We start from the raw sequence: 115,343 nt of genomic DNA, 5'->3' as shown, positions 1-115,343 counted from the left end.
GACGAAGTGGCCGGGCTCGCTGTGGTTGCCTTCGGTGAAACCACGCCCGGTGAATATCGAATGCAGTTCCTCCAGCATGCCGGGGCTTCCGCACAACATGACGCGGTCGGTTTCGAGATCCAGCCCCGAAAGCCCGATCTCGGCAAACAACTGGTTCGATGCGATCAGGTCGGTGATGCGGCCGCGATTGCGGAATGGCTCGCGCGTCACGGTCGGATAATAGATCAGCTTGTCTTCGATCATTGGCCCGAACAGTTCGTCCTGCCGAAGGCTCGCGACGAGGCGTTCGCCATAGGCGAGTTCCGAAACCTGCCGGCAACCATGTGCCAGAATGATGGTTTCGTAATTCTCGTAGACATCCGGGTCCTTGATCAGGCTCGCAAACGGCGCGAGGCCCGTGCCGGTCGAAAGCAAAAGCAGCCGCTTCCCGGGAATGAGGTTTCCGGTGATCAGCGTGCCCGTGGCCTTGCGGCCCACCAGGATGGTGTCGCCTTCACGGATTTTCTGCAGGCGCGAGGTCAGCGGGCCGTCGGCGACCTTGATGCTGAAGAACTCAAGCGCCTCCTCGTGATTGGCGCTGGCCATGCTGTAGGCGCGCACCAGCGGCCGGCCTTCCACCTCGAGCCCGATCATGGCGAATTGGCCATTCTGGAAGCGAAATCCGGGGTCGCGCGTCGCGGTAAAGCTGAACAGGGAATCGGTCCAGTGTTTCACCGACAAAACCGTTTCCTTCTGAAAAGCGCTCATCGTCCGTCTCTCCTTCCGCTCGCTCGATCATAAAAAAGCGCATGGCATGCGCTGTGATCGAACGTTTCGGCGAGAGACAAATTACGCGCAACGTTGAACATCGATTCCCGGTCGATTAGTTTCTAATTTTCGCGAAGTGGCGTTACGGTTCGCGTCCGGCGAAGTGTGAGTTCTAGCAGGATGCGCGATGGGCAAAAGTGGTGCGGCAGACTTTGGAGTGAAACTGCTGCTCGATCGATGCTGATGGCAATTAGTTGCTATCCAACCGACCGGCGACGCCCTAAATATTCTTTGAGAGGAGATACGCCGTGATGATGACCGCGATGGTTGCGCCGACAGTGACCGATTGCGATCTAAGTCCTGATCTGGCGTCGCTCGTGATGACCACATCCGACGAGCGGCGTATCACGCTCACCGCGGAAACGCTTCGCGCCGCCTGCAAGTGCGCGCATTGCACGCGTGCGCGCTTCGACGGCCACTTTGCCCCAGGCTTTCCAGGCATCGCCATCGTGGAGGTGGCCGATCTCGGCTACGGCCTGAACATCTCCTTCTCCGACGGGCACAACCGCGGCATCTATCCCAAAGTCTATCTATTGGGTCTGGCCGACAGTTGATTTTATTGGGCTTTCCGGCACCAAGACGGGATGCCCGGAGGCGGTCCAGGCCCGCGATCTGGCATGAACATTGCTGCTTTTTAGATCAGGTTTAAATGATCCGGAGGCCGGCAATGCTGCAGGTATCTAACGCGCCGCGCGGAGGCGCGCCTTCGACGGCCGGTTCTGCCAAGTCGACCGCAAGCTCGTCGCTGCTTCTCACCGAAAACCAGCAATGGATCGGCGGCCCGCCGCCATTGATGGATAAGCTGACGCCGCGGGAACGGGAAATCGTCCTGAAGCAAGGACGCCGCAAAGTTCTCAACCGTGGCCAGACGCTGTTCAGCCAGGGCGCCAAGCATGACGGCATCTATCTGATCGAGAGCGGCCGAATCCGCGTGTTCTACACTTCGCCGCTCGGGCGCGAGATCACGCTGGCGTATTGGCGCGCCGGCAACTTCGTCGGCGGCCCCGAAGTGTTTGGCGGCGGGATCCATCAATGGTCCGGCGTTGCCTCCAGCAATTGCAGCGTCGTGCAGCTTCCCGGCAAGGAATTGCGGACGCTCGCAACCGAGATCCCAAACCTTGCGATCGGGTTGATCGAGGGGCTTACTTTCAAAGGCAAATGCTACTCCGCTTTGGCGCAAATGCTGGGAACCCGATCGATCACGCAGCGACTGGCGCATCTGCTGCTGCACCTGATGAATCTCTACGGCGTCGAGGACCCCGATGGCGTCGTGATCGCCGCGGCTTTTACCCACGCCGATTTGGCTCACATGGTCGGCGCGACCCGGCAGTGGGTCACCATCAGCCTCAAGCGGATGCAGGAAAAGAAGATCGTGCTGACCAAACGGTCCCAGATCGTGGTCTGCCGGCCGGACGTGCTCGAGGAAATGCGGGGCCAATCCTCTGACTAAACGAAACTAAACGCCCTCGGATTAAAGTCGATGCACACGCAATTGGCTTTGTGCAGCAGAACTGCCCAACGACTATGCAACGGGCTTTTCCCGGCAACTAATCCACCATGACCGCCAGTCCCTGTTTGCCCGAAGCGCCCCGTCAACCAATCATGGCAACCGCAGAACATCCAACCGAATGAGGATGAGAATGGTCCGCCACGTTCCCGCACTCTCGATCGCGATGTCAGTTGCCACTCTGGCCCTGATGCTTGTGCAGCCGGCCAAAGCGGAAACCGTCACCATCGGCATCGGCACACAGGACACCACGACGAACACGGTGACGACAGGCACGGTGATCCGACAATTGCATTTGCTGGAGAAGTACCTGCCGACATCTGGTAAATATGCCAACATCAAGTTCGACCTCGAATGGCAGAATTTCACGTCCGGGCCTCCCGTCACCAATGCGATGATGGCGGACAAGCTGCAGTTCGGCATGATGGGCGATTATCCCCTGATCGTGAACGGCTTTACCTTCGAAAATAATCCCGACAGCAAGAGCCGGCTGATCGCGGTGGCGGCCTACAGCCTGCAGGGCTCGGGCAACGGCATCGTCGTCAACAAGGATTCGCCGTACTACGAACTCTCCGACCTCAAGGGCAAGCTCGTCAGCGTTCCCTTCGGCTCTGCCGCGCATGGCATGGTGCTGAAGGCGATGCAGGATCACGGCTACCCTTCGGACTTCTTCCAGCTGGTCAGCCAGACGCCGGAGGTCGGCTCGACCAATCTGCAGGAAAAGAAGATCGACGCGCATGCCGACTTCGTTCCCTTCGCGGAACTGCTGCCGTTCCGTGGGTTTGCCCGCAAAATCTTCGATGGCGTCGAGACGAACGTGCCGACCTGGCACGGCGTCGTCGTCCGCACGGATTTTGCCGAGAAATATCCCGAAGTGGTGGTCGCCTACATCAAGGCGGTCATCGCCGCCAACCAATGGCTGCGCGCCGACCCGAAGGCTGCGGCCGAGAAGATTCAGGAATGGACCGGGATCAACAAGGAAGTCGTCTACATCTTCCTCGGGCCGAGCGGCAACATGACGCTGGATCCGACCATCAAGCCCCCGCTGATTGATGCTGCGGCGGCCGACGTCAAGGTGCTGCAGAACCTCGGGCGCATGAAGGAATTCGATCCGAAGAAATGGGTCGATGATTCCTACATCCGCAAGGCCTATGCCGAGATGAAGCTCGACTATGACGCCGAGCTTGCCAGCACCAAGAACTACGAAATCTCCGGCGAAGACAAATTCTGCAAGAAGCCGATCTCGGATCCGCGCAAGTCGGGCGAAGTATGGGTCGATGATGAAGGGATCCTGCCCTTCAGCAGCGCGATGTGCGCGCTCGGGGCCTACGCCGATTTCAAGGCCAAGGGCAAGAAGATCGACGTCGCCTACGTCTTCGATACCGCGCGCGGAATCAAGCTGTTCGCCGATCAGGCGTTCTTCGCGGTGGGCGGCGGCGATATCGCACCATTCCTGCTGAAGAAGGATGCCGAAGCCTATGCGGCCAAGAATAACGGCAAGGTCCTCGGATTTGATGATGCCGTCAAAGCGGCCGTGAGCGGAGGCAAGACGTGAGCAGCCCCGCGCTTGTAAGGCATCAAATGGAGCCCGCGGCTGCAATGGTCACGGCGGAACAAACACCTTCCGCAGCCCCATCGCAGCAACCGGTGGCCTTCCGCGCCGTCGCCGCGCGCTGGTTCCGGCTCAACATGGACAAGATGCGCGCGATCTTGATTGGCGCGCTATCTATCGTCGCCTTTCTGATCGCCTGGCATCTGCTGACAAAGCACCGCGTCGTGTTCTTCGTCCGCTTCACCAACGTGCCCTCGCCGCTCGCGGTTTACGACAGTTTTACGCGCGCGATCCACGATCCCAAGTTCCTCATGCATGTCGGATTGAGCTGCCGGAGAATCATCTTCGGTTTCTCGCTGGCGGCAGTGGTCGCCGTCCCGCTCGGGCTGGTGATGGGCCGGTTCAAGCTGATCCACGAGATGATCTTTCCGGTTTCCGAAGTGTTGCGCCCGATTCCCGCGATCGCATGGGTGCCGATGGCGATCATGCTGTGGCCGACCAACGAGCAGAGCATCGTCTTCATCACGTTCCTTGGTTCCTTCTTCCCGATCCTGGTGAACACCCTGCACGGGATGTCGCTGGTCGATCCCGTTCTCGTTCGCGCGGCGCGGTGTCTCGGCGCCCGCGAAGCCTCGATTTTCCGTGAAGTATATTTTCCGGCTTCACTGCCGCATATTTTCACCGGCCTGACCGTCGGCATGGGTGTGGCGTGGGTCTCACTGATCGCGGCCGAGATGATCTCCGGCCAATACGGCATCGGCTATTTCACCTGGGAAGCCTATTCGCTGGTGCAGTACCCAGACATTGCGCTCGGCATGATCGCAATCGGCGTGCTTGGCCTGATGTCGAGCCTTCTGATACGGGCCGTGGGACGGCTCGTGATGCCCTGGGGGCGGACATGAACCCGAGCGAAGCCAAGAGCACAGAGGCGAAGACTTCTCAAACGACGACAGCCAAAGGCCATGTCGAAGTCAGGAATTTTTCGCTGAGCTACGAGACCATCGACGGCGCGGTCGAGGCGGTCACCGACACCCAGATCCACGTGCGCCCCGGTGAATTCGTCTCGATCGTCGGCCCCTCGGGTTGCGGGAAATCCACGCTGTTGAATGCGGTCGCGGGATTCCTCAAGCCCACCACAGGCACCGTCACCGTCGATGGCGAGTTGGTAAAAGGACCGAGCGCGGAACGCGGCATGGTGTTCCAGCAATATTCGCTGTTTCCATGGAAGACCGTGCGGGAGAATGTCGAGTTTGGGCTGAAGATGCGCGGCATGGAGCGCTCGCAGCGCGAGCGTGCGGCGCGCACGTTGCTTGGCCTGGCCGGGCTTGAAGCGTTCGAGAGGCACTATCCCGACCGGCTGTCCGGCGGCATGAAACAGCGTGTCGGCATCGTGCGGGCGCTGGCGACCGGACCGAAAGTGCTGCTGCTCGATGAACCCTTCGGCGCGCTGGATGCGCAGACACGCGTCATCATGCAGCAGATCCTCACCAATATGTGGCAGCGGCTGAAGATCTCGGTGCTGTTCGTGACCCACGATATCGATGAGGCGATTTTCCTGTCCGATCGCGTGTACTGCATGACCGCGCGTCCGGGTTCGATCAAGGCGGAGATTCCGATTCCCTTGGAACGGCCCCGTCAGCAATCCATGATGATGTCATCGGAGTTTTTGGCACTGCGACGCGGGTTGATGTCGTTGATCCGTGAGGAGAGCCTGAAGGCCATGGGCGGCGAAATCAGCGATCTCGGCATGCAGGGGCTGAGCATCGAGCTGCACGGACAGTCTCTGGCCGACGTGCTTTAGGCCTGAAAACCCATACACAGGCCGGATTGCCCAATACCGCGCGCGGGACGCTTCGCGGCAAGCCTTTGGCAGTCCTCTCTTGGCCCATTCGACCGGATGGAAGGTAAAACGGGCGCCGTCCCACCCTTTAAAATCAATCTATATTTTCGATTGAAATGACATATATAATGAATTTGTTCGATTGAACAGATTCGCCGATCATGGGCCATCTCAATTGGAGTTTGGCCGATGACCGCCCTTTCCACCGATATTGGCGCCGATGACGCAAGCGTTACTCCCCCGGCCTCCCCGGCCAACACCCTCGGCGTCTCCAGCGTCTGGCCGGGCCTTGTCTTGACCGCGGCGATCGCAGCAATGGCGTTCGCGTTTCGGCAAATTCCGTATGTCTCGGTGCTCAGCCCGATCATCCTGTCAATTGCGATCGGCATGATCTTTCACAATTTCATCGGCACGCCCGCGCTCGCCAAGCCCGGTGTCACGTTCTCAATGCGGCGCATTCTGCGTTTCGCCATCATCCTGCTCGGCCTGCAACTCACCGCGTCGCAGCTCGTGGAGGTCGGCGCCAGGGGCATTGCCATCATCGCGCTGACGCTGATCGCGACCTTCGTCTTTACCGTGCAGCTCGGGCGGCTGATCGGCGTCGATCGCAAGCTGTCGGAATTGATCGCCGCCGGCACCTCGATCTGCGGCGCGTCGGCCGTGATCGCGACCAACACCGTAACCCAGGCGGCGGACGAAGACGTTGCCTATGCGGTCGCCTGCGTCACCGTGTTCGGTTCGGTCGCGATGTTCGTCTACCCGGTGTTTCCCGGCCTGCTGCACCTTGACCCGCATGCCTTTGGCCTGTGGTCGGGCGCTTCCATCCACGAGATCGCCCAGGTCGTCGCCGCCGCTTTCCAGGACGGCCGCGATGCCGGCGAATTCGGCACCATCGCCAAGCTCGCGCGGGTGACGATGCTCGCACCCGTCGTCATCTCGCTCGGGTTTTTGGCTGCCCGGCAGGCCCGTCGCACCGGTGACGGCCAATCGACGGCACGCGTCCCGCTGCCCTGGTTCGTGCTCGGCTTCATCGCGTTGGTTGGCGTCAACAGCATGGTGTCCATTCCGGCCGAAGCGCGCAGCGTGATCGTGACACTGACCACGTTCCTGCTTTCGATGGCGCTCGCCGCGATGGGGCTCGAGACCGATATTCGCAAGCTTTACGCGAGGGGAATTCGTCCGTTGCTGCTCGGCGCCGGCGCGTTCCTGTTCATCTCAAGCTTCAGCCTTACGCTGATCAAAACCCTGATGTAACGGAGATGGCGTGACGCTCGAACAGCTCCGTATCTTTGTCGCTGTCGCCGAGCTGGAGCACATGACCCGTGCTGCGCAGTCGCTCAACCTCACCCAGTCCGCCACCAGCGCCGCGATCGCGGCGCTCGAGGCGCGCTACGCCACCAAGCTTTTCGACCGCATCGGCCGCCGCATCGAGCTCACCGACGCCGGACGGCTGTTTGTGGTCGAGGCGCGGGCGGTGCTGGCGCGGGCAGCCGCGGCCGAAACCGTGCTTGCAGATCTCGCCGGCCTGTCGCGCGGATCCCTGACCCTCGCGGCAAGTCAAACTGTCGGCAATTACTGGCTCCCGCCCGTGATCCATCGCTATCAATCGCTGCATCCCGGGATCAAATTGAGCTTTCGCATCGGCAACACCGAACAGGTCGCGGCCTGGGTGATCGAAGGCACGGCCGATCTCGGCTTGATCGAGGGCCATATCGATGAGCCGACGCTGGCGATCCAGCCGATCGCCGATGATGAGCTTGTGCTGGTGGTAGGCGCCCAGCATCCGTGGGCGAAACGCCGCTCGGTCGCGCCGCGTGACCTCAAGACGACACGCTGGGTGTTGCGGGAGCGCGGCTCCGGCACCCGCGCGGTGTTCGAAACGGCGCTGGCGAAATTCGGCGTGGCCGCGGCCGATCTCGACGTCGCGCTCGAACTGCCGTCGAACGAAGCGGTTCGCTCGGCGGTCGCGGCCGGCGCCGGAGCCGCGGTGATCTCAAAACTCGTGGTGACCGCGCTGCTCAAGACCGGCGCGCTTGTCGCGCTTAATTTACCGCTGGAGAAGCGTCATTTTTCCATCCTCCGCCACAAGGAGCGTTATGTGACGCAAGCCGAGCGGGAATTTTATCGGCTCGCCGCCAACGGGGCATAAGAGCCGCGCCGTGTATCAATCGCGCGGGCTGGAAATCGCCATCCAGAAGGCGAATTGCGCCAGGGCTCCAGCGATCACCAGCACGACCGCGGAACCCAAGGCGGGCGTCGAGCCCAGACTCGCGGCCGAGGTGCAAATAGCTCCGACCGTCATCTGCGTGAAGCCGTAAACGCCGGACGCGGATCCAATGACTTTTGGATTTACGCTCATGGCTTCCGCAAGCGCCGGCGGACTTGAGACGCCGACGCCGAACATAAACAGGATCATCGAGCCGACAGTTATCGGGATGTTCAACACCCCGAACAGGACCGCGCCCAGGAAAACAAAGGCGCCAGCCACGCTCAGCAGGTTACCGCCGATCATTTGCCGGTTGACTGCGATGCGTCCCGCGATTCGGCTCGCAACGACGCTGCCGACCCATAAAGCACCGACGATGACGGCGAGATAAATGCCGACATCGCGGTTGGGCTGGTGGAGTTGCTCGGTAAAAATAAACGGCGCGGCGCTGACGAATGCGTACATCGACGTCGTCGCGCAACCGCCTCCGATGGCATAGCCGAGAAACGCGCGTGAAGTGACCAGTTGACGGAAATTGACCCAGAGCTCGCCGGTCTTGCGCGCATCACGTTGCGCGCCTCGCCGCGGCCCGGTCTCGGGCAGCAGTTTCCAGGTGATGAAGAAGTTGGCGACGCCCATCGCGGTCAAAGCGAAGAAGATCGAGCGCCATCCGAGGAACGTTCCGAGTTCTGCGCCCACCAGCGGCGCCAGACCTGGACCGACATTGACGATCAGGCTGACGATCGCCAGCCTTCGCGTGGCTTCGTCCACCTCGACGCCGTCGCGAACAATGGCGCGGCCCAGCACCAGCCCGGAACAGCCGCCGATCGCCTGAAACAGCCGGGCGACGATCAAGATTCTGACATCCGGCGCCAAAGCGGCCACCAGCCCCGAGACGCTGTACAGCGCCAGCCCGATCAGCAGCACCGGCCGGCGGCCAAACCGATCCGACAGCGGCCCGTACAGCAATTGTCCGATCGCAAGGCCCAGGATATAAATGCTGATCGTGAGTTGAAGCGCGCCTGAACTTGCCGCCAGGTCCCTCGCCGCCAGCGGCAGCGCCGGCACGAAGATGTGCATGGCCAGCGTGCCGCTGAACGTAACTGACGCAAGAAGCCATAGCGGCGCGCGCGGGTTATGCTGGGTGGCCGTGCTCACCCGAGGTGACCCCGCGGGCTGGATTCGAGCGCCCGCCTCGATGTCGGGGAGAATTTACCCACGAAAAACGAGATCGAATTTGTCTATAGCGACGGTGCCACGAGTCATGGGACTAGGGTTATTGCGTCACTGCCGCCGTGACCATTGCAAAATATGCAGGGTCGGCTCCGCCTGGCTCAACCCACGTTCCCCTGCGGCATCGCCGATGCAGGTCGTATCGTTGTGACGCGCCTTCGCTCCAGGCCGTGATAACCTGTCGATCGAGAACGCCGCTTCCCAAAAGGAAGACGTAGGGAAAACGCATGGCACGTATCTTCATTACCGGCTCCTCGGATGGTCTCGGCAAGATGGCCGCTGGGCTCCTTGTCGAGCAGGGCCATAAGGTTGTGTTGCATGCCCGCAGCGATGCCAGGGCGAAGGAGGCGTCAAAAGCCGTGTCCGGCGCCGAAAGTGTCGTGATCGGGGATCTCAGCAGCATCGCGCAGACCAAAGATGTCGCAAGCCAAGTCAACGCGCTCGGTGACTTCGATGCGATCATCCATAATGCAGGGGTTGGTTATCGCGAGCCCAAGCGCATCACGGATGATGGCCTGCCGCATGTGTTCGCCATCAACACGCTGGCGCCTTTCATCCTGACCGCCATGATCAAGAAACCGAAGCGGCTGGTCTATCTGAGCTCCGGCATGCACCACGGCGCCGGCACCGATCTCAGCGATCTCACTTGGTCCAAGCGAAGCTGGAACGGCTCGGCCGCCTATGCCGAGAGCAAATTCCACGACGTGTTGCTGGCATTTGCTGTCGCGCGGCTGTTTCCGAACATCTATTCGAACGCGCTCGAGCCGGGATGGGTCCCGACAAAGATGGGCGGCGCCGGCGCTCCTGACGATCTCGATCAGGCTCATCGCACCCAGGTTTGGCTGGCAACAAGCACTGATCCCGCAGCTCTCGTCTCGGGAAAATACTTCTTTCACCAAAGACGCCGCGATCCGAATCCGGCAGCGAACGATGTTCGCAAGCAGGCGCAATTGCTGGAAGCCTGCGAAAAGCTCGCGGGCGTCAAGCTCGGGTAGACGGCGCTGCGAGCAGCGCCGCCAGATTTAGTCGCGTTGTCATGACTGCGGCGAGCTTTCGCTCAGCCCTTCTTCACCAGCGGACATAGGCTGTCCCTCAACGGCCGGAACGCCTGGTCGCCGGGAATGACTTCGCGAAGCTTGTAAAAGTCCCAGTCGCCCTTGGATTCGGACGGCGCCTTGACCTCATAGACATACATGTCGTGAACCATGCGCCCGTCTTCGCGAATTCGGCCGTTGGTCGCGAAGAAATCGTTGATCGGGAGTTCGCGCATCTTCGCCATCACGGCCTGCGCCTCGTCGGTCCCGGCGGCCTCGATAGCCTTGAGATAATGCATGGTCGACGAGTAGTCGCCGGCATCGCCCATATGCGGCATCTTCTTCATGCGTTCATAGAAGCGCTTCGACCACGCCCGGGTTTGATCGTCGCGATCCCAATAGAACGCATCGGTGAGAACCAACCCTTGCGCCGTTTCAAGGCCGAGGCTCTTGACGTCGGTGACCCAGACCAGTAGCCCCGCCAGCGTTTGCCCGCCTCTGCGGATGCCGAAATCCTGAGCCGACTTGACAGCGTTGACGAGCACCGTTCCCGATCCCGCCAGCGCGACGACCTGGGCCTTGGAGGCCTGGGCTTGCAGCAGGAAGGAGGATTGATCGAAGGTCTCGATCGGATAGCGCGTCGAACCGACCACTTCGCCGCCAAGCGCCTTGACCACGGCGGAGGTGTCCGCCTCCAGCGCGTGCCCGAACGCATAATCGGCGGTGAGGAAGAACCAGCTTTTCTGGCCGGCCTTCGCAAGCGCCGATCCCGTCCCTCGCGCGAGCGCGTAGCTGTCGTAGGAATAATGCACGCTGTTGGGTGTGCAGGCCTCGTTGGTCAGGCGCGACGAGCCGGCTCCGTTGACGATCGCAATCCGGTTCTTTTCCTTGGCCATCTGCGTAACGCTGAGCGCGATGGAAGAGTTGATCAGGTTCGCAATCATGTCGACGTGCTCGACGTCGTACCATTTCCGTGCAATTCCCGAAGCGATGTCGGGCTTGTTCTGGTGATCGGCAACGACGAGTTCGATCGGCTTGCCGAGAACCTTTCCGCCGAAATCCTCGATCGCCATGCGGACCGCGGTGACCGAGCCCTCGCCAGATTCGTCGGAAAACTGGCCCGACATGTCGGTCAGCACACCGATCTTCACCACGTCATCGGATATAGCGCCGGCCTGCGCGGCCGCGCCGTCAATGCCGGCAATCATCGAAGCTGCAACGAGCAGCGCACTGCAAACAGCAGTCTTCATGGGCATACCCTCCCGAGGCAATCCAGAAATGAACAGGTCCGGTGGCTTAAACGCGCACCTTGTTGTGACATGCATAACTAGACTGAAGTTTTTTTGCCTGTCAATCGGGTTGATGGTGTAGAGACAGTTTTCCGGGTGCGTTTTTAGATCGCACCTCATCTCCCTCCGAGCCACCGCGAAACAGATCTTCCACGATGCCCCGCTCTGCGAACGCCAAAATCCAGCGAGAAAGGCCAGCCGCGCGTCCGGTTCTTTCCAAAGCTCGGGGCGCGGGCAAGGCTGCGCGCACGGAAAGAAATTGCTCCGTCGCGCGAACGCTGGACGTTGTTTCCGATGCCTGGGCGTTCCTGATCATCCGCGAAGCGTTTTTCGGCACCCAGACGTTCGAGGCCTTTCGCGCCGCGCTCGGCATTCCCCGCGCGACGCTCACCGACAGGCTGCGAAAATTGACGCGGCTGTCGATTTTCCGGCAGGTCGCAACGCCGGGTTCGCAACGCCGGGAATACCGGCTGACCAAGATGGGGTTTGATCTTTATCCGAGCTTCATCGCGTTGATGCAGTTCGGCGATCGCTGGCTTACAGCCGGGAAAGCGCCGCCGCTGACCTTGGTTCACATGACATGCGGCTGCGAGAGCCATCCTTATGTGGCCTGCTCAAGCTGCGGCGAAAAGCTCAACGCGAGGGACGTGAAGTATCGCGACGGCCCCGGTGCGGGGCGACGTCCGGCCAAGGCTGGCCGCAACACTCGCCGCGCTTCGGATGGCAGCCGGTTTTCACTGGGACGGCCGAGTTCGGTGTCGCGGGCGCTTGAAATCATCGGCGACAAATGGAGCTTCATGGTGGTGCGGGAAGCGTTTTTCGGCAACCGTCGCTACGACAAGATCCAGTCCGAGCTTGCCATCGCTCCTAATATTCTGACCGACCGGCTGTCGCGGCTGGTGGCGAGCGGCGTGTTTCATCGGCGTCTCTATCAGAACGCGCCCGACCGCTATGAATATCTTCTGACCGACATGGGACTGGACCTGTATGGCCCGTTCGTTGCGATGCTGCGATGGGGCGATCGCTGGCTGGCCGCCAACAAGCCTCCGCTGGCGTTGAAGCATCTGACCTGCGGACATGATTTCTTCGCAGCAGTGATCTGCGACCATTGCAAGAAGCCGATCATCGCCGCCGACATGAAATACAAGCTGACGTACGATCCCAAGGCTTTTGGCGCCCTGGGTCCGCGCTCGATCAGCTAGATCTCACATCCGGTTCAACGCTTCGACCAGCTTGAAGCGCATGATCTTGCCCGAACCCGTTCGCGGGATTTCCGGCACGAGATGCGTCGCTTCCGGAATCTTGTAAGATGACAGGTGCGCGCGGCAATGCTCCAGCAGCGAGGCGACGTCGATCTCGCCGTTCTTCGCCACCACGAACAAGCAAGGCACCTCGCCGAGCGTCGCGTGCTGGATGCCGACCACCGCGCAATCGGTTATTTGCGGATGGCGCGCAACGACCTCCTCGATTTCGGCGGGCGCGATATTCTGTCCGCCCCTGATGATCAGTTCCTTGATACGGCCGGTGATGGTCAGGTAACCGGACGCGTCCGATTTGGCGAGGTCGCCGGTGTGATACCAGCCCTTGCGCAGCGCCGACGCCGTCTCGGCCGGCTTGTTGTGGTATCCCATCATCAGGTTCGGGCCGCGCACGATCAGTTCACCCTCGCCGCCGAACGGCACATCTTCACGTGACGATGGATCGACGATCCTTACCGCCAGGCCCGGCACCGGCAGACCGCAGGATCCCAACGGCCGCGCGCCGTTCAGCCAGTTCATGGTGACCATCGTCGAGGTTTCGGTGATGCCGTAACCGTCGAGCAGCGGCTTTCCAAACCGGTCCTCGAAAGCCTTGTTCAGGGTTGCCGGCATGATCGCGCCGGCCGAGATACAAAGCCTGATGTTGCCGAGCTGATCGACGCCGCTCTCCTGCGCGCGCTGCAACAGATAATGAAACATCGTCGGCACGCCCGGAAAGACCGAATATCTGCCGGTCTGCATCAATTCCAGCACCTGCTGCGGCGAGAATTTTTCCAGAATATGCTCGCTGGCGCCGACGGCGAGAACGCCGAGCACGGACAGATTCAGGCCGTAGGAATGAAACAGCGGCAATGGCGACAGCACGACGTCCTTGTCGCTAAGCCCGCAGATCGGCACCCAGCATGATGCGGCGATCCACAACATGCCGCGCAGCGACAGCAGCACGCCCTTGGCCCGTCCGGTCGTGCCTGATGTGTAGATGATGAAAGAGGCGTGATCGATGCTTTCAGGATCGAGCGGACGCGCATCGCTGTCTTCAGCGAGAGCGGCCATCGCCGGGCCGGCCTGCGGCGCATCCTTGCCGGCATAGATGACCGCGAGCGAGCTGCCCTCCTCGCGCGCAATCTTCGCGATCAGGTCCTTGCGGGCAGCGGTGGTAATCAGCGCACGACAGCCGGCGTCGGACAACCGATAGCTGATCTCGCCTTCCACCGCGTCGTAACTGATGGGAACCAGAACCGCGCCGGCGCGCAGACCGGCGAAACACGCCTCGATCCAGTCAACGCTGTTCGGCAGGTAGATGCCGACCTTGTCGCCCTCGCGGATTCCCGCCTTGGAGAAACTGGCCGCGATCGACGCCGTGCGCTGGGCGAGCTCGGCGTAATTGATCGAGCGCGACGCATCGGAGAATGCGACCTGCTCCGGCCGCTCCCGGGCATGACGCGCCAGTAATTTCGATACCGGTTCTATCAGGTTGACGTGCAACATGATCCGCCCCGCTCTAAATCATGGTGAATCCGCCGCTGATGCTGAAGACCTGTCCGGTGATCCAGCTGCCAGCGTCGGATGCCAAGAGGGCGACCATCGGTGCGACGTCGGAGGGGCGGCCAAGCCGCCGGATCGCATAGGCCTTGACCAGTTTCTCACGGTTCGCCTCGACCCAGGCGCTGTCATGCGCGGTTTCGATCAGGCCAAGCGCGATCGAGTTGGCGGTCACGCCCGATCGTCCCATCTCGCGGGCCAGCGATTTCATCAGCGCGATGGTGCCGGCGCGCGACGCGGCGGCCAGCGCCAGGCCGGACTCGCCGACCCTTGATGAATCGCCCATGATCGAAATGATGCGGCCGTTTCCCGATGCCTCAAGCAGCGGTCCCGCGCTGTGGCAGCAGTTCAGCGCGCCATACAAGCAGGTATCGATCTGCTTGCGCCAGTCTTCCGGCGTGGTTTCGCTGAAGCGCTTGCGGAACACGAGGCCGGCATTGTTGACGAGAATATCGAGCCCGCCAAAGTCGGCCTTGACCCGGTCGACCATGTCCTTGACCACGGCAGCATCGGAAACATCCGCCTGATAGGCCTTGGCCTTGCCACCGGCCTTTTCGATCTCGCTGACCACGTTCTCGGCGTCCGCCTTCGATCCGTGATAGTTCACCGCAACGGCGGCGCCGTTTTCGGCCAACGTCTTTGAAATAGCCGCGCCGACATCCCTGCCGCCGCCGGTCACCAGAGCAACACGTCCCTTGAGATCAATCATCGGTCTTTCCTTTAGCTTTGAGGCTTGCTTGCTCCATGAGCCTGAAGATGCGCTCTGGAGTCATTGGGAGTATGGAGACTTCGATATCGAGCGGTAACAGCGCATCCGCGATCGCATTCGCAATCGCAGCCGGGGCTCCGATCGTGCCCCCCTCGCCCATGCCGCGGAATCCGCCGGCAACGGCCGATTCACTTTCGATATGGACCACATCCATCAGCGGCACTTCCGGCGCCGAAGGAATGACATAGTCGACGAGACTGGCGGTCAGAAGCTGACCTTCGTCGTCGTAGATCAGCTCCTCGTATAGCGCCGCGCCAATTCCCTGCGCCACGCCGCCGTGGACCTGGCCATCCACGATCATGGGATTGATGATTCTTCCGCAGTCCTCGGCGACGACATATTTGTGGATCCGGACAAAGCAGCTGACGGGATCAACCTCGACCACGGCGAGATGCGTGGCGCAAGCCGTGGTCCCATTGATGGGATCGTAGGTGTAGCTGGCTTCGAGCTCTTCGCGCGCATCGACCGGCAGCGTCTTCATGTCGGAATAGACCGCCTTCGATATCTGCTTGAACGTAACCATGCGGTCGGTGCCGCCGACCCTGGCGATGCCGTTTTCGATTTCGATGTCGTCCTGGTTGGCTTCGAGCAAATGCGAGGCGACCCGCCTGATTTTCTCGCGCAGCAACCGCGAGGCGTGCTTGGCCGCGCCGCCGCCGAGCACCGCGCTGCGGCTGGCATAGGTGCCGGTCGACATCGGCACCGCGTCGCTGTCGCCCTGAATGACGCGGATATCCTCGAACCTGGCGCCGAGGTCATCGGCGATGATTTGCGCCAGCGTCGTTTCAAGTCCCTGCCCGTGCGACGCGACGCCGAATGCCGCCGTGATCGATCCGGTCGCGTCGATGCGGATCTTGGCGGTCTCCGAGCCAGTGTTGATCGGCATTCCCGGCGCCACCGCGATGCGCGATCCTATTCCGGTCAATTCCGCGTAGGTGGCAAGACCAATGCCGAACAGCCGTCCACCCTTGCGCGCGTCAAGCTGCTGCGCGCGGAGCCCGGCATAGTCGGCGGCTCCCGCAACCGCATCGAGGCACTCGATGAACCCGGTCTTGTCCCAGATGATTCCGGATGCGATCCGGTAGGGAAATTCCTCGGCCCGAACCAGATTGCGCCGCCGGATTTCCAGGGGATCAAGACCGAGCGCCTTCGCCCCCATGTCCATCAGCCGTTCGGTCACAAAGGTCGAAATCGGCCGCCCTACTCCGCGATAAGGACCAGTCGGCGGCTTGCTGGTGGCGACGCCGCGAACGGCCCCACGATAGGAACCGATCTTATAAGGGCCCGGCAGGAAGCTCACGACCTGCACGGTCTCAAGGCCGCAGGTCCAGGGATAGATCGAGTAGGCGCCGACATCTCCGATCACATCCGCCTGCAACGTGACAGCGTGGCCGTCCCTGTCAAAACCCATCTCGGCTTCGACGACTTCCGCGAACGCCTGGCTGCTGCTGCTGACATCCTCCAGGCGATCCGCCGTCCATCTCAGCGAACGGCCGAGCTTCCGGGCGGCGATGCACATGAAGAGCTCTTCCGGATAGAGCGAGCCTTTCGATCCAAAACTTCCGCCGACATCAGGCGCGATCACCCGCAGGCGATTACCGGGCAGGTCCAGCGATTCTGAAATGGCATCGCGGACGATGCCGGGAATATTCGACGAGGTGTAGAGCGTGATCGCCCTGCGTTTGGCGTCATACTCGGCGGTGTAGCTTCGCGGCTCCATCGCCAGCGGCGCCTTGCGCGTCATCTCGAAGCGGCCGCTCACCCGCACCGTCGAGGCCTTCATGTCGGCGGCAGCATCACCCTTCTTGAATTCGCGAGAAATCAGAACGTTGGTGCCGGCCTCTTCATGCAGCAGCGGGGCATCCTTTGCAGCGGCACGCTCGGCCCGCGCGACCGCGCCCAGCGGCTCATAGTCGATCTCGATCAATTCCAGCGCGTCTTCGGCGAGGTAGCGCGACGTCGCGATCACCGCCACCACAGCCTCGCCGACATAGCGGACCTTGCCGGACGCCAGCGGCACAATCGGCGTCGCGTAGTAATTCGGCATTCGCGAAAACGGAATCACCGGCTTGAAATCGTCGGCGACGTTTTCCGCCGTCAATACCGCGACCACGCCGGGGACCGCTTGAGCCGCCGTAGTGTCGATGCGCAAAATTCGCGCATGCGATTGCTCACTGCGGCGAAACGCGACATGCAGAGCGCGATCCGGCTTGCGATCGGCGGTGTATTCGCCGCTCCCGGTCAGGAGTCGCGGATCCTCCGTGCGCTTGATCGGTGATCCGACGTGACGCGGCCGCAGGATATCCGACGGATGAGCCAGGCTGTCCTTACTCATATCCCTCGTTTCCCTTGCGCAGGCTTTGCCACTGCGCATCGTCATGGCCGCAGATCACGGTCGCGCCCGATTTTTCGATCCGCCGCGCCTCCTGGTAGGACTGCAGCAGCAGATCGGCATTCCAGGTGTTCCGTGGCACCGTATCGGTATCGAGGCTTTGCCGCAGGCTGATCGAGTCGGAAGCCAGCAGGAACGGGCCGTCGCGATCGAGATTGACCAGCGCGCCGAGCATCCCCGGCGTATGCCCCGGCAGCGGGATCAACACCACGCTGCCATCGCCGAACAAATCCTTTTCGCCTTCCACCATTTGCGTCGGCTGGCCACAATCCCAATCGGCGCGAAGATAGCCGGAGGATTCCGCGCCGGCCGCGTTGGCGGCTTCGACTTCCTTGGCGTGCGCGTAGAACGTTGCCTTCTTGAAGAATTGATTGCAGCCGCAATGATCGGGGTGAAAATGCGAATTCACCACCACGTCGATGTCTTCGGGGTTGACGCCGAGGCAGGCCAGACTTGGCATCAGCATCTCGTCCGCGCTCATGATCGGGGTCATCACCCAGGCGAGCGCGCCCCAGCGTTCCTCGGCATGGTCGACAACCGACGGATGGCAGCCGGTATCGAACAGCACATTGCCCTGCTTGTGCCTGATCAGCGCACTGCTCACCGGCAGCTCGATCGTTTCACTCCGATCCGCGCCGGGAATATAGATGCCCTTCTTCATGCGAACGCGGCCGGCCGGCAGAAAATTCAGCTTCATGAAGGCTCCTTGTTGCGCAACGCCGCGGCGGATCGAATCGCCGCAACGATGTTCTGGTATCCGGTGCAGCGGCAGAGATTGCCCGACAGCCCCTCCCTGATGTCGTCGTCGCTGGCGAGCGGATATTTGCGAAGCAGGTCTTCGCCAGTCATCAGCATCCCCGGCGTGCAGAACCCGCATTGCAGGCCGTGATGCTCCCTGAACTGGGTTTGCAGCACGTTGAGGGCTTCCGGCGTTCCCAATCCCTCGACTGTCACGATTTCAGCACCGTCGGCCTGCACCGCAAGCGTGAGGCAGGAGCGGACACTGTCTCCGTTCATCAGGACGGTGCAGGCGCCGCAGACGCCGTGTTCGCAGCCGACATGCGTGCCCGTCAGCCCCAGAGTCTCGCGGAGAAAATCCGACAGCAGCAGGCGCGGCTCGACATTTTGCACCTCCTGCACCGTGCCATTGACCGTCACTGCGATAGGGATGGTCATGACGAGCCTTCGCCCGCGCGATGCAATGCAGCCGTCAAGGCTTTCTCGGCGAGCGCGCCCACCAAACGGCGGCGATAGTCGGATGAGGCGTGAATGTCGGTGTTCGGCGCGACATTCGATCGCAAGACATCCGCGAACCTCCCGGTCGCGGCGGAATCGATCTCCGCTTCACACAGGGCCCGTTCGGCCATTTTGAGCCGCAGCGGCGTCTCCGCGACCCCCATCACGGCGACGCGGGCGTCGACGATCTTGCGACCCCTGCGCTCGATCGAAACTGCGATGCAGGCGAGCGCAAAATCGCCGAAACGGCGCGAGACTTCTTCAAACCCCCAGCCATTGTGCCTGGTCAAAAGCGGAAATTCGATTTCGACAACGATCTCGTCCGGTTCGAGGCAGTTCGCAAGCGCATCGATAAAGAATTCTCCGGCGGGGATTTTGCGCCGGCCCGACGGGCCCTGAGCAATGATCGTTGCATCATAGAACACCGCGAGCATGGGCAGTTCGGCCGCCGGGTCGGCATGTGACAGGCTGCCGCCGATGGTACCCCGGTTGCGTATCGCAAGATGCGCGACATACCGCATCGCCGCCGACATGACCGGCAGCTTCGATGCGATCAATGGAGATCTTTCGATCTCGCAATGCCGCGTCAGCGCACCGATCACGACCTTGTCGCCACGCACGTCAATGAACGACAGACCCTCGATACGCTTGAGGTCGACCAGGATCGACGGTCGCGCCATCCTGAAGTTCAACAGCGGCATCAGGCTTTGACCGCCGGCGAGAATTTTTCCATCGCCATTGGAAGCCGCGAGCGCCTCGACCGCCGCATCCAGCGTTGTCGGCGCCACATAGTCGAACCTGGCCGGCTTCATATAAGCTGCTCCAAGGTCTTGGTACCGTTCAGCCTGCGCGCCATGTGCAGACTTTACTCTCCGCGAAACAGTGGGGGCCGCTTTTCCGCAAACGCCCGCCTGCCCTCTTTGAAATCCTCGCTGTCCGAAGCGGCATCGATCATCTGCTGAGCGAGCGCAAGATCAAGGGCGCCTGATCCCGTGGACAGGCCATTCAGCATGAATTTGGCGCCGGCGATCGACAGTGGAGCATTGCTCGCAAGTTTTGCCGCAAATTGTTCCGCCGCTATCTCAACATGGTCCACGACCTCATCGAGCAAGCCCATCGACCGTGCCTGACTCGCCTCATAACGGTCACCCGAATAGAGAATCCGCTTGGCGTTCGCGATTCCGGCCAAAGCCAGCAGCCGCTGCACGCTGCGAACGCCATAAACGATGGAAAGCTTGGCGGAAGGAATTCCAACCACGGCGCTACGATCGGCAAACCGGAAGTCGCAAGCGAGCGCAAGATGACACCCGCCGCCGAGACAGTAACCGGAGATCGCCGCGATAACCGGCTTTCGCAATTCCGCAATCGCGTTCGAGCATTGATCGACGGCGACTTCGTAATCGGCGCTCTGCCGTTTGTTGACGCGGATGGAGTCAAATTCCGAAATATCGGCGCCGACGCTGAAGTTCTTTCCAGCCCCCGTCAATATGACGGCGCGAACAGCCTTGTCTTGCGCAAAGCGGGAGAAAATGGTCGCGAGTTCGCGCCACATCGCAAGCGTCACCGCATTGCGTATGGCGGGCCTGTTCAACGAAACACGCGCGATGCCGTCATGCTCGGTGACGGTTATTTCCTGGCTCAAGACGTTTCCTCCCCGGCTGCCATCGCCGCGACGCAGCGGAACAACCACTTCGACTTTCAGACGCCGGTCGAGCTCAAGGTTTCCCGGTCGTCAGTGCCGATTTGTCACTTGCATAAGTAGACTTAAGCCGCCGATCCGGTCAAATGAAAAAGGCGGCCAACCGGCCGCCTTTTATTTACCTCCGTTGCTGCCGGCTTATTGGCACGGATGTCGGGCGCCATCGTAACCGAGGAACGTACCCGACGCTCGGTCGTAGGAATGGTAGCGTTGAGCACAGGAGGAGGAGTCCGGACCGCCCATGGAAGCATACGCTCCGCTGTTGCCGAACGGCACCGGCGCCGCTTCACCTCCGGATCCGCGCGGCCAGGGCCGATTGGCCCCGAGAACATCCCCGTTTGGGTGATAGAATGCATAGGCGCCCGGCTCCTGGACCGCCGCCTGTGCAAATACCGGCGTTGCCGTGATCACCGACAGGATGGCTACCGCGCCGAAGATTTTTGATCTGGTCATAATTTTCTTTCTCCATGGATCGATCCGTTGCAGGGCTCGCGAGGCCCAGGATCGGCACGTGCATTCAATTCCGTGTGACCTTTGAAGCGCGAATCTCAACTGCGTTCTGCACGTTCAGAAGCACACCTCGCGATGTAAGTTGAAAATCTCTTCGCACAACTAAAATTCGAATTTGTGAAGCCAACTGATTTTCTTCGAAAACTGCATGCAACGCTGGTCAACAACGGAAATGTTGAGGCTTGTCGAGCTGCCGATCAATTCTGCTGCTCAACATCAAATCTCGATAAATGCTGCTGTTCGATTTGCTCTGCCGGAGAACCGGCGATACTTCGGGAACACCTCGAGCGGCTGCCGTCGACGCCTTTCAGTCGACCTGCCCTCAACCGGGCCTGTCCGGGCAAACGATATCGACGCGGCCACCTGGTCCCGAAAAGATCGTCAGCCGGAAGCCGTGCAATTTGACGATCGCAGCCACCAGATTGAGGCCGAGGCCGACACCAGGCGTGCTTCTGATCTTGTCGGATCGGTAGAAGCGCCGCAGCACGGCGTCTCGTTCCTGTTCGTTAATGCCGCATCCGGTATCGGCGACGCGTATGATGGTTTCGCCATCGCCGCGGACCAGCTCGAGGCGCACCTGCCCGCCCTCGGGCGTAAATTTGATGGCATTGTCAACCAGGTTGGCAACAGCCTCGACCAGCAGATCCCGGTCGCCGCGGACCGTAAGTTCGCGCTCGATCTGGACCTTCAAGGCAACATTTTTGTTTTCCGCAATCGGCTCATAGATGTCGCACACTTCGCGCAAGAGTTCGCCCAGCGCGACGTCGCCGAAGCCCGCGGCGCGCCGGCTGTTTTCGATCTCGGCCAGGCGCAGCAATGCCGTAATGATCGCCAGCGACTGATCGATACCCGCGATCGCCTTGTCGGAGACGGCCTGAAGCTGCTCCAGTGTGGCCGCGTTGCTGCGCCCGCGCTCAAGGGTAAGCCGCGCGCGCGTCAAGGGCGTCCGCAAGTCGTGAGCGATATCATTGCCGACGCCGGCAAGCGCGTGGATCATGGTTTCCATTTCATCGAGCATGCCGTTGACGATGACCGCGAGCCTCGAGAACGGCTCGTCGACGTTACGATGCGGCAGCCGCTCGCGCAGGTCTCCGGCAATGATGCGCCGAACCCGTACGTTGACCTCTTCGACCCGCTTCTGGGCGCGCACGCTCAACCACGCACCGGCCAGCAGGCAAAGGCAAAACCCGGGCAGCAGGCCGAGCGCAAGCGCTTGACCGACCACGCTGGATATCTCCATGGCCTCGTCGACATTCCGTCCGAGAACCAGTACGTGGCCGTTTTGCATGCGCCGGGCGATCGCCCTGACAGTCTGAGGGCCGATGCGGTCCGTCCTGACAACGCTGGTGCTTTGCGCCACGGAGTCGATCTTCAGATCAGGCGGCAGGCTCTCGATATTGCCGATGATCCGATGACCGTCGGCGGCGAATATCGCGGCAAGCTGTACTCCTCTGGGATCCAGCTTCAGCCGTTCATTGACGGCTTCCAGCCGGCGTTCAGGCGACAGCTCCGCAATCCCGCTCATTTGCGCGGTGATGACGCGGTCGGACCGCGAGGTCAGATAGTCGTCGATCTTCCAGTAGATAAATCCGAACAGCAGGATGATAAAGATCGTGAACACGCCCGCCACGATGAAAGCCCAGTGGAAGGTGTTCGAGCGTGTGAACTGCGGTTGACGCATCAGACTTTCGCCGCCGGATGTCTTTGCCCAACGGCAGCGTGTCGCCGCCGCAGCCACTTGAAAGCTATGCCGCCGCGCGAAGAATGAAACCGGCGCCACGGACGTTCTGTATCATTGGAGTTTCGTCCGGTCCGTCCACCTTATGACGCAGACGGCCCATGTGCACGTCTACAAGGTTGGTCGTCGGAACGAATTTGTAATGCCATACTTCTTCAAGCAGCATCGCCCGCGTCAGCAACTGGTCGCTGTGCTGCATCATATATTCCAACAAGCGAAATTCGCGCGGCAGCAAATCGATCACCCGATCGCCCCGCTTGGCGGTACGCTCGATCAGGTCGAGTTCCAGCGGCCCCACCCGCAGCGTGGTCTCGCGTGATTCCACCGGCCGGCGCAGCAACGCTTCGATTCTGGCGACCAGTTCCACGACCGCGAACGGCTTGGTGAGGTAGTCGTCGCCGCCCATCCGCAACCCGCGCACGCGATCGTTGACGGCGCCGAGCGCGCTCAGCACCAGCACCGGGGTACGGACCTGTTCCTTTCGCAGAGTCTCAATCACGGTGAGGCCGTCCATTCCGGGCAGCAACCGGTCGACGATCATGGCGTCGGGCCGCGATGAGCGCGCTCTGTCGAGACCTTCAATTCCATTGGCCGACCATTCGACATCAAAGCCGCGATCGGTCAACTCGGCTGTGATTTCCTCAGCCGTTTCAGCGTCATCCTCGATCAAAAGCACTTTTGTCATCAGCGGATTCCCGACTGCCGCGAAACCATTCGCAATACTCAAGCCCGGTATTCCCAGAGCCGGAGGCTTGTTGCCCGAGACCAATGTCATCATGTCAACCACCTGCTAATATGTCACGGCTTCGCTCGTAAAGAGCCGGACAGCGCGCGCCCGCTTTATGAGGGGGGCATAAGACGTGGCGCGCACCGTCCGCTCGGCAGCCATTGACACCGCCTCCGGGGGGGGCAAGCGCGGTGAGACCGCCCGCCGAAATCATAGGCAGGGTCACCCAGCCGCACCATTAAATAGGGTTTTATGATTGGCGTTCCGCCCCGGGGCGAGCGAGGTCAGGACGTCCGTACCGCCTGCGGCTGGGTTCGCACCTTGCTGCCATCAGCCAGGTCGACCGCCGGATTAAGGATCAACTGGTCGCCACGCTTGACGCCGCTGTTGATCTCGACCTCCTGCCCAAGGTCGCGCACCACCGCGACCTTGCGCAGGTGCACAACGCCGTTCTCGACCGCGGCGACCTGTAACCCGGCTGCATTGAAGATCAGCGCATCGGCCGACACCTTGTAGCTCGGCACCTTGCGCGGAATATGAAGCTCGATCGTGCAGTAGGTCCCGGGCGTCAGAACGCCATCCGGATTTGGAATATCGATTTCGGTCAGCAGGGTTCGGGAGCCGGGCTGCAAGGCGTCAGCAATCCGCGTCACCTTGCCCGGAAAACTCCGATCCGGCATTTCCGGAACGTGGACCACGGCATCGATTCCCGGCTGTAATCCGAAGGCCTCGTCCTGCGGCACGAACACCTGCGTTCGGATGACGTTACCTTGCATGATCGTGAACATGAAGGTGCCGCTGGTCGCGTCGGCCTGCACCAGGGTGCCGATATCGACATTGCGCTGGGTAATGACGCCGTCGAACGGGGCGATCACGCGCTGATAGATCTTCTGCTGATGCAGCACCTGAACCTGGGCTTCTTCCGCGACGACGTTGGCTTGCGCGACGGAGACCGCGGCTTGCTGCGCTTTCAACGTCTGAACGTCGATGGTGCCCTGCTGCGCCGTCAGCCAGCCCTTGCCGACCAGAGGACTATCGCGGTCCCAGGTCACCTTTGCGAGTTCGCTGTTGGCCTGTGCCTGCTGCAACGCCGCCTGCAGTTGACCCAGCGTGGCGTCGGCCTGCGCGATCTGATGGTCGAGTTCGGGCGCCACGATCTCCGCCAGCAACTGTCCGGCCTTGACCCGGTCGCCGATATCGACCTCGCGCTTGGCAATATATCCGCTGGCACGCGCGAAGATATTCGCCGTCGAGAATGCCGACGTCGTCGCGGGAAGACTGACGACCTCGACGCCGTCGCTCGGTTGCACCGTCGTCACGCGGACGTCGGGAACGAAATCGTGGCTTTGCTCCGCCGTGGCCGCCACTTCGCGATCCTGCGAATAATGCCTCCATGCGCCGGAAGCCAGTGCTGCCGCGAGTGCCAGCACCGGAACGATGGCCAATAGCCTACCTCGCCATCGCCGCTTCACCTCACGCGTGACCGGCATCTTTTGAGGTTCACGGCCGGTCACTTCCGACGCCTCTCGATTCAGGGGTTCATGGAAGTTCATTCGAGCACCTCGTCAAATACGCCGTGATGGGTCTTGCCGTCATTGCCTTTTCGCAGCATGGCGAACAGATACGGCACCACCAGCAGCGTCGTGGGCGTTGCGAACAACAGGCCGCCGATCACCGCGCGCGCCAGTGCAGCGTTCTGTTCCTCGCCTGCCGCGCCAATCGCCATCGGGATCATGCCGACGATCATCGCCGCGGCCGTCATCAGCACCGGCCGGATCCGCGTGTGCCCCGCCTCGATGGCGGCTTCGAAGGCTGTCTTGCCCGCCAGCTGCTGCTCCCGGGCAAACGTCACCAGCAGAATGGAATTCGCCGAAGCGACGCCGACCGCCATGATCGCGCCCATCAGGGACGGCACGTTGAGCGTGGTGCCGGTGATGAACAGCATGGTGAGGATGCCGCACAACGTCGCCGGCAAAGCCAGGATGACGACGAACGGATCGCCGAAATTCTGATAGTTCACGACCATCAGCAAATAGACGAATACGGAAGCGAACAGCAGGCCGATGCCGAGATCGAGAAACGCATTGTTCATGCTCTGGATCTGGCCGATCACCTCGATGGTATTTCCGGGCTTCAGCTGCTTCTGCATGTCCGTCACGATCTTGCTGATCTGGCTGGAAACGCTGCCGAGGTCGCGGTCCTGAACGCTGGCATACACCTCATAGACCGGCTGCACGTTGGCCTGATTGCTGTTGGTCGGAATGCTGCCGCGGCTGAACGTCGCCACGTTGCCGAGCAGACCGGGCACCGGAACATCGGTGACGGTTGAAGATATCGAGGAAGAAACCGGCGTATTGCTGAGATCGCTGAGCGAACTGATCCGGTTCTCCGGTGTCTGCACCGCGAGATAATAGGGGATGCCCGACTTGGGGTCGGTCCAGAAATTCGGCGTGACCTGCTCCGACGAGCTCAGGCTGACATTGACGTTGGTGGCGATGGTGTCCGCATTGAGCCCGAGTTGAGCGGCCCGGGTGCGGTCGATGTCGGCGTAAAACTCCGGCGCATCGACCTCCTGCTGAAGATGGGCATCCGCTATTCCCGGAATAGCCGCGATGCGCTGACGCAGCAGGTTCGCGACACGCAGATTGTTGGCCTTGTCGTAGCCGACGGTGCGGACGTCGATTTGCGCCGGCAGACCGAAGTTGAGAATCTGGGTGACGATATCCGCCGCCTGGAAGTAGAACGTGTCCTCCGGGAATGCTTCGGGCAGCGCTGCGCGGAGCTTGCGCACATAGTCGCTGGTCGGCTTGTGGCCTTCCTTCAACGAGACGAGGATCACGCCGTCATTGACGCCGATGGTCGAGCCGTCCGTGAACGCGAGATTATAGGCCCGCGCCGGCAGCCCGATATTGTCGACCACCAGATCGCGGTCGCTCGCGGGGATGATTTCGCGGATCTTGTTTTCCACGGCCTGGAAAATGCGCTCGGTCGCCTCGATACGGGTTCCCGCAGGCGCCCGGACGTGGAGCTGAATCTGTCCGCCATCGATGGCCGGAAAGAAGTCGCGGCCGACCAGCGGGAACATGACCGCCCCAAGCCCGAGCACCATGATCACGATGACCGGAATGATGAAGCGATGATTCAGTAGCTCCGCGAGCATGCGCGAATAGCTGTGACGCATGGTTTCGAAATGGCGTTCGAAGGCGGCATGAAAGCGCGCGAACCAGCCCGCCGAGGCAACATCGATCGGGCCATGATGCTCGCCCTTGAGCAGCAGCCCGATGATGATCGGCGTCAGCGTCCGCGACAGGCCGTAGGAAGCCAGCATGGCGAACACCACCGCGAGCCCAAGCGGCGTGAACAAATACTTCGCCGGCCCGTCGAGGAAAATCACCGAGGTGAAGACGCAACTGATCGCGAGCGTCGAAACCAGCGTCGGAATGGCGATGCCGGCGGCGCCATGCAGCGTCGCTTTCGGCAACGGCTGGCCTTCTTCTGTGAGCAGCCGGTGCGTATTCTCGATCGTGACCGTGGAATCGTCGACCAGAATACCGACCGCGAGCGCGAGGCCGCCGAGCGTCATGGTATTGAGGGTCTCGCCGAGGAAGTACAATACGGTCAGCGATGCCAGGATCGACAGCGGGATCGATATCATCACCACCACGGTCGATCGCCACGATCCCAGGAACAGCAGGATCATCAGCGCGGTGAGCCCGGCCGCAATCGCACCCTCGCGAAGCACCCCGGCAACCGACTGTTTGACGAACACCGACTGGTCGAACAATTCCCTGATTTCCATGCCGGGAGGCGCCGCGGCGCGCGCCGTCTGCAAGGCGCTGTGCACCGCATTGACGACGCTCAAGGTCGACGCATTGCCGTTCTTGATGATGCTGAGCAGAACCGAGTGGCGGCCGTTCTCCCGCACGATGTTCTGCTGCACCAGCCAGCCGTCGTGAACATGGCCGACATCCTTCACGAACACGGTTGCGCCGTTCACGACCTTGACCGGAATGTCGTTGAGATCGTCGATGCTTGCCGGCGTCGCATTGGTGCGAACGACGTATTGCTTGCTGCCGATTTTGGCAGTGCCCGCAGGAAGCGTCAGATTCTGCGCGTTGACCGCGTTCACCACGTCAAGTGGCGTCAGCCCCTTGGCGAGCAGCTTCGATGGATCGAGATCCACCATGATCTGGCGATACTTCCCTCCCGTGGGAGTCGGCAGCGTAATGCCGGGAATCGGGGCCAGTTGTTGGCGAATCCGATAGATGCCGTAGTCATAGAGCTGCTGCTCGTTAAGCGTGTCCGAGCTCAGGCTGATTTGCAAAACGGGCACGCTGGAAGCGTTGAACTGCACCACCAGCGGCGCCTGGATTCCCGGTGGCAATAATGCCCGGATCGCGTTGGTTGCCGAAACGATTTGGGCGATCGCAAGGTCAAGATTGACGTCGGGCTGGAAATAAATCTTCTGGACCGACAGGCCGGCCAGCGTCTGCGCCTCGATGTCCTTGATGCCGTTGACGTTCGAACTGATCGCATACTGGCTGTAGGTGGTGACGCGCTGCTCCATCTCCGGCGTGCTGAGGCCGGTGTAGCTCCAGATCACGGTCACGACGGGGATATCGATTTGCGGAAAAACGTCCGTCCGCATTTCACGGCAGGCGACGATACCCAAAAACAGGATCAGGGCCGCGACGACGTAAAACGTATGCGGAAATCGGAGGGCGAAACGAACAATGCCCATGACATATCCTTAATGCGCGCCCGCCTGCACCAGGGGAGCGGCGCGGATGTTGTTCGAAACCGGCGCCAGGGAGCCGGCACCTCGCTGTGTCGGCGGCGTCGCCGACGGCGGAAATTCCTCGCCGACCGCGAAACGCATCGCGGTGATCTCCTGCTGCCGGGTCACGACGATTTCCTGCGCCAGACGACGAAGCTGCTCGTTATGACCGTATCGCAACACGGCTTGCGCCAGGTCGATCGCGCCTTGATGATGGGACACCATCATCGCCACCAAATCGCGGTCGACATCGCCGGCCGGCTTGTCGGTCGCGTCCGCCATGATCTGGCTGATGGCGACGCCGTCGTCCGACGGGAGCGACGACTTATCGGGAGCGTCCATCCGATCCGCGACATAGTGGACCGGCACCGTTTCGTGGTTGTGACGCATCCTCATTGGCCCATGGGCCAGGGCGAGCGACGTCGCGGCGACCGACGTCGTGGTCGCAAACGAGATCACACGTTTGCGAATGAACGACCGCGAAAACAAAACCATATTAACTCCAGACACAACCGCCCGTAGCGTGGCCGGGCTTTTTCCACGGACCAGCTTGGGCGTTTCCCGATCTCTTTTTGGAAGGCTTGCCAAAAGGAGCTCCCGACAAGACAGTCAACGTCGGGGCCCATCAGACATGGGGAGCGAATACGCGGTTCTCAATTAAAAACGAATTTATAGTCCCAAAGCCGTTTTTTAAACGGCAAGCGCCACCGCCATTGGATCAACTCATATTCTCGCGCGATCAACGATCGGTGATTTTTTCCTCGGCGCGGTTCAAGCGCAAGTGAGGATGGCGACTCCGCAGGCCCGATAGCGATATTGGAAACCCGAGATCGGCAACGGCGTGGACAGCGGAGCCGTTGCAACAGAGCAGCCCGTGGCCCCCAACATGTCGCTTCACATCGCTGATATTGCCCATCGCACGGCGAACAACACGTCCAAAACTAAATAACGATTTATAATGATGATGAAAAATCAGGCTCGCGGAAAATGTGATTCCAAGCGACGTCAAACTTCTCAGGCCTGTCAACAACATGGCAGCCCCATCCGACCTTCAATCACATTAACAAAAAATAGCTCCAGTCGAACTTTTATGTCGCGGCTATACGGGGTCGTCTCGATCAACCTCGATTTCCTATGCTCCTGAACGCAACTGCTGACCAACGGGGGGGGTGGCACAACAATGGAGCTAGTCATGAATACGAAACGTCTCGCTTTAATTACCTCGATGGTACTGTTCGCCGCGATCTCGGGACAGGCCTATGCCCATACGACACATACAGGCCACAAGCACTGGTCCAGGGAGGCTGGTCTTTCGAGCCAGAGCATGGCCCAATACCGTGATGGTTTCAGTCCGATGATGCCGGCGTCGGAAACCCCGATCAACACGCACCGCTATTGGGGTGGACCGAAGTACAACGATTGAGCCTGAGCATCTTGAACATGCGCCAACATACTGGCCGTTGCCGGATTTAACCCCGGCAATGGCCAGAAGCGTTCATCGCTTCTATCCGGCGGCGGTCGCGGAGATGACCCGCTGCGAAAAACAATGATCGACCTTGATCTTGCTCGGTGCCGGCTAGCCGGTGAGCGCAAGACTCACATCGTAAATGTCCAGCTCCATCGGGTCGACCTTGACCTCAAACCCAAGCTCGCGACACATGTTTAGCATGACCGAATTCTCATGCAGGATTTGACCGGAGATGGATTTTAGGCCTTCGGACCTGGCGTACTCGATGATCAATTGCATCAACGCCCATCCCAATCCCCTGCCCTTTCGATCCGATTTGAGTAGAATCGCAAACTCGCCGGTTTCACGAGTCGAATCGGAATGAAGGCGAACCACGCCGACAATATCGCCTTCAGCTTCGTCGGAGGCGACAAAGGCCATCGCGCGGGAGTAGTCGAGCTGCGTCAGCTTCACGATGAATTCGTGTGAGAACTCCTTGATCGAGTCGAAAAATCGAAGCCGCAGGTCCTCCCGGCTGACACTCCGCAGCAGCGACAAGATCTTCGGCGCGTCGTCTGGACGGATAGGACGGGCAAAGACCCGCGAACCGTCCTTGAGGATCAGCACCCGTTGCCAATTCGATGGATATGAACGGACCGCCAACGGAACCACCACTTTCAGGTGATCAGCGGGCGACTCTTGAGCCGGCTGCGACCACACGCATGTTACCAGCGAGATCGTTGGAACGGCTATCGATATCTGATCTTCAAGGGAGCTTGCGTGATGGAAAACACGTCGCTGGCCGGCCAGGTTTGAGTGGAACATGATCGGAATCCCGATTCAACGGTGCCTCTGGTCAACCCGGAAATCATTTCCTATTTCCCCTCCTCGATATTGGAGATGAGCCATGACACAGTCAGCGCTGGTCGTCGGGGCCACCGGGATCGTCGGCAACAACCTCGCGCGGCATCTACGCAAACGGGGCTGGCAGGTATACGGACTGGCGCGGCGGCCGTCTTCCGACTTTGCTGGCGTGCTGCCTGTGGCGGCAGACCTGCTGGATGCGGCGTCGCTTCGCACCGCCCTGCAAGGCGTGCGTCCGACACATGTTTTCATCAGCTCATGGCTGCGACAGAACACCGAAGCGGAAAACATCAGGATCAATCGCGCGATGGTGCGCAATGTGCTCGAGGTCCTGTCGCCTTCGGGCTCGGTTCGGCATGTCGCGCTTGTGACCGGGCTGAAACATTACCTCGGTCCGTTCGAGGCTTACGGCAAGGGTGCGCTGCCGGCGACGCCGTTTCGTGAAGAACAGCCGCGACTCGATATCGACAATTTCTACTATGCACAGGAGGACGAGGTATTTTCCGCGGCTGAACGCGACGGTTTCGGCTGGAGTGTACACCGTCCGCACACGATCATCGGCTACGCCGTCGGCAATGCCATGAATATGGGGGTGACACTGGCGGTTTATGCGACGATTTGCAGGAAGACCGGACGGCCTTTCCTGTTCCCCGGCTCTGCGGTGCAATGGAACGGCCTTACCGACATGACCGACGCGAGGCTGCTGGCGCGCCATCTGGAATGGGCCGCCACCACCGAGGCGGCGCGCAATCAGGCTTTCAACATCGTCAATGGCGATGTGTTTCGCTGGAGCTGGATGTGGACGCAGCTCGCCAATTGGTTCGGCTTGCAACCCGCGCCATATCCTGGCGAAGGCATTCCGCTGGAGCGTCAATTGGCCGACGCAGGCCCGATCTGGGCGGAAATCGCGCGCGAGCACCGTCTGGCGGAGCCTGATCTTTCGGTGGTGACGTCGGCGTGGCACACGGATGCGGATCTCGGCAGGCCGATCGAAGTGGTCACCGACATGAGCAAGAGCCGCAAGCTCGGCTTTCTCGACTATCAGGCAACCGATGACAGCTTTTTCGAGCTGTTTGCCCAGCTGCGTGATGCGCGCATTATTCCTTGAATCTTGCGGTCAGATGTCGCGGCGACGGGCGCGCTAGTCAATTCACCACTCTGATTTCGACGTTTGCGCCGAGGAAAGGACCGCCGAATCAGCCTCCTGCGTCGGTCCGTGACGCCGATAGAGCTCGGATATCAATGGCGCACCAGTATCGAAACGGACACGATAAACTTGCAAATTCTCCATGACGCGCTGGACATAGTTGCGCGTTTCGGCAAACGGAATGCGCTCCACCCAATCGATCGCATCGACGTTGGGATCGCGCGGATCGCCGTACTGCTTCACCCATTGCTGAACGCGGCCGCGGCCGGCATTGTAGCCGGCGAAGGTCATGATGTGACAGCCATTGTATTCCCGTAACAGCGCGCTGAGTTCGGCCGCGCCCATTTGGGCGTTGTATACCGGATCAGAAACCATCCGATCCCAATCATAGGTGACGCCAAATCTCTTTGCAGTGTCGCGCCCGGCTTCCGGGGTAACCTGCATCAAGCCAACCGCGTTGGCCGGCGACTTGTCGTGCTGATCGAACGCGCTTTCCGTGCGTGCCACCGAATAGATAACGCTGCGGTCGATTTCAGGACCGATCGGCCTGTGCTCCGGTATCCCGATCGTCGGGAAGGCGTAAAGATCCAGCGCCAACCCACGGCCAAGCGCCGTCTTCCCGATCTGCAGCATCGCGCGTGCATCGTTGCGGCGACCGGTCAACTCGCCAAGCGCGGCCAACGCCGTGGCGTCGACACTCTGTTCCGCGAGATCCGTCACAAAATTCAGGACGACGTCACGCTCGCCCAGCGAGTAGAGCATATCGGCAGCGTGCACGAGCTCATCCGGAAGCGCAGGCCCCCCCTCCGGATCGGCTTGCTGCGGGGCTCGCAGCTCAATTCTGTCAAGGCCGAGCTTGGCCCGAGCAAGCTGCCCGTAATAAGCGGTGGGATATCGAGCGGCGGCTTCATAACCAGCGCGCATGCCATCGTTGTCGCCGATGGCCTCGGCGGCGCGGCCTCGCCAATAATTCGCCCGCGCGAGCACGATCGGATTGACAGATCCATCGTCAATATGGGCGAAAAGCGCACGTGCTGTTGTGGGATCATTGAGATAACGCAACGCAATCCAGCCCGGCAGGAAATAGAACTCAGCCCGGTAATTTTCATTGGCCGGCGGCGCGGCGTCGCGCGCGACTTGATAGGCGGTCTGGAAATTACGGAGATCGAGCAGCTTGCGGGCGAGAACGCGCCGGACCCGCCACCACTCGTCGGTGTCCTGAAGCGCCATCGTCTCGCGCGGCGCGGCCAGCATCAGGCGGGTTGCGTCAGCTACTCGATCGTGACGCTGCATCCAGTCGATGCGGCATAGGGTATAACCCAGGTCCTGACGGGCGTCGATCGAAACAGCGTCAAGCAGATCGAGTGCCTTGGTTTCATTCGCGGTGACCGCGGCACAGGCCTTCACGATCGAAAGATCATCGCTGCCAAGGTGATGCGCTGCGCGCATCGCGCCTGAAAAATCCTTGACGCCGATGCGCCTGTCCATGCGCACCCGATGATCTTCGCGCGTCAGAAGATCGCGGAACATCTCGAACGCGTCGGCTTCAACGCGTTCCGACAATTCTGCCGACCGCCAGGCCTCGCGAACCTGACGTCCGGCGCCGTCACGGTCGCCTTCGGCGAGAAGGGCCCGCGCGAGCGCGAAGCGGCCCTTGGCGCTCGCCGGCTGATCATCTGTAAAACCGTGAACCGCGCTCGCGTCGATCCGCTCTTGCCACAATAATGCTTCCGCCCGCCGGCGCATCAGGCCCCTGCTCGGCCAGCCCGGGTTATCGGCGAGGAATGCCGCATATCGGCCAAAATTCGCGTCCGCGTCCGGGTGCCGCAGGATGAACCACTCGACCAGTTTCTGAGCCGCCGGATCGCCGATAGTCTTTTCTGCAGCGGTCGCTTCGCCGATTTTACCCTGGCGCACCAGATCGATCGCATTCTTTACGATCGCAAGGTCGCCCGAAAGCGGAACGGTTGCCGTCCCCTGAGCGGGCACATTGGCAGGCGACGCCTCATGGGCTGCCGCGACATGCGCCGCATGCTTGTCTTTCTCATGCTTGTCTTTTTTAAGCGCGGTTTTGCGCTGATGCCGCGACCCCGTCGCCGCATCCGCCTTCTTCGCATGTTGCATTTGTTTATGGCGCGTCAACGCGCTCGCGTCATTCGAAAACCCGGCGAGCATGGCCAGGGTAAAAATATAAGCTAGCGGCCGGAAGGGCTGGTTCATTCCGAGATCCCCCGCGAACCCGCCGGCACGAACCATGAGATCGCATGATCCGTCCGGTTAGAGCTGTACGGAGGGTATCACACCGCCGACTCCCAACTGTCACGTTTCAGCAACAGCGCAAGGGAAAACGCAGGGCACGGCGGGAACAAAAACGTTGCTGGTAGGCCCCGTCCGAACGGTCGCCGTCATCTCCGCAACCGGGCAAGGCCGACGCAAGCGGCTTTGCGCTCACGCCAAGTAACAAGTAAGAAGACCGCGAAATTACGAAAAGGATGAAATCCCTGGCCTCGAACTTGGCTTTTCACGCTCGCGGCACGCGTCGCGTATTGACCTGCACAGAGTCAACTTCCATATGGCTGAACAACACGGATGACGTCTCCCCCCTTTTCGGACGAGCGTGAACGCGGCCGGGCATCTCGGGCGACATCCCACGCGATCGGATTCACTCGGGAGAACTCGTGACAGCACTTTCCATCCTCGATCTTGTCCGCGTCACTGAAAACACGGATGCGCGCGGCGCGCTCGACAATGCCCGTGATCTTGCGGCCCATGCGGAGAATTGGGGCTATCGCCGCATCTGGGTGGCGGAGCATCACAACATGCCGGGCATCGCAAGCGCCGCGACGTCGGTCGTGCTGGGCCATATTGCGGCAGGAACAAAGACCATCCGGGTCGGCGCAGGTGGCATCATGCTGCCCAATCATGCGCCCTACGTCATCGCTGAACAATTTGGGACGCTGGCGCGACTGTTTCCGGGCCGTATCGATCTCGGGCTGGGCCGCGCGCCGGGGACTGACCAGCTCACACTGCGCGCCTTGCGCCGCACGCCCGAAGCAGCCGAGAACTTCCCGCAGGACGTTCTTGAAGTGCAGGCATTCCTCGCTCCGGCCGGTCCAAATCAGCGCATCCAGGCCGTGCCGGCGGCGGGAACGGAAGTGCCGTTGTGGATTCTCGGATCGAGCAACTTTGGCGCGATGCTCGCGGCCGAACTCGGGCTTCCCTATGCTTTCGCCTCGCATTTTGCGCCCGAACTTCTCATTCCCGCGCTGGAGATCTACCGCAGTCGCTTCAAGCCGTCCGAACAGCTTGATCGGCCCTACGCGATGGTCGGCGTCAACATTATCGCCGCCACGAGCGATGATGAAGCTCGCCGGCTCGCGACGACGCAGCAGATGTCCTTTGCAAACATCTTCCGCGGCGCGCGCGGCCTTAGTCAGCCGCCGATCGATGACATCGAAAGCTACTGGTCGCCGACGGAAAAGACGCAGGCGATGCGGATGCTCGCCCGCTCCATCGTTGGATCGCCTGATACCGTTCGCGCCGGCATCGACGCGCTCGTTACGGAAACCGGCGCGGACGAACTTATCGTCGTGTCCGATGTCTACGACCATGCAACTCGACTGCGCTCCTTCGAGCTCATCGCCAACGCTGCCGGCATTCTTCCCAGCAGCAGTCGTCTTGCGTAGACATAACCACGTTCTAATGCAGGTCACTACGAGGCGAATCCAAGTCGCTTGCTGGTTCCTTGATTCAATTGACCTGAACCGATTCTCGTCGACGCTGACGGCAGACTGGTTTCAAAATACGGTCTTGCTGCACGCCGCAAGGCTCACTGGCCATTCGCATGATCAGGACTAACGGCGCGCGTTGCGTCAGCCTCGTTCCTGAAACGACCGGCGAGGCCGATATCCCGACACGAAGGGTAGACTTCCCGCACAGGTTTGTTCACGCCGGATACTCGCACATTTCGGGCATGTTCAAAGATTGATCCAGGACAAACCTCAACGCAAATAACTAATTCGTTCATATATTTAGCCGACAGCATCGTGCGAATTCGACAGTTCATAAGAAATTCACAACGATCGACTCGGGAATGGCCGCCGGGGCGTGTAATATAGCGGTGCATATCGCAAACAACGGAGTGCATATCGCAAACAACGGAGGCGGTCATGAAGGTACTGATGGTCATCACGTCTCACGACCAACTAGGTAACACCGGGCGAAAAACGGGCTTCTGGCTCGAAGAGCTTGCAGCTCCCTATTACGTTTTCAAGGACGCCGGCGCCGAGATCACGCTCGCATCCCCGAAAGGCGGGCGCCCGCCGCTCGACCCCAAGAGTAACGAACCCGAATTCCGTACTGACCTCACGCTCCGGTTCGAGAAGGACGCGGCTGCGGAAGCCCAGCTCGACAAGACCGTTCGCCTTGACAGCGTCAGGCAGGAAGACTTCGACACCGTCTTCTACCCGGGCGGCCACGGCCCGATGTGGGATCTCGCCGAAGACAAGCACTCCATCAAGCTCATCGAGTCTTTCCTTGCCGCCGGCAAGACAATCGCCGTCGTGTGCCATTCCACGGGTGCGCTGCGTCACGTCAAGACGACGGACGGCAAGCCACTGGTACAGGGCAAGGAAGTTACCGGCTTCACCAACGGCGAGGAAGAAGAGGTCGGCCTCACGAAGATCGTGCCCTTTCTGGTCGAAGATGAGATGTTGAAACTGGGCGCCACCTTCTCGAAGAAGGCCAATTGGGAAGTTCACGTGGTCAGCAACGGCCTGCTGATCACAGGACAGAACCCACATTCCTCGGGCCCAGCCGCGAAGACCCTGATGGCGGCGCTGAAGCAAAAGGGCAAACCGGCTGCCACCGCTCGGGCTTCGTAGATCGAAGAACTATCGAACGACTTCAGGTTTCCCATGGATGCGGCGGCCAGTTGCCGCTGGAGAGGCGCCTTCGATCGGCGCCTCTCCAGCACCGCAAAAATGGCAGCTCCATCGCGGCGCCAAGCTGGGCTCGGACGCCCGATCAGTGCGCGGGCGCCGAGAGCACGTGCGGTGACAGACCTCGGCATTGATAACCTCGATACGCTCCCGGCGGTTTGTTGGCGCCGTGGGCCGCCCGCGGACTCTACCGATGGCTGGTTGAGGGCAAACCAAACTCTATCTGCGCCATCCTGTGGACTGAGATTGAACAAGAACCAACGCATGGAGGCTCTGATGAACACAGCGAAAGAGAAAGCACAGATTCGGCTCACTCGCTCATCGACCGCCTATTGGCGAGTCACCTTCGACAATCCTCCACTGAACGTGATGGGCCCGCGGTTCGTTCGCGAGCTTAGGGAGATCGTCACGGCCGTGGAGGCCGACCAGCAGGTCAAGGTTCTGGTCTTCGACAGTGCCGTTGAAGGATTTTTCCTGAATCACAGTGATTTCAACGCCGATATGAGAGATCTGACCAGCATGCCTCAAGGGCCGACGGGACTGGAGGCATGGCCGGACATCCTCGTTCGTCTAACCCGCATGCCCGTCGTATCGATCGCTTTGATCCGCGGGCGCGCGACCGGGAACGGAAGTGAGATCGCCCTGGCGTGCGACATGAGTTTTGCAAGCCGCGAGAAAACACGTCTGTCGCAGTGGGAAGTGGGGGTCGGCCTGGTCGCTGGGGGAGGACCGATGGCGCGCCTGCCACGGCAAATGGGCAGACAGAGAGCCTTGGAGGTGCTCCTGAGTTCCAATGACGTCGGGGGCGACCTGGCTGAAGCTTATGGCTATGTGAACCGGTCGCTGCCGGACGCCGAGCTCGATGAATTCGTCGATGCACTGGCGACCCGCATCGCATCGTTTGACAAGTGGGCGATAGCGAACACGAAGCGCCTCGTGAGTGCCGCGAGCCTGCCGCCGGACGTCGAGATCGCCGCCGGCTGGGACGCCTGTATGGCCTCGATCGCTCGGCCAGCTGCGCAGCGCAAGATCAAGGCCTTGTTTGAGAAGGGCTTTCATCGGCCCGGAGACGCGGAAGATCGCCTGGGATTCTATGTGGGGCAACTCGGCCACGGAGGCTGACGCGCCCGAAGGACGCGAGCCTGAATTTTCCCTTCCGCGCAATGCTCATCAGAAAGGACACCGACCATGGATTTGCTTGCCTTCGCGAAGAATATTGCGGACCGCGTCGAAGCGCAGTCAGCACGCGCCAACGTACCGGTTGCCGTTTGTGTCATCGATATTCACGGCAACATCATTCTCAAGCACCGCATGAGCGGAGCGCCGACCTTCTCGATCGAGCTATCGGAGCGGAAAGCGTACACGTCCGCGCTGGTGGGACTTCGAACGGCCGATCTCTCTCCGCTCGTGCAGCCTGGGCAGGAGCTCTTCCCTCTGATGGGGCTGTCTGGGGGACGATTTTGTTCAATGGGCGGCGGAGCGCCGCTCACCAGCGAAGGCCAATTGGTTGCGGGCGTCGGCGTAAGCGGTGGCACCGTCGAGCAGGACGTCAACATCCTTGAATCGGCACTCCGAGAAGCCGTTAGGCCTGCCCTCACCGCAACATCGTGAAGCAGCGCATTACGTTTTCACGGAAGTCACCGCGCGACTGACCGGACACATCGAGGCGGGCGACACAAGCTTCACCCCCGAACTTACGAACGTTGTCCGACGTGCGGCAGCTGGTAAGCGTCGTGGCGACGGCACGGTGGATTTGGGTTGACAGCGCAGCGCTGTGTTCTATCACGGCGGTTGGCGGCGGAGGTGTCGACGCGGTGCTTCGGACGGGTGGCAATTTCTGATTACATCAGTTCGCCGCATTACCCGACGATCAATGCAGTCGTGATCGATCGCTCATTACGCGATTACTATGCCGTGACCGTTTCGTCCGTCTCGTTTCTTTATGTCGGTTCGCCTATTTTGCAAAGGTTGTCGCTCGACTCTGCTTCTCAAGCTAGATCGTGCAGCAGGCGAGCACATCATTGAACCGACAGTCGCGTCGCGGGCTGCTCGAAGCGGCACCGAATGGTCGTAGCCGGCGCCAAGGGCGTCAAACTGAGGCTGCAGGTGCAGCGCCGCGGCCGTGGTCGCGCGGCAGCCCCGGCGAACTGCGGCGATACGGCCGGTTAATACGGCCGCCTAACCTGCGGTCATCCTCCTGCCGGAGCACAGCGTCCTGGTCGCCTGCGCCATCGCAAAAACGTGCTAGTCATGAGCCAGACACAAGAAGGAATCGGCAAAGGCCGCATCATGGAAACTAGATCACCCATTCCCCGCGCCATCCTCATCGGCGTCCAGCTTCCCGGCGTGGACGACGTGGCGCATGCCGCCGATATCGACGAGTTGGGCCGTCTGGTGAAGACACTCGGTTACGAGGTCGTCGGCACGATATCGCAGAAGCGCGACGAGATCGACGGCGCGACGGTGCTGGGCAAGGGGCGGCTTGCAGAACTCGCGGCGATTACCGGCGGGACCGGTGTCGTCGGATCGATGGCGATAACGCGGAAGTCGAAGGCTCGCGACCGCTTTGAAGACGCCGACGGGAATAAGCCGAACGCCACGCAGACAGAGCCTGACCCGGAGAGGCAGCCGGGGCCGGAGTTCGTGATCGTCGATCATGAAATCTCACCAAGCCAGGCCCGCAACCTTGAGCGCGCCACCGGTGCGCAGGTCCTTGATCGGACCGGCGTGATCGTCGAGATTTTCCATCGTCATGCGCATAGCCGCGAGGCGAAGCTGCAGGTTGAAATCGCGCGGTTGAAGTACGTGTCGCCGCGCCTGCGGGAGTCGCCGGGCGGCGGACGGCAGCAGGGGCCCGGCGCGGGCGAGTCCGATCTCGAACTCGATCGCCGCAAGATCCGCGATCGCCTCGCGGAGCTGAAACAACAGCTGGATGATATCCAGCGGGACAGCGACCAGCGCCGGTCCGCGCGTCGCGATCAGATTCGGGTCGCACTAGTCGGCTACACCAATGCAGGTAAGTCATCGCTGATGCGAGCGCTCACCAGTAGCGAGGTGCTGGTCGAAGACAAACTGTTCGCAACACTCGATACCACGGTGCGCGCGCTGCAGCCGGAGGCGAAGCCGCGCGTGCTCGTCTCAGACACGGTCGGGTTCATCAAGAAGCTGCCGCACGATCTCGTCGCATCATTCCGATCCACGCTCGCCGAAGCGCTCGAAGCGTCGCTGCTACTGTTCGTCGTTGACGCGTCTGATCCGGCGTATGAATCGCAACTCGAGGTGAGCCGCAACGTGCTGCACGAGATCGGCGCGGACGTCGTCCCGTCGCGCCTGCTCCTTAACAAGACCGATCGCCTGAGCGAGGCGGGTCGTGCCGCGCTGCGCGAAAAGCATCCCGACGCGATTCTGCTGTCCGCAAGATCCCCCGAGGACGTTGCCGCGCTGCGTGAGACGATTATCGCGTTTTTCGAAGCTGCGATGGTGGATGACCAACTGGTGCTGCCCTATGCAAAGCAGGGGCTGCTGAGCAACGTGTACGAGAATGCGCGTGTGCTCTCCGAGGACTACGACACCACCGGCCGGATCATGAAGGTGCGCGGCCTGCCAGGCGCGATCGCGCGGCTGCGAAGGACTCTTGCCGCCTCGTGAGTTCGAAGGCGCCCGCGGCGGTGACGAGTCCCCTCCGGACCTGGAACTCCGTCCTTTCACAGCATTTCGTGGCTCGTCGTCGGACCGTCGAGGGTGAGGCTACGCAGGATATCCGCGGCAGGGCGAGAGCACCCGACGCAGGAGGCCCGCAAGTCGGCGGAATTCGACAACTTCACGGCAAATTGACGCGCGTTTCCCGACAAGCGCCCGAATCGCGCAGGCAAGAGGGTCCCTCGGCTTCAATGTGACGATGGTTCGGTATGCTGGGAAGTTCTACGCGCTGGTGGCGACATCGTCGATCGACAGGCCTGATGATTTTTCCCGTTCTGCTACTCGCGCTGGTGCGCGGGTCGGTTGCGGATACTGGTATGGATGCCAAGGTTCAGCACATCGTAACGGCCTATCTGGCTCCGGAGGCCGTGGGGAAAGCGGGCGGTCTCGCTGTGGCCGTCTACGCCGAGGGCTACACACAGTTTTTCAATTACGGCTTCGCCGACGGATCGACAAAGCGGCCAATCACTTCGGACACGTTGTTTAATGTGGCGTCAGTGCGCAAACCGTTTGAAGCAATCCTGGTCGCGCTGGGTACGCTTCGTGGCGAACTGAGTCTGGATGATCCAGTGAGCAGGTATGTCCCCGAGTTGCGCGGCGACTACATCAAAAGCGTGACGATCGGTGAACTGGCAACGCATACGTCCGGACTGTTGCTGCCGACCGATCACCCGCCATGGCCGAACGATTCGTTTACGCTGCAGCAATTCTTCAATATGCTCAACGCATGGACGCCGCAGTCAGGCGAGCAGCCGGGGAAGCAGCGCATCTATACGCATGCAGGATATGTGCTACTGCAGCTCGCGCTCGAACGTCGCTACGGTCGGCCGATCGGTGAGCTTATCGAAGACCGTATCTTGAAACCCCTCGGCATGAACCAGACGTTCCTCCCCGAGCGCGGGCCAGACAATCGGGCCATAATGGGACCGGAGCTGTTGAAACGCGTCGTGCAGGGCTACTCTGATACGGGCATGGTGATTGGTCCGCCTGGAAACCAGCAGAGTTATTATGATTTCCCTGGGACTGGTCAGATGTTCTCCTCGGCGCGTGATCTGGCCACCTTTCTTGCTGCCTGTATCGATGGCGAGGCGATCGATCCGCAATTGCGGCAAGCATTGCAGATGACGCAGCGTGAGACATTTCATGTGACCGAGAAGTTCGGACAGGCGATGGCCTGGGAAAACGTTCATTTGAACGACGTGGACGTTGTTGACAAGCCAGGCGGACTTAATAACGCATCAGCCTATGTCGGCCTTGTGCCGGCGCACAAAACCGGCATCGTCCTGCTCGCCAACCGCGGCAATTTCCCGCATGAGATCGCCCGCTACCGCGTGCTTCCGGAATTGGCGCGAGAAGAATAAGCCGTAAATGTCGATTGGTCCGCTCAGGTCGCCAGCATTGGCTGTTACCCGACCTCGCCAATCGCTAAATGTCCGCTTTGCACTGCCGGCTCAACCGTTCGAGTCTGCTTGACCCATCACGGACACAGGCCGGATTGTCGTCGCGTCACTCAGGGAGCCCCGCCAGTCGCAATCCCTCCAGCACTCTTTCCATCTTGCCACTGAATGCGGCCGTTCCGATCGTTGGCCCGAAGCTTTTCAAAGTGGTATTCGGCCACAGCTTGAGATAGTGATCCAGCGCCTCGCGTGCCTCTTGCTCCCGGCCAACCAAAGCACAGGCCGAGGCCAGATAAGCCACGGGGTGTCCCGCATTCGGCGCCTCAAGCGCCGCGCGCGACAACCACTCGATTGCTTTCTGATCCTGCCCCTGCATGAGATAGACCAAACCTATTCCCTGCTGCCAACTCCAGCGCAACTGCGAATCCGGCGCCAGTCGATCGGCTTCGAGGAATTCGGCAAGAGCCTCGTCGAGCTGGCGCATCGCTCGCAGGATTTGGCACTCGGCGCCGCGCACCCTCATGCTCCCCGGTGCAATCAGGAGCGCATCCTGCAGCGCGAGATCAGCCGCGTGAAGGTCGGCGACCGCATCATCTGACCAATGGTTCAGCACACCGGTCACGATTGCGAAGGTCAAATTTTCCAGCGCTTCTGCATTATGATGATCGAGGTCGACCGCCCATTGCCGGAGTGCGCGGGCAGCTTCATAATCCTCCCGAGAAGTTATATTAATGCTTTGGGAGATGTGGGTCAGCTTTGCTGCTGTCTCGATATTCGTCCTGGTCCGCTCGGATTGGGCGGATCGCGCGAGATAACTCCACATTAGAACCCCGAGACATAAAACGCTTATTGCCGCACCGGCTCCTACGGCCGCTCGCGAAAAAAAATGGCGCGACCCGAGCGGTGCGGGCATTATCGCGCGTACTCGCAATTCGAGCTTGATCAGCAGGGCTAGTCGATGTCCTCTACGCTCCGATAGCGACCAAATTCCGTATCGTCGCTGGCCCGGAGAGGCTTGCATGCAAACACCCACACACGACACTCTCGCCCCAACCCGGATCGAAGTCTTTCATTTCAAAGCCGCCATCAGGGAGCCGATCGTCACCTCGTTCGGCTCGATCCCCGCGCGCAACGCGCTGCTGATCAGGATCGAGGACCGGGACGGCGTTTTTGGATGGGGCGAGGTGTGGGCAAACTTCCCGCCTTCCGGAGCTGAGAGCAAGTTGAGACTGCTCGAGACGGTCATCCTGCCGATGTCGCTTGGACGCACCTGGACCAGTCCTGCCGCAGCCTGGATCGATCTAACCCAGCGCATGCGACGCAACGCCATTCAGAGTGGCGAGCCGGGCCCATTCGCGGCCTGCATCGCCGGGATTGAGATTGCGCTCTCGGATCTCGCCGCGCGTAAGGCCGGGCTGCCGCTCTGGAAAATGCTCGGCCGATCGACAAAGCCCGAGCCCGTGATGGCGTATGCCAGCAATCTCAATCCCAAGGGTGCGCCCGAATACGTCGCCATGTGTCGCGAGCGCGGATACCGTGCCTTTAAGCTGAAAGTTGCCTTCGATATGAAAAGCGATCTGGCCAACGTGCGCGAAATCGCTGCCGGCCTCGGGGCGGGCGAGCGATTCATGATCGATGCCAACCAGGGCTGGGACCTCCCGACCGCGCGGCCTTCGGTCGAGGCGTTCAGCGAATTTCCGCTGGATTGGATCGAAGAGCCGATCCCGGCTGACGATCCGCCCGAACACTGGGCGGAGCTTGCCATGCTCTCGCGCATCCCGCTCGCAGGCGGCGAGAATCTGATTGGCTTTCAGGCGTTCGATGCCGCGATCGCTGCCGGCCACCTCGGCGTGATCCAGCCAGATATCTGCAAGTGGGGCGGAATTTCATGCTGCGCAGCTGTCGCGCGGCGAGCAATCGCCGCGGACCGTCGCTACTGCCCACACTGGCTCAACTCAGGTATCGGCCTGCACGCGGCCGCACATGTGCTGGCCGCCGTCGGCGGTGACGGACTACTTGAGCATGACGCCATGGAGAACCCTCTCCAGGCTGTGCTTGCCGAACCCTTCCCGCCCCTTGTCAACGGCCGCTTCGCGCTGACCGACGCGCCTGGACTTGGTGTCACGCCCAATCTCCTGGAAGCCAGGTCATTTCTGGTTCACCAGAGCGAGCATCGAAAATAATCTGGGTAGTAAGGCTCATCATTCGGAGCCTCGAGCGCTTTTTCATCCCAAGCCGCGCTCTTCATGGTCATGGCACTTGGCCGACATCGCCACTTGGCCGAATGCCGCTGTGTGCAGATCGCCGAAGCTCCGTCTTTGCCCCAAGCGGTCATCGGCGAGTCCGCCACACACCTCACGGAAACCTAATTCGGCCGATTATGTATTGATTTTGACAGTGCCGGTGAGACAATTGCCCGGTTACTTGGTCGAACGATGTATGCGTTTCGCGTGCGACTAATTTTCGACGGGTACGTCGCGCCGCCGCGCTGCATCGATTGAACAATTCTAACTTCAATCACAGCGGAGGAATGAGCATGACGAGAATTGCGTCCTGGCTGATGGTGATCGTTGCGGCAGTGCTCGCCGTGTTGGGCGGCAAGGCCATTTCCGCGCAGGACAAGTACACGGTGCAAGTGCCGAATGGGCTCTCGTTCTCCGAGTTCAGGGGATACGAAGACTGGCAGGCTGTCGCCGTCAGTCAGACTGACGAGGCGATCGCTGTGATCCTCGCCAATCCCGTGATGATCGACGCCTACCGGGCTGGCGTTCCCGGCAACGGCCAGCATTTCCCCGACGGCTCCAAGATTGCGAAGATTCATTGGAGCCCGAAAAAGAGCGCGGACGCCCCCGCCGCGACGACGGTGCCGGGCACCCTGCATGACGTTGATTTCATCGAGAGGGATAGCAAGAAATTTCCAGACACCGGCGGATGGGGATACGCCCAGTTTAACTATGACGCCACGTCCGACACGTTCACTCCCGACGGGACCGGCACCGATTGCGGGTACGCATGCCATACCATCGTGACAGCGAAGGACTACATTTTCACGGCGTATCCGAAGAGGTGAGCGGAGCGGCGATCGCGCCACCAGCCTGATACGAACTGATCGACATCTCAGCTTTGCGGCAGCTGCGGCTATCGCCGCTGCCAAGACAGCATGCCTGTCTCGCACCGGCCCACGCTGTTGGCACCGACCAAAGACGCGCTCGCTATCACCCCGCCATCGCCCTGCAAGCACCCGCCGCACACATATTTTTGTTCGTGATTGGCTGCGATTTGTGACAGAACTACTACAGTCAAATGTCAGTTCGGTTACACGCGGAGCGGTCCATGAGTTTGGAATGGCGGGCGCGGCCAAGTTCCGTATCAAGTTCTCTGGCCTGGTCAAATCCCCTGGCCTGGTGGTGGAGTCTGCTGACGCTGGTCAGCGGCGCCAATATCGCAGTGTGGTTCGTGCTGTACCGCCAGCTCCACGAACAGCCGACTGGCAGTCTCGGCGGCACATCCGGCATCGAGCTCATGCTCCTGCTCTGTGCGGCCTATGTTTTTGGCTGCGCATTCAGATCGTTCCTTCCGCGCGCAGATGTTCAGCGGATCTGCTTGTTCGACACCTGGCTGTCGAGCGTCGTCGTCGGCCGGTCGGTGGCAACCGTGGCCGAGATCTGTTTCGCGGCGCAGTGGGCGATGATCCTGCACCAGCTGGGCACGATGACGGGAGCGGACACGACCTTGAACGCCGCGTGGGTGATCGTGCCGTTGATCCTCATCGCGGAATGCTTCTCATGGTATGCGGTGCTGACCACCAATTATTTGGGCAACGCCATCGAAAATTCGATATGGGCCGTTGCCTTCTTCGTCGTCGGGATTAGCCTTTGCCGATTGCTGCCGGCTTTCGATGGTCCGGTTCGCGTGGTCCTCGCCATCGCGATAGCAGGGATTGCAAGCTATCTGGCGTTTCTCATGACCATCGACGTCCCGATGTATCTGAGCCGATGGCGGACCGAGGTGGCCGATGGCAGCAGCAAGCGTCTCCGACCTCTCGAGGGTCTCCACGACGTGAGCACGCGTTGGATCGTGACGCACGACCTTGCCGAGTGGAAAGACGAGATTGCCTGGATGTCGCTTTATTTCAGCATGGCGGTCTGGGCCAGCCTCGCACTATGCGTGTTCTACTCGCTTGGAGATTATCTGCCGCGCTACCGCACCGAAGCGACGGTCGCAAGCTGGTCGTCCGACGCGTTGGCTGTCGTCGGCAAGCAGCAACCGGGAGCCGCGCGCCACAAAGTTTAAGTGCGCATACCGGCAGATTGCGCCGAGCATCCGAACCTTGCCGAGATTTTCGGCGCGCCGTGGCGGCACGGCACGGCTTGCTCTAATTGCCTTTGTTCCGCGGATCGTCCTTCGAGTCCATATATTCAAGGCCGAGCGGCCCAATCGCCGTCACTTGTGTGACGTACTCACCCGATTTTGCCCAGTGGAAGTGGGCGGTATCTCCCGGCAGGATAACCACGCTGCCGGGCGGATAGGCTTTCACCACGTCACCGTCGAATTGGTCACCGAGACCGATGTAGAAAACGCCGGACATGACGGTGTAGATTCGATCTTCTGGGTGTCGGTGTGGCATCAGCTTCACACCGGACGGCACTTTGACTCTGACGACGTAAGGTCCGGGTTGACTGGGATCTCCAACGAGCACGGCCAGTCGGACGGAAGGTGGAAAGGCCGGGAACGGCTTCCAGTCGATTTCTTCAGGCAGGATCGATTTGAAAACGGCTTCGCCTGGTTGGTGGGTGCGAACCATCGCGTCCTCCTCATCTTGACGTGTCAGCCGACCGCTCAGGTCAACCTGGCGTCCAATGTGATCGCTGCGTTGAGCACTTTTGAAACTGGGCAGTTCTTCGCTGCGCCGCCGGCTCGCCGGGCAAATGCGATGCCGTTCAGGTTGGGCACGCGGGCGCGTAAAGTCAACGGCGGACGGCTGATGCGAAATCCCCCGCCCTCCGGCTCAGGGGTGACAGCGGCCTCGGTACTGAGTTCCGGCCGAGTAAAGCCTGCGCCCGGACGCTTGATGGCGATTCATAACCAGTTCCACGATCAACGGCCGCTCAACACAGCCGGACCAAATTCCGCAACAGTGAGAAGAACGACAAGTGCGATTACCACCAACACCAGGAGTTTGATGGAAGACATACGCATGGTCATCATCCAATCCGGAGGTTTGAAAAACGGCAGCCATCTTGTCTTATTACGCCTCAGTCACAGATCGACTGGCCGGCAGGCAAGTCAGCTCCACGACCGATGCGGTTCAGACCGGACTGATGGTAACGTCCATGTTGCCGCGTGTCGCCTTCGAGCAGGGACAATGACCTGCCTTGGCATCCGGACCTCGCCGAGACACAATCGCGGGTGTAAGAGTCATCGCTTCCAACAAAAGGGAGTTGACCGTCCGGTGAGGAACCTGTTCGAAGCGGGGAAACTGCTGCTTCTCGACATGGCGTCGACGGTTTTTTTCCTCACCTTTTTTCTAGTGACCAAGAACATTCCCCTGTCGGTAATCCACCGCCCGTCGCCATGGACGTGGTTCCAGACATCGCGTTCATGTACGGCTTCGTTTGGTCAGGGCTAGTGTTCTTCTCCGCCGCATTGAATGTAATCATCGCCCTTAAATTTCAGCGTGGTGGTCTGGGCGTCGTTCATGTCGATCTACGCCGTCGGGAGCAAGGCCGCGCTGTTCGTGATCGCTTGTGCCACCATGCGTTACATCGGCGTCCGTCGCCGTCGCGCTCTCATGACACCAGCGCCGCCTTGATTGTGGTGACCTGATGGCCTCACCGAGGTGACCGAATGAAAGTGACGACTTCCGGTGCTGGCTCTCAATTGACGTCGGCAATTGTCCGATGTCGCTTTGCGACTGAAGCGGACATTGCTACACCTAAATGGTTTCGGCTTTTGGAAAGCTAGCGCAAGAACAGGGCACGCGCTGATCAGACATTGAGCTATCTCGAAGCTAACTTTCCCTTTTCATACAACAGCTTTACCTCTACGACTCGACAAGTGCAATTTCGACGAGGTGATCCGATGCTCGCCGGCGCAAGGAGCTTGGCAGAGGCGACAGAACACTACGAAGCGATCGTACTCGGCGCAGGCGTCAGCGGACTGGTATCGGCATCGGTACTCCTGGCTCAAGGCTATCGGCGCATACTCGTAACCGACGCATACGACCATGTCGGAGGCAACCATATCGACTGGTCGACAGGTGATTACACCTTCGATGCCGGCAGTTTTATTTTCCAGGACGACTCGCCTTTACTTCGACATTTCCCGGAGCTGTTACCCCGATACACGCCGATTTTTCCGGATTGGGGCAGGTTAAACCCGCAAGGCGTTGTGACCGCGTATCCGATCTCCGTGAAAGACGACATTGTGGGCGCAGGGCCGATGGGGTGGATTCGTATATTTTCTTCCCTGCTCTATGCGCGTCTGTTTCAACGAAAAATCCGCAATGCCAAGGAATTTGCCCGATACTGGATCGGGGGTTACTTGCTTCATTCGTCCGGCCTGGAAGCCTACATGAAGCGGTTCTACGGCGTGCCGCCGGATGAAATCGACATCCAATTGGCACAAAAGCGCATGCTTTGGATTAGCGAGCACGCATCTCTCGCGAATTTAATCCGCCGCTTGCTACCGCAATCGAAGGGGCCGGCCAATCGCCAGTTGATCCGGCCGAAAGAAGGTTTCAGTCATCTCTATAAGGTCGCCGCCGAACGGCTGGAAGAAGGCGGAGTCACGTTTGTTCTCGGAGCGAGCTTTCAGGCTCTCGAGAAAAACGACAAAACATTTTGCCTGCGGATGAACGACCGAACGGTCTCTTCTGACCGCGTCATATCGACGATCCCGATCAACCATGTCGAGGCGATGTGCGGGTTCGAATCAGAAAAATTGAACAGCATCACGTTGTTGAGCCTGTTCTTCAGTTTTTCCGGACAACGGGGTTTTTCCCAGTCGATCCTCTATAATTTTTCTCACGAAGGCACATGGAAGCGCCTGACGATGCATTCGGACTTTTACGGCCGCGTCAACGGCCGCGAATATTTTGCTGCCGAGGTCATCGCCAATGACATTGATTTTTCGACCCCGCTCGCCGAGCAGAACTTCAGGAAGCATGTTCAGGCAAATGGCCTGTTCGAGGGCGATCTGAAGCTGGAAGGAAGCATGATCCTCGAAAACGCCTATCCGATATATACTGAGCGATCCGGCGCACGCGCAGCTGAAGCGATCCGTTCTCTTAAAGCCTTCGGAATCGAATCTTTTGGACGCCAAGGCGGCTTCGACTATCAGCCCACCGCCAGGGTATCCACGATCGAAGCTGAGTCTGCATTGAACCGTTGACTTTCGAGCAGCGGCCAATTTTGAGCGCTCAAGGTGACTCGTTCCATCGCCGCATGGACGCAGCGCTGCATCAACTGTCGCGGTGGCGCCGGAGATGTTCGGCTTCCGCTCCCGCCCTGGAGAAGTCGATCAGCCTGCGTTGAACAACCGTGAAAACAGCCCGGCTCACCAATCCCAGAAAATAGCTGCCTTGGAGGATTGCCTGCGGAACCATGATGACCAGTGCGGCATCCCGGAAGCCGTAGCTGCGGGACACCGACAAGATCAACGAAATCACCAGCAGCAGCATGATGACTCCGAGGAGAAACCTGAACCGGAAGGTTACACCGGTAGTCCACCCCAACATGGCGACCGCGACGGCGGCGTATTCCATTTGGCGTCCTCCTCGTCTGCAACGGTCGGTGTTCGTGCAAGTTGAGGATCCAAAACCTCCGCTACGGACGACCTTGTTCACTCGACCGGTTGTTTTTGTTCCGCCCGCGGGGCGGAAAGCTTACACATGCCTTACTGGAACACGGAGTCTCCCGGAGTTCCACAAAAAACGGTAACAAGTTCCATATGGTATTGTCATCCGGGAGACGCAATCGGACGAAATGGTATTATAGAACCGCGACATTGCCGATATAACAGCCGCTTCGCTCTATATTCCGACACCGCGATCGTACCGATGACCCTTGCGAAGGCGCCCGGACGGTCCCGCGCTTTTCGTGGGGCTCCGGCGATTGATCAGATGAGCGGCATTCATGTTCCCTTCGGCCGGCTCCCTAGCGGGTGAAGCGCCGCCTTCCCCACATTGAGCACTCAATCAAAATGTCTTCGGGGTTGGTTCCAACTTCCCGCTCTCGACGTCGAACCACCGAGATCGCCTTGAGCGCCGAATAAGGCAGGCGAATTATCCGACCCGAAAATCCAACCCAAGCGAATTGCCGGCCGATCTGAAGAACGCAGCTTTCCGCGCAAGTTTTCTTCAACGCTGCGAGATGATCTATTGCTCAACCCGCGATCTTTCGGATGTCGCTTCCGAACCCGATCGAGGGAGACCATGTAGGCAGCCAACCCCGGAGACATCGATTACGCGAGAGCATCTTTTGAATATGTGTTTGGAGAGAAGTTCGAACCTGTCGACCTTCTCCAGAAGCGTTCATTGAAAACCTTGTCGCCTAATTGTTAGGCTTGCGAAATCATTCGCGGAGCGCATCTTGGCGAGAGTCCCAGATGCTCTCGCCCTAGAACCCGAGTGGCGCTTGAATGAGGATCGCGATTGTTGCAAACTAGGCAAGCCATGCCCAAAGGTTCAGACTTGCCCGATAGAACCTGTCCTTCATTTTATCCGAAAATCCGGATGCGACAGGTCTCGCGATGCGTATTCTGCAGCTACTGAATCACACTAGGCGATTGAACGGACATGTTCATGCCGCGGTCGATCTCGCCTGCGCTCAGGCTAAATTGGGTCACAGCGTTGCGATGGCAAGCGGAGGTGGCGACTTTGACGCGCTCCTCGCTGCCAACGGAGTTGAAACCAGATTGGTGAATCAAGAACGCCGGCCCGCAACACTCGTGAAAGGGCTAGGCGTTCTCTACCGCCTGGTTCGCGACTGGAAAGCGGATGTGGTGCATGCCCACATGATGACGAGCGCGGTTCTGGCCTGGCCAATCTGCAAATCGCTGGGCATTCCGCTCGTCACGACGGTTCACAACGAGTTCGAAAAAGGCTCAATTCTGATGGGCCTCGGCACGCGCGTGGTCGCGGTGAGCGCGGCCGTTGGTCAGTCAATGCAGAAGCGGGGCATTTCCAAATCCCGGCTCAGTGTCGTACTAAACGGAACGATAGGATCGGCCCGGTTCGAAGGTAAGGATCGAACGCCGCGTCGTCTTGAATCTCCTGCGATCATTTTTGTCGGCGGCCAACATCCCCGGAAAGGGATTCCAGACCTGCTTGCGGCCTTCAACATCGTTCACAACAAAAATCCTGCAACGCGACTATATGTTCTTGGTGACGGTCCATATCTCGACACCTACGTTAATCAGGCAAGCACAATGGAATGCGGCAGCGCCGTAACGTTCATGGGTGCACAGGACGATCCCTTTCCCTTCCTGCTGGGCGCAGACATCTTTGTGCTGCCCTCACATGCCGATCCGGCGCCTCTCGTATTGTCGGAAGCTCGCGAGGCTGGTTGCGCGATTGTTGCAACGGATGTCGATGGAATTCCCGAACTGTTAGAGGGCGGAAAGGCCGGCATTCTCGTTCCCGCTCGGGATCCCCTCAGGCTGGCGGAAGCGCTCTGTACGCTCGTCGAAAACGCCGAAGCGCTCCAGGAGTGGCGAAACAAAAGCCAATTCAACATTGAGCAGTTACGCATCGAACGGGTCGCTCGTCAGACGCTGGAGGTTTACGCGGTCGCCCGTCGTCAGATTCGCGGACAATCTTCCGAGCCAGTTTGAAATACACGTCGAGCGATTATCGAGACGACTCAAGGCGTAGACCCGATAAATCTGGCCCATCCGTTGCGCGACCGGTACACATGCTGGTGCAGCGGCCAGAAGAAAACGCGGGTTCGAGTAGTGATGATCATATCCCGGACATGACCAGACCTGACACCGAGAGTCATTCGCAAAGCGCTCAGTCGGAAATTGGCGCGCCCGACAGTCCGAAGCTGGCTGTGGTCATTTCCTGCTATAATTACGAGTCTTTCGTCGGGCGCGCCATTGGAAGCGTCATCGATCAGGGCGGTCACGATTGCGAGCTCGTCGTCGTCGATGACGGGTCGACAGACGGTTCCTGGGACGTGATTAACAGCTTTGGCGTGACGGCCTTCAGGGTCAAAAACGGCGGTCAACGGGCGGCATGTTTGTACGGCCTCGACCGGACCCGGGCGCCGTTCATCCTGTTCCTTGACGCTGACGACGAGCTCAAACCCGGCGCCCTTGCCGCAATTATCGATCGGCTGGATCCGGAGGTCGCAAAGCTTCAATTTGCTCTCACACTGATCGACGCAGATGACAATCGGATCAGCGAGGCGGCTTCGCCACTCGAGACGTTCAGAGATCGCGATGGGCTCGCTCGACGGGTACTCAGAAGCGGGGTCTACAAGACCCCACCAACGTCCGGGAACGTCTTTCGCAGAGACGTATGCGAACTGCTTCGGGAAGCCGATTATGACAAAGCGGTCGATGGCGTCATTCTGTTTGCGGCACCATTGATGGGTGACGTTGTCAGTATCTCCGAAGAGCTCGGGTGCTATCGCATCCACGGCCGCAACGATTCGGGCCTCGGAAGCAAACCTGACGCCAGATTGCTCGAACGTGACATCAATCGCTTCCTCGCGAGGATGGAGCATCTGCGTAGGATCGTGGATCGGCTTGGATTCGACCAGGAATTGGTGGACTCCCGTGACGCGTTTTATTTTCGCGAGCGCAAGCTATGCCTTGATATCATGTCCGGGCAGCGGCCGCGATTGACCGCACTGCCAAGGCTACTCGTCAAACTCGCAGATGAGCCTTTTTCGGCAAAGAACAAGTTTGCCATGGGCCTTTTTTTCTTTCTCTCATCGGTGCTGCCAAACGACAGAGCCAAGGCTCTTCTCGCGTATCGGCTTAAAACGGGGCATCGCTCGATGCTCGGTTTTGCAAAGGAAATAGTCGGGTGGAGAGCGCCGCAACGGAACTGATCGGTTACTATTTGGCCAAGACCAACAAGGAATAACCGCCGAGCAACCGCACGGCGAAATCCGCGTTGAGCGAAAACATCAGGCGACGCGGCAAGCGCATCATGCGACTGCTGAAAGCTTGGTTCGGCAGTTCCAGACGGCTGGCCGTATAGCAGTGGTCGACAATGGTGTATCCGCAATCTTCGAGCGTCGCGAGTGCGGTCTGCTTGAAGAAATACTGGACATGACCCACGTTACGCCTGAGTTCCGCGATTGGCCATGCCCGCAAAATGGACTGGGCAGACAAGTCCAGCGGGATATGAAATATCTTGAATGTCCCGAATTCCTTTAGTTTCTTGATAAACGATATGTAGTCCTCGACGTGCTCTATGACATCTATCGCGAGCACGACATCAAAATGCAGGTCACTCTCCGCCAACAAATCCTTCAGATAGAATTTGGTGTTCGGTGTTTCCTTGGGCGCTGCGCGGCGGAACGCTTCCGGCGAAATCTCATATCCGGATAAGGAAGTCGTCGGAAAGGCTTTCTCCAGGGTCAAAAGTATTTCGCCGGTCCCGCAACCCACTTCACATATTCTGTCGCTAGGTATTTTGTTTCTCTTGATCATCCGCTCGATATGGCCGGCCTTCCAGGCCGAGTCTTCCTCGTGCCATGTCGGATTTTTCTCGCCATAAAGATCGCTCTCGTACATTTCCTTCATATTCGCCGCCTCTCAAAAATGTCTGCGCGCCGCCTTGAAAAGAGTTGAAAGCACGACGAGGTTGTCGCGGGGAATATACCGACATTCCCGTGACTTCTCGCGCGCTGCGTAAAAAATCCGGTTCCGTCCGTCCTGCAGCTTCTTCGCCAACGGCGCCAACTATGTGCGAATCCGCGTTCAATCATCGATGAACGCCGTTCTGCTGAACAGACTGGCGCAACGAGTCTGCCAATTGTGAATACAAGGCGCGCGTATTGTAGTGCGTCCGTACCGTCTCGGACGCAGCTTGGCCCAGTGATTCACGCTGCTCCCAGGCACTCATAATTCCGGCGGCCAACCCCTTCACGTCGCCAACTGGAACGAGGCGACCGTTTGTGCCGTCGGTGACGAGTTGTTCGAATGCGCGAATTCGGCTGAGCACCACGGCCGCGCCGCATGCCATCGCCTCCAGCGCCGCCAAAGCCACGGCTTCATTGGCCGAAGGCATCGCATATACCCCGCAACGGCGGAGAAAATCCCGTACTTCGGCACGACCGACAAAACCGTGAAACCTTACACGGGATGACAGGTTCAGGTCAGCCGCAAGCCTCTCCAGCATGGGCCTGTCTGGCCCGGTGCCAACGATATCCAGGCTCCATTCATCAGGTAATTCCGCCATCGCTCGAATAAGGTCGCTCGTGCGCTTCTGCTTATTGGTCAGACGGGTTACCGTCAGGACGGTTTTACCGCGTTGTGCAGCAGGGTCAGGAAAGAACTGCGAAACATCACAGCCGTTAGGCTGGAGCCTGGAACGGCCGCCGTACTTCTCGATGATCCGGCATTCGTTCTCGGTTTGCCCGTAGCACAGCGCAGCCTTCTCAAAGGCCCTCGGCTTGAACAGCTTCACGACCCTGTCCGAGACCCCGCCGTGATCGGCGCCCGTTACCGGCACGCTGACGGCGTTCACGATGTGGTCGAACCTTCCACTCCAATATTCCTGGACATACAACAGATCGATATTGTCCTGCACGAGCGCTTCCCGAAGAGATCGCATAAAGGCGACCGTATTGATGCGCTCCTCGGCGTACAGGGACCAGCGTGTCGTCCGGCTGAGCCGTTTGAGCCATACCTGCTCGAACAAGCCATACCAGCGATCGAGCGGAAGAAATCGAACAGGCACTCCCACATCCGTTGGATACTTTCCGGCCTCTCTCAACGCGGGAATGTAGAGTGTAGGGTTGATGCTATTTTCCAACAGGCCGCGGGCATAGTACCACGCCCAGTCGTTGCGATAACTTTCGAGGTAACTTTGCCGGCTCTGCCCCTGTATCCATCCGAAGAACCCTTCGAAGGAGCTGCAGCTCAGCAACATTGCGACGTTCATCGTTTTCTCGATACGCTACTAACGCTCTCGCCGAAGCTTCCTGGAATGCACCGATCCCGTTCTTCGCTGGTACCAAACCGGGAAGATGCGGCAGTTGTGTTACAGATCTTTGTAGCCTCCCTGCAGTAACTGTGCCATCGACAGGCTGGGATCGGGAACCATGCGCCGCCGTATCCGTTAAAAACGCGAGCCTTGACGCCGTCGCTCGGCCTTCACGTACCAACCGTCCCACTGTGAAAACTCCCTGAACACGCGACTATAACCTTGGCTGGTCAACAAGTCCTCGATCTTGGGCTCCGTGTGTCTGTTCTGCTCTACCGAAATGAGATCAATCGTGTGACGCGTAAAATCAAAGTGCGATAATATGTCATACTCGCTGCCCTCGGTATCGATAGAAAGATAGCCTATCTCAGCGGGAGCGTTGTGCTCCAGGAGCAACTCGTTAAGGGATACGGTTTCTACCTTTATCTCGACTCCTTCGGCGCGCACGCCCGCAAAGTGATCCCCACTCGCGAACTCCGCAATCGAGCTTAGCTCCGGATCGGAGGCATCGGTCGTCAGGAACGATGCAATTTCTCCAGTCCTCGAGCTGACGCAACGATGATCGATTGCGGATTTGCGGTTCTCCCCGAGAGCGGAGTGCCACACCGGATTCGGCTCAGCGAGAATGCCCTTCCAACCATACTTATTTTCGAGCAGCCAGCTATTGCTGTTCACGACTCCGTTGGTCGCTCCGAACTCGACAAAGAAGCCCCCTTGCCGTTCACCGAGTTCGTAGGCCACCCAAAGATCCTGCAGGATCTGAGATCTCGATTCGTGTCGATTTAAAAAGCAATAAGCCAAAAATCTGCACTCCTCCATGCCCATAAAGCGCTCAGCTTCGATCCGTTTCAGACGGATTGAATTAAACAGCATTCTCCGGACCGAGGCGCTCTTGACTGCCCTGTGGGCAGCGTAGCCCAGCGCAGAAACACCGTGCTTCGCCACGCGCTGCATTGCCATTCTCCGACCGATTTGGATCCAGGTACCCGTCTCGATTTCTCACAGCACTCTTCCAACGTTCGTCAGATGCTGCCATCGGCCGCTCCTTGCGGCCTGAATAGAAAGTGCAAAGTCAAAGAATATCTGTTATGAAATAACTTGCGTAACAATTATGCAAGTATAGATCATGGAGCCCACGTCCGAAAGAGAGAAAAGGACGAAGCATCTCTGAATATACTTCATATACTTTCTGTATCATTTGCTGGTAACCGGAGTTCGCGCGCGATTTACGATGAAACGAAACAGCCTTGCTGATTTGGTTAATGCGGTCGGTCAGATCGATGTGATCTCCACCGACGTTTTCGACACGCTGCTCCTGCGTACGAGCAGATCGGAACGATCGCGGATTGTGAAGGGCGAGCGATTATTTTCAGATCTGCTCGCGCGCCATGGCTGGCACATCAAAGCTGATTTTCTGGCAGACACGCGGTTCCAGGCGCAGCGGCTTGCTTTCCGTGAACTAAGTGTACGGGGACGTGCGGGCGAGGTGCGGCTTGTCGATATCATCAGTCGCCAATTGAGCATGCTTGGCCTTCCATCTTCCCTGCTTGCCGAGCGCCTGCGGATTGAAGTGCAGATCGAAAAGGCTTCGCTCGTTGCCAACGAACCTCTCGCAAACATCCTGCGAGCCCACCGGCGCGCCGGTACGCGGATCGTTGCTGTTAGCGATACCACTCTGCCGTCCGAGGCGGTCAGCGAACTCATTCAACATTTCCACGGTCCTGACCTTATCGACCGCGTGTATAGCAGCGCCGATCATGGCCTGACCAAACGCGACGGAGATTTGTTCCCCGCCGTGGCGCAGGCCGAGAACGTCTCACCCGAAAAAATGGCGCATATCGGCGACGATTTTCTCGCCGATGTGCAAGCTCCTTCGGCCAAAGGCATCGCTGCTTATCATACGCCACGGCGGCCATATCACCGGTATGTTCGCTCCGCCAACGGCGCATTGACGGAAGCTGGACGCTTCGCGCGCCGGCGGGCGCGGGCCGCGAAGGCGACAACGTCATCTTTCGACAATGCCAATTTGTTTGGGCGCTATGTGCTCGGCCCGATTGTGACCCAGTTCTGCCTGCTGGCCTGGCTCTATGCTGTTGAAGCCGAAGCTTCCGACAAGGCAGTCCTGCTGTTTTGCGCAAGAGGCGGGGTCGGCATTCGCGAAGCATTCGAACGTGTGCTGGCAAAGCTTTGCCTTCCACTTGGCATGCGGCGTGAGAATATAATGATCTCACGCCTGGTCGCGGCGCGAGCAGCGCTGTTGACGCGGAGCGATTCAGTCGTTGAGGAGCTGGACCGCGAATTTCGCGGAGGCGTCCTCGCCGACGTCGCCAAAGCCCTTGGTGGGCGAACCTATGAGCTCCCGGAAATTTGGCGCCGCCCGTTTTCCGCGCAGCAGTTCGTCACGCTCCTGTTCGGCAGTTCGGGCGCCGAAGTGCTCGCAGATATCGAGAAGCAGAATGCGCTGTTTACGCGCCATTTCAGGCAGCTCGTTGGCGACGCGGACCGGATCATACTGTGCGACACCGGGCTCTATGGCAGCACGCAGCGTCTACTGGCGAGCGGGTTCCCTGAAATCCGGGTGGAAACCATTCAGTTCGCGCGCTCGAATTACAAGGGTCATAGCGAGGAACACTTTCCAAAGGTGAGCGGCCTGGTGGTTGAGCAGAACTTCTACAGTCCGTTCAATGTATGCTCATGCGTCTTGCGATATTGGCATTTGGTCGAAAGTTTGTTCGAGCCGGCGGTGCCTTCAGTACACTTGTTTACAGAGAACGAACTGGGCCAGACGGAAGCTAACTGCGGAGACATAACTTTCGGCGCGATCGATCCGTCCGTGGGCAACCATCTGCTCTCCGGCGCTCTCGCCTATATTGAAGCTTTGCCGGCCAACGGTGGAGCAATTGCGCTCCAGGATGCAGAAATCGCCTGGCGACGCCTTAAAGACGCGATTACTCAACCGACCGAGGCCGAACTGCGATGTCTTGAAGTCGGCGGCCGTTCTGTCGATTTCGGGCGCTCGGATGTCCTTCGCGTCGTCGCGCCCGGGCAAAACATGACATTCATAAGAAAGTTAATTTCCGTGAAGTCACAGCTGTGGCGTGAAGGCGCCATTGCGCGCGAGTTCCCGTTCCTGAAGCACGCTTTGTTACCCATGCTGGGTTCCATATTGTCGCTGCGAGGATTGTTGGCTCGCCAACACGGCTGAGGGATCGGCCAACGCGGCGCCCACCTCGATCCTGCGGACCTTTTCGCGCGGTCCGCATTTTCGGTAAGCCATCCTCGAGTCTGGCACGGATCGTGCAGAGCAGATCGGCTGCAACGACTTGAGAGATTTCAATAAATTGCAACGTGCTGTGGAATAATGTTAGCCCGAAGCGGGCAAGCGATTGGGCTCGGGTAGCGATGATGCGGATCCGGTCAACCTTAGCAGCGTCGGATATTGCACGATGAGTATCGAGCCTATCGGTCTGCTGACAATCATAGCCGGCCTGCTAGGCCTGCTGCTGGGATATCGCGCCGCATTTGCAACGCTCGTGGTCGCAACGCTGTTCGGAGCTGCCGCCGCTGTTCTGATTGGTCCGGCCAATATCCAGCCTGCACATCTTCTCCTGGCTTTCGTCGCCGCAACCGTGTTCACGCGGAACCACGAGAGGGCTGGCGCCATCGATTCCATACGTTTCCCGAAACCAGGTTTTTGGCTCATGTGCCTGGTGCTGTACGGTGTCGTCAGCGCCATCCTCATTCCCAGGTTCCTGGCCGGCGACGCGCAAATCATTCCGCTTGGAGCTTCGGAATATGCCGCCACTGGCTCAACAGTGCCGCTTGGCCCGGTATCCAGTAATTTCACACAATCGGTCTATATGATCGCCGATCTGATCTGCTTCACCATTGCTGTAGCGGTCGCCTCGACACAAGCCGGCTTCGCGGCAATCACCGGCGCGCTTTTGGCTTATGCCGCGGGTAACGTTCTGTTCGCGTTGGTTGATGTCGTCACCTACTCCAGCGGCACACAATGGCTGCTGGAGTTCATGCGGAACGCCCAGTACACGCTCCACAATGAGGAGGAAGTAAGCGGGTTAAAGCGTATTGTCGGATCCTTTCCGGAAGCGTCGGCGTTTGCGCGCACAACGCTGGGGGCGCTCGGCTTCACGGGGACACTATGGCTGTGTGGGCGCAGACCGGCATTAACCGGTGTTCTGGCGATCGCTTCACTGGTCCTTGTTGTCTTGTCGACGTCGTCGACAGGACTTGCCGGTACGGGCCCTGTACTCCTGATCCTGTATGCGACAGCTCTGCTTCGCTCTGGATTTCACCCCAATAGACCTTATCGCTCGGCAGCGGTGCTGTGCGCGCCACTCGCGGTAATCGCGGTGGTCCTTGCCGTATTACTCAATGACGCGGCGTCGGAAACGGTACGCAACTACATCGACCTCTTGATCTTCAACAAGGCTGGTTCGGATTCCGGCGTTGCGCGCGATGCCTGGAACGTCTATGCGCTGCAGAACTTCTTCGATTCCTATGGGCTGGGTGTCGGCCTCGGCACGGTTCGGACTTCGAGTCTTCCCTTTGCGCTGGTGTCAAATGTTGGGATACCGGGATCACTCTTCTATCTGCTCTTTATCGGGACGGCATTCTTGCATGGCCGCGGCACACCGCGGACGTTCCCTTCCGACGTCCGCCTTGCAGCGCGCAATGCTTGCCTGGGTCTGATAATAGGCGACGCCCTTGCGGCCCCGACCGTTGAGCAGGGGTTGTTATTTTACGTGCTAGCCGCGATGGCCTGCGCGGAACCCGAACGGACGGCTGAAGAACCTTTCGCCGAATCCAGCCCACTGACCGGAGCGAGAGCATGAGCGCGCGCTCGTCCTTCCGTTTCAATGGCCGTTTTTCGAAGTATCTCGAGACAGGCATCCCGTACTGTGCGCGGCCCATGATCGCCGCCATGAGACTAACCGCGATTTGCAGCCTCATCTTCGGCGGCGCCGCACAGGCTTCATGCCCTGCACCGCGGGCGGGCCAACCATTGCCGCCGCAGGCGACCGCGAGGCCTATCGACGAACTGCCGGACTGGCGCCCCCGCGTGGACGAGATCGAGCACCAACTCGCCAACTCCGATCTTTCGCGCGTCAAGTTGCTGTTCCTCGGCGACTCCATCGTTGAGCGCTGGGATCCCGACCTCTTTAACCGGCATTTCGGCTCCATGGGAGCTCTGCATCTGGGCGTGGCACGCGACACGACACAAGGAATGCTGTGGCGGCTGCCGCGCATGGGATTGGGAAAATCTCTGCGTCCCGATCTGATCGTGATGTTGATCGGCGCCAACGACACCTACCCCGGAGGCAACCCCGAAGCGGTGGCAATCGGAATCGGAGAGATCATCCGGTCAATCCGCAACCTTTCTCCGAGCAGCCGGATTCTCCTGCTGGGCCTTCTGCCGCGCGGAGCGGCCCCGGATGATATTTGGCGGCAGATGGGAGACCAGATCAATCGTCGAATAGCGGCATGTGCCGATAACAAAATTATTTTCTATGCCGATCCGGGAGCCACGCTGTCGCCTGCTGGCAGCGGCATGTCGCGGGATCTGGAAGATGACTATCTGCATCCCACGCCGCTCGGCTATCGCATATTGTCGGATGCATTGGATGACGAAATCACGCGTTCGTTGAAATAGCTAATCAGGAGTGAAGCGGATCGCGAGGCGCTATACCGACGACTTATCGATTTAACGAATACTTACATACGACGCCGGGGAATTGACCTGCTGTTCCAACTCGAAGCCGACCATAAAATTCCCGCAGCGTCTGCAAGTTATTTCAGTGGAGGCAGTATGTTGCGTGGACAGGCTTTATTTGACTTCATGGCGTCGCTTCCTCAACGCATCGGGCGACCAACGACGCGCACGGCGTATATCCCACAGATCGACGGCCTTCGCTTTCTGGCGATAGCCATCGTCCTCTTGTGGCACGTCTCACTGCGGGCCGACCGGTTCGTCGACTACCTCAATCTTGATGGGCAACAGGTTTACAATCTGTACCCGTGGTTTCCTCACGGCGAAGTCGGCGTCGCGCTGTTTTTCTTCATCAGCGGTTATGTTATCGCGCAACCATTCCTGTCGCGCCCGCCGGCAACGTGGCGCATCGGACGGTTTTACCTGCAGCGGCTTCGGCGGATTTACCCGCCATATGTCATTGCTATCACGATCTGCCTGCTCATCGTCGCGGCAGTCGGGTTCGGCTCGGCAACATCGAACCTGCCAATCTCGCACAGCTGGCTGGCCAGCCTGTTCTATCTTCACGGGCTGGTCTATGACACGTCATCTCGACTGAACCCTCCAACCTGGTCACTCGAGATCGAGATCCAGTTCTATCTGCTCGCCCCTTTGCTGATCTGGCTCCAGATGCGATCACGCCACGCGCGCCTTCGCACTGCCGTAGCTTGCGTTTGCATTGTGTTGTTGATCGCAGCGGCCGGTCTGTTTGACTTTTTGCGGCCATTCGACGGGAGATTTCGATATGGCCTTTTGGCGCACATGTACTTGTTTGTGGCCGGGATTGTCACGGCGGACTTCGTCCGGATGCGAACCGCGCTCTCGGAAATCGTCTCTACGCGTTTCGACCTGCTATTCGCAGCCGGGGTATTGTCGCTGTTGTTGATAGGCCTGTACTTCACGCAAGTTGACGCGAAACCCGGCGGTGGCTGGTCTGACGTCTTTTGGAATTTCGCGCTCTTATCGGCTGTGCTCGCAAGTTATTTCGGCGCGATGCATGGGCGTATCAGCCGCAGACTCATGGGTGCACCTTGGGTCGCGTTGATAGGTACGATGTGTTATTCGATCTATTTGGTTCACATCGTTGTGATTGAGGGTGTTGCGTCTGTATTACTCAAACACATTCCATTGCATCATCCGGCCGCAATCTACAGCCTGTATATTGTTGTTCTGATACCGGCATCGCTCTTTTTCGGCGCCTTGTTTTATGTCGTCGTTGAACGTCCATTCATGTCGGCGTTCGCTTTTGAGTCCCGGCTAAGTCCCCGCCAGGATAGTTCCGGCCGGGCGCAATAGTCGGAGCGAGGACAATGAGCTCAACCTCCCCCTCGTTTGGCGTCAATGGCCGTTTCCTGACCCAGCCCGTGACAGGGGTGCAGCGCTATGCGCGCAATGTGCTCACCGCCATGAACGCCGTCCTTTCGGACGTGAAGGCCAATGCGCCGATCGTCGCGCCACCGTCGGCTCCAGATCCGGGCTTCTCGGCGATGCCACTCGTTAGTGCTGGCCCGCTCGCCGGGCATTCCTGGGAGCAAATCGTTCTACCCGCGCGCTGGCATGGGCGTTTGCTCAATCTGTGCAACACGGCGCCCGCCGTGAAGACCGATCAGGTCGTGTGCATTCACGACGCCAACATATTTGTTGCGCCCGAAAGCTATGGCTCCGCATTTCGTACGGTTTACCGTACGCTTCAGCCGCTTCTCGCCCGGCGCGCTGCGAGAATTACGACGGTTTCGGCCTACTCTGCGCGCGAGATCGCCCGTTACCTTCCGGTGCGGGCTGCGGACATCATGGTGCTTCCTGACGGCCACGAGCACGCGCTCGCCTGGGATCCTGCACTCGCGCGCATCGGCCCAACGGTTGTCGCCGAGGCACATGAACGTTCCGAACACGGCTTTGTGCTCGCGCTCGGATCACACGCACGTCACAAGAATCTGCAACTGCTGCTCGACGCCGCACCCGAGCTGGCTGAAATGGGCCTCGACATCATTGTCGCGGGCGGAGGCGCTGGCATCTTCGCGCCGGAGACCTTGTCCTCCGCGCCAAACGTCAAGGTGGTCGGCTACGTCACAGATCATGATTTAGCTTACCTGATGGACCGGGCTCTCTGCCTGCTCTTCCCGTCCTGGACAGAAGGGTTTGGCCTTCCCATCGTTGAAGCGATGGCGCGCGGTTGTCCGGTGGTCTCGTCGGACCGCGCAAGCATGCCCGAGGTGTGCGGCGATGCTGCGCTGATGGCGCCACCTGACAATCCCGCCGCATGGGTTCATCACGTGCGCGCGCTCGCGCAATCATCTGGTCTCAGGCAGGACCTGGTTGGGCGCGGTCGTGAACAGGTTCGCCTGTTTTCCTGGGCCGATACGGCCGCCGGCTATCTCGAACTCATGCGTGAGCCCAAGACGCATTCGGCTTCGCTCAGCGTTGGAGATCGTCCCATGCCCAAGGTCGCGGTCGTCGTCGCAACCCTCGGCCGTCCCAAGATTGTAACTGCTACGCTCAATCACCTGCTTGAAACCCAGACCCTGAAGCCCGCAACCATCATTGTGTCGTGTGTGGTCCGTGAGGACGCCGGCGAGGCCGCCGATCTGCCGGCTGTCACAATTGTGACGGGACGGCCCGGATTGGCAGCGCAACGAAATGCGGCGCTGGCGGCGCTTCCGGCAGAAATTGACGTCGTGGTTTTCTTTGATGACGATTTTGTAGCCGATGCCGACTGGTTGGCCATGGCGGCCAGGACCTTTCGCGACGAGCCGCAGGTTGTCGCCTTCACGGGTCACGTTCTCGCCGATGACATCAAGGGACCGGGGTTAAGCTTCAATGACGCGGTCCGCATTCTGGACACCGGCGATCGTTCGACCTCCTGGTCGCGCATCGAACCCTACAGCCCTTACGGCTGCAACATGGCGTTCCGTTTGTCCGCGATCGGCGGCCTGAAGTTCGATGAACGTCTGGTGCTCTATGGGTGGCTCGAGGACCGCGACTTCAGCGCAGCTCTTGCCAAGCGCGGGGGCGAACTCATCAAGTCCGCGAGCGCCTGCGGCGTGCATATGGGCGTCAAGAGCGGCCGGGTATCGGGCGATCGCCTCGGTTATTCGCAGATCGTTAATCCCATCTACATGCTGCGCAAGAAAACAATGACGGTTGGGCAGGTTGCCGGGCAGCTCTTTCGGAACATCACGAGCAACATATTGGGAGCGGCGAAGCCAGAACCTTTCATCGATCGCAGAGGCCGGCTGCGAGGTAATTTTCGTGGGTTTGCGGACGTGCTGAGGGGGCGTGTGGAACCTGAGCGCGCGATCGCAATCCGCCCCGCGGTTCGAGACATCGCAGTGTCTCGTTCTGGAGTGGTGTCTCGGCCTGATGGCCCAAGCGATGACAAGGCAGCCTCTTGAACTTCGGACGCAGCCACTCGTTCTGTGCCGGCGCTTGCCCGTTCGGACGGCGGCATTGCCGTCAAGCCGGCAACATGTACGAACGGCTGCAACGCCCAGTTCGCGGTCAGTTGAACCCGGGGCATGCAGAGGGGTTGCGCGATTGAGCACAAATCCGGGACTGCAATAATGCTGACAATGAAAACCCTTCTGGGGGCTGGCTGGACGGTTTCAGCCCGTCTGGCAGGCCGCCTCATCGACTTCGTTACGGTTCTTGTCCTGGCCAGAACGCTGACCCCGGCGGACTTTGGCCTAACCGCGCTCGCCATGACCCTTACGGTGATCGCCGATATGGTGCTTGAAATTCCGCTCATTCAAGCACTGACGCGCCTGGATCGCCTCAAGAAATCCCATCTGGACACGGCCTTCACGCTGGGCGCTCTGAGAGGTCTTGTCCTCGCCTTGGTCGTGCTTCTGGCGGCGTGGCCATTTTCCCGCATTTACAACGACCATCGTCTCTTCGCCTTGGTCGCCGTTATTGTAATCGGGCCGATCGCCCGCAGTCTCTATAGTCCCGCTATGGTGAGGTACATTCGGGACATGAGTTTTCGGCAGGTATTTATCGCCGAGATCCTCGGAAAAATCGCAGCCTTCATCGTGGCAGTCTCGGTCGTATACCTAGGAGGCGGCTACTGGGCCATCGCGGCCAACAGCATATCGGCTCCTGTCGCCGCGATGTTGATTTCATATCTCCTCGCGCCATACAGGCCGAAACTTTCGCTGGCCAATCTCGCTGACTTTTCGACATTTCTGGGATGGCTTTCGATGGCGCAACTCGTTGCCGCCTTAAGCTGGCAATTTGACCGGATATTGCTCGGCTATTTCGTCACCAGATCCGATCTGGGCCGCTATGCGATGGCAAGCGATTTATCGGTTTTGCCGACGCAGAGCTTGATAGGTCCGGCGATGCAGCCGGTTATGGCGGCGTTCTCGAGAATCAATGACGATCGCGAGCGGCTTCGAAATGCCTACTCGAAGGCCTCACGCTTTACGATGCTGCTTGCGGCTCCGGCATGCATCGGCATGGCCATGACTGCAGATCTTATTGTCAATGCGCTGTTGGGCGCCAAATGGAACGACGCAGCGATTTATTTGCAGTGGCTGGCTTTATCGAGCGTTCTTAACGCCTTCTATCAACCCCTGCATTCCCTCGCGCTTGCGACGAACCGGACGAACCTCGTATTTCGGCTGAGCTTCATCGAATTGTGTTGCAAGGTTTCTTTGATGTTACTTGGATTATATTTTTATTCCCTGATGGGAGTGATTGCCGCGCGCGGAGCGGTTTCACTGATCATGTTTGTTTTGTCGCTGCTGACCGCGAAGTATCTGGTGGGCACTAACGCAGCTGCGGAGATCGGTCACCTCTGGAAAGTCGGAGCAGCGTGCGCCGTGATGGCCCTTTTTGTCCTGATATTACAGCGTGAATTTGCCGGGCATCACCTCAACGGAATCCTTGAGCTGGGAGTTACCTCCGCGCTTGGCGCCGCGGTCTACATCGGCGCACTTTTCGTCCTTGGAATCCGGTTAAAAACCATTTCGGCGCAGATTGCGTGATCAGCGCCGTGCTATTCGGGCCTCTCACATCGGAACGGCGGTGTCACGCAGTGCTCAATGTTGTGACGGTAGATCTATTTTGCTCCGCGCGGAGCGCGCACATCGCGTGATTTCAAATGGCTTGCCATGGCGATTTGCCCCGGCCAACATGACAGACGGCAACCATGTCGATGCTTAAATTAACGCCATGTTGATCTCATCGAGGAGCGTGCCAGATGAATAAATTGTTGCCCGGCTTCCTGGCCATCGCTCTGGTCGCTTTGAAGGTTCCAGTTGCATACGCGGCTTCGCCGGAAACTTCCGGCTCGTGCGAGCTCCATCCTGTCATGATCGAGGATTTCGACGAGGAAAGCATTTCCGCCCATCGCATCGGCCCGGCACGCTGGACCGCACACACGCCGTGGAGCGGTGATTTTGGTGACGCAAGATTTGCGGATCCGGGACCGCGCGGCCCGTTCAAGGTCGAGGACGGAATTCTTTCCATCACGGCCTCCAAGGACCGCGAGGGGCGATGGGCTTCGGGCCTCATCGCCGCAGCCGACGCGTCAGGCGCGGGCGCTGGAACACGCTACGGATATTTCGAAGTGCGGATGAAGATGCCGCCGGGGCCCGGTACCTGGCCGGCCTTTTGGCTGGCCGCACTAAAGCCGGTGGCTGGCTCCGATCGCAATGTGGAAATAGATGTCATTGAATATTATGGCCAGTTCACGGACGCTTATCGAACCGCACTTCATATCTGGTACAAGGACACGGCCAAGACGAGAGCCACCGGCGAGAAGATCACCGTTCCCGACGGCTCCCTGGTCCAGGACTATCATACATACGGAGTCGACGTGTCGCCGCAGGCCGTCGCCTTCTTTCTCGATGGCAAGCAGGTCTGGAGTCAACCTACTCCGCCTGAACTTGATGGCCCGCTGTATCCGCTCGTGAATCTTGCGCTCGGCAGCGGCTGGCCTATCGATCAGACACCAAACCCCTCCACGCTCCTGGTCGACTACGTCCACGTATACGGACGGGACGCCGGCCCGCCGAACGGCTGCCCCGCAGGACCACCGCCTAAATCGCGCTGATACGAACCCGCTCCGAAGCGACGCCGCCCATTGCCTGATGTTCTTGCTTTTCCTAATTCTTCTTGCTTTTCCCAATTCAATGAAAGGGAGTCGATGAAAGTCGCCATCATTCACTACTGGCTTGTCGGAATGAGGGGCGGTGAGAAGGTGATTGAAGCGTTATGCGAGATGTATCCGCAGGCCGATATTTTCACCCACGTTTACGTTCCGGAGATGGTTTCCGACAGAATTCGTCAGCACCGCATCATTCCGACGTTCATCAATGCGCTGCCGCGCGCCGCCAGGATGTACAAAACCTATCTGCCGCTGATGCCGCTGGCACTCGAACAACTCGATCTGCGCGGCTACGACCTCATCATCAGCAGTGAATCAGGGCCGGCCAAGGGCATCATTGCGCCCTCTGATGCGCTTCACGTTTGCTACTGCCATACACCGATGCGTTACATCTGGAACATGTATCACGACTACCGGCAAAGCGCCGGCTGGGTAGCGCGACAGATGATGCCGCTGCTCACTCACTATCTGCGAATGTGGGACGTGACGTCGGCCGCGCGGGTCGACAGCTTTGTCGCGAATTCAGCAACGGTTGCCCGGCGGATCCATCGATACTACGGAGCGCCTTCCGTGGTTATTCATCCTCCCGTCGACACCGAAGCATTTTCGCCCGCTGCACCTTCCGAGCTTGGCGATTATTTTTTGATGGTGGGTGAGCTTGTATCTTACAAACGGCCGGATCTCGCGGTGCGCGCCTTCAACGAGATGAAGCTCGAACTCGTCGTAATCGGCGGCGGCGAGATGCTCGACGAAATTCGCGGGCTTGCCGGCCCCACCGTCAAGGTACTGGGTTCGCAGCCTTTTGACGTCTTGAAGCAACATTACGCGAGATGCCGCGCATTGATCTTCCCGGGCGAGGAAGATTTCGGGATGGTGCCGGTCGAAGCAATGGCGAGCGGACGTCCCGTCGTCGCCTATGGCCGGGGCGGTGCGATCGAGACAGTTGCCAAGGGACTATCGGGCGTCTTCTTCGAGAAGCAAACCGTCGAGGACATCTGCGCGGCGGTCCGGAGTCTTTCCGATATCGAAATCGATCCCGAAAAAATTGCAGCCCACGCGAGACAGTTCGGCCGCGATCAATTTTTCCAGAAGATGCGCGCGCATATCGACGAGCTCCTGGCTCAAAAAGCGAACGCGCATACTGCAAGCAAGTCGCAAGTGGAACCCTGATACGCGCGCTGCCTCTAAAGGGCTGGAGGTATCGGTCACCGATACGGACCTATCCTCGATCACCGGGGCCGACTAATCACACAGGCGCCAGAGATAGGTATCCGGTTGCGGAACGCTCGCCCGAGCGCATAAGGGACGGAAATCTTGCCAACAGATCATCAAACTTAGGAACGTCACAAATCAATGAACGCAGACCAGGCCCCAATCTTACTTCGAGAGTTCCTGCGCAAAGTATGTGCACATGCGTCGCGCCTGAGCGGCGTTTTCTCGAAAAAGGTCAGGTCGTTCAACCTTTTGAAGGCCGCCTGAATTTTGAACGGCAGCCGCGATTGATATGCTGTTCGTTCTCCTATACCTTGCAGGCATCAATTCTCGATGAGAAACAAGTAGTTGAAGCGTTCGACGGCCAGGTTCCGTTGGTATTGGCAGCTAATAATCCGAACTCATATCCAGGGTCCACCGTGACACCTGGTGTCGTTGGAGTTGCACGCCCTTTTGTATCTGCTGGCCTCAGTATCAACACAACTAACAAGACACAGCTACTTTGGCGGATCGCGGAATGCGACGCGCTGAATTGCGCCCGTGGATACGAGGTGACGCCGCTGAGATAAGTCCACGTTGGTTTGAGTACGCGTTAGTTTAAGGAATGGCAGATGAACATAGCCGGCCAGTTTCCGCCCTTCACGCCGCTGACAGACAACGAATCCCATTCCGGAACGTTGTCTATGCTTCAGCTTCGCGCTTTCCTGGGCCGCGAGTGGCGTCTGATCGCCGCGATTACCGCAGTGGCGATTTTCCTTGGCGCCGCCTACGTTCTTGCTTCGCCGTCGCGGTATACCGCCCGAACCGACATGATCATCGACACCAAAAAGATCGTGTGGGTGCAGAGCGAAATGTCATCCGAAAGCCGCGGTGTCGACGACTCGGCGGTTGAAAGCGAGCTAGAGACCACCAAATCGGAAAAGGTAGCCACCGCGGTTATTCGTCGATTGCACCTGAACGAAGACCCGGAGTTCATCGGATCCGGCCCGGGACTGAGGCAACGTACCTTCTTGTTGTTCAAATCTGCCATCGTCAAGTCAGGCGCATCCAAATGGCCCGGATTTAAATGGGCCGCCGAACCGGAAGAGAAGCCTACCGACGATGACCTGATGCAGAGCGCCATCGGCACTCTCGCAAGCAATCTGCGCGTTATCCGCCTGGGGCGCAGCTATCACGAGGAAATCGCGTATACCTCGCTCGATCCGGTCAAGGCGGCGAAGATCGCCAATGCGTTCGCTGACGCCTACATCGAAGACCAGTTGGAAGCAAAGTTCGAGGCGACCCGCCGCGCCAGCGAGTGGCTGCAGCAACGAATAGGCGAGCTGCGCCAGCAGGCCAGCGACGCCTTTAAGGCGGTCCAGGACTACAAATCCGCAAACGGCATCATTATCGGGGTCGACGGCAAGCTCGCCAGTGAAACCGAGCTTGATCAGCTTGGAATAGCCTTGGCGAAGGCCCGCGCCGACACCAGTCAGGCGCGTGCAAAACTTGACCGCATATCGCACGTTCTGGAGCAACGATCGGACAAGGCGAGCTTTATCATTCCCGATCCTGTCGTTACGGACGCACTGAGCAGCCCCGTCATTACGAAGCTCCGACAACAATTTCTCGACGATCAAAACAAGGTAAGCGAGTGGAGCGCCAAGTATGGGCCCACTCATACGGCCGTCCAGAATCTGCGAACCGACATGGCGACGCTGCAACAGTCAATCTGGGATGAGGTCTCCCGCATCGCCGAGAGCTACAAGAGCGAATACCAGATCGCGAGAAGCCAGGAAGAAGCCATCGACAAGCGCATGACCGAGGTTTTCCAGAAGTCTGCCGCGACGAGGCAGTCACAGGTCCACCTGCGCGAACTCGAAACGGCCGCGACCAGCTACCGCAATATTTATGAGACATTCCTGTCGCGGTTCACCCAATCGGTACAGCAGCAGTCGTTTCCGTCTACGGAAGCCCGAATTGTCACGGAGGCATCGCCGCCGCGCAAGCCAAGCTCGCCGAAGATCGGATTAACGCTCGCGCTGGCGGCAATTTGCGGATTGATGCTTGGCGTAACGTGTGGAATCGCCCGCGAACAAATGGACCGGCAGATCCATACGCGCGCACAACTTGAAAAACTTCTGGGAACCACCTGCCTTGCCGTTCTGCCAGCTTTCTCCAAGCAGAAGACCCTGGTCGGCAAGCCGCAAGCAAGGCGGGATTCGACGGCATTTCGCCAGATCAACGAGGTATCGCCGTTTTCCGAAACCGCGGAGGCCTTGCGATACATCAAGGTCGCGATCGATCTTCATCCGACCGGAGGCAAGGTCATCGGGATCGTTTCAGCACTCCCCGGCGAAGGAAAAACGACCGTCGCAGCATCGTTTGCGGCATTTGTGGCGAAAACCGGCGCGCGCACCATGCTGGTTGACGCCGATCTGCGAAACCCTTCGATGACCAGGTTGCTTGGCTATGCGGCCGAGCCAGGTTTGCTCGACATGGTCGCGGACAGATTGAACGTCGACGACCTGCTCATCCCGGATTCGAAGTTCAAATTTGATTTCCTGCCAGCTTCGACGAAGGTCGCGTTTTCCAACAGCTCCGACGTTTTGAATTCACCGGCAGTCAAGGACATGTTTAAGACGGCCAGGAACAATTACGACTATATCCTGGTCGACTTGCCGCCCATCCTGCCGGTGGTTGACGTGAAGGCGGTGGCGCATCTGTTCGACGCCTTCGTTCTGGTTGTTGAGTGGGGAAGCACGTCGACCGATGAAATTCTAAAGGCGGTTAGTTCATCGCCTGTTTTGACTGATCGCCTGCTGGGCGCGGTCCTCAACAAAGCCGATGAAGCCGTCATGCGCCGGTACGAAGGCTATTCGGATCGGCGCTATATGTACTACACAAAGCCGAACGCTCAAGCGTGAGCTGGAGCAGCGCCAGGGGTTGCGGGCGCTCGCGCGCAGCGGATGATACGTCTGAGTTACAAACCAATCGACCGGAACCGATCCGACAGCATGGCGGTAACAACAGCTGAAGCCGCGTAACAGCGACCAGTTACGCCTACGCGGATTTGGGAACAGCACGAACGGCAAAAAAAACGGACGCCGCGGCGGGTTTGGGCGTGTGCTTGCGATCCATGTGCCTCGTTATCGAGCAGTCCCGGATCAGACCTTGGAACTTTAGCTGTTCGCGAAAACATCGCGGGGCTCTTAGTTGGGAGGTGCGTTATGCTGTACCGCCACATAAATGTGATCGTTTGTGATCGTTCCAGTCTTCGCTCAATATTCTCAAAATGGCGCGTGCCGAAGCCGTATCCCTCGGATTAGCTTGATGAAAACTAACTCGCGATGTTTAAAATGCTGATCAAAATTTTGCCCAAAAATGCCTAGAAAACAAGCTTGCGCGAATTGTGCACCGCACGATATCCTTAAAAAAGGGTAACGTTAAAGGAGACAAATACCTTTCGATCTCGTCCATATTTGTAGGAGTACCCGAATGCCCGGTTTGGTTGATACACGTGGCAAGTTGCGGTTTACTTCTGTTGAAGCACCGCGTCCCATAGGATTAAGTCCGAAGAGAGCGATCGACATCTTCCTGGCACTCTCCGGAATTATTTTACTCGCTCCATTATTGATTATTTGTTTTCTGGCCGTCGTCGTCACCTCTCCTGGACCAGCCTTGTTCCGTCATCGGCGCGTCGGGTTCAACGGAAAGCACTTCGATTGCTTGAAGTTTCGCACAATGGTTACGGACGCTCCGGAGCGATTGCAGCAGCTCCTTGACTCCGATCCGCTGGCGGCGGCCGAGTGGGCGACCAATTGCAAGCTGCGCTACGATCCAAGGATAACGCCGATCGGTCCTCTTCTGCGCAAGTCCAGCCTGGATGAGTTGCCTCAACTGTTTAACGTCCTTCGAGGCGACATGAGCATTGTCGGACCGCGACCTGTTACCGAGGAAGAACTGGTCAGGTATTCCAACGCCGTAAACGCCTACAAAGCTTGTCGCCCGGGCATTACCGGCCTTTGGCAAGTTAGCGGTCGTAGTACGACGACATATAGCAAGCGCGTCGCATGCGACACGTTCTATGCGCACAACTGGTCGATAACTCTCGACGCAAAGATATTGATCGTCACGATACCTTCTCTTTTGCTTACCGACAGCGCTTATTGAAGACACGACAATCAAAATCTGAGACGGCTGGCGGAACAGGCGATCATTGGCTGTTCCGGTTTGAACTATCGATGTCGGAATTTTCGACAAAATTAATAAATGACATTGGACAGCTGAACGCCAGCTCCCCGCCATCCTTGCGGACAAAGCGTTCGATCCGCCGCGGTTTCGATTGATAGATTTGGATAACGCATGAAAATTATGGTTACAGGGGGCGCCGGCTATATCGGCTCCCACACATGTATCGAACTGATCGATGCCGGCCATCAGGTCGTCATTTTCGATAATTTTTCCAACAGTAATGTCGAGGTTGTCAGGCGCATCGAGCGCATCACGGGCACGGCACCCCTCGTCGTTCGAGGAGACGTTCGAGATCGCGATCTGCTTACGACCGTGCTGGCGACGCATCACTGCGAAGCCGTGATCCATTTCGCCGGGCTGAAATCCGTCGCGGAATCGGTAAGCCATCCCCTGCTCTACTATGAAAACAACGTGCTCGGCTCGATGAGACTCGTGCAGGCCATGAAGGACGTCGGCGTCAACAAGCTCGTGTTCTCGTCATCGGCCACCGTCTACGGTGATCCGATCTTTCTTCCGTTGACTGAAGATCACCCTAAGTCGCCTTACAGTCCCTATGGGCGCACCAAGCTTGTCGTCGAGGACATGCTGACAGAGGTGGCTCAATCCACTGAGGACTTCAGGATCGCGATCCTGCGCTACTTCAATCCCGTGGGATGTCACGCCAGCGGCCTGATCGGAGAAGATCCACTTGGCGTTCCCAGCAATCTCATGCCCTTCATCGCTCAGGTCGCCGTTGGACGGCGCCCCCACGTCAATATCTTCGGCAACGACTACAGCACGCCGGATGGAACCGGCATCCGCGACTACGTTCATGTGACGGACCTGGCCACCGGCCATCTGCGTGCGCTCGAACATCTCGGCCGGCAGGACTTCCTCCAGGTCAATCTGGGAACGGGCCGCGGCAGCAGCGTCCTTGATCTTGTGCGCGCCTTCTCGAAGGCGTGCGGCAAGGACATTCCGTTCGTGTTTTCAGCTCGACGGGAGGGCGACGTCGCGAGCTACTACGCCTGCACCGACCTCGCACATCAACTCCTGGGCTGGCGCGCGACACGAAAGCTGCACGACATGTGCGTCGATACGTGGAGATGGCAAAGCCGGAATCCAAACGGATATGACATTGCTCCGAGCCAGGCCTCGGCATAACCACGAGCGCCCCGCTGGGGCGCGGCCGGCCGTTATTTGGCGGCTATGCAAGCTGGGTTCTTCATCGCATTCCAAATCGCTTTCAGGTGCGGCGCATTCTGATTTTTATCTGCGCCTTTCGCGTCGGCGCCCTGATGAAGATAGGACGTGCACTCTCGTCCGTTGTCCAGGCAAACCTCGGTCTGCCGATGCAACTGCCGCTGAACCAGCGACGATTCCCACCAGCTCATTGAGAGCGTCCTGTCCTGATCGGGCCAAACGCGAACCTGGATCACGAGATCTTTGCAATCTGGAATGGCCTGGTGCAACGCCGTTTGCAGTTCGGCGACGCCCAACGTACCGTGAGCAGTGCGAGCATTAGCGAAAGTGGTGAGCGAAGCGGTGGCATCCGTGACAAATTCGCTGCCGTTGACGGCGGGGCGTGGCGGACTTGGAAGATTCGACCTGGCGTCATCGCTGGGAGCGAGCACGTCCGCTGGATCGTTCGAAATCACGATCACCAGCGGCTTCAACCTCGGTTCCACGGCATGCACGGCCAAAGCGAGCTCTTTCGCGCTTAGCGCGCCGTAGTTCTCGAAATAACCGCCATCGACGATACGATCGACGATCCTCTGGTTTTGATTCTTGTCCAGGATCTGATTCCGGATCGAACCGGGCGGGGAAATGAACGGAAAGCGCGCCGAATTGTGCGCGGCCGTGCTCAAGCGCACATCATCGCCGATAGTGCTTCGCAGGCGATCACGCTCGAGGAATCCCAGCCATCCCCACCAGCCGACGGGAGGCACGGCGTGTTGCAGCAGTTCATGAAAGCTGTCGGCCTGGACAAATAGCGGGCACGGCCCCTGCCCGGTAGCCGTGGGGCACGGATTCACCTCCGCCGCCTTCGGCGTGTAGGTCATGGCCAAGGACGTTGTCACGATACGGCGACCGGTCGCTTCCGAAGCGCCATTGAGAACAAGCCAAGGAATCCAATGACCCGGTCGCGGCCGTAGCGATAGAAATGGACAGTCCAGGCCCTGGCACTTGGGCGGCGTCGCCGATTTGTTTGCGGCAGTGGCGACGCGCTTATACCGCGTGCTCCAGCTGTCCTCCAATAAGGCAGCTCGGTCACGCCCCGGGCCGAACGGCAGCATATCGTTGAAGGCGAAGCCGAGGAAATCGGCCGTCAGAAAGTCGCCGCTGGTCAAGGCTTCGAAGCAGTCGCGCCAATTGCCGACGGTTTGCCCCCACCATTGGTCGACGGACGAGTTAATGCAGGGATGATCGTTCGTGTTGGTCTCGGCGTTGAGCGCCACCGTGACCATCACAGCTCCCATGGAGCCACCCGAGACACTTGAAATGGCGAACAGCCGCTGGCGCACTTTATCGGGATCAAGGCCGTTGCCGGACGCTTCCTGCATGAAATAGCCGATGATCGTGGCCATGAAGAAGCCCGCGCGGCTCGCGCCACCGGCCGCGGCAACGATGACTGGCCGTGGGCAGTTCGCCACTCGCGTCTCGTCTCCGCCTTGTGGCTCGCACTGGTTCTCCTTCATCCACTGCATGAGCGCATCTTGCAGAGGCACAGGGTTCTTGTTGACGGGCGAACCGGCCGCGGCGTCCGCCTCGATCACGCGTACGGAATGTTTGTCGCCCAAAATGAAAGTCAGCAAGGCGACGAACGTGAACAGGCCGACAATCAATGGTGCGCGGAATTGCCGGCCGAGGCCCGCAAGGTATGCAAGGAACGGCAGCCATCCGCCAAGAATGAAAGGCACGGCCATCGCACGGGGAAATATGCCGGCAATTCGATCGGCGCCGAAACAAAAAACGCTGACGAAGACGGCAAAAATCGCAGCCAGGAGAAATCGACCGACGTCACGGCTCCCTTGGCTGTGGGATCCATGGACGCGTCCCGGCGCAAAATATTGCCAAACAATTCCCAGTTTGCCGTTTATCGATTTGAGCCAGCTTGGCAGCATCAAGCTCCGCGGTCGCTTAATGACCCAGAAGACGAAAGCCACGCTGGCGGCCGCGACAAGTAACGCCACCTCGATGAGCGCCCAGTTGACTGCGGTGGTGACATCGCCTTCGTCCAGGGTCGGCAGATTCAGGTAAGACCGCAGCACGGCAACCTCGACCGCGACAAAGGTGAGGAAACCCAATAGGCGCGGCACAACCTTCGACGATCGCTTTAGACAGGCCGCTCGCCCCAGCGCGCGTTCATCTTCCAGCGATTGCAAGAAGCGTGAATCGGTATTCAGCAGCAGCCGCGCCGCGTAATGCGTCGGCATGGCCCAGACGGCCGTCAGCACAAAGACGAACCAAACCATCAAGAGCGTTCTGCACCAGAACGGTGGATGGGCGAACTCGACCAGGAGATCCTGCGCCTGCGAGGTCACACCGAGCAGCAAGATTCCGAACGTCGTGGTCACGAGCGGCACACGCACGACCCAGAGCACCAGCGCCAAGCGCAGCACGCAATCCCAGCAACGCGCTGCGACCTGGCGAATGCAGTTTAAAAAAGCTGGAGCCCGCGACGACGCCATGTCAGCGCGATCCGGTGACGTCCCGGTGGAACGATGGCCCGATCCTGGCATCGAGCAGCCCCCCTTACGATGCGCCCAAGCCTAAAGCTCCGCGAGCGTCAATTCAATTATAACTTGTATTAGGACGTGCTCTCGATCGCTACGGCATCGCTGAGCATACCGCGACTGGCAAGATCAGCAAGCTCGACGGCGTGTCCGTGCGCTGCAGCCGCTCGTATCGCGATCGCCGGCCGGACGTCGCTCGCGCGACATCTCGAACGGCGAGTAGCCAGAAACACTGGAACTTCGAACCCTGGGGAAGACACGCGTTTTCAAGAATTTCCGGCGTTTTTGAATATTGTCGTGCATACGTGAAAGACTCGGCGGCAACGGCTTCATAAAACCCCGGTAGTAGCGGAGCCAGCCTGCCGTCAAGCGCACTTGCATTCTCTTCCAGAGGAGTTGGAGCATGAGCGACACCCGCGTTGAGACCGACAGCCTGGGAGACGTTGAAGTTCCCAAGGACAAACTATGGGGCGCACAGACTCAGCGATCACTGGAGCATTTTAGCATCGGCAAGGATCTCATTCCGCGAGAGATGATCACCTCGTATGCCTTCCTCAAGAAGGCTGCGGCACAGGCCAACCATACGGGTCACCGGCTGGGCGACAAGCAATTCAATCTTATCGTCGAGGTCTGCGACGAGATCCTGTCCGGAAAACATCACGACATGTTCCCTCTCCACGTCTGGATGACCGGCAGCGGCACGCAATTCAACATGAATGTGAACGAGGTAATCTCCAACCGCTGCTGCCAGTTGGCCGGCACGGCGCTTGGCAGCAAATCGCCGGTGCACCCGAACGACCACGTCAACATGTCACAGTCCTCCAACGACTCGTTCCCGTCTGCGATGTACATCGCCGCGGCGTTGGGCGTGACGGGACCAGATCATAAAGCCGGACGTGAAGCGCGGCGGCTCTCTGGAATTCGGGACCGAGCTGGTCGCAGCAGCCGATCGTTCCCTGGTCGCGCTGCTCGGTGCGTCGCCGGGAGCTTCGACCGCGGCCTCGATCATCATTAACGTTCTGGAGAAATGCTTCCCGGACCATCTCAACAAGTCCGGCTGGCTGCCGAAACTGCGCGAGATCATTCCGTCTTACGGTGTCTCGCTGATCGAAGACGAGGCGATGACCCGTCAGATCCGCGCCGATACCGCAGCTGTTCTCAAGATCGAGAACATCTGAGCGGGGTCAGGGAAACGATATGCAAAACGGAGACGGCGGCTTGCCGGTTTCGGTTGCCGTCAACAAGACCCTGGAGGCATCCGAGATCCGAGACGCCCTGCTCTCGGTTGCGACCTCGCTGTTCGCAAACGGTCAGACGACGGAGCGAACCAGGTCGGAGGTCGAGCGGCTAGCGGCGGCACTTGGCGTCAAGTCGACCGTATTCATTCGATGGAGTGATATAACCATTATCGCCGATGACCAGTTGAGGGGGCATCGGTTCACCGCAAATGTCGAACCAATCGGCATCGATATGGGAAGGGTCGCCTCGACGGGTGAACTCGTCGACGATTTCTGTCACCACCGGCTGGATTTCGCCTCGCTTCTGCAGGGCTTGAAGGAAGTTCAAAGCCGGCCTCCCGTCGGCTTTTTTCGATTCGTCCTGCTTGCCGCCGCCGGCGCGGCTGCGCTCGGCGTGATCTTTGGCGTGAGCGAGATATTTCCACTGCTGCTGATTGCCTGCAGCGCGGCGATCGGCGCCGCGGCAAGACGCTGGCTGGCTACCGTCAGTCACAACCCGTTCATCCAGCCTCTCGTTGCGTCGCTGCTGGCCGGACTATTTGGCGCCGCCGCGATCCATCTGGGGTTGAGCGTATTTGCACGGCTCATCGTCTTTTGTCCCTGCATGGTGCTGGTACCTGGCCCGCACCTCCTTAACGGCGCCATCGATCTGGTCCGGGCACGCATCACGCTTGGCGTCAGCCGGCTCGTTTATGCAAACATCATCGTATTGTCGATTTGCATTGGCCTGCTCGGAGGCCTCGCCTTCGGCGATGTCCATCTGCCGGGCGCCGGGCCGGTTCCGCCAGTCCTGCTGTGGAGAGATGTCGTCGCTGCCGGCGTCGCCGTCGCGGCTTACGGGACGTTCTTTGATTTACCGTAGCGAACACTGCCCATTCCGATCGTCATCGGAATGCTCGCCCATGCGGTGCGGTGGCTGTTGATCTTTAAATTAGGCGCAAATGTCGCGCTGGGAGCGTTTGGTGCTTGTCTTCTTGTCGGGGTAACCGTCGCCGCCATCAGCGATCGTCTGCGGCTCCCGTTCGCGGCGCTTGCCTTTGCGTCAGTCGTTTCACTGATCCCGGGTGTATTCCTGTTTCAGGCGGCCGATAGCCTGCTCACTTTAATCTTCGACGGCGCCAATGCGTCGCCTGCCCTTGTCGTGCGCACGATTTCCTATGGCGGCACCGCTTTCATGATCTTGCTCGCGATGACGCTCGGACTCATCTTTCCGAAAATGCTGATCGATAAAACCGATCCTTATCCGACAGGCCAAAAGCCGGAGCCCGCTCGCGACGCCCTCCATCGTGAAAGGAACGATCGAGGCCCATAATTGATGCTTCCGTATGCACCGCCCATCGCTAGAATGAGAAACCCCATACCGATCTTCACTTGGGATTATGTCGGAGGCAAATATGCGCGTGAATACAGTATATGCCCGCCCTCTCGTCCTGGTACTGCTGACCGCGGCCACAGCATTCCCAACGGGATCTGTCACAGCCAGAAGCGCATGTTCGGCCGATCTCCATCGCACGCGTATCGCCGTCAACAATGCTCTCGCTCAACACGCAGGCACAGAGCCATTTGCGCCGGAGTCGACATTCGCGAAACTGGGCCATCAGCCAACGCCCGCGACCATAGCGCGAGCAGAGCACAAGTTTGACAATTGGCCGAATGGGAGCGAGGCAGTCGCCGCCCTGCAACGCGCCCGTCAGGCCAACAAGGCGGGGGATTCTCAAGGCTGCCTGGATGCGCTCCGCGAGGCCCGCATGGCCATCGGTGCAAACCCTTAGCTCCGACAAAGAGTTGATCGATCAAACGGGCTGGCCTTGTCGTTCAAGACGCCAACGGTAAGGGGTATTGCCGACGACCTTCTTGAAAGTCGTTGTGAAGTGGGCTTGGGTCTGAAATCCGAGTTTCAACGCGATATCAACCAAAGCGTCGGAAGTCGCCAGCAGCAACTGCTGTGCCCGCTCGATCCGTCGACGCAAGACATATTCGTGCGGCCGCATTCCGGTCGCTGCCCGGAAACGGCTTGCGAAATACATGCGGCTCATCGAAGCCACCGAAGCCAGGTCTGCGAGGGTAATGTGCTTCGACAGGTTTTTCTCAACATATTCCTGAACCCGCTTTAGACGCCACTTCGGCAACGGCGCCTCGAGTCTCTTTTCCTGCGCTGGGCCGCGCACCCGCAAATTGAAAAGGCTCGCCACGACGGCGAGCCGAATGGCGTCTTCGGCGCTTCGATCAGACCTTGCAATTTCTACTCCGGCGGTGCCGAGCGCTCTGCAAAACCGTACCAACGCCGGATCCACATTGGAGGCTCCATCCGAAGTCAAATCCAATCCCTGGAGTTGGCGAACGACACTATTTCGCACCCGGATTTGGACAATCTGTTCCTCGCCAACAGAAGGCTGTCCGGCAGAAAATGAGCGAGGGTCGGCATCGCGCCGGCTTTGCCCAACCGCAACGGAGTTACCGTGCACCGGGGGTCCATGACCGATGCCCTTTTTGCCCGCACGATGGATAAGGTGCAGCGTTCCATTGGGCACATTGGATATATCGTTTTGGCGCGACGACGAGATTTGAAGCGGCATTTTCGAACCTCATTGTTCGTTTTTAACCTGCTTTCGCGGAGCCTGGGGTAGACAGCGCCGTAAGGTAAGTCTTCTGCTATTTCGTTCCACCATACGTCGGTTGTACCTGCTGGACCGTCTGTCCAGAAGATAGATAGCGGACGTCGAGATCACAGAATCAAAATACGCCAAGTGCCAAGATCGTCGAGCGGATGCGATCGGCCAATTTTGAAAATGCCGGATCTCAGGCCACCTCGAGCCGGATTTCGACCAACCGGTCCGGCATGTCGATCATGACATCGTGGCCTGACGGCACTTCATATGTTTTCCAGCCGGGCGTTGTCTTCAGCTTTGCCAGAGTCTGATCGAACACCGGGCTGTCGAAGCTTGATCGAATATAGGTCTTGCGCGCAATCTTCTTGCGGCCCTCGGCGGCGGTAACCTTCTCCACCACGGCGGCAAGTGGATGGGGCGTGCACCAACACCGCCACCGTGCCGGGTACCATGCACGAGCACGAACGTCTTTTGGGTGGTTTGAGCGTGCGCGGTCTGGATTGCGCCGCTTGTTGCGAGTGCACTCAACGCGACGATTGCGCCGAGCGCTGCCCTGCGAGTCGTCCCCGGCTTTTCCGACATTGGTAGTCTCCTCGGCCGAGGCCTTTTTTGTCGTCAGGGCATTCCTCACCTTCCAGGCGACCAACGGGGATCAACTGGAGGCGTGACGATACCGAGCGGGTGACGATCGTCTAGCTCAGGGACATCAAGAGCGAACGGATTCTGAATCCTGCCGGCTTTCACGCGATTGGCGCTCGTGCTACCCTGATAAAAAAACAGGGAGGATTTCGATGACGATGTCCGTTTGGAATAGCGGCCTCATCAAGGTGACGGCTGCCACCGCACTGTTCATCGCAATCGCTCAGCCGAGCCATGGAGAGGACTTAAAGTACAAGCCGATCAGCGTGAAGACGCCTGATGGCCTGACCATATCGGCACAGGAATGGGGCAATCCGAACGGCCCGGAAATCCTGTTCATCCACGGTTTCTCGCAGAGCCATCTGTCGTGGATGCGCCAGGTCGATAGCGACCTGGCCAAGGAGTTTCGCATCGTCACTTACGATTTGCGCGGCCACGGCAATTCCGACAAGCCGCTGGATCCAGCGCTTTACCGGGACTCCAAAGCCTGGGGCGATGAGGTGCAGGCGGTGATCGATGCCGCCGGGTTCAAACGTCCGGTGCTGGTCGGCTGGTCCTATGCCGGCCGAGTCATCTCCGACTATGTGGCAACCCATGGCGCCGGCCAACTGGCCGGCATCAATTTCGTCGATGCCGGAATCAAGGCTGATCCAGCACTGGTCGGTGAGAATCTGAAGAACCTGCCTATCATGGCGTCGGAAGATCTCGCCACCAACATTGCAGCAACTCGAACCTTCGTGCACGGCTGCTTCTCCAAACAACCAAGCGCCGATGATTTCGAGGTCATGCTGTCGTTCAACATGATGGTCCCGCCCAAGGTTCGCGCCGCGCTTGGCGGCCGCCCGCTCGACGCGACCGAGAACATGTCCAAGCTGAAAATTCCTGTCCTGGTCACGCACGGCGGCGAAGATCGCAACTCGAAGGTGGGCACCGCCAAGTATACCGCCTCGGTCATCCCGGGCGCCAAGCTTTCGATCTATGAGGGAATTGGGCACTCGCCGTTTTATGAAGACGCCCCACGGTTCAACACCGAACTCGCCGCATTCGTGCGGGAGGCGAACAAGACAAACTGACACCCTTCAACGAATGGTCTCGGCCGGCCTTCGAATCGTGCATCGGAGGATGTGAAATGCGGGCGCTTGATGTCCGCGGTTCCTTCGAATGCGGGTCTGGACGGAACGCCGCAGAGCGGCGTCCGGCTTCGTCCGTTAAATCATGTATTTAAGAGCCCATCGAAAAACAGGCTCTCGGGGCTGACTTTCGATGGTATCAGCCCATCCGCAAACGACCATTCGATCATCCGCTCGATCACCGAACGATTTGATTTGAAACCCGCCGCCCAATAATTGGCTCCCATGATTTCGGTCGTCCGCCTGACCTCGCGCGCCAGCCAGGGAAGCGCGATCTTGAGCGCCTGCTCGAGATGAAGGTCTTCATTGGCCATGTCCTGCGCCGCCACGAATGCACGGAATATCTCTGCCGGCAGTTCGGGATTAGCGTCCGCAACGTCGCGGCGAACGCCAACCAGATGCATGATCGGAAATATGCCGGTCTCCGCAAAATACTGTTCCTCGACGGTCTCCGGATCGGGGAATAGCCGGGATACCCTCCGATCGGCTGCCTTGAACGGCGCGATCGGCTTATAGGCGAGCAAAGCGTCGATCTCTCCTTCGACAAGCATCTTGCTCAGCAAGGCCCCCTCGGGAGCGACTTCAATGTCGATCTGACGATAAAGTCGCGGCAGATTAATCTGGTCTCGTTCCTTTTCGTCAACATCCCCCATGACCCACCGGATGTCTTCGGACTTGACGTTGAACTGGTCACGCAAGGCTCCCCGCGCCGCGAGAGCCGCGGTCATCGAATATTCGCGCACGCCAACGCGTTTTCCGATGAGATCCTGTGGTGACTTTATGCCTGCGCCGGTGCGGATGTAGAAAGCGCCGTGGCGAAAGCTGCGCGATGGAAATACGGGAATGCCGATATAAGGACATTTCCCGTCGACGCTGAGCCGCAGATAATTGCTGAATGACAGCTCACTGACATGAAACTCGGCCTTCTCGAACGCGCGAGAAAATATCTCCTCCAGCGGCGCGTCGATCAGGGTCATTTTGCGGCCCGAAAGACTGATGCGGCCGTCATACAAGCCCTGCGTTCTGTCATAGCGCCAGACCGCCACGCTGAGTGGTTCTTGCAGTTCCATAATCGCTTCCTCTTCAGAATTCCGATGACGCAGGGATGCTATGCGGATGTGAGGCCGGGGCCGGTCGAAACCGCGCGTGATCCCATCGCCTTTGCTTCGATCCATGAGATGAGCGTATTGAGCGCCATCATGGCGACCATCATGACGATCAGCATCGCGAACGTGCCATTGGTGTTATACGATGTGCTGTACATGTTGAGGCGATAACCAAGCCCGCTGGAGGCGGCCAGAAACTCTCCGACGATGACGCCGATCAGCGCGAATGGCAGGCTGAGCCTCAAGCCGTTCATGATCCAGGACAGCGCGCCCGGTAGCTGAACCTTGAAGAAGATCTGTCGTCTGTTGGCGCCCATGACCCGCGCGACATTGATGATCGCCTCGTCTACCCCGCGAATTCCCGCGAGCGTACTGAAGAACATCAGGAAGAACACCAGCGTCGCCGAGAGCACGATCTTCGAGCTCAGATCGATACCAAACCAGATGATCAGAAGCGGCGCGAGGGCAATCCGGGGAATGCTGTTCAGCGCGACGAAGAACGGGTTGAACACATCTGCAGCGAACCGCCACCGGGCAAACAGAGCTCCGAGCGCAATGCCGGAAAAGGCGCCCAGGCAATATCCAAGTCCCATTTCAATTCCGGTGATGCGAAGGTCGCGATAGAACTGCACGTCTTGCAGATCGTGCAGCAGAACCGTCGCGATCCCCTTGGGACTTCCGAGATAAAACGGATCGAAAAGGACGCCACCGCCGACCTGCCAGATTGCCACGATGCCTAGCACCAGCGCCAATTGCGCGACGCGAACACCTGTCCTGTATTTAAACTGCTCATGCTTGATGCGGCGCGATTCCGCATACGCCGCTTCCATGCTTTTTTGCGACTGGAGTTGAAGATCAGACATCTGAAGGTCAGACATGTGAGGTTCAGACATGGGACCCCTTCACCTGTCGCTCCAGCTCAAGCCACAACCGGTCGTAAAGTTCTCTGAACTCCCGGCTGTCGTGCATCTTGAATACGTCTCTTGGCCTCGGGAGCGGCACCTGCTCAATTCGAGCCACGCGTCCGGGTCTGGCGCTCAATAGAACGACGCGGTCTCCCAAGCCGATCGCTTCCTGCAGATCGTGCGTGATGAACACGATCGTGACACCGGTTCGCGTCCATAGATTGAGCAACAGGTCCTGCAGCACCACGCGGGTTTGTGCATCAAGCGGACCAAACGGCTCATCCATCAGGATGACCTTCGGTTCATAAATCATCGTGCGGACGATATTGGCTCTCTGGCGCATCCCGCCCGACAGTTCATTCGGATATGCGCCCTCAAAGCCCTCAAGTCCGACCAGCCTGATAAGCTCGCGGGCCCTGCGATAGCGTTCGGGCCGCGAAACGCCATCGATCTCCAGCGGAAAGCTGACATTGTCGATCAAGTTTCGCCAGGGCATCAGGTTTGGCTGCTGCGTGACGTATCCGACGTCGCGCGTCACTCCCCGAAGGATTTTACCATCGACGATGGTCTCGCCCTCGGTCGCCGGCATGAGTCCGGAAATGATATTCAGGATGGTGGACTTCCCGCACCCGCTCGGACCCACCAGGGTAATGAATTCGCCCGCCGCGACGTCGAGGGTTACGCCCTCGATCGCCGTTGTGATTTTGTCGCGTCCGACAAAACGCTTCGATACATCATTGATGCGCAGCATGATGTCCGGTTCTACGGCTTCGCAAGGAAGGAGTTGTCCGTCACGGCATCCCAGGGAATTGGCTTGCTCAGCACCCCAACCGAGATGAACAGCTTCTCGGCGGCTTCCACGGAGCGCTGCGAGATTTTGCCTGACGGTTCGATCGCCGATTGGGTGTTGGTCAGCGCGTCCCGGAGGATCGCCGGATCCAACTCGCCATATTCCTTTTGGAGCAACGTCAACTGTTGATCGAATGGCGTATTGATGATGTAGGCGTTTGCCTTCTGCAATGCCCTGATAACCTTGCGCACTGTTTCAGGATTGGCCTTCGCATAATCGGGCCTCACATAAAGGACCGCGAAGAGAAACTCCTCGAATTCCTTGTCCCATCCAAGCGTGTTGTTCATGAACATGATCGATTTGCCGCGCGAAACGGCAATTTCCGGCGTTGGGCTGGCGATGCAGCCGACGTCGATCTGCTTGTTCTCCAGCGCCGCCAGCATCGCCGGACCAGCGCCAACACCAATCACCCTTGCGTCCTGCTGCGGCACCATGCCGCCGCGCTTGATATAATCGGCCGCAAGCAGATTGGTGAAGGCGCCCGGTCGGGTGCCTCCGATCGTCAGCCCCTTGAGCTTCTGGAATTTCTCGGCGATCGGCGTGCTCTCGGTCACGCCGAGAGCATCCGCCTTCTCCTTGTTCATGAAACAATTTATGGCTATCCGCTTGCTGATCGTCATCACCCCGAGCAGCGATTTGCCCTGCTCATAGGCTGTGAGCAGCCGGTTCGGCGTCGTCGCCGCGAACTGGACACTTCCCGCAATCAGGGCATCGACGTCGGGCCCATCGCCCTGCGTGACGACGATGTCCATGTTGATGCCCTCCTCGGAGAAATATCCGAGGTCCTTTGCGGCAAACACCGGATAATAAAGCAGAGCCTTGACGGGAATGGTGATCCGAAGGTCGGCCTGCTCAGCCAACGCCTGTTGAGGGACGACAAGACGGGCAAGAGCGAGAATTGCAACAGAGAAGATTGTCTGCATAAATCTCATCGGTAGCTCTCCTTTGGGATCATCAAGCGAAGTCTTTTCTCGCGCACTTCAGTTGTAATTGATGACCAGGTGCTTGATTTCGCTCATCTCGTGCATGGCGTAACGCGTGCCTTCGCGCCCAAGGCCGGATTCCTTCCAGCCGCCGAACGGCATGTTGTCGATCCGGTAAATCGGTACATCGTTGACCATCAATCCGCCGACATCCCAATCCTCCAGCGCTCTGAAGGCCTGCCGGAGATCGTTGGTGAAAAGTCCACCCTGCAGGCCGTACCGCGTGGCATTCGCCCGGGTCACAGCTTCGGAGAATTTGCTGAAGGGATTGACCGTCAGCACAGGGCCGAAGACTTCCTCGTCCTCGATCGTCATCCCGGCCCGGGTGTTGCCAAGCACGGTTGGTTGAACCACCGCGCGATCCCGTGTGCCTCCCGCCAACACCGTGGCGCCCATGGCCTGCGCCTGGTCGACCCAACTCTGGATACGCTTGGCCGAACCCTCGTCGATCACCGGTCCCACGTCGACGCCTTCTTCACCGGGATTACCGACGCGGCACGCGGCCACCCTGTCGAGCAAGCGGGCCAGAAAATCATCATGAACTTCCTGCTCGACCAGAATACGTTGCACACCGATGCAATATTGACCGCCATATACGACCCCGCCGCGGACGCAACGCGTGGCGGCCAGATCAAGGTCCGCGTCCTTGCACACCAGGACCGCGGCATTGCCTCCCAGTTCGAGCGCGACCCTTTTGCGTCCTGCGATGGCCTTGATATGCCATCCGACCTTTGCCGATCCGGTGAAGGTGACCATTTCAAAGCGCTCGTCCCTGACCATCTTCTCGGCCAGCGGCACCGGGCAATGAACGACGGTCAGGGCGCCTTCAGGCAACCCCGCTTCCCGCAAAATATCCGCCAGCAGCAGCGACGTAAGCGGTGTTTGCGGCGCCGGCTTCAACACCACGCTATTTCCTACCGCCAGCGCCGGTGCAACTTTATGCAGCACCAGGTTCAGCGGAAAGTTGAAAGGCGCAATTGCCAGAATCGGACCGATCGGAAACCGACGGGCGATACCGATGCGGCGGGATGCGGCCTGTAATTGTTCGGCATCTGCCTGGCTCAGATCGATGCGCGCACCACCCGCGCCGGTGGTCTGATATTCGAAGATCCCCGCATCCATGTCGAGCGGAACTTCCTCGCCGGCGATCCGCCGCGCTTCGGACGCCGCGTTGGAAAGATTGAATATCGCGCGCGAAACTTCGCCCCTTGCATCAAAAAGAGGCTTGCCTGCCTCCGAAGAGATCACCCGCACGACTTCGTCGCGTCGCGTGCGCAAAATCTCCGAGGCACGTTGCAGGATATCGGCGCGTACAAACCGCGGCAGCCGACGCATTGTCTCAAAGCCGCGCTGGGCTGCAATAATTGCAGCTTCGATGTCATTCTCATTCGCGATCGGCATCTCGCCAACGACGGCGCCGTCGTACGGCGATCTGATCAGATCAATCTGCGAGTTCTGCGTATTCATCAACGTCATCCCGATGTCTTGAAGACTGGCCGCGGAACGACGTTGGGTGAAGGCCATCGATCTTGCAAACAGAAAAAACAGAACTTAGTGTTCTCATAATTCGAACAGAGGCCGGTCATGTTCAATCCGCTGAAGTACTTCGTTGAAGTCGCCCGTTCGGGATCGATCCGCGGGGCATCGGAGCGGCTCCACGTGGCCGCCTCGGCCATCAGTCGTCACATCCAGATTTCCGAGGAAGATGCCGGCACGCCGTTGTTCGAACGACATGCGCGCGGGATGGGACTGACCGCGGCCGGAGAGATCTACCTGCGCTATGCGCAAAGCGTGCTGGCGGAAGGCGACAATACGCAACTCGAGATCGATGCGCTGAAGGGAATAAAGCGCGGACATATCCGCATCTGCAGCATCGAGGGAATCATAGCGGGTCCGCTGTTCGATGTGCTGCTGGGCTTTCGTCGGAAATTTCCCGAGATTACTTACAGCGTAAGATCGATGGGCACCCATACGGTGATGCAGGCGGTGCGCGACGGCGAAGCGGACATCGGTATCGCCTTTCAATCGCTGCCGGTCGCGGGCGTCCGTATCGCGCTTCGGATTCCGGATCCTCTCAACCTGATCTGCACCCGACGACATCCGTTGGCCAAAAGCCGGGTTTTGACCTTACGGGAGATTGCCAAGTACCCGCTGGCGCTTCCTGAGCGCACTTTTGGCATTCGACAGGTCATGGATGCGGCCTGTCATGTCGACCAGTTGCGCGTCAACATCGCACTGGAGACGAATTCCATCGAAGCCATGCGTGCGTTTGCACGTGCAGGATCGGGCGTCACCATCCTGCCTTCCCTCGCCGCCAAATCGGATATCGAGGCCAAGCGGGTCGTCGCCATTCCCGTGTCGGATCCGATGCTGTCCGCATCGTCAGTCGACATCTGCACGCGCGAGGGCCGTGTATTGCCCGGCGTGGTTTCGGAATTTCTCGACACTATCCATGCCGGCTTCAAGGTAGCCTCGCAGGGTTCGCGGCGATAAGTTTTCGCTTTGAGCAAGTGCAACCGAGACCGCGATCCCTGAGGCGAACAAAAGTTGAGAGCTGCGCGCGAGACCCGCTCTTGAAAGCGTATCTTTCCTCCGGAAAACCACAACGCCGCCCAAGCGGAGTATGATCGCTCGGCCGCTCCTCGTTTCGCTAGGTCGACTTAGCCCGGCTGGTTGTGGTCGCGCTGGCGTTTGGGGTGCATATTCCCAGCGCAAGTCGCATTTGACCCGCGTCCGTGATCGCTACGTTTTCCGAGGCTTCCTGCGAGGATTCCTGCGAGGATTCCTGAATGTAGCCGAGTTCAAGCAGGTGGTCGCGATGGTCCTTTGATATAGGCCGTTTTTTACCGTCCCTGATTGCTTCAAGGGCACTAAATTCCGCGGTGGTGAGATATTCGTCAAGTCGCACCATCAAAGCAATATGCGCCGCGAGCCGTCCGTTTTCCAGTCAGCAAGGCTGCCACAATCAAAGCTTGGGCACATCGGCTGGTAGCCCAGTGAGAGACTGGAACTCCCGACGTCCTGCTTCCCGGGAGATAGCCGGAGCGAACGGCGGGTTTGAACCTTGAGCGTGTCGCGCCGACTCACTTACGGCGGGCAATCTCTGGGAGGGTGTTATGAACCACTGGGATGACTCCATGGTCGGCAGACCCGAAACGAACGGGCCGGGCTATGTGACCGGCTGGACCGTCAGCGGATTGGCGGTGCTCGGAGCCATTGTGGCGGTTTGGCTTCTTGGAATTTAATCCGCGCCCTTATCCTCGGCCTCAACCTGCCCGACGCCAATGCTGAGTTGGGACGGTGCGCTGGTGACATTGGGAGCGTGAGATGGCCCGTTCCCGAACCTGCCTTGATGACCGAATTGAGAATGCGCCGAGCGCGACGTTCAGGCAACCCGGCAATCCGCGTCCGATCAGGGCGTCAGTTTGGGCGCATCGATGGACGGCCCCGCCGCAGCCGCCTGCTCCAATGCCGGAAGCGATCGAGATACAGATAGACAACGGGTGTGGTGTAGAGGGTCAGGATCTGGCTGAGAACCAGCCCGCCAGCGATCGCGATGCCGAGCGGCTGCCGGAACTCGCTGCCTTCGCCCATCCCGACGATCAGCGGCACCGCGCCGAGCAAGGACGCCATGGTGGTCATCATGATCGGCCGGAAGCGCAGCAGGCAGGCTTCGTAGATTGCATCGGCCGGTGACAGACCGCGCAAGCGCTCGGCGTCGAGCGCGAAATCGATCATCATGATCGCGTTCTTTTTCACGATCCCGACCAGCAGGATCACCCCAATCATCGCAATGATGTCGAACTCGGTGTGAAACAGCATCAGCGCCAGAATCGCACCGACACCGGCCGAAGGCAGCGTGGACAGGATCGTCAGCGGATGGACAAAGCTCTCATAGAGCATCCCGAGCGAGATATAGATCGTCGCGAGCGCCCCAAGAACAAGAAATGGCTCACTGCTCATCGATTCCTGAAAGTACTTGGCGGCGCCTGCGAATGAGCCGACGACCGTCCGGGGAACCTCGATCCGGCGCATGGTCGCCTCGATCGTCGCAACCGCCGTGCTCAGCGAGACGCCGGGCGGGAGATTGAACGAGATCGTGTTCGCGACCAGGCCGTCCTGATGGTTGACCACGAGCAATGTCTGGCCTTGCCCGAACCTGGCGACGCTCGACAGCGGAATCATTCGCTCTTCGCTGGTGCTGACCGCTGTCCCGGTCGACGACCCGCTTTTGCCGGTGGCGCCGATCGAGTTGGTCGCAAGATTTCGGACCGCACTGGCCGCAACCGAATTCACCGACTCGGCGTTTGCCGACGACACGACGGTGCCGGGCACGGCATTGGTAGTTTGCGAGCCGCTTGCCGATCCACCAGAGGTGCTGACATAGACATCCTTTAGCGTCTGCGGATTCTGCCAGTACTCGGGCGCCACCTCCATGATCACGTGGTACTGGTTGCGCGCCACATAGATCGTCGAGACCTGCCGCTGACCGAAGGCATCGTAGAGCGTGTTGTCAATCTGGCTGATCGTGATCCCGAGCCGCGCGGCGGCATCGCGGTCGATAACCAGATTGGCCTGGAGGCCCTTGTCCTGCTGGTCACTGCTGACGTCGACGAGGGCCGGCGCGGTCTGAAGCGCAGCGACGATCTTCTGCGTCCATTCATTCAGCTCTTCGAACGTCGATCCCTGCAGCGTGTACTGATACTGTGCGCTGCTCGATCGTCCGCCGCCGCCGAGATCTCCCACCGCCTGCAGGAAAAGCGTGGCACCCGGCACCGCGGTGAGCTTGCTCCGCAGCCGGCCGATCACCTGATCGGCGGACAGCTTGCGGTCGCGAAGCGGCTTCAAGGAGACGAACACGGTGCCGGAATTAGTCGAGCCCCCGCCCGGCCCCACGCCGCCACCGGTGAAGCCGACGGCGGTATCGACCGCCGGATCGTCTCTGACGATGCCGACGAGTTGGGTGAGCTTTCGCTGCATCAGTTGAAATGAGATGCTTTGATCGGCCTGGATCGAGCCGACCAACAGCCCGGTGTCCTGTTGCGGGACGAAGCCCTTCGGAACGACCCCGTAGAGATAGAAATTCAGGCCGAGGACCGTAGCCAGAGCCAGCATCACCGAGCGCGGGTGACGCAGCGCAACGGTCAGCGTCCGCCGATAGCCGCTCAGCATCGCCTCGAAGATGCGTTCGCTCACACGATAGACCCGTCCGTGCGGCCGGCCGCGCTCGCCGCGCAGCAGCACCGCACACATCATCGGCGTTGTGGTCAGCGAAACCACCAGCGAGATCACGATGGCAACGGTGATCGTCACGGCGAATTCACGGAACAGCCGACCGACGAGGCCGCCCATCAGCAGGATCGGGACAAATACGGCGATCAGCGAAACACTCATCGACAGCACCGTGAAGCCGACCTCCCTGGCCCCCTCCAGCGCGGCCTCCAGCGCCGACTTTCCTGCATCCAGATGGCGGGAAATGTTTTCCAGCACGACAATGGCGTCATCGACGACGAATCCGGTCGCGACCGTGAGCGCCATCAGCGAAAAGATGTTGAGGCTGTATCCGAGCAGATACATGACCGCAAAGGTCGCGATCAGGGATACCGACACCGCAACCACCGGCACCAGCGTCGCCCGCCCGCTGCGCAGAAATGCAAACACCACGAGGATGACCAGAATCACGGCGATGATGAGCGTGATTTCGACGTCCCGCAGCGAGGCCCGGATCGTGATCGAGCGATCAACTGCGAGATTGATGTCGATCGCGGGCGAGACCGATGCCCGCAATTGCGGCATCAGCGACTTCACGCGATCGACCATCCCGATGATGTTGCTGCCTGGCTGCCGGTATACGATCATCATGACCGCCAGCTTGCCGTTGGAAAGACCGAGATTGCGCAGGTTCTCGACGGAATCGAGCACCTCGCCGACGTCCGTCAGCCGCACCGCGGCGCCGTTGCGATAAGCGACCACCAGCGGTTTGTAGTCCGCCGCCTTTGTGGCCTGGTCGTTGGAATAGATCTGATAGCGCTGGTCTCCGGCGTCGATGCCCCCCTTCGGACTGTGGGCATTGGCGCTGCCGAGCGCAGCGCGGATGTCTTCCAGGCCGATGCCGTATTTGTAGAGCGCTTGCGGCGTGAGCTCGACGCGCACGGCCGGCAGCGATCCACCGCTGACGCTGACCTCGCCGACGCCTTCGACCTGCGACAGCTTCTGCGCCAGCACGGTCGAAGCGGCGTCATAAAGTTCGGCGGGCGTCAGCGTATTCGATGTCAGCGTATAAATGAGGATCGGTGCCGAGGCAGGATTGAACTTGCGGTAGGTGGGATTGCTCCGTAACGCGGTCGGCAAATCGGCGCGCGACGCGTTGATCGCCGCCTGGACGTCGCGCGCGGCGCCGTTGATGTTGCGATTGATGCCGAACTGCAGATTGATGCGCGCGGAGCCGAGCGAACTCGATGATGTCATCTCGGTGACATCGGCGATCTGGCCGAGATGGCGTTCCAGCGGACTCGCAACCGTGGTCGCTACATCTTCGGGGCTTGCACCTGGCAGGGTCGCTTGCACCGAAATGGTCGGGATATCCACATCGGGCAGCGGCGAGACCGGCAGCTTGAAAAACGCGACAACGCCGGCAGCGACCAACCCGAACGTCAGCAGCGTTGTAGCGACAGGCCTGCGGACGAACGGGCTTGACAGACTCATCAGTGAACTTGACCTCGTCCACCTTATACTGCCGTAACGTGATCCGTCCAAGGATCAGGGATTGCCGAGCCTCGCCCGCGTGCCTCCCAGCAGAAGCTGACCCAACGCAGGCTGCGCGCCCGCGAGTTCATAGTTCAGCCGCATTTGGCCACAAGACCAATAGCCTGCTGTTGCTCATAGCGGAACAGCGGCAGATGGGTATTCGAAATCCAGGAAAATCTCGCCGGTTGGGTCCTAATCCGCCTCCGACGGGATGACGTTTTGCGGTCTGTTGTCGATCAACACGGCTCGCATCGTCTCGGCGGATTTCCGCTTGATGTCCTCATACGCCTCCGGCGAGGCGAACGCGCTGTGCGGCGTGATGACGAGCCGGCCTTCCAGCCAGGGTTCGCGGGCGCGATAGGCGCGCAGCAGTTCAGGCAGCGGCTCGACCGGCGGTTCGACCGGAATCACGTCGAGACCCGCACCCGCGAGATGGCCGTTGCGCAGCCCCGCCTCGACCGCCGCAAGATCAAGCACCGGGCCACGCGCGGTGTTGACGATCACCGCGCCTTGCGGCAGCAGCGCGATTTCACCGGTGCCGACCATGCCACGGGTCTCGCGCGTCAGCGGCACGTGCAGCGAGAGGATGTCGCTCTGGCGCAGCAGATCCGCCAGCGTCGCGGCGCGCGACAGGCCGAGCGCCAGTTCGACGCCGTTCGGCAGATGCGGATCGAAGAATACGACGCGGCAGCCGAACGCCTTGAAACGAAGCGCGGCGGCGGTGCCGATGCGGCCGAGGCCGACAATGCCGACGACCATGGATGACAGACGGCGCACCAGCGGATCGTCGATCGGCGTCCAGGCGGCGCTTGCCGCGCGTCGTTGCGCCTCGTGGTGCAGCAGCACGCCGCGCCGCAGCGTCATCGCCAGCGCAACGGCATGATCGGCGACTTCCGTCGTGCCATAGTCCGGACAGTTGCAGACCGTGATCCCCCGCCGCGCCGCCTCGGCGCGGTCGATACGGTCATAGCCGACACCCATCCGAACCACGACTTTCAGCTTCGGAAACCGCGCCATCTGTTCGGCCGGGAAGAAGTGCCGGAACAGCATCAGGCCGTCGGCACGCGCGCAATCGGCGTTGTCGAGATCGGCCAGCGCGCCGACATCGCGGCGGATGATCTCGACGTCCGGCCCGAACAGGCCGCGCTCATAGGCAATGTCGGTGAAAGCAGCTTCCGGATAGAGAATCGTCGTCATGATCTGACTTTACCGGATGACCCTACTTGGATTCCAGTAGTTCGATCAGGACACCAAAGGGATCGCGCAGATAGAGGCCGCGGATGCCCGCGGCGGCGCCCTCGGTGATCGTGGTGATGCGTCCCGCGAGCTTGCCACCGCCGGCAAGAATGCGCTCCACCGTGGCATCCAGATCCTGCACCTTGAAGCAGACGTGGCCGGTGCCGGCATTATTGGCCCTCGGTTCGCCAGCCGCGCCACCGGCCGCCCCGAACTCGATGAATTCGAGGTGGGTGCCGTGTCCGAATAGATGCGCGATCTTGAGTTCGGCGCCGGGCACCCCGGTGAACGGCGCGACCCAATCGCCCTTGCGCTCGACGCTCGGTTTGGGGTCGAAACCCATCACCTCTGACCAGAAGCGGACCGAGCCTTCCAGCGACGGCGTGATGAAACCGGTGTGATCGAAAACGACTTTTTCCATAGTTCTTCCTCGATATAAGCGCGGGCGCGGATCAGGCGCGGAGCTTGGTGTTGCTATCCGCGACCTTAATGCCCTTGAAGCCGCGGCAGGCCTCCTTGAGCGCCTGCTCGATTGGAATCCGCTCGATGCTGGAGGCGGCGACGAAGCCGACGGCACCGGTCCTGAGATTAGCAAGTTCGGCGTCGGCCATGTTCGACAATGGGCCGCCATGCGACAGCAGGATCACGTCGGAATTGGCCCTCCGAACTGCGTCGAAAATGCCGTTCAGCATGTCAAAGGCCTTCTCGAGCGCCATCGCATTGGTCGAACCGACGTCGCCGCCGACCGTGAGGCCGCAATGACCGACGATCACGTCGCAGCCGGCATCAACCATCTGCAGCGCGTCCTCCGGCTTGTAGACATAGGACATGGTCAGCATGTCGTCGGCGCGGGCGCGGCGCACCATCTCGACCTCGCGGCCGAAGCCCAGCCCGGCCGCCTCAAGGTCGAGGCGATATTGCCCGTCGATGCGGCCAACGGTCGGGAAGTTGATGACGCCGGAGAAGCCGGCACGGCGCATGTCCTCGAACAACATGCCCATGTCGCGGGTCGGATCGACGCCATAGACGCCGCCGATCACCGGCACGTCGCGCGTCACGGGAATCACCGACTTCGCGCCGAGTTCGAGCATGATCTCGTTGGCGTTGCCGATCGGCAGGTTGCCGAGCATGCTGGGATGACCGTTAAGGCGGAAATAGCCGGAATTATAGACCACAATCAGATCGGCGCCCGCGTCCTCCGCGCAACGCGCCACCAGGCCGTTGCCGGCGCCGACGACGAGGAGCGACTTTTTCGCCTCGATCTGCGCCTTCAGGCGGGTGAGAACTTCGTTTCGCTTGAATCTGCGGCTCATGGTGCCTCGAGACGGTTCGAACTGGAAATCATCGCGGTCAACAGCGCCGTGGCACGGTCGATCACGGCGCGGTCGTTGATGTGGGCGTCGATGCGCTCGAGCGGGATGGCCGGGTCGAGCTTTGCGGCCAGCGCCGCGCAGAAGGCTGCATCCGCATCCGGGTCGAAGAACGGGCCGCCCACGATGTCGTAGGCCGAAAACCCGCGTAGCGGCAGCACCACGGCGACCGGCCCTCGCGCACGATTAAGTTTTGCGGCGATGAACTCGCCGATGGCAGCGTTTTCTTCCGCCGTGGTGCGCAACAGCGTGGCGTGCGGCGTATGGGAGGTGAAAATGCGGCCCTTGAACCGTTCCGGCACGGTTGCGGGAGGGCCGAAATTCACCATGTCGATAGCGCCGGGCAGCACGACCTGCGGCACGCCGGTCTCGGCCGCTGCCGACAGCCGGTTCGGACCCGCGCTACAGATTCCGCCGACGAGTTCATCAGCGACTTCCGTCGTGGTGAGATCGAGCACGCCCTGGATCCGCCCTTCGCGCACGAAGGCCTCCATCGCCTCGCCGCCGATCCCGCGGGCATGGAACGCGAGCACATCATAGTCGCCGATCAACTTGTCATGCGCGATCATCGCGCCTTCGGTGGTCGAGCCGAAGGTCGTCATGCCGATGCAGGGCCGGCCTACGCCAACGGCCGCGGCTGGCGGCGCGGCGACCAGTGCGCAAAACGCCGTCACCGCCCGCACCAGTACATCCTCGAGGAAGGCGTTGAGGCCGAGGATATCGACGACGGAATGCACCAGCATCACGTCCTTGATGCCGACGAACGGCCGCGTGTTGCCGCAGGCGACCGTCGAAACCAGCATCTTCGGCACGCCGAACGGAAGCTGCGCGAACGCGGCGGAGGCCAGCGCGGCATTGGTGCCGCCGCCGAGGCCGAAATAGCCGGCGACCTGTCCCTGGCTCAGCAGATTGCGCAGGATGGCCTCAAGGCCCCGGATCATCGTCGGGATCGCGCTGGCGCGGTCGCGCGACGCGCGCATGGCCGCGAGATCGCCGCCGCCGGCACGGGCGACGTCAGCGCGCGTGAAACTCGCCGCGGTCCCCGCCTCGCCGAGAATGCCGCAATCGATCACCGTCACGCCGACGCCGCGCCGCTCGAACTCGCGGCGCACGAAGGCAACCTCGACACCTTTGGTATCGAGGGTCGCCGCGATGACCACCGTCGGCCGGCTGTCCGTCATCGCCGCCTCCGCTGCATCGTGTCGCTGGCGATCGAATCGTTACGCAAAGGAGCCTTCCCTGGCCGCGCGCCAGTCTTTCTTGATGTGCTCGGGAATTTCGATCTTGACGACCCGCTCCTCGAGGCCGGCGCGCACCAGCCCGTCGAGCGTAAAGCTGTTCACCACGGACTCGACCAGCAGCGGCTGCGAGTGCTTCGCCTGACCGGCGACGACTTTCGCGAAATTCTCCAGCTGCGGCCGATAGGCGTGAAACGACGGCAGGTCGTCCTGCACCGGCAGCGGCGACTTCACTGCGTGCGTATGCTCGCGGATATGCGAGAATTTCAGTGCCTCGATCTCGACCACGGTGCCGTCACCCGGCATCGTGAACGGCGTCGCCAGCCGATAGATGCGGTTGGCGCAGGTGACCTGCACCTCCTGGCCGAATACCGCCGTGTTGCTGCTTTCGATCAGAGCGACGCGGCCGTTCTCGTAAGTGACTTCGCCGTAGAGGCGGGTGATGGTGCCGAGCTTCTCGCTCACCGCCACGGTCGCGGCGACCTTTACCGGCAGCGCCTGCGCGTAGCGCGCGCAGATGTTTACGGGATAGCAGGTGCGGTCATACGGCACCGAGCCGCCGGTTTCCTTGCGCTGACGCCAGGTCAGCTGGGTGCCCTCCGGCTCCGGCAGGAACATATGGAAGCTTGCGCGCACGGAATCGATCGCGCCGCTGACATCGCGATGAACCAGTTCGTCGAGCTTCGCGATCGCGGGATGGTGCGTGTACATGAAGCCTTCGACGATGGTGACGCCGTGCTTCTTCGCCAGATCGTAGATCTCGACGGCTTCCGCACCGGTCAGCGCCATCGCCTTTTCGCAGAGGATGAAGCGCGCCCCCGCCTTGATCGCGGTCTCGATCTGCTCGCGGTGCTGTGCCGGCCAGGTCGCGAACACCACGCCGTCGAGCTGCTCCTTCTTAAGCATCTCGGCATAGTCGGTGTAGAAGGAGTTGCTGCCATAGGTGGTCGCAAAATTGCGCGCCGCATCCTCGTTGACGTCCGTGCAGGCCGAGAAACGCAAGCCCTTGCCGATGCGCTGCGCGGCGATGCCGTGCGCGTGGGAGATACGGCCGCAGCCGACGATGCCTAGTCGCAGGTCCATTCAGTCCTCCTCGGGGCAGACGGCTCCACGATGGCCGCCGCTCGCAAATGTTGCCGGATGCGCAAGCCGCCTTGCCGTGCTCATCCTTTCGGGAATTTTCCCGTGACGATCCGTTCGCTCTTCAAGGGCTGGCGCGGCAGGAAAGACAGGCCCTCGCCGCGCGCGATGTGGTGCAGCCGGGCGAAGTTCAGCGCGTAGTCGCGCTCTTCGTAGAAGTGCTCGAGATAGCAGGTCATGTCGGAGTCGAGCGTCGTGATATGGCGCAGATAGGTCGCGATATCCATCGTGCCCTCGCCGAGCGGCACCTCGTTCCAGCGCAGGCCGAAATGCGCGCCTTCCCACTGGATGTCCTTGATGTGGACCGACACCACATCGTCCTTCAGCAGCGCGAAGGTTTTCTCGATCATCGCCGTCGTGTTGTAGAACGAAGCGTGGGAGATCATGTTGCCCTGATCCATGTGCAAACCGAAGCGCGGATGCCCGACCGAGACGATGAACTCCATGATGTCTTCCGGTTGGTAGAAAAACGTCGTGTACCAGGGCTCGATGCCGTATTTGGTGTTCTTGAGTTCGAGGCCGTCGAGGATGCGCAACACGATCTCGCGAAACTCGGCACGGCATTCCTTGGTAAAATTGTAGGCGTGCGGAAACAGCGGCCGGTCGGAAGCGTGCTTGGTGCCGACCAGCGTGTTGGCGGAGCGGATCCCGGCGATGTCGGCGTTGCGCAGCAAGCGCCGGAACCGCTCGATCCGGTTGGCGCGCAGCTCCTTGTCGTCGGTGAGGAAATTTTCCCACAGGCCGGTCTCGCCGACGACAAGGCCAAGTGCACGGGCGCGCTCGCCATAGGCGTAAGCCTCATCCTCGGTGAAATCGCCGAACGTCTTCGGCGCAATGATCGCGGACAGGCCGTAGACGTCGAGCGTCTCGGCCATCGCGTCGAGCTCCGCCAGCGATTGGGGGGCGAGGAAGATACAGCCGAGCCGCATGTCACAACATCTCCGAAGCGTTTCCGGACGCCTGCCTGACGGCGCGATCCGTATCGCGGCCATCCAGTCGGCGGCGCCGACGCCTCGCGCATGCTGCGGGAAATCTCGGGATCCCTTTCCGCGAGGCATCCAGGTCGACCTACGGCACATCGGCGAAGATGTCAACTAACTTGTAATTTTGGTTTCGGCGCGCAGGCCGGCATTTCCGGCCGCATATTGCGGCATTTTCGCATGGTCGGCCCCGATTGCGATTTAACTTATTGACATGCTGCTCACACTTGTCCAAGATTTTATTACATCTAGACTATCAAGTTAGCCGCAGTTGTCTGCCGAAGCGGCCAATGCATCCCGTCTTCGGCGACCAGAACACCCGGCGCCGGAGCCGATGCGCCAATCACACGCAGGGGGAACGCATGGCACCAGTCACCATCAAGGGCTTGAGAAAGCGCTTCGGCAGTTTCGAGGTGGTCAAGGGCATCGATATCGACATCGCCGACGGCCAGTTCGTCGTGCTGGTCGGTCCCTCCGGCTGCGGGAAATCCACGCTTTTGCGGATGCTGGCCGGCCTCGAGAACATCAGCGACGGCGAAATCAGGATCGGCAGCAAGGTCGTCAACGATCTGGCGCCGAAGGACCGCGACATCGCGATGGTGTTCCAGAACTACGCGCTCTATCCGCACATGAAGGTGGCGGACAATATGGGCTTCTCGTTGAAGCTCAAGAAGATGCCGCAGAGCGAGATCGGCCCGCGCGTGGATCGCGCGGCGGACGTGCTCGGCCTGCGGCAGTTGCTCGATCGCTATCCGCGCCAGCTCTCCGGCGGCCAGCGCCAGCGCGTCGCGATGGGCCGGGCCATCGTGCGCGCGCCGCAGGTATTCCTGTTCGACGAGCCGTTGTCCAACCTCGACGCCAAGCTGCGCGTCGCGATGCGCGCCGAGATCAAGGCGCTGCACCAGAAGCTCAAGACCACGACCGTCTACGTCACGCACGACCAGATCGAGGCGATGACGATGGCAGACAAGATCGTGGTGATGCGCGACGGCATCGTCGAACAGATCGGCACGCCGCTCGAGCTTTACGACCGGCCGGCCAACCTGTTCGTCGCGGGCTTCATCGGCTCGCCCGCGATGAACCAGATCGAGGGCACGGTGCGCGGCGGCATGTTCGAGGCCGCCGATGGCATCCGCCTGCCGCTGAGCGGCATCCCCGCCAATGCCGACGGCCGCCCCGCGATCTACGGCGCGCGCCCCGAGCATTTCATGCTGTCGGACAAGGGCCTGCCGGCCGAGGTCACGGTGGTCGAGCCGACCGGTTCGGAAACCCATGTGATGGCCAATCTCGGCACGACGCCCGTGGTCTGCGTATTCCGCGAGCGGATCAGCGCGGCGCCCGGCGACACCATCCGCATCGTGCCGACGCCCGAGGTCGCGCATCTGTTCGATGCCGGTTCCGGCCGCGCGATCCGCGCAGCCTGACCGGCCGAAACTTCGCGCCGCGCAACGACAAGACAAGAAAACATGAAGGAGGATACCATGACGAGATTTTCAAACCGCCCGCCGAAACTGTCGCGACGCACCTTCCTTGCCGCATCGGCCGGCGCTGCCGGCGCGCTCTATGCGCCCGCAATCAGGGCGCAGGGCGCCGTCACGCTGCGCCTGATGAACACCGAGACCGCGATCGCCAGCATCGAGACGCTGAAGAAGATCGTCGCCGACTACAAAACGCAGACCGGCGTCACCGTCCTGTTCGACAATGTGGCGCCCGCCGACGAATATCCGAAGCTGTCGAGCGGGATGCGCTCGGGCTCGCCCTACGACATGGCTGCGCTCGGCTTCATCGGCGACGTCATCCTGCTCGCGGACCAGAACCTGCTGGTGCCGATGAACGAGCTGGTCGACCAATATCAGTGGGGACCGAAGATCCTGTTTCCCTACAACGGCAACAAATACTGGCTACCCTACGATTACAATTTCTGCATGATCTACTACCGGAAGGATCTGTACCAGGCGAAGGGACTGAAGGTACCGAACGACTGGGCCGCGTACCGCGATAACGCCGAGAAGCTGAAGACCAGCGAGATGGCGGGCTGCTTCCATCCGACCGGCAACACCGGCGCGACGCAGTGGATGTCCACCGGCTTCCACTTCGCCGAAGGCGTCCAGTTCCTCGACGACAAGCTCGATATCGTGTTCGACAAGGGCGACAACGGCCAGAAGGCGATCGCCGCCCTCGACTATTTTACCTCGCTGTACCCAACCATGCCCGCCGGCATGGCACAGGCCAGCTGGGCGCAGTCACTCGGCCTGTTCTCGAGCTCGCAGGTCGCGCACGCCACCTATTCCGGCCGCCTCATCGAGGTGCTGGAGGACAAGGCGCCGGACATCGCCGCAAAGGTCGGCGCCTTCCCCTACATGGACAGCACCGGCAAGCAAAAGGCGGTCACCCATGGCTATGACGGCTTCGTGGTGATGAACACGCCGCGCGCCGAAGAGAGCATGAAGTTCATGACCTGGTTTGCGAAGGAAAAATATATCGACTGGCTCCATGCCGCGCCGGTGCATCAGCAGCCCTGCCGCCTCGACATCTATGACGACCCGCGCTGGCGCAGCCATCCGATGCTGCAGAAACACGCGGACCTCGTCGCCGAGATGCGCGGTTTCATCACCCGCCCGGACGTGACCATCGCTTCGATCGATACCCAGGGCCCGAGCGCCAATCTCAAGGCGGCCAAGGTGTTCGAGTCGCTGGCGTTCAACGAGATGCTGCAGAACGCCACGCTGAAGAAGATGCCCTCGGCCGAAGCGGTGGGCATCGCCGCCGAGAAGATGCGGCGCGCCACAGCGGCCTGATCGCGGCGGACCGAACAGCGGATATCCGAAAATATAGCCGGGAAGCCTTCTCTTGAAGCCAGATGCCACCGTTCGGATATTCCTGCTGTTCGGCCTCGCCGTCACCACGATCCTGATCATCGTGCCGGCGATCCAGGCGATTATTCTCAGCTTCCAGTCGGTGAATTCGTTCGTCGCGGCCGGCAAATGGACGGGACTTGCGAACTACCAGCGCATCCTGGCGATGCCGGAATTCTGGCGCGATCTGTGGACCGGCACCTGCTACGCCGTGTTCACCGTCGCGCTGCAGGTCGTGCTCGGGATCGGCTCGGCGCTGATCCTGCACACGCCGATCAGGGGCCAGGCGCTGTTCCGGGCGATTGCGATCCTGCCCTATATCCTGCCGACCGTGGTGGTCGCGATCACCTTCCAGTGGATGCTGGACGGCAATGTCGGCATCTTCACGCACTGGCTGAAGGCGCTCGGCATCCACAATTTCGTCTGGTCGGATTCGACCCTCGCCGCCTTCGCCACCGTCGTCGGCGTCAGCGTGTGGATGTGGACGCCGTTCGTGACCATCTGCGTCCTTGCCGCGCTGCAGACCATTCCCGAGGAGCTTTACTCCGCCGCGCGCGTCGACGGCGCCGGCCCCTTGCAGAGCTTCCGCCACGTGACGCTTCCGGGCATCCGCGACGTGCTCGTCGTCGTCGTGCTGCTGCGCGGGATCTGGATGTTCAACAAGTTCGACGTGATCTGGCTGATGACGCAAGGCGGGCCGCTCGGCGGCACCGAACACCTGCCGGTGCTTTCCTACCACATGGCCTTTCGCCTCTATGACATCGGCGGCGGCGCGGCGGTGGCCACGCTATCGCTGCTGCTGCTCACGGTGGCACTCGTTGTCTTCTTCCGCCGCTTCCCGATCGAGACGTGAGATTTCCCATGCATTCGACCGTACGAACGCTGCTCGCCAGGACCGGACAATACGCGCTGGCGCTGCTGCTGGCGGTCTATTCGGCCTTCCCGATCTACTACATGATCATCTGCAGCTTCCGCGAACCGGCGGTGTTCTACACCTCGCATTCGCTGCTGCCGACATCGTTCACGCTCGAATATTACCGCACGCTGATCCGCCGCACCGATTTCCTGCTGCAGTTCTGGAACAGCATCATCGTCGCATCCGCGACGGTCGTCGTCACGCTGGCGATATCGATCACGATGGCCTATGCGGTGTCGCGCTTCAAGATTCGCGGCAAGAAGGCGATCATCGGCACGATGCTCTATGCCTACATGTTCCCGCCGCTGCTGCTGGCGATTCCGCTGACCTCCATCTTCGCCGCGCTCAACCTCATCGATACGCTGCCATCGCTCGTCGTGGCGCATTTCACCATGACACTGCCGCTCGCGGTCTGGTTCCTGTGGGGCTTCCTGAAGGCGATGCCGTTCGAACTGGAGGAAGCGGCGATGGTCGACGGCTGCTCGCGGCTCGGCGCGTTCGTGCGCGTGATTTTGCCGCTGTCGCTGCCGGGGCTTGCGACGGTGGCGATCTTCTCCTTCCTGCTGTCCTGGACCGATTACACGTTCGGCCTCGTGCTGCTTTCGAGCGATAGCAACAAGACGCTGCCGGTCGGCCTCGCCTCGCTGCTCGCCGGCATCGATATGCGATGGGGCGAGGTGATGGCCGGCGCGACGCTGATCGTGATTCCGCTGTTCATCATGTTCGCCTTCTGCAGCCGCTATTTCGTCGCCGGGATGGCCGCCGGCGCGGTCAAGGGTTAACAAGTTTGCCTCTGCCGGGCCAATGATGTAAACATGTAAACAATAGTAACCGAGACCGGCGGGATGCCAGCCGCCCGGCCACCGGAAACCAGAGGAGGGACTTTCATGGTCAACATTACCCGCCGCCAGGCCGTGGCGCTTGGTGCCGGCGTCCTCGCCGCTCCGCTGATCTCGCGACCGGCCCTGGCGCAGGACGCACGTATCGGTTTCCTTTCCTCGCAGAAGGCTGGCGCCTTTGACGCCGTGATCGCTGCGTTCGAGAAGGCCAATCCCGGCATCAAGGTCCAGGCCCAGAACGTTCCGTTCGACCAGCTCAACGCGCAGATCCAGGCACGCCTCGGCGCCGGCGATACCAGCGTCGATGTCTACACCGTCGACGAGCCGCGCGTGCCGGCCTATGCCAACAAGGGGTTTCTCGCCGACCTGACGCCGATGCGCGCCGAGATCGAAGCCGCCGCGGCGCCTGCGGCCATCGCCGGCACCTCCTTCAGGGACAAGCTCTGGAGCTTCCCGTTCTGGACCACGTCGCAGTTCCTTTTCTACAACAAGGATCTCCTGAAGAAGGCGGGCCTTGCGGCGCCCGATGCCGATCCCGCCAGGCGCCTTAGCTGGGAAGACCTGCTGACCCATGCCCGCACAGCGCAGAAGGCCGGCGCCAAATGGGGTTTCGCCTTCGACCAGAACGACCGCTACTACGAGCTGCAGCCGCTTTACGAATCGCGCGGCTTCGGGCCCGGCCTCACTGGCGAGGGCCTGCTGACCCCGGCCCTCACCACCGAAGGCTGGATCAAGACGACGGAATGGTATCGCGATCTCTACGCCAGTGGCCTTGCGCCGCGTGGTGTCGCCTATGAGCAGATGCCGGCGCTGTTCTCTACGGGACAGGTCGCCTACATGGTGGCGGGCGTCTGGCATGCGCGCGTATTGCGCCTCGCCAAGGAACTGAATTTCGGCATCGCCCCGATGCCCTACTTTGCCGGCGGCAAGCCGGTCACCCCGACCGGCTCCTGGACCATCGGCGTCAATCCGAAAAGCGCGCAGAAAGATGCAGCGGTGAAGTTCGCCAGATTCCTGACGCTTGACAGCGAAGGTTCGCTGCTCGCCAGCACGATCGCGCCGCAGCCGCCCGCGAACAAGGCCGCCTTCGCCGCCTACCTCAAGCGCGAGTCCGATGCCGGTGAGGAAAATACCGCCCCCTTCGCCAAGATCATCAGTTATGAACTGGCCAACACTGCGGTCAGCCGGCCGCGCACCATCGGCTATGTCGTGTTCGAGGAAATCATGAACCGGATGTACAGCGACATCCGCAACGGCGCGGAGGCGAAGTCCTCGCTCGAACGCACCGAAGCTGCGCTGAAAGCCGCATTCTCCCGACTGGAATGATGACCGCTCTCTCCCCCATCGGCAACACGGAGGCCGCCAGCAAGACCGGCCCCGTCCCCGCGCCGCGCCCAACCCTCAGCGAGGGCATGGTCGCGGCGATCTTCCTTGCGCCCGCCGTGATCGCGGTATTGGTCCTGCGCGTCTGGCCGACCGGCCTTGCGCTATGGCAATCGATCCATGTCGGACATGCGGGAAAGCTCGGCCTCGACAATTATACGTTCCTGTTTTCCGATCCGTCATTCCACGACGCGCTTGCCGCAACGTTGCTATTTTCGCTGATCGTCAATCCATTTCAGATCGCCTGCGCGCTCGGCCTGGCGCTCGTGCTGCATCGCGCGCTGCCGGCCGGCGCGCTGTGGCGCACGCTGATCCTGCTGCCCGTCGCGGTCCCACAGAGCGTATCCGCGATCATCATGGGCGTCGTGTTCCGACCCGACGGCCCGGCCAACGCGCTGCTCGCGACCCTTGGCCTGCCGGCGCAAGGCTTCCTCACCACGCCGGACCAGGCGCTCTACACCATCATCCTGATCGTCAGCTGGATCGGCGTCGGCTACTGGATGACCTTCCTGCTCGCCGGCCTCAAGGAAATCCCGATCGCGCTGTATGAGGCGGCGTTGATCGACGGTGCGACGGCGTGGCAGCAGTTCCGCTACATCACCCTGCCGCAGCTGCGCCGCCCGCTCACCTTCGTGCTGGTTGCCGACACCGTGGCGAATTTCCTGGTGTTCGCACCGGTGCAAATCCTCACCAAGGGTGGCCCGCAAGGTTCGACCAACCTCATCATGAACGATATCTACACCCGCGGCTTTCTGTCGGGCGACGTACGCGGCGCAGCGGCCGAGACCGGTATCCTCGTCGGCATCGTGATCATTGTCGTTGCCATCCAGTTCCGCATGATGACGAGCGCGAAACTGCAATGAGACAGAGACACACCATCCTGCTGCTCGCCATCGCGGTCGGGGCCGCCACCGCGGCCATGCTGCCGCTGATTTGGGCCGGCATCAGCGCGTTGCGGCCGAGTGCGGAGATTTTTCGCTATCTATCGCCGCTCAGTATTCACACCTTCGTGCCGACGCAGGTGACGTTCGACAACCTCATAGCGCTTTGGACCGGCCCGTTCGCACGGGCGATGTTCAATTCGGCGCTGGTTACCGCCATCACCGTCGCCCTCGGCCTCGTCATCTGCTCGATGGCGGCCTTTGCACTCGCCGCGCTGCAGTATCGCGGCCGTGGCGCGGTTTTCGCGGCGATGGTCGTCAGCTTTCTGATCCCGTTCGATTCGATCGCGGTGCCGTTGGCCCAGGTGTTCCGCGACCTCGATCTGCAGAACTCCTATGCCGGGCTGATCCTGCCCGGCATAGGCAGCGGCCTCGCCGTATTCCTGCTGCGCCAGTTCTTCCTCGGCATCCCGCGCGAGCTCGCGGAGGCCGCGATGGTGGACGGCCTCGGCTGGTTCGGCATCTTCACCAGGATCTACCTGCCGCTGTCGAAGCCCGCGCTGATCGGCGCCGGGCTGATCCTGTTCGTGTTCCAGTGGCAGGCCTATCTGTGGCCGCTGCTGATCGCGCCGGACCCGGACTATCACGTCGCCTCGGTCGCCATCGCAAGCTTTGCCGGACAATATGACGTCGACTACGGCCAGATGTTCGGCGGCGCCGTGTTGACGGCACTGTTGCCGATGGCCGTGCTGCTGGTGTTCCAGCGCTACTTCATCGCGTCCTTTGCCACCACCGGCAGCAAGGACTGACCGCGACCCGCCGGGAGCTTCGGTTCAGATTGAACCGAAAGCTCTGGATTCTTCTTTGACGCGTTTCCTTCACGCGAACCGTATCCACTTCGCTCGAAAACGCTCTTGATCCCTGGCGTCAGGTCCATTTGCCGAGGAACACCCGCTCCTGCGAGCGGGTGATGTGCTCGCGCATCCGGGTCCGTGCGCCGTCGGCGTCGCCGTCGCGGATGCATTCGAAGATCGGCTCATGGCTCGAGCGCACGGCGGCGGAATGGTTCGGCGACCCCAGAGCCGAAAGGCTGCGGGCGAGTTCGATCAGAAAGCGGATCTGCCCGCGCGACGCGTTCCACGCGGCGATAAAGAATTCGTTGTGCGTCGCCTGGGCGATGGCTTCATGGTATTCGAGATCTTCATCGATACCCTGCGTATTGCTCGCCACGCTCGACTTGATGTTCTGCAGCAGGCTGCCGATTCGCTGGATGTCTGCGGGCTGGCGGTTCCGCGCGGCGGCGTATGCGAGTTCTCCCTCGAAGGAGATGCGGTAGGCGTAGAACTTCTGAATCGCGGCGATGCTGTTGATATGCGCCGGCATCACATCGGATGACGCCTGCAACGGCATTTCTGCCGCCGCCATACTGATCGCGCCGCTGGCGACGAAACTGCCGGCTCCCTGCCGCGAACGGATCAGCCCTTCGGTGCGCAGTCGCTCCAGCGCCTCGCGCACGATCGGGCGGGACACGCTGAATCGTTCGCAGAATTCCTTCTCGGACGGTAGCCGCTGGTCCACCGCGAACCCTCCCGAATTGATCTGCTTCACGATGTCGCCATAGAGAACATCGCTCATCCTGACGCGCCGCGCACTCATCGAATTCGCTCCCTCAGCCGCATTGTAAAACGCTAGAGCGTCGGTTGTTCTTTGACAAGTAATCGTCCGGTCATCAACCGGAGGATGTTGTCAGTCCATCATCTGCTGACCGCCGCAGACGTTAAGTGACTGGCCGGTGATGTTGCGCGCGCGGTCGCTGGCGAGGAACGCGACCGCCTCGCCGATGTCGGACGGCTCCTGCCCGCGCCCGAGAGGGACAGCCGCAAGGCGCTGACGCCAAACATCCTCCGGCTGCCGTCCAGTCTCGTCAGCAATCCGGCGGCACTGATCCTCCTGCATCTTGGTATAGACGAGGCCGGGACAGACCGAGTTGACGTTGATGTTGTACGGCCCGAGCTCCTTGGCGAGCGACTTGGTCATGCCGATCACGGCCGATTTCGACGAGCCATAGCTGGCGCTGCGCGCGAATGGATCCTTCCCGCTGACAGAAGCGATGTTGACGATCTTGCCGTGCCGGCGCACCTTCATGTCTGGAATTGCCGCCTGGCACATCGCAAATACGCCGGAGACATTGACGGCATAGAGCCTCTCATGCGCCTCCGGCAGGAGTTCGTGGAACGGCGCCGAGAAATACAGACCTGCGCAGTTCACTAGAATGTCAATCGGGCCGCCGGCAAGCCGCGCGCCGTGCGCCAGCGCGGCCGCGGCCTTTTCCCACTGGGTCACGTCATGGGCGACGGCGAAACCGCGGCCGCCAGCCGCTTTTATGTCCGCCGCCGCGGCGTCGCTGATTTCCGCACTTACATCGGAGACGATCACCGCCGCGCCGTGGCTGGCCAGACAAAGCGCGACGCCGCGGCCGATGCCGGAGCCAGCGCCGGTGACAAAAGCAACTGCCCCCTCAAGCATCAGCGGCTCCAGTTTATCTCGACCAGCTCCGCATTGTCCGTCGCAACGAACTTCCGGGCTTTGTGCTTGTTATAATTTCTGTTATAAAAATTACAACATTTATAACAAGTTTTTCTGCGTGTACTTGCGCCCGCACGGACGGGCAGATCCCTCGCGACGGAAGACCTCATTCGCTATTTCGCGAAATGACTTGCCAACCGCAGCCGCCGATACCGACATTCGCTGATGCTGGCCATCCGGGACGGAGAGTTCGTTCCGGGCTCAACGGCGTGGCCCAGGGAGCCGAGGACTCCGCTGCAGGTGTTCAGCGACGGCTAGATCGAGAAGCTGGAAAGTTCGGCGGCCAGACTCCGTTCGGCCGTCCCGGGCAGGTCTGCGGCTTCGCCGGCGGATCGGGTCAGCCGCAAGTCGGTGTCAGTCCCGTCGGGACTGTGGACCCAGAAGCCGCGCGTCGAATACATCTCCCCGACATTTTCGTCGCCGGGAAAAGTGCTCGACACCTGATCCGATCTTCGCCGGGATGGCGGCGTCGTAGCGCGGCCAAGCATATCGTTGAAATGGGCTAACGCCGCTGTCTGCGTCTTCCCGGATCGGCCGTTCGGCAAATCGATCGGCTTCGCCATCATCCCCATTTGCATCAATGTTATCGTCGTCTCTCACATCCAGCAGTGCCGTCAGCCGGTGAGACAGCTTGGCCATGCCTTAACAAAACAGTCGCCGTGCATCGATGCTGTTCATGCTGCCCAGCATCGAGGCACTTCAAACGGTTTCTGCGATGAAGACTCTTGCAGCTTGTCGCACATTCGAGGGCCAACCGGATTTCATTTGCATGCATATGAGGGGCTGGTAGGCTGGCGCAGAGATGGCATGGGGACTGTGGGGCGATTGTTGATTTGCCGCACTTCACTCAACAGCACCGGAAGTGCGTTTTCCCGGACTTTCCAAGCAGGAGTGTCATGAAGAAACTTTCTCGACGGGTTTTTACTTTGGGTGTTGCGCCGACTCTCCTGGCCATGAGGGAAACCCGGGTCTTTGCCGCCGACACCACCAAAATCCGGGTCGGAAGTCTCACGCTCCCGGTGTTTGCATCCATTATCGTGAACATTATGAAGGCCCGGAACTTCGATACCCATAACGGGTTTGAGGCGGACGCTCACGTCTATCCGTCGATCTCTGCGTATTATGCCGGTTTGGCTACCGGCGAGGTCGACACGTTGATCGGCGGCCCGACTTATTTTCAGAAGTTATGGCTGGAAGGGGTGCCGCTGCAGATCATCTCGACCGGAGCAACGCTTGCCGACATGGCTTTGCTGACCCGCGATCCCAACATCCGGACGATCGCCGATCTTCGCGGCAAGCAACTTGCCGTAGACATGGGTTCCGGCCAGTTTCAGATCCTCTCGATCTACGCCAGTGCAAAAAAGATCGACCTAGCCAAGGACGTCACGCTCGTAAACGCCAATTTCGCGGTGGCGCGGGCACAGCTTGCCGCCGGCCGGGTCGATGCCGCAATGGTCATCGAACCGATCATAACGATGATGATGAAGGACGACCCAGCCCTCAAGATCATTTTCAACGGAGGGGAAGCCTGGAAGGAGCTTACAGGCGACACGGGTTGGGAACTGGTCTACGCGATGCGCGAGGATTTCATCAAGAAGGCCCCTGATTTGCCGACAAAGTTCATAGCCGCCCTTGGAGATGTTAGTCAGTTTCTGCGCAATGACCCGGATGCCGCCGACAGCATCGCGGCCGAGACGGTGAAGCTTCCGCCCGGCATTCTCAAGGAAGCGGTCAAGAGCGGGCGCTGGGATTTCGACGCCAAACCCGCGTGGCTCAGTGACCGCAAGAGTATCTGGGATATGTTCGAGCGCGCCGTCTCAGCCGGTTTCCATCCGAAAATGCCAGACGCCTCCATCATCTATGCCCCCTGACGATCACGCCGCTCCCTCGACATCGTTAGCGCGCGGACCGCGGGCATTCGCAAATTTTCCCCGCGAGGCGATCGTCTCGATCGCGATCTTCGCCGTGATCTGGGAGGGGCTGTCCTATCTTGCCCCCACGCTTGGCATCCCTGCTTTCGCAATTCCCGGCCTCGGGCGCATCGCCAAAAGCCTCACAACGATCACGCCGATCGACGTCGCGGTAACCCTGGCTCGCGTGCTCGCCTCCCTCATCATTTCCTTTGCAGCCGGCATGGCCGTCGCCATTTGCATGTACTCTTCGAAAAGTTTCGAAAAGTACCTGCGCCCGATGATACGGGTGTTGATGGCGGTCCCGGTCGTTTCATGGATTCTGTTCGCGATCCTCTGGTTCAGGGGCGTCGAGTTTCGTATCGCATTTGTCCTGGTCATGGTTTGCGCGCCGGTCTTTGCCGTCGATGCGCTCGACAACATGCGAGACGTTTCGCACGAGCTTAAGCAAATGATGCGCTCGTTCCGACCGACGCCGCTTCAGTTCCTGCACAAGCTGCTGCTGCCGGCGATCATGCCGGGTATCATCACCAGCTGGAAGATTGCGCTCAGCCTCGCGATCCGGGTTGTTACCATCGCCGAGCTGGTCGGAGCCGTCACCGGAATCGGCCATCAACTGTCGGTCGCCCAGGAGCTCTTTTCGGTCTCGGACGTGTTTGCCTGGACGCTGGTTTTGGTCGTGCTCTTGTTCGTAATCGAGACGCTGCTGGTGCGCTTCGAGACCCGCGTCCTCAGGTGGCGAGCATGAGCGCGGCGGCCTCGGACATCGAAATTTCACAACTGCGCAAGGAATTCCGCCAGACCACGACGGGGCAATCTGTCGTCGCCATCAACCGGTTGACCCTCAGCATCAAGGCTTCCGAGTTGGTCGCCATTGTCGGTCCGACCGGGTGCGGCAAGTCGACATTATTCGATCTTCTGATCGGCCTGGAGCATCCGACCGAAGGCAGCATCACTATTGCCGGAAAAACTCCGTATGGCGACTTCGCAAGCTTCCGCGGCCGCATCGCTACGATCTTTCAGCAGGACCGACTTTTCCCATGGCGGTCGAGCCTCGACAACGTGCGTCTGCCCCTCGAATTGATCGGCACGCCGGAAGAGGTACAGCGCGAGCGGGCATTGACCTGGCTGAAACGCCTTGGTTTGGAGAAGTTCGCCGACGCCTATCCGCGGGAATTGTCGGGTGGAATGCGCCAGCGCGTCGCGATCGCGCGTGCATTCGCCCTGCAACCCGAGATATTGCTGGCCGACGAATCCTTTGGGCATCTTGACGAGGTCACGGCCGTCGAGCTGCGAAGGACATTCGTCGAATTGGCCCGCGAACTCAGCAGCACCGCCATATTGATTACTCATCAATTGGAGGAAGCCATGGCCGTCGGCGACCGGATCCTGGTGTTTGGACGCGCCTGCGCTTTGCTCGCGGACATCCGGATGCCGCTGTGGAAACAATCTGAATATCCAATGCTCCGATCGGCAATCCAGAACACCTTGCAAGCCAATGAGGCCGACCTCAGACTGATGAGGTAGTGTCGGATGGAATATGTTGAATCAGGCGAGCTTCTTCAGCAGCCGCGCCAGTGTCCGCTGCTCGCGTTCGGACAGCGGCTTTAGCGTGTCGGCGGTAATCTCAGACGCCGCAGGAATTGCCGACTCCACGACTCGAGCACCTTTTTTCGTGAGCGAAATGGCACGCCGGCGGCTGTCGGCAGGATCGCGGCTGGTGCTGACGAAGCCGCGCAGTATAAGACGGTCGACCACTCCCTTTACCGTGGCAACGTCGAGATACACCAGCCTTCCCAGATGATTTTGCGAACACGGGCCCACCTCGTGCAACTTCGCCATAACGGCGAACTGGGCCTGGGTCAGATCCTCAATCATGCTCAACATGAAAATCGCGGTGTGCCGCTGCATGGCCACACGCATCAGAAATCCGACTTGCCTGTCGACGATATAATCAGACGACGGGTGCGAAGCCGAGCGTCCTGAAACAACCGTTGACTTGGTTTTCCGGTTCAACATCCCTGAAATTCCATGATGAAGAAAATCTAGCCCGATCTTCCCGGCAAGCCGATGCCACGAATCGAGCCTTTACATAGTCAGATAAGAACGCTGGACGCCAGCATTGTTCGCCAGCTCAGCCATAGTACCGCTCCATTGTATCTGACCTTTTTCCAGCACATACGCCCTGTCGGACACGAGCTGCGCAAAGTGAACGTTCTGCTCGGAGAGAAGCACCGAAACTCCCTCCTTCTTCAGCTCGATGATCGTGTCGGCGATCTGCTCGACAATGAGCGGCGCCACTCCTTCAGAAGGCTCGTCCAACAAGATCAGAAGCGGATTGCCCATCAGCGTGCGCGCTATGGTCAGCATCTGTTGCTCGCCGCCGCTCATCTGTCCCCCGGGACGATCCGGCATTTCACCAAGGTTGGGGAAAAGAGAGAGCAATTTCGTCTCGTTCCAGTGGGGAGCAGCCGTACCATCCCGAAAGGTTCGGAGCGGTTGGCGTCCGATATCAAGATTCTCCAGAACCGTGAGATCGGAAAAAATGCGCCGGTCTTCAGGCGTGAAGCCTAATCCCAGCCGGGCGATTTCAAAGGGTTTGAGGCGAGAGATATCGCTGCCATCAAAGTGAACGGTGCCGGCACGCGCGATCAAGCCCATGATCGCCTTCATGGTCGTTGTCTTGCCTGCGCCATTGCGTCCCATCAGCGACACGACTTCGCCCCGGCCTACTTCAAGGCTGAGGTCGTAAAGGATGCGCGCAGCCCCGTAGGAAGCGTTGAGGTTGGCGACGGACAGCATCGCTTCGCTCATGCCTCTGCCCCGGCATTGGCAAAGGTCTTTCCGGTGCCGAAATAAACCTCTCGCACTTTCGGATCGGCACGGACCGAGTTGGCGTCGCCGTCGGCAATCAACCTGCCCCGGGCCAGCACGATGATGCGGTCGGCGAAGGCAAAAACGACGTCCATCGAATGTTCGGTAAAAAGAACCGAGATTCCGCGCTCGATCACCAGGCGCTTCACCAGAGCGATCAGATCGTTGCGCTCGCCCGGAGCCATGCCGGCCGTCGGCTCATCCATCAGCAAAAGCCGGGGGTCGTTTGCCAGCGCGATCGCAAGCTCGATCCTTTTGACATCGCCATATGCAAGCTCGCGGCTCGGCCGGTCCGCGTGGGCCCGCATTCCGACCTGATCGAGAAGTTCAAGTGCGCGTTCGCGATGGAACGACGCCGCCGGGCGCCAGAGGCGGTAGCTCTCGCCCGCATGTGAAATCAGCGCCATTTGCACATTTTCCACGACGGTCATCGACCCGAAGGTTGCGGCGACCTGGAACGTGCGACCGACGCCGAGCCGCCAGATTTCGCGCGGCTTAAGACCGGTCAGGCGCTTCCCCTCAAACCAGATTTCGCCGGAATCCGCCGCGAGCTGACCGTTGATCATGTTGAAGCAGGTTGATTTGCCCGCGCCATTCGGACCGATCATCGCGAGAAACTCGCCACGCTTGATGTCGAAGCTGATCTCATTGACGGCGCGCACGCCGCCGAACGCCTTGGATAGGGATCGGATCGACAGGTCGCTCATGATGAAACCTTGCGGCGGGCAGCCAGCTTCGCAAGGCCGCCGACGATACCGCTGGGAAAGGCGAGCACCAGCACCAGGATGATACCGCCGAACAAGGCTCGCCAATATTCCGTTTGCCGCATGATGGTATCTTGCAGCACGGCAAAAAAGGAAGCGCCGACGATCGGGCCGGTAAGCGTCTGAATGCCGCCCAGCAACACCATCACCAGGCCATCGATCGAACGGCCTACACCGATCGTCTCGGGCGAGATCGATCCCTTGGCCAAGGCAAAGATGCCTCCGGCGACGCCGCACACCGCACCGGCGATCGCGAAAGCCAGCCAGTGCACGCGCTTGACGTCGAGACCGATTGCCTCGGCGCGCAACGGCGAGTCGCGCCCGGCGCGCATGGCGTAGCCGAACGGCGCAAACAGAAATCTTCGCAGCAACAGCACGCCGCCGGCGACGACGGTCACGGTCAGGAGATAGTACGCCACATCGGTATCGAATGGCGCCGTCGGCCAAATGCCCACGATGCCATTCGAGCCGCCTGTCAGCCCTTCCCATTGAAATACCGCGGCCCACACGATCTGCGCAAAAGCGAGTGTCAGCATGGCGAGGTAGACACCGGATAGCCGAACGGCGAACCAGCCGAATAAAAGCGCGCCGGCCAGGGCAACGACGGGAGCTCCTGCGAGCGCAAAGAGTGTCGGTGCGGCAAACAATTTCACCAATAACGCAGCACCGTAAGCGCCGAGGCCGAAATAGGCTGCATGACCGAAGGAATGCATTCCCCCCGGCCCCATGATGAAATGCAGGCTGGTAGCGAAAAGCACCGCGACCAGCACGTCGATGCCCAACACCAGTGTGTAAGGCGACTGTTTGGCGATCAGTGGTAGACAGACGAGCACGGCCAGCAATGCAATGCTGGCGATCTTGATGGCTGCTGATGCCGGGCGGATCGGTTCTTCGGGTTCGGCGATGCTGCGCACGGTCCCTTGTTCGCGTCCAAGCAGGCCATAGGGCCGCACGATCAGCACCACCGCCATCACCAGAAATTCCGCGACCAGCGTGAACTTGGAGAAATTGACCGCGATCCCTCCGAAATGGACCAAACCCAGGCCGATGCAGAGCGCTTTCACTTCCGCGATAAGAACGGCCGCAACATAGGCACCGGTAATCGAACCCATTCCTCCGACCACGACGACCACAAACGCATTCCCGATCACGACCAGATCGGTAGCCAGATTTGCCGGCTCCCTTGCGACCTGAAGTGCGCCGCCAAGACCGGCGAGGAACGCGCCGAGCGCAAAAACGCCCGTAAACAGCAGTGCCTGATTGACACCGAGGGCACCGACCATTTCCCGGTCTTGGGTTGCTGCCCGCATCAGACGGCCAAAGCGGGTCTTCACAAGGGCAAGGTGGAGCAGCCACAAGACGGCAGGCCCGACGAAAATCAGAAACAAGTCGTAGGTCGGCAGTTGCCGCCCGAGCACCTCGACCGCGCCACGCATTCCGGGTGCGCGAGGTCCAAGCAGATCTTCCGGCCCCCATAGCCAAAGAGTGGCGTCGTTGATCACCAGCACCAGAGCGAATGTCGCAAGCAACTGGAACAGTTCGGGTGCCCGATAGATCCGCCGCAGCAGCGTGACCTCGATGAACGCACCGATCATCCCGACGAGAATCGCCGTTGCAACGATGCCGCCCCAGAAGCCGAAGACGCCGCCGAACCTTGTTGCAAAGCTGTAGGCGATATAGGTCCCAAGCATATAGAGGGACCCGTGCGCGATATTGATGATGCGCGTCACGCCGAAGATCAGCGACAATCCCGCCGCGACCAGGAATAGCCCGGAAGCGGCGGAAAGGCCGTTGATCGCCTGAAACAGGAATGCGTTGTAGCTCATCGGATTCCTACCCTCCTCGTCTGCACAATACGGCGGGAAGAGGATCAGCGACGCACATTCCCGATGCTCCAGATCACTCCGTTGCCGGCCGTAACTTCTTGACCTCTTCGTCGCTCGGAAGAACGGAGGCGCCGTCGACATATTTGAAGTCGGTCATCGTGCCCTTGCCGTTTTCAAGCGCGAGCTTGCCGACAAAGGCTCCCATCGTGGCCTGGTGGTCGCTGGCGCGGTACATGAATGGTCCGAACGGGCCATCCACTTTCAAACCCTTGAAGGCGGCAATCAGCTTATCGGTATCCGTCGAGCCTGCCTTGGCAATGCCGGCTGCGATCGATTTCATCGTGACGTAGCCGACGATCGAGCCGAGCCGCGGATAATCATTGTATTTTTTCTGGTAGGCATTGAGGAAGTTCATGTATTCCGGCGTCTTGATCTTGTTCCACGGGAAGCCGGTGACCATCCAGCCGACCGGCGTTTCGTCCTTCAGCGGATCGAGATATTCGGGCTCGCCGGAGAGCAAGCTCA

Annotated in this window: 98 protein-coding genes and 3 pseudogenes (2 of these 101 only partly in view); 52 read left to right on the top strand and 49 right to left on the bottom strand. The window is 60.0% G+C overall.

The window, feature by feature from the left end; translation table 11 throughout:
• On the bottom strand, positions 1 to 747 hold the 5' portion of the coding sequence (locus BLV09_RS35660) for a ferredoxin--NADP reductase (protein WP_146690752.1). The gene continues 27 nt to the left of window position 1, outside the view; the window shows 747 of its 774 coding nt (coding positions 1-747); it begins with the start codon at positions 745 to 747; its stop codon lies off the left edge, out of view.
• Between the two features lie 311 nt (positions 748 to 1,058).
• On the opposite strand from BLV09_RS35660, the gene BLV09_RS35655 reads away from it, so the two are divergent.
• The 7 genes from BLV09_RS35655 to BLV09_RS35625 all read left to right on the top strand — a co-directional run bounded on the left by BLV09_RS35655 (position 1,059) and on the right by BLV09_RS35625 (position 7,855).
• The gene (locus BLV09_RS35655) at positions 1,059 to 1,361 is read left to right on the top strand and encodes a gamma-butyrobetaine hydroxylase-like domain-containing protein (RefSeq protein WP_100383155.1); all 303 of its coding nucleotides are present in this window, start codon (positions 1,059 to 1,061) and stop codon (positions 1,359 to 1,361) included.
• A gap of 113 nt (positions 1,362 to 1,474) precedes the next feature.
• Positions 1,475 to 2,257, top strand: a complete 783-nt coding sequence (locus tag BLV09_RS35650) for a Crp/Fnr family transcriptional regulator (RefSeq protein WP_100383156.1) — start codon at positions 1,475 to 1,477, stop codon at positions 2,255 to 2,257.
• A 190-nt stretch (positions 2,258 to 2,447) separates the two neighbouring features.
• Positions 2,448 to 3,869 carry an ABC transporter substrate-binding protein gene (locus tag BLV09_RS35645; protein ID WP_167559006.1) on the top strand — a complete coding sequence of 474 codons (1,422 nt, stop codon included), beginning with the start codon at positions 2,448 to 2,450 and terminating at the stop codon, positions 3,867 to 3,869.
• A 44-nt stretch (positions 3,870 to 3,913) separates the two neighbouring features.
• Positions 3,914 to 4,768 (top strand): ABC transporter permease, encoded by an 855-nt coding sequence (locus BLV09_RS35640; RefSeq protein WP_167559120.1) that lies wholly within the window; start codon positions 3,914 to 3,916, stop codon positions 4,766 to 4,768.
• The gene (locus BLV09_RS35635) at positions 4,765 to 5,667 is read left to right on the top strand and encodes an ABC transporter ATP-binding protein (protein ID WP_100383159.1); all 903 of its coding nucleotides are present in this window, start codon (positions 4,765 to 4,767) and stop codon (positions 5,665 to 5,667) included. Before BLV09_RS35640 ends, BLV09_RS35635 begins: the two co-directional genes overlap by 4 nt.
• A 228-nt stretch (positions 5,668 to 5,895) precedes the next feature.
• Complete coding sequence (locus tag BLV09_RS35630; protein WP_146690750.1) at positions 5,896 to 6,960, top strand: YeiH family protein; 1,065 nt, start codon at positions 5,896 to 5,898, stop codon at positions 6,958 to 6,960.
• Positions 6,961 to 6,970: 10 nt separating this feature from the next.
• Positions 6,971 to 7,855 carry a LysR family transcriptional regulator gene (locus BLV09_RS35625; protein ID WP_146690749.1) on the top strand — a complete coding sequence of 295 codons (885 nt, stop codon included), beginning with the start codon at positions 6,971 to 6,973 and terminating at the stop codon, positions 7,853 to 7,855.
• A gap of 15 nt (positions 7,856 to 7,870) precedes the next feature.
• On the opposite strand, the gene BLV09_RS35620 is transcribed toward BLV09_RS35625, so the two are convergent.
• Complete coding sequence (locus tag BLV09_RS35620; protein WP_146690748.1) at positions 7,871 to 9,070, bottom strand: multidrug effflux MFS transporter; 1,200 nt, start codon at positions 9,068 to 9,070, stop codon at positions 7,871 to 7,873.
• A gap of 302 nt (positions 9,071 to 9,372) precedes the next feature.
• Here BLV09_RS35620 and BLV09_RS35615 point away from each other — a divergent pair, with 302 nt between their 5' ends.
• Complete coding sequence (locus tag BLV09_RS35615; protein WP_146690747.1) at positions 9,373 to 10,140, top strand: SDR family NAD(P)-dependent oxidoreductase; 768 nt, start codon at positions 9,373 to 9,375, stop codon at positions 10,138 to 10,140.
• A 62-nt stretch (positions 10,141 to 10,202) separates the two neighbouring features.
• Here BLV09_RS35615 and BLV09_RS35610 read toward each other — a convergent pair whose 3' ends face one another.
• Positions 10,203 to 11,387: an ABC transporter substrate-binding protein gene (locus tag BLV09_RS35610; RefSeq protein ID WP_244549237.1), complete on the bottom strand. Its 1,185-nt coding sequence runs from the start codon at positions 11,385 to 11,387 to the stop codon at positions 10,203 to 10,205.
• 236 nt (positions 11,388 to 11,623) lie between these two features.
• Here BLV09_RS35610 and BLV09_RS35605 point away from each other — a divergent pair, with 236 nt between their 5' ends.
• A complete protein-coding gene (locus BLV09_RS35605) occupies positions 11,624 to 12,670 on the top strand; it encodes a winged helix-turn-helix transcriptional regulator (protein ID WP_146690745.1) in 1,047 nt (348 codons plus the stop codon).
• Between the two features lie 3 nt (positions 12,671 to 12,673).
• Here the strand turns inward: BLV09_RS35605 and BLV09_RS35600 are convergent, their stop codons facing one another.
• The 14 genes from BLV09_RS35600 to BLV09_RS35535 form a co-directional block, all read right to left on the bottom strand.
• The gene (locus tag BLV09_RS35600) at positions 12,674 to 14,215 is read right to left on the bottom strand and encodes a class I adenylate-forming enzyme family protein (RefSeq protein ID WP_100383166.1); all 1,542 of its coding nucleotides are present in this window, start codon (positions 14,213 to 14,215) and stop codon (positions 12,674 to 12,676) included.
• A 13-nt stretch (positions 14,216 to 14,228) separates the two neighbouring features.
• Positions 14,229 to 14,978: an SDR family NAD(P)-dependent oxidoreductase gene (locus BLV09_RS35595; RefSeq protein ID WP_146690744.1), complete on the bottom strand. Its 750-nt coding sequence runs from the start codon at positions 14,976 to 14,978 to the stop codon at positions 14,229 to 14,231.
• Positions 14,971 to 17,373, bottom strand: coding sequence for a xanthine dehydrogenase family protein molybdopterin-binding subunit (locus tag BLV09_RS35590; protein ID WP_146690743.1), 2,403 nt, complete (start codon positions 17,371 to 17,373; stop codon positions 14,971 to 14,973). Before BLV09_RS35590 ends, BLV09_RS35595 begins: the two co-directional genes overlap by 8 nt.
• Positions 17,366 to 18,127, bottom strand: a complete 762-nt coding sequence (locus BLV09_RS35585; protein ID WP_146690742.1) for an N-acyl homoserine lactonase family protein — start codon at positions 18,125 to 18,127, stop codon at positions 17,366 to 17,368. The genes BLV09_RS35590 and BLV09_RS35585 overlap by 8 nt, the downstream gene beginning before the upstream one ends.
• The gene (locus tag BLV09_RS35580; protein WP_100383170.1) at positions 18,124 to 18,606 is read right to left on the bottom strand and encodes a (2Fe-2S)-binding protein; all 483 of its coding nucleotides are present in this window, start codon (positions 18,604 to 18,606) and stop codon (positions 18,124 to 18,126) included. The genes BLV09_RS35585 and BLV09_RS35580 overlap by 4 nt, the downstream gene beginning before the upstream one ends.
• Positions 18,603 to 19,478, bottom strand: a complete 876-nt coding sequence (locus tag BLV09_RS35575; RefSeq protein WP_146690741.1) for an FAD binding domain-containing protein — start codon at positions 19,476 to 19,478, stop codon at positions 18,603 to 18,605. Before BLV09_RS35575 ends, BLV09_RS35580 begins: the two co-directional genes overlap by 4 nt.
• Positions 19,479 to 19,531: 53 nt before the next feature.
• Positions 19,532 to 20,308 carry an enoyl-CoA hydratase-related protein gene (locus BLV09_RS35570; protein ID WP_146690740.1) on the bottom strand — a complete coding sequence of 259 codons (777 nt, stop codon included), beginning with the start codon at positions 20,306 to 20,308 and terminating at the stop codon, positions 19,532 to 19,534.
• A gap of 195 nt (positions 20,309 to 20,503) precedes the next feature.
• Complete coding sequence (locus tag BLV09_RS38380) at positions 20,504 to 20,818, bottom strand: BA14K family protein (RefSeq protein ID WP_244548913.1); 315 nt, start codon at positions 20,816 to 20,818, stop codon at positions 20,504 to 20,506.
• A 379-nt stretch (positions 20,819 to 21,197) separates the two neighbouring features.
• Positions 21,198 to 22,556 (bottom strand): sensor histidine kinase, encoded by a 1,359-nt coding sequence (locus tag BLV09_RS35560; RefSeq protein ID WP_146690739.1) that lies wholly within the window; start codon positions 22,554 to 22,556, stop codon positions 21,198 to 21,200.
• A gap of 64 nt (positions 22,557 to 22,620) precedes the next feature.
• Positions 22,621 to 23,298 (bottom strand): response regulator transcription factor, encoded by a 678-nt coding sequence (locus BLV09_RS35555; RefSeq protein WP_146690738.1) that lies wholly within the window; start codon positions 23,296 to 23,298, stop codon positions 22,621 to 22,623.
• A 326-nt stretch (positions 23,299 to 23,624) separates the two neighbouring features.
• The gene (locus BLV09_RS35550) at positions 23,625 to 24,893 is read right to left on the bottom strand and encodes an efflux RND transporter periplasmic adaptor subunit (protein ID WP_146690737.1); all 1,269 of its coding nucleotides are present in this window, start codon (positions 24,891 to 24,893) and stop codon (positions 23,625 to 23,627) included.
• Positions 24,890 to 28,081, bottom strand: coding sequence for an efflux RND transporter permease subunit (locus tag BLV09_RS35545; protein ID WP_146690736.1), 3,192 nt, complete (start codon positions 28,079 to 28,081; stop codon positions 24,890 to 24,892). The genes BLV09_RS35550 and BLV09_RS35545 overlap by 4 nt, the downstream gene beginning before the upstream one ends.
• 9 nt (positions 28,082 to 28,090) lie before the next feature.
• Positions 28,091 to 28,612 (bottom strand): DUF305 domain-containing protein, encoded by a 522-nt coding sequence (locus BLV09_RS35540; RefSeq protein ID WP_197685012.1) that lies wholly within the window; start codon positions 28,610 to 28,612, stop codon positions 28,091 to 28,093.
• Positions 28,613 to 28,856: 244 nt separating this feature from the next.
• Positions 28,857 to 29,150: a hypothetical protein gene (locus tag BLV09_RS35535; RefSeq protein ID WP_146690735.1), complete on the bottom strand. Its 294-nt coding sequence runs from the start codon at positions 29,148 to 29,150 to the stop codon at positions 28,857 to 28,859.
• Between the two features lie 159 nt (positions 29,151 to 29,309).
• On the opposite strand from BLV09_RS35535, the gene BLV09_RS35530 reads away from it, so the two are divergent.
• Positions 29,310 to 29,540, top strand: coding sequence for a hypothetical protein (locus BLV09_RS35530; protein WP_146690734.1), 231 nt, complete (start codon positions 29,310 to 29,312; stop codon positions 29,538 to 29,540).
• 153 nt (positions 29,541 to 29,693) lie between these two features.
• On the opposite strand, the pseudogene BLV09_RS35525 reads toward BLV09_RS35530, so the two are convergent.
• Positions 29,694 to 30,224, bottom strand: a pseudogene (locus BLV09_RS35525) (N-acetyltransferase family protein); the annotation flags it as partial.
• Between the two features lie 247 nt (positions 30,225 to 30,471).
• Here BLV09_RS35525 and BLV09_RS35520 point away from each other — a divergent pair.
• The gene (locus BLV09_RS35520; RefSeq protein WP_146690732.1) at positions 30,472 to 31,536 is read left to right on the top strand and encodes an SDR family oxidoreductase; all 1,065 of its coding nucleotides are present in this window, start codon (positions 30,472 to 30,474) and stop codon (positions 31,534 to 31,536) included.
• 42 nt (positions 31,537 to 31,578) lie between these two features.
• Here the strand turns inward: BLV09_RS35520 and BLV09_RS35515 are convergent, their stop codons facing one another.
• The gene (locus BLV09_RS35515; RefSeq protein ID WP_146690731.1) at positions 31,579 to 33,795 is read right to left on the bottom strand and encodes a lytic transglycosylase domain-containing protein; all 2,217 of its coding nucleotides are present in this window, start codon (positions 33,793 to 33,795) and stop codon (positions 31,579 to 31,581) included.
• A 458-nt stretch (positions 33,796 to 34,253) separates the two neighbouring features.
• Here BLV09_RS35515 and BLV09_RS35510 point away from each other — a divergent pair, with 458 nt between their 5' ends.
• The 6 genes from BLV09_RS35510 to BLV09_RS35485 all read left to right on the top strand — a co-directional run bounded on the left by BLV09_RS35510 (position 34,254) and on the right by BLV09_RS35485 (position 41,575).
• A complete protein-coding gene (locus tag BLV09_RS35510) occupies positions 34,254 to 35,261 on the top strand; it encodes an LLM class flavin-dependent oxidoreductase (RefSeq protein ID WP_100383177.1) in 1,008 nt (335 codons plus the stop codon).
• A 483-nt stretch (positions 35,262 to 35,744) separates the two neighbouring features.
• Positions 35,745 to 36,458, top strand: coding sequence for a type 1 glutamine amidotransferase domain-containing protein (locus BLV09_RS35505; RefSeq protein WP_100383178.1), 714 nt, complete (start codon positions 35,745 to 35,747; stop codon positions 36,456 to 36,458).
• Positions 36,459 to 36,791: 333 nt separating this feature from the next.
• Positions 36,792 to 37,637: an enoyl-CoA hydratase/isomerase family protein gene (locus tag BLV09_RS35500; protein WP_100387058.1), complete on the top strand. Its 846-nt coding sequence runs from the start codon at positions 36,792 to 36,794 to the stop codon at positions 37,635 to 37,637.
• Positions 37,638 to 37,703: 66 nt separating this feature from the next.
• Positions 37,704 to 38,126, top strand: coding sequence for a GlcG/HbpS family heme-binding protein (locus tag BLV09_RS35495; protein ID WP_167559004.1), 423 nt, complete (start codon positions 37,704 to 37,706; stop codon positions 38,124 to 38,126).
• Positions 38,127 to 38,765: 639 nt separating this feature from the next.
• Positions 38,766 to 40,163, top strand: coding sequence for a GTPase HflX (gene hflX, locus BLV09_RS35490; protein ID WP_197685011.1), 1,398 nt, complete (start codon positions 38,766 to 38,768; stop codon positions 40,161 to 40,163).
• Positions 40,164 to 40,531: 368 nt separating this feature from the next.
• The gene (locus tag BLV09_RS35485) at positions 40,532 to 41,575 is read left to right on the top strand and encodes a serine hydrolase (RefSeq protein ID WP_146691447.1); all 1,044 of its coding nucleotides are present in this window, start codon (positions 40,532 to 40,534) and stop codon (positions 41,573 to 41,575) included.
• A 145-nt stretch (positions 41,576 to 41,720) separates the two neighbouring features.
• Here the strand turns inward: BLV09_RS35485 and BLV09_RS35480 are convergent, their stop codons facing one another.
• Positions 41,721 to 42,524, bottom strand: a complete 804-nt coding sequence (locus BLV09_RS35480; RefSeq protein ID WP_146690730.1) for a tetratricopeptide repeat protein — start codon at positions 42,522 to 42,524, stop codon at positions 41,721 to 41,723.
• 106 nt (positions 42,525 to 42,630) lie between these two features.
• Here BLV09_RS35480 and BLV09_RS35475 point away from each other — a divergent pair, with 106 nt between their 5' ends.
• From BLV09_RS35475 to BLV09_RS35465, 3 genes are all read left to right on the top strand, one after another.
• Entirely contained in the window at positions 42,631 to 43,794 is a 1,164-nt protein-coding gene (locus BLV09_RS35475; RefSeq protein ID WP_146690729.1) for a mandelate racemase/muconate lactonizing enzyme family protein, read from the top strand.
• Between the two features lie 353 nt (positions 43,795 to 44,147).
• Entirely contained in the window at positions 44,148 to 44,681 is a 534-nt protein-coding gene (locus tag BLV09_RS35470) for a cytochrome P460 family protein (protein WP_146690728.1), read from the top strand.
• Between the two features lie 263 nt (positions 44,682 to 44,944).
• Positions 44,945 to 45,904: a hypothetical protein gene (locus tag BLV09_RS35465; protein ID WP_244548912.1), complete on the top strand. Its 960-nt coding sequence runs from the start codon at positions 44,945 to 44,947 to the stop codon at positions 45,902 to 45,904.
• An 82-nt stretch (positions 45,905 to 45,986) separates the two neighbouring features.
• Here the strand turns inward: BLV09_RS35465 and BLV09_RS35460 are convergent, their stop codons facing one another.
• Positions 45,987 to 46,415: a cupin domain-containing protein gene (locus BLV09_RS35460; RefSeq protein ID WP_146690727.1), complete on the bottom strand. Its 429-nt coding sequence runs from the start codon at positions 46,413 to 46,415 to the stop codon at positions 45,987 to 45,989.
• 35 nt (positions 46,416 to 46,450) lie between these two features.
• Positions 46,451 to 46,669: pseudogene (locus BLV09_RS38670) on the bottom strand (OsmC family peroxiredoxin); the annotation flags it as partial.
• Positions 46,670 to 47,692: 1,023 nt separating this feature from the next.
• On the opposite strand from BLV09_RS38670, the gene BLV09_RS35450 reads away from it, so the two are divergent.
• Positions 47,693 to 49,003, top strand: a complete 1,311-nt coding sequence (locus tag BLV09_RS35450; RefSeq protein ID WP_146690726.1) for an FAD-dependent oxidoreductase — start codon at positions 47,693 to 47,695, stop codon at positions 49,001 to 49,003.
• Between the two features lie 70 nt (positions 49,004 to 49,073).
• On the opposite strand, the gene BLV09_RS35445 is transcribed toward BLV09_RS35450, so the two are convergent.
• Complete coding sequence (locus tag BLV09_RS35445) at positions 49,074 to 49,376, bottom strand: hypothetical protein (RefSeq protein WP_100383186.1); 303 nt, start codon at positions 49,374 to 49,376, stop codon at positions 49,074 to 49,076.
• Positions 49,377 to 50,362: 986 nt separating this feature from the next.
• Between BLV09_RS35445 and BLV09_RS35440 the strand changes: the two genes are divergently transcribed.
• Both BLV09_RS35440 and BLV09_RS35435 read left to right on the top strand, forming a co-directional pair.
• On the top strand, positions 50,363 to 51,445 hold the full coding sequence (locus BLV09_RS35440) for a glycosyltransferase family 4 protein (protein WP_146690725.1): 1,083 nt from the start codon (positions 50,363 to 50,365) through the stop codon (positions 51,443 to 51,445).
• Positions 51,446 to 51,525: 80 nt separating this feature from the next.
• Positions 51,526 to 52,671, top strand: coding sequence for a glycosyltransferase family 2 protein (locus BLV09_RS35435; protein ID WP_349536706.1), 1,146 nt, complete (start codon positions 51,526 to 51,528; stop codon positions 52,669 to 52,671).
• 7 nt (positions 52,672 to 52,678) lie between these two features.
• On the opposite strand, the gene BLV09_RS35430 is transcribed toward BLV09_RS35435, so the two are convergent.
• The 3 genes from BLV09_RS35430 to BLV09_RS35420 form a co-directional block, all read right to left on the bottom strand.
• Complete coding sequence (locus tag BLV09_RS35430; RefSeq protein WP_146690724.1) at positions 52,679 to 53,371, bottom strand: class I SAM-dependent methyltransferase; 693 nt, start codon at positions 53,369 to 53,371, stop codon at positions 52,679 to 52,681.
• 181 nt (positions 53,372 to 53,552) lie between these two features.
• Positions 53,553 to 54,734 (bottom strand): glycosyltransferase family 4 protein, encoded by a 1,182-nt coding sequence (locus BLV09_RS35425; protein ID WP_146690723.1) that lies wholly within the window; start codon positions 54,732 to 54,734, stop codon positions 53,553 to 53,555.
• A gap of 177 nt (positions 54,735 to 54,911) precedes the next feature.
• Entirely contained in the window at positions 54,912 to 55,730 is an 819-nt protein-coding gene (locus BLV09_RS35420) for an FkbM family methyltransferase (protein ID WP_244548911.1), read from the bottom strand.
• A gap of 277 nt (positions 55,731 to 56,007) precedes the next feature.
• Here BLV09_RS35420 and BLV09_RS35415 point away from each other — a divergent pair, with 277 nt between their 5' ends.
• The 11 genes from BLV09_RS35415 to galE all read left to right on the top strand — a co-directional run bounded on the left by BLV09_RS35415 (position 56,008) and on the right by galE (position 73,240).
• Positions 56,008 to 57,981 (top strand): HAD family hydrolase, encoded by a 1,974-nt coding sequence (locus BLV09_RS35415; protein ID WP_146690722.1) that lies wholly within the window; start codon positions 56,008 to 56,010, stop codon positions 57,979 to 57,981.
• A gap of 181 nt (positions 57,982 to 58,162) precedes the next feature.
• Positions 58,163 to 59,629 (top strand): hypothetical protein, encoded by a 1,467-nt coding sequence (locus tag BLV09_RS35410; RefSeq protein ID WP_244548910.1) that lies wholly within the window; start codon positions 58,163 to 58,165, stop codon positions 59,627 to 59,629.
• Positions 59,626 to 60,447 (top strand): GDSL-type esterase/lipase family protein, encoded by an 822-nt coding sequence (locus BLV09_RS35405; RefSeq protein WP_146690721.1) that lies wholly within the window; start codon positions 59,626 to 59,628, stop codon positions 60,445 to 60,447. The genes BLV09_RS35410 and BLV09_RS35405 overlap by 4 nt, the downstream gene beginning before the upstream one ends.
• A 156-nt stretch (positions 60,448 to 60,603) precedes the next feature.
• Positions 60,604 to 61,839, top strand: a complete 1,236-nt coding sequence (locus BLV09_RS35400; RefSeq protein ID WP_146690720.1) for an acyltransferase family protein — start codon at positions 60,604 to 60,606, stop codon at positions 61,837 to 61,839.
• Between the two features lie 14 nt (positions 61,840 to 61,853).
• Positions 61,854 to 63,935: a glycosyltransferase family 4 protein gene (locus BLV09_RS35395; RefSeq protein WP_146690719.1), complete on the top strand. Its 2,082-nt coding sequence runs from the start codon at positions 61,854 to 61,856 to the stop codon at positions 63,933 to 63,935.
• A gap of 168 nt (positions 63,936 to 64,103) precedes the next feature.
• Positions 64,104 to 65,528, top strand: a complete 1,425-nt coding sequence (locus BLV09_RS35390) for a lipopolysaccharide biosynthesis protein (RefSeq protein WP_146690718.1) — start codon at positions 64,104 to 64,106, stop codon at positions 65,526 to 65,528.
• A gap of 215 nt (positions 65,529 to 65,743) precedes the next feature.
• Positions 65,744 to 66,598 (top strand): glycoside hydrolase family 16 protein, encoded by an 855-nt coding sequence (locus BLV09_RS35385; RefSeq protein ID WP_244548909.1) that lies wholly within the window; start codon positions 65,744 to 65,746, stop codon positions 66,596 to 66,598.
• 93 nt (positions 66,599 to 66,691) lie between these two features.
• Entirely contained in the window at positions 66,692 to 67,822 is a 1,131-nt protein-coding gene (locus BLV09_RS35380; protein WP_146690717.1) for a glycosyltransferase, read from the top strand.
• 653 nt (positions 67,823 to 68,475) lie between these two features.
• Complete coding sequence (locus BLV09_RS35375; protein WP_146690716.1) at positions 68,476 to 70,770, top strand: AAA family ATPase; 2,295 nt, start codon at positions 68,476 to 68,478, stop codon at positions 70,768 to 70,770.
• Positions 70,771 to 71,341: 571 nt separating this feature from the next.
• Positions 71,342 to 72,016 carry a sugar transferase gene (locus tag BLV09_RS35370; RefSeq protein WP_100383199.1) on the top strand — a complete coding sequence of 225 codons (675 nt, stop codon included), beginning with the start codon at positions 71,342 to 71,344 and terminating at the stop codon, positions 72,014 to 72,016.
• A 192-nt stretch (positions 72,017 to 72,208) separates the two neighbouring features.
• Complete coding sequence (gene galE, locus BLV09_RS35365) at positions 72,209 to 73,240, top strand: UDP-glucose 4-epimerase GalE (RefSeq protein WP_146690715.1); 1,032 nt, start codon at positions 72,209 to 72,211, stop codon at positions 73,238 to 73,240.
• A 32-nt stretch (positions 73,241 to 73,272) separates the two neighbouring features.
• On the opposite strand, the gene BLV09_RS35360 is transcribed toward galE, so the two are convergent.
• Positions 73,273 to 74,853, bottom strand: a complete 1,581-nt coding sequence (locus BLV09_RS35360) for a hypothetical protein (protein WP_146690714.1) — start codon at positions 74,851 to 74,853, stop codon at positions 73,273 to 73,275.
• Between the two features lie 9 nt (positions 74,854 to 74,862).
• Here BLV09_RS35360 and BLV09_RS35355 point away from each other — a divergent pair, with 9 nt between their 5' ends.
• The 5 genes and pseudogenes from BLV09_RS35355 (at position 74,863) to BLV09_RS38375 (ending at position 78,363) form a co-directional block, all read left to right on the top strand.
• Positions 74,863 to 75,264 carry a hypothetical protein gene (locus BLV09_RS35355; protein WP_146690713.1) on the top strand — a complete coding sequence of 134 codons (402 nt, stop codon included), beginning with the start codon at positions 74,863 to 74,865 and terminating at the stop codon, positions 75,262 to 75,264.
• Positions 75,265 to 76,216: 952 nt separating this feature from the next.
• Positions 76,217 to 76,687: pseudogene (locus BLV09_RS35350) on the top strand (lyase family protein); the annotation flags it as partial.
• A 22-nt stretch (positions 76,688 to 76,709) separates the two neighbouring features.
• Complete coding sequence (locus BLV09_RS35345) at positions 76,710 to 76,991, top strand: malate:quinone oxidoreductase (protein WP_244548908.1); 282 nt, start codon at positions 76,710 to 76,712, stop codon at positions 76,989 to 76,991.
• A 19-nt stretch (positions 76,992 to 77,010) separates the two neighbouring features.
• Positions 77,011 to 77,913, top strand: a complete 903-nt coding sequence (locus BLV09_RS35340) for a threonine/serine exporter family protein (RefSeq protein ID WP_244548907.1) — start codon at positions 77,011 to 77,013, stop codon at positions 77,911 to 77,913.
• Between the two features lie 30 nt (positions 77,914 to 77,943).
• On the top strand, positions 77,944 to 78,363 hold the full coding sequence (locus BLV09_RS38375) for a threonine/serine exporter family protein (RefSeq protein ID WP_244548906.1): 420 nt from the start codon (positions 77,944 to 77,946) through the stop codon (positions 78,361 to 78,363).
• Positions 78,364 to 78,844: 481 nt separating this feature from the next.
• Here the strand turns inward: BLV09_RS38375 and BLV09_RS35335 are convergent, their stop codons facing one another.
• Complete coding sequence (locus BLV09_RS35335; RefSeq protein WP_146690712.1) at positions 78,845 to 79,627, bottom strand: helix-turn-helix domain-containing protein; 783 nt, start codon at positions 79,625 to 79,627, stop codon at positions 78,845 to 78,847.
• Between the two features lie 223 nt (positions 79,628 to 79,850).
• A complete protein-coding gene (locus BLV09_RS35330) occupies positions 79,851 to 80,057 on the bottom strand; it encodes a hypothetical protein (RefSeq protein ID WP_146690711.1) in 207 nt (68 codons plus the stop codon).
• Between the two features lie 394 nt (positions 80,058 to 80,451).
• On the opposite strand from BLV09_RS35330, the gene BLV09_RS35325 reads away from it, so the two are divergent.
• Positions 80,452 to 81,372: an alpha/beta fold hydrolase gene (locus BLV09_RS35325; RefSeq protein ID WP_146690710.1), complete on the top strand. Its 921-nt coding sequence runs from the start codon at positions 80,452 to 80,454 to the stop codon at positions 81,370 to 81,372.
• A gap of 140 nt (positions 81,373 to 81,512) precedes the next feature.
• On the opposite strand, the gene BLV09_RS35320 is transcribed toward BLV09_RS35325, so the two are convergent.
• Genes BLV09_RS35320 through BLV09_RS35300 form a run of 5 tightly spaced genes read right to left on the bottom strand, consistent with a single transcriptional unit; the run spans position 81,513 to position 86,740 of the window.
• Complete coding sequence (locus BLV09_RS35320) at positions 81,513 to 82,499, bottom strand: hypothetical protein (protein WP_146690709.1); 987 nt, start codon at positions 82,497 to 82,499, stop codon at positions 81,513 to 81,515.
• Between the two features lie 38 nt (positions 82,500 to 82,537).
• Positions 82,538 to 83,428 (bottom strand): ABC transporter permease, encoded by an 891-nt coding sequence (locus BLV09_RS35315; protein ID WP_100383209.1) that lies wholly within the window; start codon positions 83,426 to 83,428, stop codon positions 82,538 to 82,540.
• Positions 83,421 to 84,191, bottom strand: a complete 771-nt coding sequence (locus tag BLV09_RS35310) for an ABC transporter ATP-binding protein (RefSeq protein ID WP_100387064.1) — start codon at positions 84,189 to 84,191, stop codon at positions 83,421 to 83,423. Before BLV09_RS35310 ends, BLV09_RS35315 begins: the two co-directional genes overlap by 8 nt.
• An 11-nt stretch (positions 84,192 to 84,202) precedes the next feature.
• Complete coding sequence (locus tag BLV09_RS35305) at positions 84,203 to 85,222, bottom strand: ABC transporter substrate-binding protein (protein ID WP_100383210.1); 1,020 nt, start codon at positions 85,220 to 85,222, stop codon at positions 84,203 to 84,205.
• 48 nt (positions 85,223 to 85,270) lie between these two features.
• Positions 85,271 to 86,740 carry an aldehyde dehydrogenase family protein gene (locus BLV09_RS35300; RefSeq protein ID WP_146690708.1) on the bottom strand — a complete coding sequence of 490 codons (1,470 nt, stop codon included), beginning with the start codon at positions 86,738 to 86,740 and terminating at the stop codon, positions 85,271 to 85,273.
• A gap of 117 nt (positions 86,741 to 86,857) precedes the next feature.
• On the opposite strand from BLV09_RS35300, the gene BLV09_RS35295 reads away from it, so the two are divergent.
• Complete coding sequence (locus BLV09_RS35295) at positions 86,858 to 87,766, top strand: LysR family transcriptional regulator (protein WP_100383211.1); 909 nt, start codon at positions 86,858 to 86,860, stop codon at positions 87,764 to 87,766.
• A 623-nt stretch (positions 87,767 to 88,389) separates the two neighbouring features.
• Positions 88,390 to 88,518 (top strand): hypothetical protein, encoded by a 129-nt coding sequence (locus BLV09_RS38550; RefSeq protein ID WP_283806812.1) that lies wholly within the window; start codon positions 88,390 to 88,392, stop codon positions 88,516 to 88,518.
• A gap of 175 nt (positions 88,519 to 88,693) precedes the next feature.
• On the opposite strand, the gene BLV09_RS35290 is transcribed toward BLV09_RS38550, so the two are convergent.
• The 7 genes from BLV09_RS35290 to BLV09_RS35260 form a co-directional block, all read right to left on the bottom strand.
• Entirely contained in the window at positions 88,694 to 91,978 is a 3,285-nt protein-coding gene (locus BLV09_RS35290; RefSeq protein ID WP_146690707.1) for an efflux RND transporter permease subunit, read from the bottom strand.
• Positions 91,979 to 92,212: 234 nt separating this feature from the next.
• Positions 92,213 to 93,217 (bottom strand): C-terminal binding protein, encoded by a 1,005-nt coding sequence (locus BLV09_RS35285; RefSeq protein WP_146690706.1) that lies wholly within the window; start codon positions 93,215 to 93,217, stop codon positions 92,213 to 92,215.
• Between the two features lie 22 nt (positions 93,218 to 93,239).
• Positions 93,240 to 93,677 carry a VOC family protein gene (locus BLV09_RS35280; protein WP_100383215.1) on the bottom strand — a complete coding sequence of 146 codons (438 nt, stop codon included), beginning with the start codon at positions 93,675 to 93,677 and terminating at the stop codon, positions 93,240 to 93,242.
• A gap of 31 nt (positions 93,678 to 93,708) precedes the next feature.
• A complete protein-coding gene (locus tag BLV09_RS35275) occupies positions 93,709 to 94,569 on the bottom strand; it encodes a phosphoenolpyruvate hydrolase family protein (protein WP_146690705.1) in 861 nt (286 codons plus the stop codon).
• Positions 94,566 to 95,807, bottom strand: a complete 1,242-nt coding sequence (locus BLV09_RS35270) for a Tm-1-like ATP-binding domain-containing protein (protein WP_146690704.1) — start codon at positions 95,805 to 95,807, stop codon at positions 94,566 to 94,568. Before BLV09_RS35270 ends, BLV09_RS35275 begins: the two co-directional genes overlap by 4 nt.
• A 39-nt stretch (positions 95,808 to 95,846) precedes the next feature.
• Positions 95,847 to 96,947 (bottom strand): Gfo/Idh/MocA family protein, encoded by a 1,101-nt coding sequence (locus tag BLV09_RS35265; RefSeq protein WP_146690703.1) that lies wholly within the window; start codon positions 96,945 to 96,947, stop codon positions 95,847 to 95,849.
• Between the two features lie 80 nt (positions 96,948 to 97,027).
• Positions 97,028 to 97,933, bottom strand: coding sequence for a sugar phosphate isomerase/epimerase family protein (locus BLV09_RS35260; RefSeq protein WP_167559002.1), 906 nt, complete (start codon positions 97,931 to 97,933; stop codon positions 97,028 to 97,030).
• Between the two features lie 413 nt (positions 97,934 to 98,346).
• Here BLV09_RS35260 and BLV09_RS35255 point away from each other — a divergent pair, with 413 nt between their 5' ends.
• The 7 genes from BLV09_RS35255 (at position 98,347) to BLV09_RS35225 (ending at position 105,667) form a co-directional block, all read left to right on the top strand.
• Entirely contained in the window at positions 98,347 to 99,408 is a 1,062-nt protein-coding gene (locus BLV09_RS35255; protein ID WP_146690701.1) for an ABC transporter ATP-binding protein, read from the top strand.
• 57 nt (positions 99,409 to 99,465) lie between these two features.
• Complete coding sequence (locus BLV09_RS35250; RefSeq protein WP_146690700.1) at positions 99,466 to 100,782, top strand: ABC transporter substrate-binding protein; 1,317 nt, start codon at positions 99,466 to 99,468, stop codon at positions 100,780 to 100,782.
• A gap of 52 nt (positions 100,783 to 100,834) precedes the next feature.
• Entirely contained in the window at positions 100,835 to 101,692 is an 858-nt protein-coding gene (locus BLV09_RS35245) for a carbohydrate ABC transporter permease (RefSeq protein ID WP_100383221.1), read from the top strand.
• Positions 101,693 to 101,700: 8 nt separating this feature from the next.
• Positions 101,701 to 102,537, top strand: a complete 837-nt coding sequence (locus BLV09_RS35240) for a carbohydrate ABC transporter permease (RefSeq protein WP_146690699.1) — start codon at positions 101,701 to 101,703, stop codon at positions 102,535 to 102,537.
• 105 nt (positions 102,538 to 102,642) lie between these two features.
• On the top strand, positions 102,643 to 103,920 hold the full coding sequence (locus tag BLV09_RS35235) for an ABC transporter substrate-binding protein (protein ID WP_167559001.1): 1,278 nt from the start codon (positions 102,643 to 102,645) through the stop codon (positions 103,918 to 103,920).
• Positions 103,920 to 104,840 (top strand): carbohydrate ABC transporter permease, encoded by a 921-nt coding sequence (locus tag BLV09_RS35230; RefSeq protein WP_167559000.1) that lies wholly within the window; start codon positions 103,920 to 103,922, stop codon positions 104,838 to 104,840. Before BLV09_RS35235 ends, BLV09_RS35230 begins: the two co-directional genes overlap by 1 nt.
• Positions 104,837 to 105,667: a carbohydrate ABC transporter permease gene (locus BLV09_RS35225; protein ID WP_146690696.1), complete on the top strand. Its 831-nt coding sequence runs from the start codon at positions 104,837 to 104,839 to the stop codon at positions 105,665 to 105,667. The genes BLV09_RS35230 and BLV09_RS35225 overlap by 4 nt, the downstream gene beginning before the upstream one ends.
• Positions 105,668 to 105,785: 118 nt before the next feature.
• On the opposite strand, the gene BLV09_RS35220 is transcribed toward BLV09_RS35225, so the two are convergent.
• From BLV09_RS35220 to BLV09_RS35210, 3 genes are all read right to left on the bottom strand, one after another.
• Positions 105,786 to 106,493, bottom strand: coding sequence for a FadR/GntR family transcriptional regulator (locus BLV09_RS35220; RefSeq protein ID WP_283806874.1), 708 nt, complete (start codon positions 106,491 to 106,493; stop codon positions 105,786 to 105,788).
• Positions 106,494 to 106,604: 111 nt separating this feature from the next.
• Positions 106,605 to 107,384: an SDR family NAD(P)-dependent oxidoreductase gene (locus BLV09_RS35215; RefSeq protein ID WP_146690695.1), complete on the bottom strand. Its 780-nt coding sequence runs from the start codon at positions 107,382 to 107,384 to the stop codon at positions 106,605 to 106,607.
• Positions 107,385 to 107,698: 314 nt separating this feature from the next.
• Positions 107,699 to 108,022 carry a hypothetical protein gene (locus BLV09_RS35210; protein ID WP_174556585.1) on the bottom strand — a complete coding sequence of 108 codons (324 nt, stop codon included), beginning with the start codon at positions 108,020 to 108,022 and terminating at the stop codon, positions 107,699 to 107,701.
• A 255-nt stretch (positions 108,023 to 108,277) separates the two neighbouring features.
• On the opposite strand from BLV09_RS35210, the gene BLV09_RS35205 reads away from it, so the two are divergent.
• The 3 genes from BLV09_RS35205 to BLV09_RS35195 are packed head-to-tail and all read left to right on the top strand — an operon-like array spanning position 108,278 to position 110,881.
• Positions 108,278 to 109,315 (top strand): ABC transporter substrate-binding protein, encoded by a 1,038-nt coding sequence (locus BLV09_RS35205; RefSeq protein ID WP_146690694.1) that lies wholly within the window; start codon positions 108,278 to 108,280, stop codon positions 109,313 to 109,315.
• Positions 109,305 to 110,102, top strand: coding sequence for an ABC transporter permease (locus tag BLV09_RS35200; protein WP_146690693.1), 798 nt, complete (start codon positions 109,305 to 109,307; stop codon positions 110,100 to 110,102). The genes BLV09_RS35205 and BLV09_RS35200 overlap by 11 nt, the downstream gene beginning before the upstream one ends.
• Positions 110,099 to 110,881, top strand: a complete 783-nt coding sequence (locus tag BLV09_RS35195) for an ABC transporter ATP-binding protein (protein WP_146690692.1) — start codon at positions 110,099 to 110,101, stop codon at positions 110,879 to 110,881. The genes BLV09_RS35200 and BLV09_RS35195 overlap by 4 nt, the downstream gene beginning before the upstream one ends.
• Positions 110,882 to 110,902: 21 nt before the next feature.
• On the opposite strand, the gene BLV09_RS35190 is transcribed toward BLV09_RS35195, so the two are convergent.
• The 5 genes from BLV09_RS35190 to BLV09_RS35170 all read right to left on the bottom strand — a co-directional run.
• Entirely contained in the window at positions 110,903 to 111,373 is a 471-nt protein-coding gene (locus tag BLV09_RS35190) for a MarR family winged helix-turn-helix transcriptional regulator (protein ID WP_146690691.1), read from the bottom strand.
• A 69-nt stretch (positions 111,374 to 111,442) separates the two neighbouring features.
• Positions 111,443 to 112,168 (bottom strand): ABC transporter ATP-binding protein, encoded by a 726-nt coding sequence (locus tag BLV09_RS35185; protein ID WP_100383232.1) that lies wholly within the window; start codon positions 112,166 to 112,168, stop codon positions 111,443 to 111,445.
• Positions 112,165 to 112,935, bottom strand: a complete 771-nt coding sequence (locus tag BLV09_RS35180) for an ABC transporter ATP-binding protein (protein WP_146690690.1) — start codon at positions 112,933 to 112,935, stop codon at positions 112,165 to 112,167. The genes BLV09_RS35185 and BLV09_RS35180 overlap by 4 nt, the downstream gene beginning before the upstream one ends.
• Entirely contained in the window at positions 112,932 to 114,818 is a 1,887-nt protein-coding gene (locus BLV09_RS35175) for an ABC transporter permease (RefSeq protein WP_146690689.1), read from the bottom strand. The genes BLV09_RS35180 and BLV09_RS35175 overlap by 4 nt, the downstream gene beginning before the upstream one ends.
• A gap of 73 nt (positions 114,819 to 114,891) precedes the next feature.
• A protein-coding gene (locus BLV09_RS35170) for an ABC transporter substrate-binding protein (RefSeq protein ID WP_146690688.1) crosses the window boundary here: on the bottom strand, positions 114,892 to 115,343 show its 3' portion. Its footprint extends 757 nt past the window's final position; the window shows 452 of its 1,209 coding nt (coding positions 758-1,209); its start codon lies beyond the right edge, outside the window; its stop codon occupies positions 114,892 to 114,894.

The organism is Bradyrhizobium canariense (assembly GCF_900105125.1).
GTDB lineage: Bacteria > Pseudomonadota > Alphaproteobacteria > Rhizobiales > Xanthobacteraceae > Bradyrhizobium > Bradyrhizobium canariense_A.
Note: the sequence above shows the minus strand (reverse complement) of the source record. Positions and strands in the feature narration are given on the sequence as shown.

Excerpts from the sequence above, each read along its gene's own strand:
- BLV09_RS35655 (WP_100383155.1), top strand. The coding sequence starts at position 1,059 with ATGATGACCGCGATGGTTGCGCCGACAGTGACCGATTGCGATCTAAGT.
- BLV09_RS35650 (WP_100383156.1), top strand. The coding sequence starts at position 1,475 with ATGCTGCAGGTATCTAACGCGCCGCGCGGAGGCGCGCCTTCGACGGCC.
- BLV09_RS35645 (WP_167559006.1), top strand. The coding sequence starts at position 2,448 with ATGGTCCGCCACGTTCCCGCACTCTCGATCGCGATGTCAGTTGCCACT.
- BLV09_RS35640 (WP_167559120.1), top strand. The coding sequence starts at position 3,914 with ATGGTCACGGCGGAACAAACACCTTCCGCAGCCCCATCGCAGCAACCG.
- BLV09_RS35635 (WP_100383159.1), top strand. The coding sequence starts at position 4,765 with ATGAACCCGAGCGAAGCCAAGAGCACAGAGGCGAAGACTTCTCAAACG.
- BLV09_RS35630 (WP_146690750.1), top strand. The coding sequence starts at position 5,896 with ATGACCGCCCTTTCCACCGATATTGGCGCCGATGACGCAAGCGTTACT.
- BLV09_RS35615 (WP_146690747.1), top strand. The coding sequence starts at position 9,373 with ATGGCACGTATCTTCATTACCGGCTCCTCGGATGGTCTCGGCAAGATG.
- BLV09_RS35610 (WP_244549237.1), bottom strand. The coding sequence starts at position 11,387 with ATGATTGCCGGCATTGACGGCGCGGCCGCGCAGGCCGGCGCTATATCC.
- BLV09_RS35605 (WP_146690745.1), top strand. The coding sequence starts at position 11,624 with ATGCCCCGCTCTGCGAACGCCAAAATCCAGCGAGAAAGGCCAGCCGCG.
- BLV09_RS35600 (WP_100383166.1), bottom strand. The coding sequence starts at position 14,215 with ATGTTGCACGTCAACCTGATAGAACCGGTATCGAAATTACTGGCGCGT.
- BLV09_RS35595 (WP_146690744.1), bottom strand. The coding sequence starts at position 14,978 with ATGATTGATCTCAAGGGACGTGTTGCTCTGGTGACCGGCGGCGGCAGG.
- BLV09_RS35590 (WP_146690743.1), bottom strand. The coding sequence starts at position 17,373 with ATGAGTAAGGACAGCCTGGCTCATCCGTCGGATATCCTGCGGCCGCGT.
- BLV09_RS35585 (WP_146690742.1), bottom strand. The coding sequence starts at position 18,127 with ATGAAGCTGAATTTTCTGCCGGCCGGCCGCGTTCGCATGAAGAAGGGC.
- BLV09_RS35580 (WP_100383170.1), bottom strand. The coding sequence starts at position 18,606 with ATGACCATCCCTATCGCAGTGACGGTCAATGGCACGGTGCAGGAGGTG.
- BLV09_RS35575 (WP_146690741.1), bottom strand. The coding sequence starts at position 19,478 with ATGAAGCCGGCCAGGTTCGACTATGTGGCGCCGACAACGCTGGATGCG.
- BLV09_RS38380 (WP_244548913.1), bottom strand. The coding sequence starts at position 20,818 with ATGACCAGATCAAAAATCTTCGGCGCGGTAGCCATCCTGTCGGTGATC.
- BLV09_RS35560 (WP_146690739.1), bottom strand. The coding sequence starts at position 22,556 with ATGCGTCAACCGCAGTTCACACGCTCGAACACCTTCCACTGGGCTTTC.
- BLV09_RS35555 (WP_146690738.1), bottom strand. The coding sequence starts at position 23,298 with ATGACAAAAGTGCTTTTGATCGAGGATGACGCTGAAACGGCTGAGGAA.
- BLV09_RS35550 (WP_146690737.1), bottom strand. The coding sequence starts at position 24,893 with ATGAACTTCCATGAACCCCTGAATCGAGAGGCGTCGGAAGTGACCGGC.
- BLV09_RS35545 (WP_146690736.1), bottom strand. The coding sequence starts at position 28,081 with ATGGGCATTGTTCGTTTCGCCCTCCGATTTCCGCATACGTTTTACGTC.
- BLV09_RS35540 (WP_197685012.1), bottom strand. The coding sequence starts at position 28,612 with ATGGTTTTGTTTTCGCGGTCGTTCATTCGCAAACGTGTGATCTCGTTT.
- BLV09_RS35535 (WP_146690735.1), bottom strand. The coding sequence starts at position 29,150 with ATGTTGTTGACAGGCCTGAGAAGTTTGACGTCGCTTGGAATCACATTT.
- BLV09_RS35530 (WP_146690734.1), top strand. The coding sequence starts at position 29,310 with ATGAATACGAAACGTCTCGCTTTAATTACCTCGATGGTACTGTTCGCC.
- BLV09_RS35520 (WP_146690732.1), top strand. The coding sequence starts at position 30,472 with ATGACACAGTCAGCGCTGGTCGTCGGGGCCACCGGGATCGTCGGCAAC.
- BLV09_RS35515 (WP_146690731.1), bottom strand. The coding sequence starts at position 33,795 with ATGAACCAGCCCTTCCGGCCGCTAGCTTATATTTTTACCCTGGCCATG.
- BLV09_RS35505 (WP_100383178.1), top strand. The coding sequence starts at position 35,745 with ATGAAGGTACTGATGGTCATCACGTCTCACGACCAACTAGGTAACACC.
- BLV09_RS35500 (WP_100387058.1), top strand. The coding sequence starts at position 36,792 with ATGAACACAGCGAAAGAGAAAGCACAGATTCGGCTCACTCGCTCATCG.
- BLV09_RS35495 (WP_167559004.1), top strand. The coding sequence starts at position 37,704 with ATGGATTTGCTTGCCTTCGCGAAGAATATTGCGGACCGCGTCGAAGCG.
- hflX (WP_197685011.1), top strand. The coding sequence starts at position 38,766 with ATGAGCCAGACACAAGAAGGAATCGGCAAAGGCCGCATCATGGAAACT.
- BLV09_RS35485 (WP_146691447.1), top strand. The coding sequence starts at position 40,532 with ATGGATGCCAAGGTTCAGCACATCGTAACGGCCTATCTGGCTCCGGAG.
- BLV09_RS35480 (WP_146690730.1), bottom strand. The coding sequence starts at position 42,524 with ATGCCCGCACCGCTCGGGTCGCGCCATTTTTTTTCGCGAGCGGCCGTA.
- BLV09_RS35475 (WP_146690729.1), top strand. The coding sequence starts at position 42,631 with ATGCAAACACCCACACACGACACTCTCGCCCCAACCCGGATCGAAGTC.
- BLV09_RS35470 (WP_146690728.1), top strand. The coding sequence starts at position 44,148 with ATGACGAGAATTGCGTCCTGGCTGATGGTGATCGTTGCGGCAGTGCTC.
- BLV09_RS35465 (WP_244548912.1), top strand. The coding sequence starts at position 44,945 with ATGAGTTTGGAATGGCGGGCGCGGCCAAGTTCCGTATCAAGTTCTCTG.
- BLV09_RS35460 (WP_146690727.1), bottom strand. The coding sequence starts at position 46,415 with ATGGTTCGCACCCACCAACCAGGCGAAGCCGTTTTCAAATCGATCCTG.
- BLV09_RS35450 (WP_146690726.1), top strand. The coding sequence starts at position 47,693 with ATGCTCGCCGGCGCAAGGAGCTTGGCAGAGGCGACAGAACACTACGAA.
- BLV09_RS35445 (WP_100383186.1), bottom strand. The coding sequence starts at position 49,376 with ATGGAATACGCCGCCGTCGCGGTCGCCATGTTGGGGTGGACTACCGGT.
- BLV09_RS35440 (WP_146690725.1), top strand. The coding sequence starts at position 50,363 with ATGCGTATTCTGCAGCTACTGAATCACACTAGGCGATTGAACGGACAT.
- BLV09_RS35435 (WP_349536706.1), top strand. The coding sequence starts at position 51,526 with ATGCTGGTGCAGCGGCCAGAAGAAAACGCGGGTTCGAGTAGTGATGAT.
- BLV09_RS35430 (WP_146690724.1), bottom strand. The coding sequence starts at position 53,371 with ATGAAGGAAATGTACGAGAGCGATCTTTATGGCGAGAAAAATCCGACA.
- BLV09_RS35425 (WP_146690723.1), bottom strand. The coding sequence starts at position 54,734 with ATGAACGTCGCAATGTTGCTGAGCTGCAGCTCCTTCGAAGGGTTCTTC.
- BLV09_RS35420 (WP_244548911.1), bottom strand. The coding sequence starts at position 55,730 with ATGCAGCGCGTGGCGAAGCACGGTGTTTCTGCGCTGGGCTACGCTGCC.
- BLV09_RS35415 (WP_146690722.1), top strand. The coding sequence starts at position 56,008 with ATGAAACGAAACAGCCTTGCTGATTTGGTTAATGCGGTCGGTCAGATC.
- BLV09_RS35405 (WP_146690721.1), top strand. The coding sequence starts at position 59,626 with ATGAGCGCGCGCTCGTCCTTCCGTTTCAATGGCCGTTTTTCGAAGTAT.
- BLV09_RS35400 (WP_146690720.1), top strand. The coding sequence starts at position 60,604 with ATGTTGCGTGGACAGGCTTTATTTGACTTCATGGCGTCGCTTCCTCAA.
- BLV09_RS35395 (WP_146690719.1), top strand. The coding sequence starts at position 61,854 with ATGAGCTCAACCTCCCCCTCGTTTGGCGTCAATGGCCGTTTCCTGACC.
- BLV09_RS35390 (WP_146690718.1), top strand. The coding sequence starts at position 64,104 with ATGCTGACAATGAAAACCCTTCTGGGGGCTGGCTGGACGGTTTCAGCC.
- BLV09_RS35385 (WP_244548909.1), top strand. The coding sequence starts at position 65,744 with ATGAATAAATTGTTGCCCGGCTTCCTGGCCATCGCTCTGGTCGCTTTG.
- BLV09_RS35380 (WP_146690717.1), top strand. The coding sequence starts at position 66,692 with ATGAAAGTCGCCATCATTCACTACTGGCTTGTCGGAATGAGGGGCGGT.
- BLV09_RS35375 (WP_146690716.1), top strand. The coding sequence starts at position 68,476 with ATGAACATAGCCGGCCAGTTTCCGCCCTTCACGCCGCTGACAGACAAC.
- BLV09_RS35370 (WP_100383199.1), top strand. The coding sequence starts at position 71,342 with ATGCCCGGTTTGGTTGATACACGTGGCAAGTTGCGGTTTACTTCTGTT.
- galE (WP_146690715.1), top strand. The coding sequence starts at position 72,209 with ATGAAAATTATGGTTACAGGGGGCGCCGGCTATATCGGCTCCCACACA.
- BLV09_RS35355 (WP_146690713.1), top strand. The coding sequence starts at position 74,863 with ATGTTTGTCGCCCAAAATGAAAGTCAGCAAGGCGACGAACGTGAACAG.
- BLV09_RS35340 (WP_244548907.1), top strand. The coding sequence starts at position 77,011 with ATGCAAAACGGAGACGGCGGCTTGCCGGTTTCGGTTGCCGTCAACAAG.
- BLV09_RS38375 (WP_244548906.1), top strand. The coding sequence starts at position 77,944 with ATGCTCGCCCATGCGGTGCGGTGGCTGTTGATCTTTAAATTAGGCGCA.
- BLV09_RS35335 (WP_146690712.1), bottom strand. The coding sequence starts at position 79,627 with ATGCCGCTTCAAATCTCGTCGTCGCGCCAAAACGATATATCCAATGTG.
- BLV09_RS35325 (WP_146690710.1), top strand. The coding sequence starts at position 80,452 with ATGACGATGTCCGTTTGGAATAGCGGCCTCATCAAGGTGACGGCTGCC.
- BLV09_RS35320 (WP_146690709.1), bottom strand. The coding sequence starts at position 82,499 with ATGGAACTGCAAGAACCACTCAGCGTGGCGGTCTGGCGCTATGACAGA.
- BLV09_RS35315 (WP_100383209.1), bottom strand. The coding sequence starts at position 83,428 with ATGTCTGAACCTCACATGTCTGACCTTCAGATGTCTGATCTTCAACTC.
- BLV09_RS35310 (WP_100387064.1), bottom strand. The coding sequence starts at position 84,191 with ATGCTGCGCATCAATGATGTATCGAAGCGTTTTGTCGGACGCGACAAA.
- BLV09_RS35305 (WP_100383210.1), bottom strand. The coding sequence starts at position 85,222 with ATGAGATTTATGCAGACAATCTTCTCTGTTGCAATTCTCGCTCTTGCC.
- BLV09_RS35300 (WP_146690708.1), bottom strand. The coding sequence starts at position 86,740 with ATGAATACGCAGAACTCGCAGATTGATCTGATCAGATCGCCGTACGAC.
- BLV09_RS35295 (WP_100383211.1), top strand. The coding sequence starts at position 86,858 with ATGTTCAATCCGCTGAAGTACTTCGTTGAAGTCGCCCGTTCGGGATCG.
- BLV09_RS38550 (WP_283806812.1), top strand. The coding sequence starts at position 88,390 with ATGAACCACTGGGATGACTCCATGGTCGGCAGACCCGAAACGAACGGG.
- BLV09_RS35290 (WP_146690707.1), bottom strand. The coding sequence starts at position 91,978 with ATGAGTCTGTCAAGCCCGTTCGTCCGCAGGCCTGTCGCTACAACGCTG.
- BLV09_RS35285 (WP_146690706.1), bottom strand. The coding sequence starts at position 93,217 with ATGACGACGATTCTCTATCCGGAAGCTGCTTTCACCGACATTGCCTAT.
- BLV09_RS35280 (WP_100383215.1), bottom strand. The coding sequence starts at position 93,677 with ATGGAAAAAGTCGTTTTCGATCACACCGGTTTCATCACGCCGTCGCTG.
- BLV09_RS35275 (WP_146690705.1), bottom strand. The coding sequence starts at position 94,569 with ATGAGCCGCAGATTCAAGCGAAACGAAGTTCTCACCCGCCTGAAGGCG.
- BLV09_RS35270 (WP_146690704.1), bottom strand. The coding sequence starts at position 95,807 with ATGACGGACAGCCGGCCGACGGTGGTCATCGCGGCGACCCTCGATACC.
- BLV09_RS35265 (WP_146690703.1), bottom strand. The coding sequence starts at position 96,947 with ATGGACCTGCGACTAGGCATCGTCGGCTGCGGCCGTATCTCCCACGCG.
- BLV09_RS35260 (WP_167559002.1), bottom strand. The coding sequence starts at position 97,933 with ATGCGGCTCGGCTGTATCTTCCTCGCCCCCCAATCGCTGGCGGAGCTC.
- BLV09_RS35255 (WP_146690701.1), top strand. The coding sequence starts at position 98,347 with ATGGCACCAGTCACCATCAAGGGCTTGAGAAAGCGCTTCGGCAGTTTC.
- BLV09_RS35250 (WP_146690700.1), top strand. The coding sequence starts at position 99,466 with ATGACGAGATTTTCAAACCGCCCGCCGAAACTGTCGCGACGCACCTTC.
- BLV09_RS35240 (WP_146690699.1), top strand. The coding sequence starts at position 101,701 with ATGCATTCGACCGTACGAACGCTGCTCGCCAGGACCGGACAATACGCG.
- BLV09_RS35235 (WP_167559001.1), top strand. The coding sequence starts at position 102,643 with ATGGTCAACATTACCCGCCGCCAGGCCGTGGCGCTTGGTGCCGGCGTC.
- BLV09_RS35230 (WP_167559000.1), top strand. The coding sequence starts at position 103,920 with ATGACCGCTCTCTCCCCCATCGGCAACACGGAGGCCGCCAGCAAGACC.
- BLV09_RS35225 (WP_146690696.1), top strand. The coding sequence starts at position 104,837 with ATGAGACAGAGACACACCATCCTGCTGCTCGCCATCGCGGTCGGGGCC.
- BLV09_RS35220 (WP_283806874.1), bottom strand. The coding sequence starts at position 106,493 with ATGAGCGATGTTCTCTATGGCGACATCGTGAAGCAGATCAATTCGGGA.
- BLV09_RS35215 (WP_146690695.1), bottom strand. The coding sequence starts at position 107,384 with ATGCTTGAGGGGGCAGTTGCTTTTGTCACCGGCGCTGGCTCCGGCATC.
- BLV09_RS35210 (WP_174556585.1), bottom strand. The coding sequence starts at position 108,022 with ATGCAAATGGGGATGATGGCGAAGCCGATCGATTTGCCGAACGGCCGA.
- BLV09_RS35200 (WP_146690693.1), top strand. The coding sequence starts at position 109,305 with ATGCCCCCTGACGATCACGCCGCTCCCTCGACATCGTTAGCGCGCGGA.
- BLV09_RS35195 (WP_146690692.1), top strand. The coding sequence starts at position 110,099 with ATGAGCGCGGCGGCCTCGGACATCGAAATTTCACAACTGCGCAAGGAA.
- BLV09_RS35190 (WP_146690691.1), bottom strand. The coding sequence starts at position 111,373 with ATGTTGAACCGGAAAACCAAGTCAACGGTTGTTTCAGGACGCTCGGCT.
- BLV09_RS35185 (WP_100383232.1), bottom strand. The coding sequence starts at position 112,168 with ATGAGCGAAGCGATGCTGTCCGTCGCCAACCTCAACGCTTCCTACGGG.
- BLV09_RS35180 (WP_146690690.1), bottom strand. The coding sequence starts at position 112,935 with ATGAGCGACCTGTCGATCCGATCCCTATCCAAGGCGTTCGGCGGCGTG.
- BLV09_RS35175 (WP_146690689.1), bottom strand. The coding sequence starts at position 114,818 with ATGAGCTACAACGCATTCCTGTTTCAGGCGATCAACGGCCTTTCCGCC.